Below are 115343 nucleotides of genomic sequence, written 5' to 3' on the forward strand. Positions count from 1 at the left end.
GGGCGCGACATTACAGTGTTTGAGTTGTCGGATTTTGCCAGCAACACTGGACCCATCATCATTAACGCAACGGGCAAAACGGCCGAGCATAGCCTGGTCCGGCGAAATGGAAGTCATACTTTTAATGTACGTGCGTGCTTGGATATTGAGCTGAGTGCTGGACAAGTTGAACGTGCCTGCTCTGCGCCATCAGCAGATGAAACGGTCGTTGTCAATGATAGCCTCCTGGAAGTGCCAGTAAATCCAATCGCTGCGAGTGTAACCAGGGCTGGTTATTCGATACCTACAACAGAACAGTCACAAGCGCACGAAAGTTATGCTGTGACGCCGGGCAGCTTTAGGGTGAATGAACAGGGGGCGTCCACGTATTCGGTGCCCATTAGTCTGCCAGAAGGGGTTGCGGGTGTTACACCTGAGGTCGCACTGAACTATAACAGTCAGCTGCCAGAAACCATGGTTGCAACAGGCTGGTCGTTGTCTGCGGGGTCTGAAATCAGTCGTTGTCGACAGACACAGGCACAGGATGGCCAGTTTAAAGCAATTAACCCCTTCGATCAGGGCAGTGATCGTTATTGTCTGGATGGTCTGCGCCTGATTATGACCTCGGGCGAAACGTCGGACCAATATGATGGTGTTGTCGGCTCAACTTATCGAACTGAGATTGATAGCCAGCTTAGAGTAACCATAGAGGAAGGTGTTGAACCCTATACTAAACAGTTTGTTGTACAGGGGAAAGATGGCAGTAAACGGGTTTATGGTGGTACTAAAAATAGTCAGGCTGGGGGCAAGGTGACGCCGTCCCGCTGGTTACTGCGTAAAAGCATGGACAGTGTCGCTGCCAACCGCACTTTAGATGGTTCGAACGTAGTGCACTACGAATATATGCACAATACTCAAGAGTCAGATATACCCGGTCAGCTGGAGGTGGTGCTGAGCAAAATTAGCTACAGTAACAACGAAGTGCGCTTTAGTTATCAGGCCGGTCCGGCCCGGCGAAATAGCTACAGCATCGAGGCTGTCTCAGTTGCGAGTGTGGAGCGGGCACAGCTAACGGCAATTGATGTGTATAACCACAACAAATCACAACTCAGGCACTACGATCTGGACTTCTCTCAGGCGCAAAACGGCACACGTCAGTTAATGTCAGTCAGAGAGTGTACGGATGATTCTGCACAAACGTGTAAGCGTCCTGTGACCTTTACTTACAACGACAGCCCGGGAGCTCAACGGTTTGTAAGCTACACCGAAGTTGCTTCGGGCGGTCGCATTGTAGCGACAACTCTGATGGATTTAGACGGTAATGGCTTGCCGTCTACGGTTGTGCTTAAACGCTATCACAATTCAAATGGCAGCCATGCACTTTGCGTGATTGATTACAGCACAGGAGAGCTATGTCAGGACATAGCAACCGATAATTCATCTGACCATGTGCAAATTCAGCCCTTTGATCCGGATGGAGATGGCACCCAGTCATTATTGATCAACACCCGCGCGCATGACTCTGCGCAGGGGTCTGCTATTTGGCGTGTGTTTGACTACGATAGCTTAAATAGCCAGTGGAGCTACCGCACCATTAACGGAATGAATGGCGCTCGTAAAGTCAGGGCTGCGGACATCAATGGCGACGGGTTTGATGATTTCATTTATCTGAGCCGTTACGGCAGTACCGGTGGTGGTGGCGGTGGTGGCATACAGCCTAATACTGCTGAACCCAGCGCTATGTCGACGGCACCGCTGCAGCTGTGGGTACGATATAATAACAGTGCTAGTCTGTTAATGGCACAATCGCGTGAAGTTGATGTGGCAATGGGTTTTCAGTATCCCCAGCAATTGGATGCCAACACCCCCTGGTATCTGGCAGATGTGAATTTTGATGGTCTGGCTGATATTGTCACTTCAGCCTGCCCCACCAGCGGCTGTGAGCAACAGGGTAAGTGGGACACCATTTACGTGTTATACAATGAAATAGACGCTTCAACGGGTGAGCAGAGTTTCACTGTGGGTGGTTCGCAACGTGTGACACACAGCGCATTACAGCTCATTGATATTAATCAGGATGGTTTGTCTGATTTTCTTTATAAAAACGAAGACAACAAGTGGACGGTTGCCGTCGTAAGGCCTTCTTTATTCAGTGGACTACGCTTTGATGGACAACCTCAGGTTTTGCCAAAACCACAACATGGTTCTATCTCAGGTGATAGCTTTCATGTGTCTCCCATTATAGGTGATGTCGATCAAAATGGCATATCAGAACTCTATGTCGTGGGGACCGAAATGGACAGGTATCAGAAGTATGCTTTGTATCGCTATGAGTGGCAGCCTGAAAGCCAAACACTGACGCATAGTAATAGCTCAACAGACATCTTCTCGCTGGATTTTGTGCCCCGATTTCAGGCTTACGGATACTTCAGTGATTATGATCTGGATGGTGCGGCAGATCTGATCCTCGCTGAACCGGGCCAGATACGGGCTTTTCACCAAACTACCCGTTCGGCTTTCCCCGGTTTATTGAGTACTGTTACGCAAGGGTTTGGCACGAAAACCAAGGTCCAGTATGGGCGGATGACAGATCCAAGCCTGTACATTAAAGGGGAACCAGAAAGGACCCGCGCGCTAGAGCAACAAAGCGGCCAGCGGATCATTGACCTGATTGGCCCGTCTGTGTTGGTTGAGCGGGTGGAAACCGAGGCAGAAGATACCCGCAGTAATGTGAGTGATCACACAATTACTGTGCGTTACAAGTACGCTGGCGCACGCATGCAGTTCGGTGGTCGGGGTATGCTTGGTTTTGAGTCTTTGACTACCAGCACCTATAAAGGGGGGCATACGTTTAAGACGACGACTGAGTACCAACAGGCGTTTCCGTACATTGGCATGCCAGAACGTACAACCAAAACAATGCACAGTAGTAGTGGTAGCTACTTACTTAGCAAAGCCATGAATCAGTACGCGAAAATATCCACGCCAGCTGCTAACGGTTTGAGGTATTACGCAGTATACAATGGCACTGCACGAGAGTGCAGTGCCCGGGTTGATGCACAATACAATGGGGATATTAGTTATGGTGTGGCGGGCTATACCTGTAGTGAAACAGACATGGAGCAGGATAAGTACGGTAATGTGCTTAAATCGACTACCTCAACCTACAACAGTACGGATGCAGAAGCGTTTGTTAGCAGCGGCCCTGCAAGTAAGTCGGTTCAGAGTAAGCACATAGTCAATCAATATTATACTGGTCTGGCGCTTCAGTTAGGTCGCTTAAAGAGCGCAGAAGTGACCACCAGGCGCAATGAAAGCGAAGAGGGAAAAATTGTTCGCAATAGCGCATTTACCTATTACACCTCTGGTGAACACATAGGCTTGCTGAAAGAAGAGGTTGTGGCATCTGAAGGCGGATGTGACGCATACCTCAAAACCACCTACAGCTACAACAGTTGGGGCAGTATTACAGGAAAATCGACTGGTGGGAAAAAGTGCTCAAATGCGGACGATGAGCCTCAAACGCGTACAACGAAAACGAAATATACCATTGATGGGCGATATGTTACGAGTACGCAAAACAGTCTGTTCACTGTGCAGACGGTACTGAGTCGCAATAAATTTGGCCAGGTTACGCGCAGTCAGAACACCGATGGCGTGATCACCACCTCTTACTACGACGCGTATGGTCAACAGGTTGGCCAGCATCAGGGAAGTGGATCGCAACAGAGCACGCTGATGCAACACTGTCCGTCGGATGCGCCTTTGCAGTGTTTTGTAATGCAGGAAAAACGAGTGAACGCAGAGCTGTTATCCAGAACCTATCTGGATAAGTATGGCCGGACATTGGCCAGTGAGCGCCTCTCACCTGCCGGGATATGGCTGCGTGCAACCTCAGAGTATGACAAGTTCGGCCGAGTGGTAGAAGTAAAACCAGCGGGTCTGGAAGCACAGCTGAGCACTTATGATGCCTTTGACCGTATCGTGTACAGTCAGGATACCCAGAGCAATTTGAACACTTTCGTCAGCTTTGATGGTCTGACCACGACCACTTTGGTGAATGGAGATATTGCTGGTGGCAATCAGAGTAAAACTGTGACGCGTAATGCGCTCGCAGAAGTGGTGTCGGTAACGGATAACAACGGCCAGACACTGACCTATACGCACAATGCAACTGGTCAGCTACTCAACGTGCGCTCTTCGGCAGACGGTGGCAGTGAATTGATCATTAATACCTACGATCCAGTCACGGGCCGTAAAACGAAAACAGAGGATAAAGACCGGGGAACCTGGTCCTATACTTACACCCCATTTGGTGAACTGCAAACTCAGACCGATGCCAATGGCGTTGTATCGACCTTTAGTTACGACGAACTCGGCCGCAAAGTCGGGTTGTCGACGAGCAAGGGGGAGACTGCCAGCTGGCACTATGATGATCAGAAACCACACCGCCTTGACCGTGAGGTAAGCGGCAACTGGTCCCGTCACTATGTTTACGACGCATTGGGTCGGGGGGTTGCCTCAGTCACAGACCTTACTGGCGCCAGTCAATGTGCCAACAAGGTAACTTATTCTTCATCGACCAGTGATATCAGATTCACAGACAACAGTCTGGCCAATCCGGTTGAATCCGGTTGTGTGATGCAGTTGACCCAGTTCGACCAGTACGGCAGGGTGTGGCAACAGTTTGATGATTACCGCCGCAGTAACTCGGGCCAGTGGGTTGAAGCTCGCGGCCAGCGTCTGGTCTATATGGCGGGACAGGTGACCGAGAAGTACGAAGCCCGGGAGGGCCAGAATGGCAAGCGCTATTATGCACTGGGCCAGCAGGACAGTGCTGGACGTACGACCAGCTATTTCAAGGGTCACTTCAGCATGCAGCTGGGTTACGCACAAAATGGCAGCCTGAAAACACTGGGCACGGATGGTGTTCACGGCCATATTCAGCAGCATACCTACACCTTTGATGGCATGGGCAATCTGACCAGCAGACAGCTAACAGGAGAGAATGAAGCCACAAAGTTTGCTTATGATAAGTTGAACCGGGTTACCTCGGTGAATGGCTCCTTACACTATCAATATGATGACAACGGCAATCTCACTCATAAAGATGGCTGGACGCAAGTCTATGGTCAGGATGGAGATCCTTTGCATGCACTCAGTGAGCGCAGTAAAGGCACTCAGACGGAAACCTTTAGCTACGATGCTAATGGCAACGAGACCAGTGCCACTATTTACCTGCATAGTGTAGGCACCACGCGTGATATCACCTATAGCGGGCGCAATAAAGCCACCCGTATTAAGGTGGGTAATGCCACCACAGACTTTGCGTATGATGCAAACAACCTGAGGTTTAAGCGCACCGAAGGCAGTAAAACCATCTTTTATGTTGGCAATCTGGAGTTGGTAAAAGATACCAGCCAACCCGAAGCTGAAAAATATCTTATCCGTCGCAGTATTAATGGGGATGCCATTCAGACTTACTATCCGGGAGGTAAGGCATCATTGCAGTGGTTGTTTACCGACCATCAGGGATCTGTGGTGGCAATCGTAAACGGAGACGGTAAATTCCTGAAAAGGTACCGTTATGATGTTTTTGGCAAGCAGTCGGAGATAGTCAGAGAGCCAGATAATGTAACGGATAAACTTTATTGGGCAGAAGAAACAGGTTTGTTGCTTCATGAGGTGCCGGCCAATATGCGAAGCTACACCGGCCACGAACCGGTAACCTTTGGGGGGGACAACCGCATCATTCATATGAATGGTCGGATCTACGATGCAGATACGGGTAGGTTTATGCAGGCAGATCCGGTTGTTCAGGCACCGAGTAACATCCAGAGTTACAACGCATACAGCTATGTACTGAACAACCCGCTTAGCCGGATAGATCCGAGTGGTTATGTTTCTTGGAATCCGTTTAAAAAGGTTCAGAGGAATTTGATCCGAGGTGCTGCGAAAGTGTTTGGGGCTGAAGCTGTCAATATTGTGGGTAGTATTGCTGCGTCTTTCTGTGCACCTTCCTGTTCAGCTTACTGGAGTTATGAATTCACCCGGGCGATGGGGGGATCTTCTTCTCAGGCGTTTAGAGCGGGGATGATTGCGGCTGCTACTTCTCAGGCATTCAAGGCAATAGGTAACCACTTCAACAATTTGGGTAACTACAATGCTTTCCATGTAAATAGCAATCTATTGACGAAGTTTGGTGGCAACCTATTGACCTCAGGCCAAATCGCTGCACAAATTACAGCGCATGCTGTTGTTGGGGGGGTATCTTCCGTTTTGAGTGGCGGCAAGTTTGGTCATGGATTTGTGAGTGCAGGTGTGACTAAGGGAGCCGGTGGCGCGTTCCTACCAGGCGGCGCTGGCCTAAGTGCTACCCAGATAGCAAAAGGTACAGTAGTCTCGTCGATTATTGGTGGTACAGTTTCGGCAATTACTGGAGGTAAATTTGCCAATGGTGCTCGCACTGGGGCCATGCAATATTTGTTGAATCAGGTTAGGGAAAGCTGGAAGCAACGCTTTAATGGACTAAGCCCTGAAAGCAAAAAGTCTGAAATTGTTGAGCTTACAAGAAAACTGGCTGGGACAGCTTCCAATAACGTTGATATGTCTGGAGCGGTTTCCACTGAATTACCTACGTGGCTGCATAAAATGGTGCGAGGGTATAAAATTCACAGAGAGTTCTCAAACTTAATTGACTCAACGGGTATCGATGATTATAGAGGAGAAGGACCAAGTTATTTACTTGGTTTTGAAACCCCGTGGGGAACTTTGAACTCTAGTCGACCGGATGCAACTTGGGGGCCAGAAGCGGAGCCACATTTAGCATTTGAGCTAAAAACGGGTTTACCAAGGCCTTGTTGATCAAATCCAGATAACTTAGGTAACACCGAGATTTCAACTGCTTCCCTGATATTCAGGCATACCTAGCCTAGTCATTCTATTGAGTACTTTCACTTTGATCATCGCTTCAGTGTGTTGCTGATTGAATCCACGACTGACCAGCTTGTCACCCATTAGCTGTTTGTATCGGTACATTGCCGTTTCCGCCAGTGAACGTTGATGGTAGTTCACACATTTTTTCCACTCACTGCTGCCTATATGCTTTGTTAAAATGACCGCGCTGTTGCGAGCATGTCCATCCTCCCACAACTGTGCGTTACTCCTTGGTGGGATCACTGCTTCGGCCTTTTTAGCTGCTACTTCGGCATAACAGCCTCTGGTATCATAGGCACCATCTGCTTTAACTGAGCTGATCTTCCTGCGCAATGGTCTGAGTAGGTCACCCAAAACTTCTGAATCAGCTACAGACACTGTGGACAACTCAGCGCCTACGATTTGGTGCGTATCTGGATCAACTGCCAGGTGTAGCTTTCGCCATGTTCGGCGCTTGTTTGCACCATGTTTTCTTGCATGCCACTCACCATTTCCGTACACCTTCAAACCAGTGCTATCAACCACAATATCAATGCCTCCGGATGCACTGGAGTGTGGCCTATAGCGAACTGCCAGCTCTGCACTACGCTTGCACAAACAACTATAAGTTGGCGTATCCAAATCAAGCTTCATCATTGATATTAGTGACGAAACAAAACCCTGTGCAGCTCGAAGAGACAAGCGAAATACAGCCCGCAAAGTCAGGCAGGTCTCAATTGCCAGTTCAGAGAAATGATTAGCCCGGCCTTTACCGCCGTGATGTTGCGTGTTGTTCCACTGTTCAATCGCGTCCTCGGAAAACCAAAGTTGGATGTTACCTCTGGCGATAAGGGCTTTGTTGTATTCGCGCCAGTTGGTGATACGCTTTTCTTTCAAAGTTCAGCCTCTGTGTTTGCTTTCGAGATCTGATCACATAAGGCTAAATTAGTTCAATGATTTAGGAAACAACGCCGTTTACCAATACTCTACCCATATCAAAAGCTACAATATCAGAGAAACTTGCCCAGCTCCACTGAGTTGGTGTTGATTATGCCTGCGACAGGTGATTAGGAATGAAAAAGAAAATTATTACACAATTGACGAAGAACACAGATATATTTTCGGCAAGTTTTAAGAAAGATAAAACTTGGATGTTAGTATTCGACCCATCAACTAAGAATGTAAGAAGTGGGGTTGGATTTAGTGAGTACTCGTCAGGTACAAAGTTTTTTTATTGGGTTTTTCCTGATGTTTGCTTTCCGTTTATTTTCCCTTACTCTCTACTGGGGGATGTAGATGTTTCAGACACAGATAGGGCTCACTTTTTGGGTAAAGGATCTAGTCCGTCAGAGAGCGAATTGATTGACTTCATTTTGGATAAGTGCAAGCTGGTTAGGGAAAGCTTAGCTTTGGATTACACAAGTTTGGTCGAGTTTCTATCTGCCAACTATGATAGATTATCCAGTTTCGAAAAAGCTGATTATATTCTCCTTAGGTTTTATATTGAAAGGGATTTCATGTTAGTAAATGAAGCTGAAAAATTAGTTCCAAAGCTTAATCCACACAACCCTAAAACAATTAAATTTAGAGATTTTATTCAGCTGCTAAAGTCTCAGGAAGAATCCAAGATTATTAATGAAATAGAGTTGTTTAAGATGGAGAATGAAAAAGTTTGGCAAGCTCATTTTTTCGAAAACTAATAGTTGTTGCTAGCGAAGTGTTAAACACTAGGCCCTAATGTATTAAGCTACTAGGGGTTCTCTGTTTCATCCAAAGAAAATATAAAAGACACCCAATCTAAAGCCCCAGACATCCGCCGGGGCTTTTCTGTTTCTGGTCGTATGTCACCGATTTTTTGGTCACATCGGTTTGACCAGTGTGGTCGTATCCATCGACCTCGTGGTCCGCAGGGAGTGTGATATACACATGTATATATTGGTTTAAGCGACCAGGTTAGCCGGGTTTGCGTAACCAAGTGGGCGGTGGTCTTCGACCACTTCGGTCAAGTGTGAGGACCATCTTATAGTTCACTCGTGTTATGCAAAACCTGGGAGGGAGCGGCATCTGGCAATGCTTGGGGCGGAGTGTGTTCAGTTGCTCACAAAGCCACCACAGCCCTTTACCGTCATTGGTTACAGTGTATCTTTCATCTGTCGCAATATTTCTAACTTCTGCATTGATTTGATTTCTGTCTGATTCAAAAAATAGCTCGGCAAACTTAAAATAACTCTGGTCTTTTCTGAGCATAAAGGCAGAATCAAATATTGATTCTGTGACACTTAGCTTTCCTAAAAGGTTTTCAAAATGATACCCTTTAAAGTAGTGTGCTGTATCTTGTTCAAATAATTGAGCCAGGTCTTTATTGTTTTTTATAGCATCCAAAAGCGCATCTCTGTGTTTAAAAAAAAGGTTACATGGACACGCACCCTAAAGTGGCGTGCGTAAGATACGCAAAAATTTATGGATGGGAGTCTCCTAAAAACTCTCCTAAAAACTCTCCTGAAAACTCGTGAATATAAAAGATTAGTTGTGAGCGATACCACTGTCTTTCAGCCATGCCTTCACTTTCGGGCTATGGTAATTTTGCTTAAACTTAGTTAACCAACCTTCTTGTAACAGAGTTACGGTAATGGACTTAAGTTCTCTAGCCCGAGAAGCCAGTGGACTCTTTTTTGAGATCTGCAACCAAGGGGTGCGCTCCGAGACCACAAAAGGTTTACCCAGTTGATCGACAATTCCGAGTTTATCAGCAGCATACAAGATTGGACTCAACGGCCCGATAACCGCATCAACTCTGCCCTTACTCAGCAATGCTACTGCCTGTGCAATATCCAAAGTGAAATACTTTTCAATCCTGGGGTCCTGATCAATGGCATTACTAAAATTAGCCCCGCGTAAGTAGGCAACTTTCTTGTTCACAAGATCGTTAGGGTGAGTAATGCTCAACCCGGCATCGCCAATCACAACATTGGTCAAGCTGGGCAGAGGCTGAATAAAATAAACGTCATCAGCCAAATGCTGGTACCGGTACATAATTGTGATGTCAGCCTTGCCGCTCCTTAAGTCTTTAGAAATCCTGGCGTAAGGCGCTACCTCCTGAATGTAGGGTACATGCAGCTGCTGCAAAATAAGATCTAAGAAATCATAATAAACGCCTTTGTATTCAAGACTTTCGTCAGCTTGGGACTCAGCAATCCCATATGGAGCAACAGCGATTGCACGCGCCTTCAGCTGTGTTTCTTGTGCATATGACTGTGGTGACAAAAGCGCCCCTAAGCAGATAAATATTACACTTGAATAGATAACTGAACTCAACGTTATTTCACTCCATTTGAGATATAAAAATAATTAAATTAGTTAGTTAGTTAGTATACCTACCACATGAATACAGCTGATTAAATTATATTCAGAGCCCGCGTTTTTCACAAATCAAAATATAAATTTACTCAGCCTGTTTATCGCAACAGAGAAGAGTAACTTCCCTATTTACCTTTAGTGACGACCGTGTTGTGTTTCAAGGGCACCCCCGAAACTGGTGTGCGGAATGTACTCCCTCTACCTTAAGGTGATACTCACTAGGTTGAGGGTGAGAAATTATGCCAATGGCAAAGAAGAGACAGGTCAGCTTATCAGGCACTAAGTACTACCACTGCATACCCCAGTGTGTTCAGGGGCATTTTGGTGCGCTCAAGAGCGCGTCACAGGCAGGTCTTATGAGCATCGTTGACGGAATTGCTTAGATCTTTACTGCCTCGTATAAAAATACAGGCTGGTATACAGGTGCTTTAGTCTATTAAGATAGCAGACAACAAGAATGTATTGATGCTGTAAAACAATGGAACAGTCAGATTATAAAGAGCGCTTGCCACCCGGCTGGTTATCTCCTTTTGTTGAGCCTTTTTGGGTCCGGCGGGTATCTGGCTCGGTCTCATTCTTTCCACAAGGCGTGTTTGAATTATTGTTTCATAGTAAGCCATTGACCTACTCATCCGCTTTTCATGAGCCAAAAACCGTCCGCGCAGGGGTCAGTCTTGTAGGGCAACAGCTATCAGCTTATGAGATTTCGAGCTTGCAGCCACAGTGGGTGTTAGGCGTGAGACTCAAACCTTTTGCTTACTTTCAGCCACAGCAGTTAGCGGCCTCAGAGGTTAAAAATACCATTGAAAGTATGCAATATGTGTTTGTCGAAAGTCGGGAGCTAGAATCATTACTTTTGAGCTTAAATGCCTGGCCAGAGCAGTTGCAGGAAGGGCAGTTTGAGAGTGCCTTGACCAAGTTAATGCCCTGGCTCAAAAGGCTGTTCTATAACCATGATTTTGTTTTTCCTGAGTTGTTAAGGGCGAAAACAAATACCATTCTTGATGCGCGTGGCAATATACAAGTTGCAGATATTTGCCAACAGTTTGAGATCAGCAAAGTCACTTTACGCAATCACTTTGTGTCAAAAATTGGTGTGTCACCTAAAGAGTTATGTAAAGTGTGGCGGATGAATAGCTTTTTACTCAATGCATCGCACAGTCATGGTGATCTCACAAGTTCAGCGCTGATATCCGGGTATTTTGATCAGGCTCATTTAAATAGAGAGTTTAAGGCGGTAATTGGCCAGACTCCGAAAGCTTATTTAACGGCCCAAAGCCGCTACGACAAACACCAGTCATCTCAGGTGGTTTACAGTCGCTTTATTGGCCACTATGACCCTTTTTAAGGCCTTTACTTTTTTACAATTCTTTTTCGTCAATAAAGTTAAAAATAGGGAAAACAAACAGTACAGTGAGTTTAACCTATGAGTCCAAAACACCTATCAACAGCCGCGCTCGCATTATTATTGGGGTTGGTCGTTGCACCATCACAGGCAAATGCGATAACACAAAACGAAAAACAAGCCGCGATAGAAAAAATCACACAGTTGATGACCGAGCATTATGTTTTTCCAGAGGTCGCAACACAAACCAATGATAAGCTATACAAGGCATTTCAGTCGGGTCACTTCGCGTCAGCACAAGACCATAAATCATTCTCCAAAGCCCTGACCGAGTGGTTGAGAACAACAGCAAAAGACCGTCACTTAAGGGTGCGAGCTAACCCTGTGGGTGAAGAGGTGAGCGGAATTGAGTCTTCGATACGAGACAACTTACTCAAGCCGGCACGACACAAGTTTTTAAATTACGGCGTCCTCTCCGCGAGTGTATTAGAGAACAATATTGGCTATATAGATTTACGTTCTTTTTATCGACTGGCCGACAGTAAACCTTATATTGATGCGGCAATGAAGCTGATGGCAAAAACCGACGCTGTGATCATTGATTTACGAAAAAATGGCGGGGGATCACCGCGAACTGTCCAATACTTATGCAGCTACTTTTTTGATGAAAAGCTGCTGCTGAACAGCCTGTATTTTCGAGAGGGCGACGAGACAACTGATTTCTATGTGCTGGATGAAGTTGATGGTAAGAAAATGCCTGATGTTCCTTTGTATGTGTTGACCAGTAGCAAGACCTACTCTGGCGCAGAAGAATTTAGTTATAACATGCTGACCAGAAAGCGGGCGACGCTCGTAGGTGAAACAACAGGCGGAGCCGCCAACCCAGGGGGGATGTTCACAATAAATGATGAGCTGCGTATGTTCATTGCCACAGGCACAGCCATCAACCCGATCACTCAAACAAATTGGGAAACCGTAGGCGTAAAACCTGATGTGGCTGTTGGTGCTGATGAAGCTCTGGATAAAGCGGTTGAAATGGCAAATAAGGTAGTTGAGGCCAACTGGTTAACTGAAAAGTCCAGAAGAGAAGTTGAGACGGATAGGTTGTTTGCTTTACTGCAAAAAGTAAGGCAGAGCGATAAATCTCCGTCAGACGCCAGGTCTGCTTATGCCGCTAAGGTCTCAAAACTGGTGAAGCAATTACCTGAACCAGATCGGGTCATTGCCGAAATGGCGTACGAATATTGGGATAAAGAGCCTAAGTACGCTGTGTTTCTATTTGATATAGCGGTGCAACTGAACAATCAAAATATGTACTTTTTCGCCTATTGGGCCAGAGCGCTCGCCAAGCTTAACAATATGCATCAGGCAAAAAGTGTTATTGAGCAAGGATTAAAGCTGGCGACTGATAAGGAAGACAAAGACATGCTACAAGACACATTAGCTGAGCTTGAGCAACCCGTTGTCGGGCTTTAGTTGTCACCCTCTTTAGCAGGTAACTTGGTCATTAGCAAAATTATAGCGCGGCTATTGTCGCGCTGATTGCTAGTTCAAACAAGCAGGGTCCAGCCAGCGTGTAATTTCAGGGGCGTATTTGGTTTGCCATAATTGGGCTGCTTGCACTTCTGTATGTCCCTCTACAATGGACATGGCCGACGCGTCAGCAATCATGTTTTGTGAAAAGTTGACTTTCTTTAGCAGGTTATAAATACAAGGATAAGTCTGCTCCAGGCCTGGCCAGCCTGCTTTTCTCAACCAGCCTTGTTGCGGATTACCGCAGTCATTGACCAGATTACGGTTGATACCCCAGCTGGCTTCGGTCTCACAGGCTTTTTCATATGCAGGAAACTCAACAAACTGTCCGGGTCGGTAAAAGTCCGTCCAGTTTGGAGTCCAGTTTATGAGTACAATTGGCTGGTTGCGATCACTGGCTTGCTCCAGTTTCTGCCAAAGTTCTGCTTCATTACTGAGGCGTTCTATCGTAAAGTTCAGTCCTAATGCGCGTATTAAATCTGCGTCCTGATAATCCCAGTCAATTGTATAGAAGGTGCCTTTCGCCTCTCCTGGTCTGGCTGAAAACAAGGGGGCACATGTATTGAGCGCTTTCCAGTGGGGAAGTCCGGGGCAAAGCGCCGCGACATATTCAGGGTACCACCATTCCTCCCGGGCCATCGCGTCATGCATGCCTAAATCGACAATATGTTGGTTATCCAGCATTCTGTAAAATGACCCTGCCGTGGATTGCTGCCAGACCTCAATCTGAAAGTGGATTAGCCCTTTTTGCATTGCTCCCCATTGATCTCGCGCAGGCATATCGCGGTAGCTGACGGCAAAGCCATAGCGTTTGATTATGTCACCGACGGCATGTGACAGTACGCGTTGACTTGCCCAGTTGTTCAGCGGAATAACAATCTCGGATGATTTGTTCATTGCCAATGCGGGGCCCGGTAGTAAACAAATGATGAAACCAAGTACCCAATGGATAAATGCCCTAATTAGACCAACCTGTGCTGGCTGCTCTGCGGGTTTTTCAGTGCGCATTATTGATAAACAACTTTTCTAACATTAAATAAGTATAGAAGTGATTAGTTTAATGACCAAAGTAATGTCCCCTCCGGGGCAAAATGGAGTGCCTGCTCACGTTTGGGTTCCGGGGGGATTTATCACTCGCATTGTACTTAGTAGCGACTCATGACATGAGTGTCATTATTTGTATCTCCCTAAAGCGCGCAATATTCTAGGGGGGACTGGGACTTGCGGACACCCACATAAATCAGCAATCCGCATCTGGTAAAGGCACCTAACGAACTACCGCAATTAACAACCTAAAAACCAAGGTAAGTACCAGAAGTAGGATACTGATCAGGCTAAGGTTGACCAGCCACTTCAGCGGGTAATAGAGCCTGGGGTTGGTTTTTTTTAGCCTTTTTGCCCGGTTTAACGTGGGCATGAGGCGAGCAAATAGTCGGTTAAATGGCCCGGACTGATCGCCCGGTAAATTTGGCACGAGTAACAAGCGTACAAACTTTTTATAGAGCCAGTTAACCGGGCGGCCCAGTATATTCACCGGCCGGTCGATATCGCACATCAGTATCAGGCGGTATTGTCTGGTGTCGTTTTTCACGTAGTGCAGGTAAGTTTCATCAAACATAAATGCGTGACCATTGCGCCAGAACGCCCTTTTTCCGTCGACAGAAATAAAACAATCGGGATCGTTCGGCGTGTCCAGCCCCAGGTGATAGCGTAAAGAGCAGGCAACCGGATCCAGGTGACGGGTCAGCTGGGCATTCGGGGGCAACAGGGTAAACATGGCACCGTTCACACTGGGGATCGACTTTAAGAGTGCAACGGTATTGGGGCACAACGCTTTAGCGGAGTGGAGTGTTTCGCCGTACCAGGTGCAGTAGAACTTACTCCAGCCATATTTGTAAAATGTACGAAAACCGACATCATAATAGCTGGCGTTCTCCTGCGCAGTCGTCTGAATAAACTGGCCGCTGGCCATTAACTGTGACGCCTCGGCGGCAATGACTTGCCAGTTATCCTGTAGCAGCTTCAGCTCCGGGTAATCATCCACACTGGTAAAGGGGGCACGCGCACGTCGGCGAGATGTCATATAGAGAAAAACATTTAACGGCGCAAAAATAGGCCAGCCTTTACGCAGATATTCATGCACAGTTGCAAATCGCGCACAGCCCCGGAAACGGTAGACGTAAATCATGGCACAGACACTCAGGAACAGCAGAAATAAAATAGGCATCATAGGTTTTAGCCTGATCAATTAAAGGAAGTCTCAGCGTACCCATTTAATTGTCGACGAAGTGTCAATGCCTGGTTCGACATTTCATTGACATTCTCTGTGTCACCGTGGCCAGTAACTGTATTAGAGGGATGACTGACCAATGAAACACCACGCTATTTTAATATTATCTGCTTTGTATACTTTACCTGTATTGGCAAACTCAGAACCCGAAGTGATGTCTATGCCACTCGACATCGCCGGACCTGTCGCTGTATTTGAGCCGCCAGCGGGCTGGCGATATGCCCTTGGACTTGGCATTGAATCTGAACCTGAATATCACGGCTCGGGCGAGACAGCGACAGAGGCCGACCCCTATATTGAAGTTGCATATCGCGCCGAACGTTGGGAGTTTCAATCCAACCTGATGAGCAACGCGGTGTTCTATCAAATTAAGCCAGGTCTAACATTGCGTGGTTGGCTCAACATTGAAGAGGGGCGAGAGCAAAACGAAGCCAGCGACAAGAGTTTAGATGGACTCGGAGATATTGATGAAATGATGGAGTGGGGCCTGGGTGTTGCATGGCAAATTCATGGGCCACTGACCCTGGGCGTGTTTGCGCAAACTTATACAGGGGGAGACCCCAAAAAGGGCAGTGTGGGGTTTGTGACAATCCACTACCGAATTGTGAATGAGTCTGATTTAAAGCTCGAGCTGGGCGCTGATATCAGTTTTGCAAACAGTGACCACATGCAAACTGAGTTTGGTATCACGGCTGTGCAGGCCAGGGAGAGTGTTTATTCTTCTTATCAGCTCGGTGGAGGAGTAAAGTCTTATGGGATAAGTACAAATGGGGTATACGCGTTTAATAAAAGCTGGTTATTATCGTTTGCAGTGGATTATGAGGTATATGCCTCAAAAGTGGCAGACAGTCCATTAGTGAAAGCGGGCAGTGACAGTGAAGTTGAGGCCAGCCTTGGCCTGATCTATCGCTTTTAATTGAGAACAGAGGTGTAATGCGGTGTTGCGAATATTAATAGCAGAAGATCATCTGGATATTGCAGAGAATATCGGAGATTATTTAACAGCCAAAGGCCATCAGGTGGACTTTGCCTATGATGGGACAATGGCTGTGAGTTTGGCTCAGACGCAAACGTTTGACGCGATTGTGATGGACATTATGATGCCTAAACTGGACGGGTTAAAAGCCACGGCTCAGATACGCCAGGGGCAGCAGGCACAGGTGCCTATTTTAATGCTGACAGCAAAAGATCGACTGGATGATAAGCTGAGCGGGTTTGATTGCGGGGCGGATGATTATATTCTTAAGCCCTTCGCCATTGCTGAGTTGTATGCCAGGCTGCTTGCCCATACCCGTAAGGCACAAAATGGCTACCATTCAGTGGTGGCCGTTAACGGCCTGGAGTTAGATCAGCAGAACAAAACGGCACGTTTCAATGGCCTGCCACTGAAGTTAAACCCAACCACCTTTAAGATTCTGACTTTATTATGTAAAAACCATCCAAACCTGGTGGATAAAGCAGAGCTGGAGTTTCAACTATGGGGCGATCTGCTGCCAGAGAACGATGTGCTGAGAAGTCATATTTATAATCTGAGAAAGTCGTTAGCAGGTTGTGCGGACCACTTTAAGATCCAGTCAAAACATGGTCAGGGGTATCAGCTTGTTTTTATCTGATTGTCAGTCAAAGCTGGCGCGCTTTGCCCGTACCCTAAGCCTGAGTCAGCGTGTAAAAGCGACGTTTATCGCCAGCTTTAGTGTATTTTGCTTGCTGAGCTTATTGGTGATATTTGCCGCAACCAAAGGCACGGAAGACTATATTTTTGAAAAGCAGCTGAGCCGGGTTGTGACTCAGTTTAGTCAAAACTATGCACAGAGACATACGTTTTTATTTCCTGAAGGGATAGTGGCCTATGCCCGGTTTGCGGATGTTCCACCATTGCTGGCAGAGTATATAGGCAGCACCACTCCTGGGGTGTTTGAGCTGGCGCACCCCGGCGAGCAAGACTTTCATTATGCGGTTGCCCGAATGCCGGACAACACCTTGTATTACTTCATTTATGATGTCAATGAGGTGGAAATATCCGAAAACCTCGAGCGGATGATGATGCAGATTATCTTTTCCAGCTTTACGTTGTTTATCTTGCTGTTTTTTGTGATTTTTCATCTTGTGTTGAAGCGCTCGCTTGCGCCGATGTTTACGTTGATAGAGCAGGTTAAAAAAAGTGACGGGTCGTCGGATGCACGATTTATCAATGAATACAAATATGAAGATGATGAAATTGGTCTGTTGAATAAAACACTGGCTGATTATGCGCAACGTATTGAAGCGTTTGTTCAGCGGGAGCGCGAGTTTACCAGTTTTGCCAGTCATGAATTACGCACCCCAGTGACGGTGATCAAAGGCGCCAATGAGCTGCTAAAACTGTACAGTGAAAGGGAACCTGCGCTGGCAAAACCTCTGGCGCGGCTGGAGCGTGCAGTTAATAGTATGGAAGACATGATCACCGTACTGCTTGAATTGGCAAGAGAAGATAAAACGGGGCAAGCGGCGCAGGCTAAGTTGGCTACAGTAGTTGAAGAAGTCTTATTAGCGTTTCAGTGCCAGGCGGATAAAAATGGCAAAACGTTGTTTCTGATCGCATCGTCGCCAAATAGCCAGAGCATTACACGCGTGAATGGACTGATTGTGATTGGCAATCTGGTCAGGAATGCCATTCAGCACTCAACAGAGGCGGACATAGAGCTGTGTGTAACAGACAGCACTTTTAGCGTGAGTAATACATTACAACCCGAACAATCGGCACATGTCAGCGAGTTTTTCTCTGGCACAGAGCAAGGGTATGGGCTTGGGAAAATCATTGTTGAACGGGTTTGTCGCCAACAAAATTGGCAATACACGCAACGCATAGAGGGGAGTCAGATCTGTGTCACAATCGACTTTTCCGGGTAAACCTAAGGTGAAACAGGGTATAAGCCTGTGCCTGTTTATTTGTCCCATTTCTCCATGATTTTAATAAAAAGGTAAAGGACTACAAACACAAACAGCGCAATTTCCAATGCCAGTATGCCCGTGTTGCCACCTGAGATTGCGCGAAGAAAGTCGCCACACTCGCCCCTACACTGGCCGGTTCGCCAGGCCCTGGCGTTGCCCGAATTTAGCAAAAGTATGAAGAAGAATAGATATTTCATTGAATTAACGCCTGTAAAGACAATCAGTCCCTTATTATGTCAGGTCATCTGGGGCTGACCACACCTGCTATGAACCTGCTAACACTTATCATTGCATCAACCTGTCTGCCAAAAACTTAATATGTTGAACCTGGACGCCGTCCTCTTCAGTGTGTACCAGAATAACCCTGGCATGCGCAGGACCCGTACTGAACTGTAATGAGAGCAGATAAACCGCGGTCGTTGTCGTGTTGCCCGTAAAAGACGTTCTGGCACTCATGTTTTCAAGCTGTATCGCGTCAATATGCTCAAGTTTACCCAGAGCCGAGACTTTCTCTATGTACATTTGCCATTGTTCCGGGGTTGCGGATGATACGGCTTGTTCAATCATAAGGCCCTGAATAAAATCAAGATCCCAGTTCGTGACGCGTGGCATTTGTTGTTCTAAAAAGGGAATAAAGGTCTCTTCCGGATCTGCTTTGTTTAAACCTGTAATAACGGCAATCCCGATAAAGAAGACAAAAATGCTAGTAATCCCAATACCCAAAATCTTTAGTACTTTCATGTGGTGACTGCCTGTAAACCAAAACAAGTGATTGCAAAGTCAGGGAAAATTGCAGGTCCTGCTTACGCAATTTATATTAAGCTCCCAGTTTATCACCAGGTACAGCTTGAGTGTACTGTAAAAATATAAGCTATGTGCCAGGTAACGATGAACGCTGCACGGGTTTCGGAGCCAGTGAGTTTGTGGTTAAGGTGGTCAGGGGAAGCTGAGCGATAGTCGTATCTACTCCAAATGCAATACAGCACCAGGTTTACTGAGTGTTGTGCCGGATTATGTGGACAAGTTGGTTTATTACTGGCATTTTTCTCGCTGAATAATATTCATCACGAGCGTAACATTTTTCATTTTTGCGCGACCTGTATTGTTATACCCCTTCAGTTTCCCTCAAGTGGATATACACAAATTTAAAAAATTTTACATTAAATATCAATCTTTATGTCATTTTTAACAGTCTGCTGGATGAAATATTATAACGGTTTTTTCGAATGTATGTTGCACCTGGACCGTTCCAGTTGCTACCTTTGTTAACAGTTTTACAACACAGTACTGACATGTTTATCGCAGTAAGTGACCTTGTTGTTTTGGTACAAGTAGTTAAACCACTTGTTTGTCCGGTGTCTATGGGCGGTTGTTTAAGTGCATTGTCAGTTAGAAAAAGAGTAACAATACAACAAGGAGAAGACATGAGTATCACGCGTTTTAAACTATCAACCCTATCCACCCTAATGCTTACTGCAATGAGCTTGCCTGCGTTAGCACAAGAGCCTGTTTTTCAGGGGCATACAGAAGAAGCAAAACTACAAAGCAAGTCTAAAAAGAGCGCCAGCAATCGCTACATAGTACGCTTTAAAGAGACATTGTCTGGCGGCAAAAACAGTTTCAATAATTATATTGCACTCAACTATCTGTTTACTGCGGGCGCAGAGCCACTGTTTGCACTCAATGGTCAGCAAGCGATGGTGGCAGAGCTGGATGAGTACAGTCTGGAGACACTGCGGGGCTTTTCGTCCGTTGACTCAATCGAAATAGACCCTAAGCGTTATGTATTACCTTTAGCCAAGTCCGCGAATCAAATCGTACCGTTTGCACAGAGCACACCGTATGGGATCACTATGGTGCAGGGTCACCTATTGCCTCAGTCCAATACTTCTGCAAGAAAAGTCTGCGTCATTGATACAGGCTACAATCTTGGCCACCCTGATTTACCTTATGGTAACGTTAGCGGGGTTGCAAACAACAGTGCGGTGGGTCGTTGGAATAATGACGGCAACGGCCATGGTACACACGTTGCGGGCACCATCGCGGCAGAGGATAACAGTCAGGGCGTGGTAGGTGTGTATCCCGGTGTGGATCTGCACATTGTCAAAATTTTCGATGACAACGGACAGTGGACTTATGCCTCGAACCTAGTGAATGCAATCCAGCAGTGTAAGGATGGTGGTGCACAGGTTGTGAATATGAGCCTGGGTGGTGGTAATTACTCCAACAGTGAAAATACTGCGATGCAGAATTTTGTTGATGGGGGCATGATACTAGTCGCTGCTGCTGGTAACGATGGTAACAGCTCTAAATCTTACCCGGCTTCTTACAACTCGGTTATTTCTGTGGCATCTGTCACGTCGAGTGAAAGTCGTTCGTCGTTTTCTCAGTACAATGATCAGGTTGAGCTTGCGGGTCCCGGTTCCAGTGTAAACTCTACTTACCCGACGAATACTTATCGGAGTTTGAGTGGTACATCCATGGCCTCACCTCATGTAGCTGGTGTAGCGGCGTTGGTATGGAGCCACAACGGTCAGTGTAATAACCAGCAGATCCGGGCTGCCCTGAACGCAACTGCCAAAGACAAGGGCGCTGCGGGTCGTGATAATTATTATGGCCATGGTATCGTCCAGGCCAAAGCTGCATCAGATTATATTGCAGCCAATGGTTGTCAGGGAGGCGGCGATCCGGGGGGGGTAACACCAGTGGATGGTTCATTACCAAATCTACAGGGCAACCAGAATGGCTGGACGCACTACACCTGGGAAATTCCGCAAGGCGTTAAAGAGATGGCTCTGACTATCACCGGTGGTACCGGAGACGCCGATCTGTATGTAAGATACAATGCTCAACCCGATGCAAATAATTACACCTGTCGTCCCTGGAAGAATGGCAATGAAGAACAGTGTTTATTTACTAACCCAAGCTCGGGTGTATGGCACATCAGCCTCTATGGCTACAGTAGCTACAGCGGTGTGACGTTGAATTATTCTTATAAATAATCGGCTATTAGGCCTAGTTTACCTATAAAAATCCAAGGCGCTCATTGAGCGCCTTTTTACAAGCTCAGATTATCGAATCTAAAGGAATCCCGGCAAGTTGACGTTGCCTATGTTAGTGCCACTATAAAGAGGCAAGTTTGATGATTCAGGGTTTTATTCTTCATGTATTTTTTATCACGTGCAAAATGGCTGTTCTACTGCAATCGCATTAGAGGGAGTATGTCTACAGTGCGTGGCTGGTGGCAAATGTAACACCTAAATGTGTACCACTAACGTGCTCACATAGTGAAGTGGGTGTGGAATAAAAAGAAGGACTGATTAGAGGTCGTGTCTTTAATTAGTCTTGAACAATCATCATCCTTATTTTGGCTATAATAACCCTTTTAGGTACAATCGACATTCAGGGCAATAATCAGTACTTTTATAGTGATTGAAGTGTGATTTATATCAAGTGATTGGCTGGTTCATTAAAAAAAGTATCGCGATGAGCAGACAGTTACCGTGAAAGCGTTCAAAATTCTGTGTTAGCAGGAAGTGATAGGTCACCTGGGGTGTTGACGTTGTCCAGGATAACCGTGTGTAGGGTGAGATAACTCAGGTAAAATCCAGGCAGAGTCTCTTTTTCGCGACTGCTGGCAAAAAATTTGGTTTGTTTTCTTGACCTTAACTTAAGTTGAGGTTCTAGCCTTAAGTTAATCTCAAAGAAAAGGAAAATGATCATGATGATTCAAGATTATATTAAATCGCTTCAGTTGACTCAGCAGCATGCCTGTTTGGCACAGCTCAAGGAAATCCAGGAAAAACATCTTGAAATGTATAGCTTTTCAAGCATCAGTGCACTGGGCGCAGAGATAATATCGCTTCAGGAGGAAGCCTTGCTGGATCGTCTGGTACTCCGGAAAAAGGGAGGCTACTGCTTTGAGCAGAATAAACTGGCTTACCTGGCACTGGAGCATTTGGGCTATGAGGTTCAGCCATTGCTGGCCAAGGTACTGTTAAATGGCAAGGAAGACAATGCCAGAACGCACCGGGTTACTTTGGTGAAAATCGGGGATGAAAGTTACTTATTTGATGTGGGTTTTGGCTCAAAATCACCAAAAGAGCCATTGTGTATTTCTCAGTCCGGCACCATCGAGGTCGGAAACTATCATTACAAAATAACCCGCACAGGGTCAGATGTGCGTATTGAGCTGTTACAGCCTGAGCAGATCAGCCTTTATAGTGTGTCGTTGGTTCCCGTAACGGAGAAAGACTTTGATGTGGTGCATTTTTACAGCCACCAGCATCCTGAGTCTAATTTTGTGAATAATCTTGTACTTTCACGGGTGACGGGCGGACAACGCTTTACCTTACGCAACTTGCTTTACAGGGAGCTGCACGAAGTAAGTCAATTCAGTACCGTCATCGAAGTCACGTCAGCACAGCAGTTGTTGTCTCTGATGCGGCAAAAGTTTTTGCTGAATGTTTGCACTTCTGAAGCTGAACGTCTATTTGCTCGCGCACAGAAAAGCATGAGAATGCAAAGCGCATAACTTATTGAATGGCCATCGCAGCGTATAGGGTTTAACTACGCCGCTGTGATGGCAGACTTTTTTGAGAGATTGGGCACGGGTAATGCGTCTACCAAGCCATTACCACAGCCAAAAAAAGAGGTAACGTTTAACGTTACCTCTTTTTTATTTGTTTCCGGATAGCGCCATCATGCGCAACCCGATTAGTGATGTAAATTGACAAGCAGTTTCTTTAACAGGTTTGCCAGCTGCTGTTTTTCGTCCTCTTCAAGTGGTGATAGCAAGTAATGCCCTTTGGCAACGTGCTCTGTGACCACTTCATTGATCAGCTCCAGCCCTTGTTCTGTCAAACTGACCATGACTCCACGGCGATCATTAGGATCCGGGTTACGTTTAACTAAATCCTTTGCTTCAAGCTTATCAATGCGGTTGGTCATGGAACCAGAGGTCAGCATTAATGTCTGTAATAACTGGTTAGGCGTTAGTGTGTAAGGTTCGCCTGAGCGACGCAATGTTGCCAGTACATCGAACTCACCCCCATTTAGGCCAAACCGGCTGAATACACCATGCAGCTCTTTGCTGAATATAGCATCCGTTCTGACCAGGCGGCCCATTATGGCCATAGGTGAGGGATCGATATCGGGCCTTTCTTTCTCCCATTGAGCAATTACGGTGTCTACTAAATCATGTTTCTGCATAAAAACTACTTCTCTGTTTTCTTTGATGCGTTAAAGATACTTCAAAACAAACTTTGTGGCAAGAGTTATCACATCAAATATCTTCACAAAAAGTATGTTGACATTAAGATATATTTATTTATCTTAGTATGGAACTTGTTGCATAGGATTTAGCTACTAGGCTTTAAAGCTAAAGTTGGGAAGTGGCATCAAGTGGATTTGTGAAGACTTAGAAACTTAGATGAACGAAATTTAATTAAGGGATTTAAAAATGAACTTACTAAACTCACCGAACACGCATCAGTCAGCCTGTGGTGTTGCGCTTGCTGAAGCTGAAATAAAAGCAATAAATCTAATTGAATTAATGCGTCATCAGGTTGCAACACAACCTGAAGCGACCGCCGTTGTTGGTCATCATGAGAGCATGACTTTTGCGCAGCTGGATCTGCGAGCACAGCAGATTGCTGCGACATTACAGCAACTTAATGCTAAACCAGACGACTATATAGGCCTATTTGTTGAGCCTTCTGACGACTTGGTAGTCGGCGTGTGGGGCAGCTTATATGCCGGGTGTGGTTATTTACCTCTGTCACCTGAATACCCTGATAAGCGGGTATTACACATGATCACTGACTCAAAAACTCAGTTGATATTGACACAATCACACCTGAAAGAAAAAATCATCTCGCTTGTTGGGCCTTCTGTTACGGTCATTTGCCTGGAAGAGCTGAGTAATGAACAGACATACTGTGCAGAGGTTGCCCCTGAAAATCTGGCTTACATGATTTATACCTCGGGCAGCACCGGAACTCCGAAAGGCGTCATGATTGAGCACGGAAATATCGTTAATCAGATGCGTTGGCTACGTCAGCAGTTTGGATTTGATAACAGCACACGCATTATTCAGAAAACGCCATTTAGCTTCGATGCGGCACAATGGGAAATCCTGGCGTGTGCTATGGGTGCCTGTGTCGTGGCGAGTGAGCCAGGCATGTATCGTGACCCGATGGCATTGATTGACGCCATGATTGAAAACGAAGTCACTGTTTTGCAGTGTGTGCCCACCTTGTTGCAGGCTCTGCTGGACACCCCAGGGATCCAGCTTTGTAGCTCACTACAGCACGTCTTTAGTGGTGGTGAAACCCTGACAAAACAACTGGCAGCGCAGTTTTTTGAAGAGCTTCCGGGCCTTAAGTTAACCAACCTGTATGGCCCCACTGAGTGCACCATCAACTCATCCAGTTATACGGTGACTCAAAGTACACTGGAGCAGGACTTTGAGGCCATTTCAATTGGTCAGGCCGTTGCAAATACGCACTATTATGTGCTGGATGATGAACTACAACCGGTTGCAGCCGGCGAATCCGGTGAGTTGTACATCAGTGGTGCGCAGATCGCTCGTGGTTACTTTGACAGAGCTGATATCACCAAAGAGCGTTTTATCTCTAACCCGCACTCTGATGAGCCGCAGCACAGCGTGCTTTATCGAAGTGGGGATGTTGTTAAGCTCGATGATCAGGGTAATGCACACTTCCTGGGTCGCGTTGACAATCAGGTCAAACTGCGTGGTTATCGGGTTGAGCTGGATGAGATCCGTCTGGCGATAGAAAAGCACGACTGGGTTAAAAACGCTGCTATGGTAATTAAAAATGATGAGCGAACCGGATTTCAGAACCTGATTGCCTGTATTGAGCTGAACAAACGTGAAGCCGCAGTGATGGATCAGGGCAATCACGGTGAGCACCATCAGTCGAAGAAAAACAAACTTCAGGTAAAAGCGCAGCTCTCTAATGCGGGTTTCCGCTCAGAGGCGGTACTCAAAGATGAGCCATCTTTTGAATTACCAAATAAACAACCAACACAAGGTCAGTCAGAAACGGTGTTTGCACGTAAAACCTATCGTTTCTTCGAAGGGGGAGAGCTGACGCAGCAGGACATCGTTGATTTACTCGCAGCACCAGAGCGTGCAGGTAAGAGTGTCGATGTGGCCCAGTTAAGCTATGGGCAGTTTGGCCAGATCATGCGCTACTTTGGTCAATTCAAAAGTGAAGAGCGTTTGTTACCTAAATATGGTTATGCGTCACCAGGCGCGCTATACGCAACTCAGTTATTTGTTGAAATACATCAGCTTTTTGATCTGGATGCCGGTATTTACTACTACCAGCCAGAGCAACACACACTGCATTTAGTACGCCCGGTTGCCGAGCACAGTGAAGCCCAGCTGAAAGTTCACTTCTTGGGTAAACAACAGGCAATCGAGCCGGTGTACAAAAACAACATTCTGGAAGTGTTGGAAATGGAAACTGGACACATGCTGGGGCTGTTTGATCAGGTATTGCCTTTATTTGGGCTGGCTGTTGGCAAAGGGGAATTCACTGAGTCACTGCAAGAATACCTCGCGGTTGAGCACGATGATCAATACCTGGGCAGTTATGAGATTACCCCGGCGGCGCAAGGCGTGCCATTGCAAGAAGTCGAGTCAATCGTGCAGATCCAGGGTGTTGAGGGTCTGGAGAATGGCCAGTATTCGCTGCAAGGCGGTGAATTTGTGCCCCTGTCTGAAAAACTCATAGAGAAGAAAAGCGTCATCGCGATTAATCAGCAGGTCTATGAGCGTTCCAGCTTTGGTGTATCTATGCTCAGCCACACGACTGAAGCATGGCGACACTATGTCGACCTTGGCCGACGCTTGCAACAATTGCAAATGAACAAACTGAACATTGGTTTGATGTCATCCGGTTACAGCTCGAAAAGTGGGAATAACCTGCCATCAGCGGATCGCTTCGGCATTATCCTGGCTGAGCAAGGCAAAGAGATGAAGCCATTCTACTTCTGTATCGGCGGTAAGGTGTCTGACGAACAAATGCGCAGCGAAGGGATGAAAGAAGATGCCATTCACATGCGTGGTCCGGTAGAAATCTTAAAAGATGACCTGCAAAGTCGCTTACCGACTTACATGGTACCGAATCAAATCGTGGCGTTCGATGCATTCCCGCAAACTGCCAACGGCAAAGTGGATTATATCGCCTTACGTGACAACGAGAAGCTGTCGCAACTGGGTAATGACGTGCCTTATATTGAGCCACGTAACCCACTTGAAGAGCACATTGCAGAAATCTGGAAGCAAACACTGAAGTGGGATAAAGCGTCAGTTAAAGACAACTTCTTCGAAAGCGGCGGTAACTCACTGACAGCGGTGACCTTACTTAACCGAATAAATAAGGAGCTCAGTCTTAACCTGCCTATGCAGACGTTGTTCCAGGCCCCCAGTATTGAGGATTTGGCTCAGCATATTCAGGAAAGTGATCATGACACAGACAATCGACTGATTTCATTAAATAATTCATCAAAAGACAGCAAAGTATTCTGCTGGCCGGGTTTGGGGGGCTATCCGATGAGCCTGAAGCCTCTGGCTGAGAAAGTGGCTGATCAGGCTGAATTCATTGGTGTTCAGGCACATGGTATCAATGAGCAGGAAGTACCGTACCAGACTATCAGTGAGATGGCGCGTGCAGACATTAAATTGCTAAAAGAAGCACAACCTGAAGGTCCTTACACATTATGGGGATATTCATTTGGTGCCAGAGTGGCGTTTGAAGTAGCACACCAGCTTGAGCAGGCAGGGGATGAAGTGAAGGATCTTTACCTGATTGCACCTGGATCGCCGGAGCTGCCGCAGTTTGCCAGCCGGGCACGCGTACCGTGTTTCAGTTCAGGGGCATTTGTCACCATCTTGTACTCGGTGTTCTTCCAGAAGATCAGTGGTCCGGTGCTTGAAAAGTGCCTGGAAGTCGTGACCGACAAAGCCAGCTTTATCGACTTTGTGTGCACCAACCACAGAGCACTCAATCAGGACATGGTGAAACGCATTGTTGATATCGTGGTGCAAACCTACGAATTCAAATACACCTTTAATGAATTGCTGGAGCGTAATGTGAAGGCACCTAAGGTGATATTCAAAGCGCAAGGAGATGATTATTCATTCCTGGAGAACATACCGGGATATGCAGAAGACGAAACTCGCACAATCCACCTGGAGGCAGACCACTATGCCTTGCTTAAGCACCCAGGTGTTGAAGAATTGTTTGACTGTATTGTTGATTACCAGAGCGAAGCAGAAGCCTTTAATCGCTTGCTGACCGCCTAACGCATTTAAGGAGAAAAACCATGCCACATGTAGATATTCATTATTTTGCGTGCCCGGTTTCTGACATAGCGAAAGAAGCCATTGCACAAACCATTACGGCAATTTTGAGCAAAGAGCTCAATTGCGGTGAAGAAGTGATTTCAGTTGCCTTATGCCCTCAAGTACCTGAGGACTGGCAGCAAAACGTATATCAGCCGTTAATTACGGCGCAAAAAGATAAACTGATTAAATTTCCGAATTACTAAATTTACGAATTATGACAAGGACAAAATTATGAACAACTTATCAATCCCATTAGTTATTAAACCCGAAGTTCAAGCGGCCCTGAGACAAGGCAAACCTGTTGTCGCACTGGAGTCTAATGTTATTACACATGGACTGGATTATCCGGATAACCGCCTGACTGCATTAAAAGTTGAAGCCGCGGTGCGCGAATCAGGTGCTGTGCCTGCCACCATTGGTATTGCAGACGGTAAATTCCTGATAGGCATGAACGAGGAAGAAATTGAGCTGTTCGCAACAACGGCTAATATTCCTAAAGTAAGTACTCGTGATTTACCTGTGGTACTGGCCAAGAAACAGCTGGGTGCAACCACCGTGGCTTCATCGTTAATCGCGGCAGAGATTGCGGGCATTGACTTCTTCTCTTCGGCAGGGATTGGCGGGGTACACCGTGGTGCACAGGAAACCATGGATATTTCTTCGGATTTAATCCAGTTCACTCAATCGCGTGTTGCAGTGGTGTGTGCCGGTGCCAAGAATATCCTAGATTTGGGCCTGACGCTGGAGTTCCTGGAAACCCATAACGTCCCTGTGATCTCTTATCAGTTTGATGATTTTCCTGCTTTTTACTGTCGTTCAAGTGGCTTTAAAGCACCACAACGTATCGATGATGCTGATTTGCTGGCCGAAATTATTGAAACGCAATGGCGCTTAGATGAAGGACGCAGCGTGGTGATCACAACGCCTACCCGTGAGGAAGATGCGATTGACAGTGAAGAAGTCAATGAAGCGATTAATGATGCTGTTCGTGCCGCTGAGGCCGAAGGTGTGAGCGGTAATGCGGTCACTAAATACATCATGAAAGCCATTGATAAAGTCACTAATGGCCGTTCAGCACAAGCCAATTCCGCGGTTTTGATTAACACGGCACGTGTGGCTGGCTATCTGGCTGTAGCACATGCAAATCAAAAGCAGCGCGAGCACGATAGCGCAGCATAAGGAAATACGCACAAAAGACATTGACAAATTTTTTTGGTCATATATCTTTATATAAAGATTCTTTGCTTAGTGTATCTTTTTGCAAAGTTTGATTCAGGAGCAGCCTTCGGGCTGTTCCCCAAGGTAAAGGAAAAGGAGAAAGTCATGAATATTAAACCCTGGATTTCAACAGCAAGTGTTGTTGCCACTTTGGTAGTAGGCAGTATTGCCCTTAAAGGGCGCATGATCGAAGCACGTAATACCGAGTTTTCAGAGCAATCCGCGACGGTAGAAGCGATGCGTGTAGAGACAGTACCGTATCAGTCATACATAGATATCAGTGGCGTGATTAAAGCACCACAAACCATCAATCTGGTGAATGAGGTATCGGGTAAAATCACTCAGTTGCACTTTAAGTCGGGCGATTTAGTCAAAGCAGGTGAACCCCTGTTAGAGATTGATCATGCAGAGGAGCTGGCACAACTGGCCGCGGCCAGGGCGCGCGTCACGCAGCAGGAAAGCACGCTGGTCCGTTATCGTAACCTGCACGAGCGCAAAAAGTTCAGCGACCAGCAACTGGAAGAAGCCATTACGCAGCTGGCTGAGTTCCGCGCACAGGTCGACTTACTTACAGCGCGTATTGATAAGAAAGTCATCAAGGCACCGTTTACCGCATATGTCGGAATACACGACCTGCAAGTCGGCCAATATTTGGCACCTAACACTGTACTGACCAACATGGTTGGATTGCAGGAGCACATGTGGGTGGATTTCTCGGTACCACAAACGTATCAGGCACTGGCAATCAATACCCCGATTCGCGTTTCTCTGGTTGGTGACAGCGCTACGCCTCAACTGGCTTACGTTGAATCGGTAGAGCCAGGTATGACAGCAGCGTCCAGACAACTTAAATACCGTGCGCGCATCGAGCGTACTGAGCAGCTGAACACGAACCAGCTGGTTAAGATCAGCTTGCCGATAGGCACGAATCAGGAAGTCATTGCTGTTCCTTATCTGGCCATCGTTAAGGACCAACTGGGCGATTATGTTTATCTGTTGGAGAAAGACGAGCAGGGCACACTCAGAGCAACGCGTCAGCAGGTCGAGCTGGGTGAGCGCCTGGGCGACATGGTCATGATCACGGCTGGCCTTGAAGAAGACCGCCTGATCGCCAGCTCGGGTGCATTCAAACTACGCAGCGGTCTGAAAACGTTTGTCTCAGAGCCTCAGCAATCAGAGCAGGCAGTGGCGATGGAAGACACCCAGAAAGAAGGAGTTTCGCTATGAAAAATAAAGCCCACTTTATGGATAGATTTGTAACTATGCCGGTGCTGGCCGTGGTGTTATCTGCCATGATTTGCATCGGTGGGCTATGGTCTGTGTTGAAGATCACCGTCCTGCAATTTCCTAAAATTGAAAGCTCGTCCCTGCTGGTCTCGACCACTTATATTGGCGCATCGGCAGATACAGTAAAAGGGTTTGTGACCGAACCCATAGAGCGTGTAACAGCCACGGTCCCAGGCATTGACTATGTGGAATCGACCACGACGGCTGGGGTCAGCACAGTAACTGCGTATCTGAATCTGAATGAAGACAGCTCTAAGGCGCTGGCGGAGCTGACTGCTCGGCTGGGTCAGGTCAGCTATATGTTGCCGTCAGAATCCGAAGATCCGGTGGTGACTGTACAACGCGCTGACAGACCGCATGCCTTGTTCTATCTGAATATTGAAAATGAAGGCGTGTCGCTTATTCAGCTAACGGATTACTTATCACGTCAGGTTACACCAGTGCTTAATGGCATTGAGGGTGTACAACGTGTCGCGATAGAAGGTAGCCGTACCCCGGCGCTGCGAGTTGACCTGGACTCAGCGAAACTGGATGCATTTGGCCTGAGCGCTGACGAAGTGTACAGCGCACTGGCTGCAAACAACACGATTGCTACCCTGGGCTTTACCGAAACCAGTAAGCAACGCATTGACCTGGTTGCCAACACCCAGCTGAAAGATTTAAATGAATTCAAGCGCATGGTTATCAGACAGTCTAACAACGAAACCATTTATCTGCGTGATGTCGCCACTGTCAGACTGGGCTCTGAGCAGCCCACCATCAGTGCACGTTTAAGCCAGCAAGATACCGTGTATATCTCGGTCTGGCCACTGCCAGGTGCGAACGAAATTGCCATTGGTGACGCCTTATATGCGATGACCGATGAAATCAACGAAACACTGCCTGACGGCATCCGCATTAACTATGCCTACGACGGCACCTTATATATGCGTGACGCACTGAACGAAATCTTTAAGACGCTGGTTGAAACGGTTGTGTTGGTGGGGGCTGTGGTCTTGTTCATGATGGGCTCATTCAGAAGTGCCGCAGTACCGCTGGTGACCATTCCTATTTCAATTCTGGGCGCAGTTGCAGCCATGTATGTGGTTGGTTTCTCAATGAACCTGCTGACGGTACTGGCCATCGTGCTCTCAGTCGGCTTGGTGGTGGATGATGCCATCGTCGTAGTCGAAAACGTTTCGCGTTACATTCGTGAAGGTAAGCCTAAGTTGCAGGCTGCACTGGAAAGTTCCAGACAACTGTTTGTGCCCATTGTTTCGATGACGCTGACACTGGCGATGGTATATCTGCCAATCGGCTTCCTTTCAGGGCTGACCGGGATCTTATTTAAAGAATTTGCTTTTACTCTGGCCATTGCCGTAGTCATTTCCGGATTTGTTGCTGTGACCTTGTCGCCTATCATGAGTGCTTATGTAACGCCTCCGGGTGGCAAAGAAACTAAGCTGACACGCAAAGTAAACGGTGGGTTCGACTGGTTACGTAAAAAGTATAAAACCGTACTGAGTGCTTCATTGAACTGGCGTAATCAAATTCTGCTGGGCGCCATGGTATTAAGCCTGATGGTCGTGCCGTTTTTCACCGGCTCGAAAAAAGAGTTGGCCCCGGTTGAAGATCAAAGCCAGATTTATGTCCTGGTACAGTCTCCGCCTGAGTCATCACTGACTTACAACGAAGACAATATGCATGGTGTGGTTGATACTTTACTGGAAATGCCGGGCACAACGCAGATGTGGCAAAACATCTTCACTAACAGTGCATTTGGTGGGGTAGAGTTTATCAGTGCATCGGAGCGTGACTTCACAACGATGTCACTCATCCCTCAGGTATATGGTCGTCTGGCACAATTACCGGGTATTAATCCGCTGCCAATTTTGCCATCCCCTTTACCGACTGCGGGTCAGTTTGATGTGGAAATGGTGGTTAAATCGTCAGCCAGTTATGAAGAAATGAAACAGTATGCCGATCAGCTGATAGGCAGAGCGTTTGGCAGTGGTCACTTCCTGTATGCAGACACAGACCTGAAAATTGACTTGCCACAAATTGAAGTAACCCTGAAGCGTGAACAAATTGCAGATTTGGGTATGGACCTGGCCCATGTTAGTCGTCAGCTGGGTATCCTGCTTTCGAACAACTATGTGAACCGCTTTGACGCCAGAGGTAAGGCTTACCAGGTCATCCCTGTGGTAGACAGCCAGATTAAAACAGATCCGTCGAAATTGCTGAGCCTGCAAATTAAGGCACACAACGGCACTATGGTTCCTTTATCTGCTATAGCAGAAATCAACTGGACCACGGTACCGCGTCAGCTGAGCAGCTTTGGTCAACAAAATGCGTTTCGTATCTTCGGTGGTGTGCTGCCAAGCTCAACCAAAGAAGCGGCACTAACAGCGCTGGAAGAAGCGGCTAAAGAAGTACTGCCTCCTTCTTACATGATTGACTATGCAGGTGAATCAAGACAGATCAGACAGCAAGGCAACAGCCTGTTGGGTGTCATGGCGGTGTCTTTAGTAATTGTTTATCTGCTACTGAGCATTCAGTTCAACAGCTTCAGAGATCCGCTGGTGGTCCTGCTGGGCAGCGTACCGCTGGCAATGATGGGCGCACTGGCACTGTCTTACTTTGAGCTAACAACGATGAATATTTACTCTCAGATTGGTTTAATTACTTTGATAGGCTTGATTGCGAAAAACGGTATCTTGATTGTGGAATTCGCGAATCATTTACAAGAGGAAGGGCGCAGTAAACTGGATGCTGTGGTTGAATCAGCAGCAACCCGGTTACGTCCTATCCTGATGACTACTGCAGCAACGGTGTTGGGTCACTTCCCATTGATGCTGGTAACCGGAGCAGGTGCTGAGGCACGTAACAGCATAGGTATTATTCTGGTTGCAGGCATGATGGTAGGCACTTTATTTACCTTGTTTGTATTACCTGCCTTCTACGTAAAACTTGCGACGCGTCGCAAGGCACGTAAGGCCAAAGCTAGGGCAACTGCGAAAGCAACACCCGCACTTGCCATGAGCTAATCAGTACACCCAGTAACATGCCGCAGAATTCGGGCTTCTAAGGCCCTAAGTCGCAGCAAAGCGCCAGCATCGCCTGGCGCTTTTTTGCGTAAGGAGTAACGCAAAATCTTGTTCGGGGTGTCATCAGATCACTTTGACTTGGTGAAGTTTGGTTCTGTATAAACACAAACCAGGGGGGATAGATATTGGCAGACAAGTTTTGGAATGGGTGTCTGCTTTTGCTTTTGTGCTATTTGCTATTTTTTCTAAAAATTAAATGGCTTGCAGAGGACGACAGTGTCAAATAGGATGCCCCGGTCTGAGGAATCCCCAGATAATTATATTTCAAATCAATGTGATGGACACGCACGGCATTGTTTGATCTAATTTATTTCGCCAAAAACTAACCAGATAACAACACCATGCGTGATATCACCATCCTACACGATATGCTCCGAAAAAACTGCCCCCAAATTCATGCTCGGCGCCTTGATTCATTAATGCTGGCAACTGAGACTTTGCTCGATAGCAATCAACTCTCACTTACCGAGCTTGGCCGGAATATGAAGGGCCCTGTCGCTGCTAAGCACAATATCAAGCGCATGGACCGGCTGCTTGGCAACACAGCCATGCATAACGACCGACTTGCTATTTACCGCTTCCATGCGCGCCTGATATGTGGCGCTAATCCCATGCCTATTTTGCTGGTCGACTGGGCAGATGTGCGTGAGCAACTGCGGCTGATGACGTTACGTGCTTCCGTCAGCATTCAGGGACGCTCAATGATAGTGTATGAACGTACCTTCACGTTTGCTCAATACAACTCACCTAAGTCCCATCAGCTGTTCCTTGACGAACTTGCCAGCATCCTGCCTGATAAATGTATTCCACTCATCGTGACCGATGCTGGCTATCGAAATACCTGGTTTAGACAGGTCGATAAAAAAGGTTGGTTCTGGCTCGGACGGGTGCGTGGCAAAGTCACTTATCAGCATCAAAACAGTGAAGATTGGCATGTAAATCAGGCTCTTTATCCATCAGCTACTCCCCGTGGTCGTTATATTGGAGAAGTAAAGCTTGGCCGAAAAAGCCCAATTAGCTGCCATCTTCATTTATATAAAGCCAAACAAAAAGGCCGTACTGACAGGCGCTCATCAAAAGCAGGCAGGCATCATACCGCCCAAAAAAGTTATCGAACTGGCAGTAAGGAGCCTTGGCTATTAGCCACTAACCTGCCCGCAGAATTGTTCAAACCCAAACGTGTCGTCTCACTTTACGCCAAACGTATGCAAATCGAAGAAAGCTTTCGAGACCTGAAAAGCCCCCAATACGGGATGGGTCTGCGGCATAGTAAAAGTCGATGCCCCAACCGGCTCGATATATTGTTATTACTCTCTTTGCTGGCGACCATTATTCTCTGGTGGATAGGCCTGTATGCCCAACACTCAAATTGGCAACGAAAGTTCCAGGCAAATACCATCAGAGATCGTGCTGTGCTGTCGACTGTCAGGCTCGGCAAAGAGGTTAGGCGACGAAGCGATTATGTTATGACGGGGAAGCAGCTGCGCTGGGCTATACGTGAATACGTGCGCTTGATACATCTGCTCGGGAGGCCTCAATTATGAGGGGATCCCCCAGTGCCCCGGTATATTGAATAAAATTGGACGCCGAAAAAGAGGCTCCTTCCCACACTCAAATAAATTTAATTGGCAATTATTTAGGAAATGAGACACTTGCTAGAATCATTATCAACATCTGAGTTAACAGGGATCGCAGCTTTGGCTGTAGCCTGTGGCGCTCTAATTATTGCATACCGTCAATATTCGATTTCAAAGACTCAGGCACGGGACATTCACGCGAAGAATCAGTATATGGGTTACTTGAAACTAGCATTTGAACATCCGAAATATGCATTGGCAAGTTATCCAGAAAACTCACCTCGTTACTTCGAATTTTATCGTAATCGAGATGAGTACACTCGATACGAATTTTATGTGTCGAACCTTATATTTGCAGTGGAACAAATTTTGGAGTTGGCAGACTGGAATCAATCTTGGGAAGACACGGTTGTAGATCAGCTAAAATATCATGCAATTTACTTAGATTCTTGTGACTTTCCAGAGGAACACACGGATAAGCGCCTTCTAAGAATGCGAGAAAAAGCTATTGAGCTATATCTCGGGGATGGGGGGAAACTTGATAGAGATTGGGAAAATTAAAGCTAACAAACGCTTAAGCCACAAAGGACGCAAAGCCGATTTGCGTCCTTTTGTCGTTATTTAGCTTGCTCAGCAGCGCCGGTTGAGCGAGGCGTAATAGGGTTGGTATAAAAGATATCTTGAGGTTTATTAGCCTGAACAACGGCACAAATGACGACTGCTCTTGACTTCACTAACACCAGTCCACTATGAATACCCCAGCGCCAGTACTGCGCAGCACCCAGGTTGCGTCTGGCGATTGTGCAAAGACAAACGTCCCTGATGGGCCTCAATGATCTGCTGGCAAAGTACCAGACCAATACCTGAGCCTTGTTGCTTGGTGCTGTAAAAGGGCACGAATAAGTTGTCGGTGTTTTTTATGCCAGTGCCATTGTCGCAAATGGTAATGCGCACTTGCTGATTGATAAGCTGCCAGTCAATCTCTATCTGGCAGTTGACATTGGCTTGCTCTGCGGCATCGCAGGCATTCTTAAACAGGTTGATAAACAGCTGCTCAAATTGTACCGGGTCGACGCAGAGCGACAGGTCATGTGCATTGAGCAGATTGAATTCACACTGTGGAAAGAGCTTCTGGCAATTAGCGATAAGCGCGTGTAGTGAGCAGGTTTTGCGCTCTGGCTCTGGCAGTCGGGCCAGTTGATTATAGCTTTCGATGAACTTACTGAGCTCGCTGGCGCGATGCTGAATAAAGTTTAAGTTCTCGGTGAGTGGTGCCTGAATGGCCGGCTCACAGCGTTTGTTGACAATTTTTACTAAGGTTTGCGAAATAGAGGTGATCGGAGAGAGTGAGTTGTTTATCTCATGGCTCATTACTCTGATCAGCCTTTGCCAGGCGTGGCGCTCTTCGCTACGCAATAAAGAGTGCACATCGGTAATAAACAGCAGTTTATAAGCTTTGCCTTCACTTAGGTATTTTTCTGCATGCACATTGTAGCGCTTGGTTTGCAGTGCCACGGGCAGCTCAATTACCTGGCTATGCCCGGACGCCAGTTGGCTGACTGCGGCCAGTGCCTTAGGGAGGGCCTGTTTTGTATGAGTGTCATCCAGTGCGAACAGAGCTTGTGCAGCAGGGTTAGACAGCGCAATGGTCTGCTGGTCGTCAATGGCTAAAATCGCCACATCGATATGCTCAAGTACGGTTTGCACCAGCTGTTGAGATTCCGCTGATTGCCAGCGCTGTGTACTTAAACGTTCGGCAAGCCGATTGATGGCATTAAACAGAGGCGTTAGTTCATTTTCATGGGCGCCTGTGTGTGCTCTGAGTGTGTAGTCACCTTGCGCGAGGGCCTCTACCAAATTGGTTTGGGTGCGCAGCTGGTACACCACTTTTTGTTTGATATACAAGGTACTCCAGGTCAGCACTATCACGCCCAGCAATGCGCACAGCGCCACCAGCCACACCGATATGTCGGTGAGCAACATAGTGATAATGAGTAAAAAGAGCAAAGGTACCGCACTGGCAAGATACAAATAGCAGAGCTGAGATTCGTATGACGCTGACTTAGGCATAAGTGTTATTTACCTGTTTTATTTAAACGCCGGTAAAAGGTACTGCGGCTCAGCCCTAAGGAGTGCGCAGCGGCAACGGCATCCCCCTGAAAGTGCGACATACGGCGTTCCAGGGCTTTTTGCTCTAGCTCTGCAAGGGTCATTAGTGGTTCCTGCTCTGTGCCCTCAGTGAATACGGCGCTCTGGCGTGGCTGCTGCGAAGGTAAATTGAGGTGCGTCACATCAATTTGCTCAGTGGGCGCCAGAATGTGTGCTCGCTCCATCAGGTGAGCCAGCTCTCTGACATTGCCGGGCCAGTGGTATGCTTGCAGGGCACTTTGTGCTTGCGGCGTTAAAACACGCCCCTGTGCCGCGTACTTATCAATTGAGCGTCTCAAAAAGTGCTGCGCCAGCGGCAGGATATCGGCCTGACGTTCTCGCAAAGGTGGAATATGTACCTGCACGGTATTAATGCGATATAGCAGATCTTTTCGAAAACTACCTTCGTGCACGGCGTCGTCCAGGTTGGCATTGGTGGCGGTAATTAAACGAATATTGACTGACTGTGTTTTACTGGCACCGACTTTTTCAAATTGCCTTTCTTCGAGTACGCGCAGAAGCTTGGCTTGCTGAGAGTAGGGGGTATTGGCAATTTCATCTAAAAACAGCGAACCCTCATCGGCCAGCTCAAAGCGGCCAATGCGGTGCGACTTGGCATCGGTAAAAGCGCCTTTTATATGGCCAAACATCTCGCTTTCGAATAAGTTTTCGCTGACTGCGCCCATATTTACACTGATCAGCTGCTCGTCTTTTCGGGGCGATAAATCATGTAAATACCGCGCAAACAGGCTTTTTCCTGTGCCATTTTCTCCCGTCAGCAGCACACTGACATCGCTTTTGGCCACCTGAGACAAAGTCGACAGAACCTGTTTGATGGGCTCGGAATGGGCAATCAGGCCTGATAAAACACCCAGCTCATTTTGTAGCAGCTGATTGTGAACGGCTAATTTTTGGGTGCGTTTATGGGCTTTTGCAAGCTGTAGCTGGGTGCGAATGATCGTCAGTAACCGCTCGTTTTCCCATGGCTTTTGAACAAAGTCATTGGCACCCAGTTGCATCGCTTTAACTGCAATCTCAATACTCCCCCAACCGGTAATGGCAATGATTGGCAAATGTTCATCGTCCGCTCTAATTTGCTCTATCAATGCCAGCCCTTCCTGGGCGGAGGTGGTATCCTGAGTAAAGTTTAAATCCGAGATCAGTAAGCTAACGGTATGCCGCTTGAGTAGTTGTGTTGCCTGATCTGGCGAACTGGCTTGTAAACTGGCGTAGCCTTCTTCCAGCAACAGCAGGCTCAATGCATGCCTGATACCTTCATCGTCATCAAGAATTAAAATTGGGTCGTTCATAAATGTGTGTTATCAACCGCTTAAGTGAACTCAGTGTACAACAAAAGCGCAGCGAATATGTAAAAAGCTGCGCTTAGTTGCGGGTGTATTAGTGGTTATGGAGCGTGTTCGCTGGTTCATTGCTGAGTGCACGTTGCGTTGGCAGATAGGTTGCCAGCAATACCACCAGGCTAAGTACGCCAGTGAGTACGACCGCGGTTACTGCAACATCGAAGAACTCAACGCCAATGGGCACCGACATGGCGTATCCCAGCGCTAAGCCGATTGCCAGTCCGGGCACGGCACCGAGCAGCAACTGCATGGTACCTGAGAGTAAAAACTCAACGGTGATGCGATTTTCGCTGGCGCCGAGTGCGCGTTTTACTCCTATCTCCTGAGTGCGCTGCGAAATGGTGTTGGCCATTACCCCGTAAATGCCGCTGGCAGCCAGTAACAGCGAAGCTAAACCAAACAGCATAAATACGCCCCCTACAAACCTGAGTGGTGCAACACGTTGCGTGAGGCGAGCATCCAAAGTGGCGATATTGAACACCGGCAGCTGCGGGTCAATCCGGTTAATCACTCGGGTTAGTGCGGCTTTAGCACTTTGTGTGTCGCTTTGCAGTTGCACACTGATGAAAACAGAGGCGCGCGGCGATTGCGCAAAAGGCAGATAGACAGACGGAGTCCGCATTGCTTTATCTCTGTTAGGCATGGTTTGTACGACATGTTTAACAACACCAACAATCGTAAACCAAGGCCCTTTGCTGCCATCTTCATTAATAAACTGCACGCGTTGCCCAACCGGTTGCTCCGAATTCATGTACTGCTGTACAAAACTGTCTGTGACAATCACAGTGCGTTTATCTTCGGCGTTGTCTGAGTTGCTAAAAAGGCGGCCATCCAGTAATTTTGCCTCTACGTGCTGCAATGCGCCTGGAACTACAGCTATCTGGTTGGCTCTTGGGTAGCTGGATAAACCTTGCTGACCATATTCCTGACCGGCTACGGCAACAGCGGGGCGTTTGTCCCCAAAACCCGGTAACGCTGATGTAAGCATGTTGTTGCTAAACCCACTTTGGGCGTCTAACTGCGCTTTAAGCGTTTGTACAAACTGACGTCTTTGCTCATCCGTCTGATATTGCTCAGCTGGCAGGGTAATTTGCCCGACCAGTTTATCCTGGGTATTAACACCGTAATCTGCATAAGTAGCCTTATAGCTTGCTGAGATCATCACAGCAGCAACAATCAAAATGGTGATCGATAAAAATACCTCGCCGATCACCAGGGCTTTATTGAGTTTACCTGCACCTTTGCCCAGCGCGCCGCGTGTTCCATCGCGCAGTACGGCATTAAAGTCGCCGTTAATATTGCGCCATGCGGGCAGAAAGCCGGTGACAAAAATGGTACCCACCAGGAAACCAAAAAAGACTTTCAGGGTGTATGCGTCTATGCCAAAGTTCCACCAAAACGGCGGTCTGTCGGTAAAGAACTGATTGGTGACAGTTTGCGTTATTTCTAATCCCCAGCCAACGAGCAATAGCCCAATTAAACCACCCAAACCGCAGATCAGCAGACTTTCCCATAACAGCTGACTCAGTAACCGTCCAGTTGGTGCGCCCAGAGCAACGCGAATAGCCGTTTCCTGAGAGCGCTCAACGGCGCGTGACAACAACAAGTTACCCACATTGACGGACGCCAGCACTAAGATAAGGATCGCCGCAGTATGCATAACATAAACAACCGACATACCGCCATCAGCGGTTGACTGGTGCATGGTGAGAGCATACGCGCTCAGACCTGAATTGGTTTTTGGGTAACGTTGCTCCAGGCGCTGCATGATCAGCGTAAGTTCCTGATCGAGCTGGTCAATCGTGACACCTGGTTTTCTCAGCGCTAACCCTGTTACCTGCGCGTTTTGCTCCCGCGAGACTTGCTGTGGATTATCGCGCAGAGGCCGCCAAATCTGAGCTCTGCGTGGGTAGTAATAGCCTTCTGGCATCACGCCAATGATACGGTAGGGCTGGCCGTTAATATCGACGCTGCGTGACAGGATCTCCTGATCAGCACCAAAATGGTTTTGCCAGATATCGTAACCCAGTACCACCACATTCTGCGCGCCTATCTTGTCTTCTTCGGCTGTAAATGTTCTGCCTAATAACGGGGCGGTACGGGTGAGTTCAAACAAATTGGCACGGGCATCTGCGCTTTGGTATCTGCGTGCACCGTCACGCCCGGCTATATTGACAACGTCGTTGCGGTAGGCGCTAAACTCACTGGCCCCGGACAACTGCGCTTCGACCTCGGCAAAATCATGAATATTAAAACCACCAAAATTACGCAGGCCATTGGTTGAGGTGGTGATCTCAATTAAGTGCTCACCGTCTTCAAAGGGTAAAGGCTTAAATAGCATCGAATTCATAAATGAAAACAGGTAAACACTTAAGCCAAGACCTGTCGCCATGACAAACACGGTGAGTGCGCTAAAGCTGGGCTTTTTGGCCAGCAGGCGCAGGGCATATTTGATATCGCTGCGAATACTCATCATCTTCCCCCTTAACTGTGCACCACGTCTGCAAGCTCAGGCTGTGCAGCTTGGGTCTTGTGATCGGCAATGATCCGGCCATCAAGCACTTCAATTTTGCGTTGTGCCCGTTCGGCAGAGCGCGGATCATGCGTTACCATACAAATGGTGGCCCCTTCCTGATGAAGGGTATCAAGCAGCGCCAGTACATCGTGGGCATTTTTAGAGTCCAGGTTGCCGGTAGGTTCATCCGCCAGAATTAAACTGGGCGATCCTGCGATGGCGCGGGCGATGGCAACACGTTGCTGCTGACCACCTGATAACTGCGACGGGTAATGATTAGTACGGTGGCTCATATTGACCTTGGCTAACGCGTCAGCCGCCATTTGCTTAACCTGCGTCTTACTCAAATCTTTACGGTAGGTCAGCGGGAGCTCGACGTTTTCCATCACATCTAAATCACTGATCAAATTAAAAGATTGAAAGATAAATCCAATTTGATTGTTGCGTATCCGGGCGCGCTCTGTTTTGCTGATATTCCCCACTTCATGTCCTGCAAGCTGGTAACTCCCTGAGGTTGGCGTATCCAACAGACCTAACAGGGATAACAGGGTCGACTTGCCAGAACCGGATGGCCCTGAAATGGCAATATATTCTTGCTGGTGCACTTGCAGTGATACATCGTTCAGTGCATGGGTTTCCAGGTCGTCAGAGAAAAAGACTTTACTGAGATTTTTTAATGCTAATACAGGCTGAGTCATGGCGGTTTCCTAGTTGATTCTGAATTGGTTATAACTTTCGAAGCGGCTTGGATCAGATGTGACTATCTGATCACCCTCTTCAAGTCCTTGAATAATTTGTACATAATTGACAGAGCCCAGCCCGAGTTGCACGGCTGTACGCGTGGCCATTAAACCATCTGCGCTGAGTTTGTAAATACTGGATTGGGTCTGACTTTGGGTAAATAAGGGCCGTGATACATACAGCGTGTTATCAAGCTCTGCGATGGTGATTTCACCATCGACGCTAAGCGCAGGCCGCGCATCGCTCGGTAGTGGCTCGCTAAAGGCAACATCGACCTGTACACTGCCTTGCACAACTTCAGGGTCGATACGCGTGATCTGGCCCAAGACCTGATTATTTTGGGTATCAATGGTGACCTTCTGGCCCACCTTAATTTGCTGAATTTGTAGCTCAGGGACTTGCAGCTCAGCGATGAGCGCCCCCTGGTCAGCCAGTTTGGCAATGTTGCTGCCCATGCTGACATGCTGACCAACTTCAACGGGTAGCGCTAAAATAATGCTATCAATGGAGGCGCGGACACTCAGTTCATCCACTTGCGTTTGAATGCGTGACACCCGGTTTTTGAGCTGGTTGAGTCTGGCAAAGCGAGCATGTTGCTGCGCTTTTAAGCTTTTAGCCGATTCAGCCATTTGTTCTTTTCTGGATGCCAGAGTCTGACGCGCCTGTTCAAGGGCAATTTTGGCGCGCTGAAAGTCCAGTTTTGAGACCGCGCCGGTTTCAATTAACTCAAGGTGCGCCTGGTATTCGTGTTCAGCACCATCAACTGCCATCCGGGCATTGAGCATATCGGCGCGTTGTTGTGCAATCGCGGCTTGCTCAGCCAAATCACTGGCCTGGTGCTCGGCTTCCAGCGCAGAGAACTCCCACTTGGCCTCAGCCAACTGTTGTTCTAAACGCGGATTCGTTAAGCGCACAATCTCGTCGCCCTGGCGTACCTCTTGTCCTGGCTTGTACAGCAGCGCCTCTACTTTGGCATCGCCACTGGCCGACAGCCATTGCACATTTTCAGGAATCAGCACGCCATTACCACGCACGGTGACAGTGAAACTGCCTCTTTTAACCTGATTAATGATTAAAGAGTTGGCTTTGAGCGTAAGTTCCGCACGAGAGTACTGCCACACTTGGTAGGTACCAAAAGCCACCGCCACTAGCGCGATAAGTGCTATGACTAAGGTCCGCGGAGATCTTGTCTTTTTTGTCGTTACTGCAATGTCCATTTTCACTCCTGGTCGAATAAGAACAATTTGAGAGTAACAGAGCAGGCATTGTGCCAATTTTTAAGGGATTGATTTTAAATGGATTTATGTTTTTTTGAATTTCTCAGTCCCATATTTGGGATTTAATTTGAGACTAGGCTCAAAGATGAGACTGGCGGTGTGGCTAGTCATACTAAGGTGGTTAATTAACTTGGGGGGCGGTTTGGTGTTTAGGTCGTTGAAGCATTTTTTGAAGGTATGTGTCTTTGCAAATTTCGGTGCACTTCAATCTAGAACATAGGGATGCGCCGTTAATTTTGAGCTCAAGCATAATGGACTTGAGTTGAGCCATTACTGCTGACGGCGGGCAAGAGGTAGGTTAGCTTGTCGGATATTTTTAGGTGGATGTCCTCGCTATCCTCTCAATGGCTCTGGGCTGCGTGTCGGAACACGGCGCTTTCCTTTTCGCCTCAAGTTGAGCTTTAGCATATTGTAAACTCGTTCAACACGCTTCTTGTTCCATGTTTTGCCCTGATGCCTGAGCCGTTTAAATAGCTTGGGCAAACCCCAGCGAGGGTGGCGCTCTACAAGCAACAGCAGCGCATCGATTACCTCATCATCTGGTGGCCGCTTGTGGGTGTAGTAATAGACACTTCGATTTAGTCCTGCAACCTCACAAGCAAGTGCCACACTTACCCCAAACTGCTCAAGGAAATGCTCAACCCACGCTCTACGCCTGCTTGTGCTCACAGCTTTTTTGCAACAATTTCCTCAAGCATCGTGTGTTTCAGACTCAGTGTTGCAAACATATCCTTGAGCTTGCGATTCTCTTCTTCAAGTTCTTTCAGTCGCTTTACATCCGACGCTTCCATGCCGCCATATTTGGAGCGCCATTTATAAAATGTGCTCTGTCCTATTCCATGTTTTCGGCAAAGATCTGGAACCGATACACCCGATTCAGCTTCTTTGATCATGGCAACAATTTGTGACTCGGTGAACTTGCTTTTTCTCATCGTAAAACTTCCTTCTTTTGTTAATGGAAATTCTACTCAAGAACTGTTGCAGTTTATGGGGGAGTTACAAGCTTATCGGATATTTTAAGATGGATGTCCTTGGAACACTGGCATCCTTGGAACACTGGCACACTCAGTACATTCACTTAGTGCATGTTCTCACAAAATCCTCCCCGCAAAAACCTCATGATGGATGTTTCATCGATATTTCCAGTAAGGCTCGTTTTCTATAGTGAGCAGTAGGCTTGAAGACGAGTGCTCCTAGTGGTATTTTGTCGCTCCCATTTTGGGTAAGTACCCTTAGTGGGCGGTGCTAAGGCTTAGAAACAGAGCCAAACCAGCATTCCTACTAATTCATCGTTATATACCGAACATTAAGCAGAGGAGTATTTATGAAAAAATTAATCATCGGGTGTTTTCTTTTCTTATTTTGTAGCGTATCCAATGCGCAGGTTTATCAATCTGGGCCAATTAAAGTTCAGAGTTTGCGGGTAACTAACAACGTCACTTATGTTCGCTTTTCTCCGGCGTTAAATGCATGTGAGGGTGGTTATCATTATCGTATGCATGCCAAAGTCAATAATGATAATACAGCGTTAATTTCATCTTTGCTTACAGCATATACAGCTCAAAAAACACTTGGTTATGTTTTTGTAAGTGGTGAGGGTAAGGCGTGTTCACCAAGTCATATCTTAACTCTTGACATGATAGAATTTAGTCAACAGTAATGTGATATCATATGTCAATAGTTGATGGCGTTAATAGCACACAAGGATTGGGTTTTGGATATTATAGAAAAACATTGGATAAAGATACCAGCGATTTTATATGTTGTTGGATTCATTGTTCATAATTCATATTTATCAAGCTTTGGAAGTTATGAATTTCAGTTAGTTCAAGCTAAATACATACTCTCTGGATTTGGAGCAGTAGTTTTTTCCGTTATCTGTATTGTATACACTGGAATTAAGGTTAACTTATCCAATGTAAGTAAAAGCCTCACCATTGATAAGGTTTTACCCTGGTCTCTGAGAGTTATTTCTCTCCCTTATGTTATTTACGCAATCTTGTATGGAAAAGAGCTGTTTGAGATTGGTCGAGATGCAAAGGACTCACTTATTCTAATCGGGGTTCTAGCATCTCTAATAGCTCATGCTGTCGTCGCTTGTACGATATTAGATATTGCTTTAATGCCAGGCGACAATGAAAGCCGTCTTAAAAAGACACTTTCTTTTCTCTCAAGAGCGTTATCAATACCCATGCTTATCGTTACGCTAGTGATTGCTTGGAATATTCCTGAGTTTTCGGGGGTCTTGAAAGCAACCACATACTTCTTTTTTGGCTATGTGGCGATTGCCATGAGTCAGAATGATAAGGGGTTGGGAATTGAATTACGCTGTACTGATCCTGACATAAAAGAAAGATATGATAAATTATATCAAGCGGCATTCAGTATAGTTGGCGTGTTCTTTGTTTTATGGACAATTGCAAGCTATTACACTAAGTATATTTACCCTAAAATCCCCGTTGCTTTAGGGGGCGCAAAGCTTGAATTTGTATCTATCAAAACCAAAGAAAAAGTGTACGATTCCTACTTAATACAAGAAACTAAAGATTGGGTAATGTACATAGATAAGTCAAGCGGCCAAGTCGAAAAAATCAAAACAAGCCTTATAGAAAAAATTGTTTTTAAAGATGAAATGCCAAACCAGCCATTGAAGCAAAAGGAATGACAGTTGGCCTTTGTTTATATTGGCTAACTAGTGTGTGCTTTTTATCGTGTTAAAAGCACAACCTAAAGGTGCTGTGAAAAGCTGACAAGCCCGTCATGTGCAGAACCAAATTACCTGGCTTGATTCGCTACTTTACACATTTAATTCAAGCATTTTGCTCCACGTATATGGGCGTTACACACAGAAGGAACCGCCACAATGAATCACGTCATGTTTGATATTGATGGCACGCTTATCGAATCCTATGATTTTGATTCTGAGTGTTTTGCTGAAGCCGTCGAGGCAGTGACAGGATATGAGATTGATACAAACTGGTCTCGCTACACACACGTAACGGACACAGGGATCCTCAATCAGTTTTTTCAAGAAAAGAACATTGAAAATACTCAAAGTGCGCATGAGCACATTAAGCGTGTTTTCTTATCGAAAATACAAACCCGAATTGCAAAAACACCAGTTAGTGAAATAGCGGGGGCTGCTGCATTTATTGCCCGTTTAAAGGAGTTGGCCAATGTTTCAATTTCGCTTGCAACGGGTGGATGGTACGAAAGCGCTCTCTTAAAGTTGGCGTCTGCTGGCATGGATATTTCAGGCATTCCCATTGCTTCTGCAAATGATCATTATTCAAGAATCGAGATAATGAAAATTGCTGAAAAAAGAGCCGTTAAAGAGGCGCGTTTATCATTTACCTATTTCGGTGATGGAATCTGGGATTTGAACGCGTGTAAAGTACTTGGTGTTAACTTTGTTTTAGTCGGTGATAGAATCAAGCATAGTCAGTCGATTATGAATTTTGAAAAACAAGACGAAGTATTGGCCTATATTGGCTTGTAATTAAGGCCCTGAAGGTCAAAAATACAACTTAATTCTTAGTTTTTTCAAACTTTGCTACTTCAGATAAGTACTTCGCAGAGGTTTCGTATTATAAAGTGACAAAGCAAAAAAGGGTGATAAATCACCCTTGCGGTCAGTAAAGGAGAGTCAGACCATAAAATAGACTCAGGCGGTCAATTCTGCCTCCTCAAGTGTCGGGTAGTCGGTATAGCCTTCGGCTCCGCCACCATAAAACTTACTGTCATCTACTTCGTTATATTCAGCACCCACTTTGGCTCTTTCTACCAGGTCCGGGTTAGCCACAAACAGGGCACCAATGCCTACGCCATCACACAGATCTTGTTCCAGTACCTGGGTGGCAATGGCAGGCGTTGCCGGGCCGTCATCCCATGACTGATGTGGGTTAAGGATCAAGGGACCTTGCCACAATGCACGGATCTTTTGACTGGTCTCACGACACGCCGCTTCCATGATATGCAGGTATGCCAGATTCGTCGGTAATGCTTCAATTAGTGCCTGATACAAAGGCAGGGTATCGGTTTCATTAATGTCATTGAACTGGTTATGTGGTGAGATACGAAGGCCCACTTTATCCGCGCCGATGGCATTGGCAACGGCGGCAATCACTTCAAGGGTAAAACGGATGCGATTCTCAATGCTGCCGCCGTATTCATCGTCACGCAGATTGGTGTTGTTGGCTAAAAACTGATGCGGTAAAAAGCCATTGCCTGCGTGGATCTCAACGCCGTCAAATCCGCCGAGTATGGCGTACTTAGCAGCCTGTGCATAGTCAGCAATAGTCGCCTGGATCTCTTCATAGCTCAGCGCTCTTGGTGGTGCAAAATCTTGCATGCCATCTGGCGTAAATGTCTGGCCATTTGCCGTGACCACGGAGGGCGCAACAGACTGGTGTGCACTGGGATACAGGCTGGGGTGGCCAATGCGACCGCAGTGCATAAACTGGGCAACGATTTTACCTCCTTTTTCGTGCACAGCGTCGGTGACTTGTAACCAGCTTTGTGCCTGTTCATTGGTGTGCAGACCCGGTGAATTCATGTAGCCCTGACCGACCTGGTTGGGTTGTATCCCTTCAGTGACAATGAGTCCAGCGGTTGCCCGCTGGCTGTAGTAGGTTGCCATCAAAGGGGTTGCCAGGCCATTCTCTGTGGCACGGTTACGGCTCATCGGTGCCATAACGAAACGGTTGTTTGCTTTGATGCTGCCGTATTGAGTTGCGTCAAATAAAGTGTTCATTGCAATATCCTTAATTATTTAAAAGTCTTTGTTACGCCTTAGAAAGCGACTTATCCGTTGATGGACTCGCAAGTGTTCGGTTAAACAGCTGTTGCTGCGACACGGCTATCGCCACTACGATGACACCGGCCCCCAGTATCTGACTGAATGTCAGCACTTCGCCGAGTATGAAGTAACCCAGTAATGTTGCTGATAATGGGCTGGCGAATGAGATGAAAGACACAGTGACCACAGGTAACTTTTCAATCGCCTTGAACCACAGTACATAAGCAACCAATGCGCCGATCAGGCTCAGATAGGTGTAGCCGATAACATTATTAACCGTTAACTCGGTCGGGAAGCCTTCCTGAACTAGCCCTATTGGTAGCAAAAACAGGCCGCCGACAACCAGTTGCCAGCCGGTGAATGTGTATAAAGAGACACCTTCGGGTTTACCCCATCTTTTGGTCAGTACAATGCCTGTTGCCATGGACATGGCCCCTGCAAGTCCCGCTAATACGCCAGCGGTTGGCAATTCCATATTGGGCTCAAGTACCAGTAAAGACACACCCAGTGCGCCTATCAGGCAGGCGACGAATTGACGCGCTTTTAATTTGTTCTTTAGCAGCAGTGCGCCAAGCAACATTACAATGATTGGCTGGCATGACATGACTAACGCTGCGACACCACCTGGGAGTAAGTAAGCGGCGACAAATAAGCAGTAAAAGAAGCCGCCAATGTTGAGCAAACCGAGAATGATGGAGCGCATCCACCACACACCTTGTGGTAGCTTACGGCCCAGTAACACCAGCAGGATGCCTGCTGGTAGCGCCCGTAAAACGGATGCAATCAGTGGCTTGTCTGCTGGTAAAAGCTCAGTGGTAACAATGTAGGTGCTACCCCAGATGGTGGGTGCGATCATCGCAACCACCATCCAAAAAATTAGCTGTTTGTTGCTCATACAGCCCCCAGGTCTGTAGTGCCAAAGTAGCGGTCGCCGAAGTCTCCGATACCGGGGATCATGAAGGCGTGTTCGTTCAGTCGTTGCTCGATAGACGAAGTCACTATGGTGACGTCCGGGAATTGAGCAGTGACTTTTTGCAATCCTTCTGGTGAGCACAGTAGGTTTACGAAGGTGATGTTTTCTGGTTTAACACCGGCCTTGGTCATCACGTCCAGGGCACAAATGGCCGAGCCACCCGTTGCCAGCATAGGTTCGAAAAGAAGCACATGGAACTTTTCAACGTTGTCCGGCAGTTTGGAATAATAGAGTTTTGGTAATTTGGTTGTTGGGTCACGTTGGATGAGAATTTTCCCAATTGGAATATTGAGATCCAAGCGACGTAATTCGTTTTCCATACTTTCGCCTGCACGTACCACAGATACACCGCACAGAGGCTTCGCAAATTGTTTGCCCTCATAAGTTTCGCCAACCGGCGTAGTGACATTCAGTCCTTCAAAGTTCAGTCTTTCCAGGCTTTTTTCCAATAGCAGACGAATGATCTGATCAGCGTAAAAGGTAAACTGACGTTTGTTGGCTGTTTTATCGCGCACCTTAGTATGCAAATAGTGCAGTCGATCCGTTTGCTCCAGTTCAATAACATTCGCAGTGTTATAGTCGGGTCTGGATAGTGACTTTAGGTTAGTTGCAAGCATGGTATCTCTCCTTAGTGATGAGAGTCAGGTGCGCTTGTGGGGCACCTGACTCAGGTATGATGATTAAGCATTGATTTCTGCGAAGGCTTTTTGTGCTTCACTGATAAACTTCTGGACTTTAGCGCGGTCTTTACGACCGTTTGCGCCTTCCAGGCCTGTGTGTGCGTCAATGGCAGCTGGTTTAACTTTGCGGATTGCGTCTGCCACGTTGTCTGGGTTCAGGCCACCAGCCATCATCAGAGGTTTAGGCGAACGACGAACCAGCTCAGCACTTACGTCCCAGTTATGCGTCAGGCCCGTAGCACCTTTAGCACCAGTTTTAGGGTCAAAGGTATCTGTGATGAACATGTCTACGTATTCGGCCACTTCATCAACCAGCGTCAGTAGCTCATCAGCATTATCTTCCTTAACAACCAGGCTCTTCAGGATGTAAAGGTCAGGGCGAAGTGCGCGTAGTTTTTTCATTTCAGCAACGCTGATGTCGCCATGTAGCTGTACGGCTTTTACACCCAGCTCTGAACAGAAACCGCTTACTTCGTCTGCGTCTATCATGTAGCTGATTAGAACGCCTGCCTGAGGCTCGCTGAGATCTTTGATGATGCTGATTGCGTCACCTTCAGTGATGTCGTCTTTACCAGAAGGCAGACGTAGTGGGAAACCCAACCATTCAATACCTTCTGCCAGACACAGTTCTGCTTCTTCACGGTCAATGATGCCAGCTACTTGGATGATGTTAGTGATGTTATTCATGGTATATCTCCTAATTGTTTAAAGTTAAGTTTGCTTAAAGAATCTTGAGTTAAAGATATAGGTTATTTCTGATACCGTCAAGTATCTTTGCATAAAGATATTTGTTTTTTTCTCGTTTTTTTGCGTAAAAATCACTTTTTCAATTAAATTCAAATGTTTATGTTGCTGTTTTTTTTTTAGTTTGATGAGACACCTCATTGTAAGTGCTGGTTCAAGCCCACCAGGGCAAAGAAAAAGCCTGTTTTTTGGGGAGCGTATGTAGTCGGGGAGAGGGATTTCAGGATTGTAATCACGCTAGTGTGGCACTTTTGAGAAGTCTTTAATGTGTAGCAACCTGAGCTAAGGGCTTTGGGCGGAGAATGTGATTTTCAATTCAGTTGTTGGCATGACTGGTAGTTGAGAACGATGATGCTTGTAAAGCGACTACGGTGACAAAGCCCGTTTTAGGCATTGTTTGCTCGATAACGAAGGAACTTTGTGAGTAAAAACACACAAAGCAGGGTACTGTTGAGCAACAACGCAGTCGTAAGACTGGCAAAATAACGGTTGCAAGTATCGATGCATAAAGCACCGGGAGAAAAAGTAATGCCGAGTAGGCTCAACCCTATTGCAGCGCCCAAGAGCACTTTAGGTGATAACCAGGTTGAAGCTCTGAATAGGTATATTAGTAGGGCTATCAGAACAAAAGGGGTGATAGCCCAAATTATGTTAGTCACGAGTGCCATAATTAAAGCTCAGGTATGTATCCGCCATACATCTGTTCACGTTAAAGTCATTTTTCCTCAGACAATCTCGCGCCTTCAGGGAGCTTTGATTGCGTCGTTTTTAGGCCAAACAGGTAACGCGTGAGGTTAAAAGGCCTGATGAAAAAACAACAAATGGCACCGCAAATGATGAGCGACGAAAACAACAGGCTCAATGATTTGACGGCAATACCCGCGTCCCACTGCACAATGTAAAATGCGAACGCCACAATTACGGTTTGATGCACAATATAAAAGGGGTAAATCAACTCATTGGTCAGGCGTAGCCAGTTGGGCGTTTTTTTGCACCAAGCACTGGCATAACCGATGAGGGTTAATAAGCCTGACCAGGAAACGAGTGCACTGATCAGCCACCAGAGTTGCCAGCGCATTTCTACCGACGCATATTCGCTAATGTCAGGTCTGTAGTACCAGGCATAGAATGTGACCGAGCTAAAGAGCAACCACTTAAAATTAGTGGCGCGGTTATGTTCCAGAGCGAACCAAATTTTAGGGCTTTTTATAAAGCACATACCAGCTAGAAAAAATAGCAAGAAGAACAGTGAGACTGACAGGTTGAATAAGCTTGGGTCTTGTGAAAGCATAACGGTTTTAAGGCACAGCCGCACCCCAATGACACCTAATCCCAGCAAGAACAGGCCATGTTTATGTTCCGCGATGCGTTCCAGTGCGCTGAGTAGCGCGCGGCCAGATGATGCTCCGAGCGCCAAATTAACCGGCACAGCCAGCAGCATAAAGATAAACAGAAACTCGATAAACCACAGGTGGTTGGCATTAAAAGCAAACATTAGGCTACGATATGCGTCTGCTAAATTGTGATATTCAGTGATGTTTTCGAAGTAAGCCTGGGGTGGTACGACAACCATCATTGCGAAGATCAGCGGGATAAGTAAGCGATGCAGTTTGGTGGTCAGGAAGGCGCCTGTTGATACTTTATTAAGCAGCAATACCGAACCTGCCCCCGCGATGAAGAATAAGGTGTGCAGTCTGACTTGCTCAAAATACACCATGATATCATCGAGAACCTTACTTGATTCATGGTTCATAACGTGCCAGCCATCTCCGTTAAATGGCATAAACACATGATGCAAAAAAACCGCAAAAATTAATAAGACTCTCAGCCAGTCTAATTCTGAGTAACGAGATTTGTCCATGTTGATTAATCCTTTATGACGTGAATTTCCCAGCTATCGACTGCCCATTTTAGTACTTATTATCATGCTCTGAAGCTGCGTTGGGCTGGTGCAGGGTTTAGCATATTATGAATACCTAAAAGGCTCAATGCAGTAAGTGTGTCTTGGCGGGCTTTGCTCGCGGGTAGTGAGGGTGAAGTCATGTAGCTCTAATAACTTGGTGCTTTATCGTGTGGCGTTGTTTCGTATCTATAGTGAAATGCAACCGTGCTAGTTTGATGCCGTTAGTTTTAGCGCTGGCCATTTGTTTAGCCATTGTTTTGAATGTACGCGTCTGTCAAAAATTGCCCTCGACCTTTTTGGGTTGTGGGTAATAAAGAGGCTGAACAGAGAGTCAAATCCAAAAGCTGAGATACATTCGTATGTGCTCGGTGCGACCTGTCTGACTGCCACAGCTGTTTCTTTTTCTGGCCAGTGATGCATCGCATCCAGGGTGCTGTGATAAGCGGGATCCCCATTATACTCATGCATTTTCGCCTGATTACGTACCTGCCAGTTAAGCCAGGGCATGCACTTGGTGAGTTGTGCTTCGTACTTTTGATAAGCATAGGGATCAGACTCAACAGGGTCGAAGTATATTACGTCTACATCATGTAATGGTGTGGAATGCTTGAATTCGTGCAGTGCGTCCCAGACTAAGTTACGAACAAAGCCGGCTGCGATATAGCATTGCGGTAAATCTAACTGCGCCACCAAATTGAGCGCTTCGACTCTGAGTTTATCTTGTTGAATAAGCGAGGTGATCTTAATCTCTGGTGTCTCATATAAGCGTTGGTTGCAGCAGTCCATTGGCTCTCCATTTGTTCTATAAAAATATAAATTACATGCACATAGCTCAGTGGAGTCAGGCATCTGTCTTATGGGTTCAGACAGTCTAGCTGGTTGGTTTGAGTGATGTATACCTTTAAGCGAAAAGACGCGGTGAAGCGTGAGGTGCTATCAGCCTTAAGATCCAAAGTGCTGTGCCTCTCGTATTATAGAGTGAACTAATATCAAACTGTGAGGTAGATATGAAACAGTTCGCACTCAAAATATATGACGCCTACACCTATATCTTTGACTCCACCAGAAACCCGCTTCGGCATATTCCGGACCCTGTGAGCCGCTTTCACATTATGACTGTTTTAGCCTGTATGTGGAGCTTCACCTTTGCAACCTACATCGGCAGTATGATTGTCTTTGGCATCAGCCTGGCTGCCCACATTATTCTGTTTTTGATGTTCTTTTTTACTATCTCTGTGTTCTATGATGCAGAGAAGAATAAATCCTCCTGGCTGCTAAAATTACGCCGGGACAAACTGAAACAAAGTTAAAGCACGCGGCTGGCAGGTAACGCGCGCCGGAACGCCCGGACAATTTTGTGCAATTGTGTGCCGTCCCTTGTGATGTGCGGCACGCTTCTTTGTAGATAACTTTTTCAGGCAGCTTAGTAGCGCGGCGACAACACTAAAGTCACACAAAAGCGCCTGGCGTCATGGTTAATGTTAAGTTGCCATTGCAGCTCGTCGCACAGTTTGCGTGCTAAATCCAGACCCAGCCCATAGCCCGATCCATTGTTGAGTTCCTCCTCCTGATCCGGGCCTTGCCCGGTTTTAGTGTGCTCATCGTTATGTTCACGATTTTCAATCTCTATAATATGCTGTGTTTGTGTGATTGAAATCGTGCCATGATGAGTGTGATGTAAGGCATTTCTGAGCAGATTACCAATGACGATGGTTGCGCCGGATTGTGACAATTCACACTGGTAGTCATCACTGTGTATAGCCACATCAATGTGTTTTCTCTGCTTAAGGTAAGCCAGATCTTCCAGTTGAGCGTCTATCAGGTCAGCCAGCCTGATTGCTTTTAAATCTCTCAGAGGTTGTCCTTTTCGACTTAGCCACAGCAGAGTCTCTGTGAGTGCCACCATCGCCTGGCTGGCGTGATCGATGCGCATCAGTGCTTTTTTATTTTTGTCATCAGGCGTGTCGCCAAGGCGATGCAACAGCTCCACGCTGCTGCGGATCACTGCAATGGGGGTACGCAGCTCGTGGCTGGCATAGCTGACAAACTCCTGCTCCCGATCAAGACTGTGCTTGACCTGTTGCAGGCTTTGCTGGATCAGTTCGGCCAGCGTGGTCAGCTCATGGTAGCGAAATACCGGAGGGGGGTCGCCGAGCGTATGATGATCCAACCCGGCAGCCCAGTCATGTAGCTTTGCCACAGGTCGGGTGACGGTACGCATTAATATCACCAGCACGGCGGCAAACAACGCGAGGGTGCCCAGCGCAAATAGCACCCCTAATATTTCCGGTCCCTGAAACCAGGTTTTAGGTGGCATTTTGGGCGCGGTAAAATGGTGAGCAACAAAGCCAGACTGACCATCCGGCTTTTCGAAATACAGTACAAAGCGGGCTTCACTGGGGCGGGAGAGCATATTATCCCGGGTTACCTGTTTATATAACGCATTCGTTTCAAGTTCCTGACGCGAAAAGGTGGCACGAATGGTCTGGGGTAAATCTTGCCAATGTCTGGCCACCACAAAGTTGTGTGCCCATACTGGTTGACCGGGTTGCGGGTGGTGCGCCTGGGCGACATTCAGCATAGTGCCTTTCATCATGTCATCGAGTCCGGTAAAAAAGCTGTTGGTCCACAGTATGGACAACAAACTGATCACCAAGGTGGCTAGTACCAGCAGGGCAGCAACAATATAGCGGCGCAGGCTCATATGTATGGGGGCCATTAAACGCGTTCCTTATGGCAATGGAGTTTAAACCCTTGTCTCGGGATGGCATTGAGGGTGAGCATCGGGTCGCACACTGAGAGCGCTTTACGCAGGTGATGAATATGTACCTTAAGTGCATTACTGTCGGGTTGTTCATCACCCCAAACGGCCTGTAATAGCACCTGTCTCGTCACCATGTTTGGATAAGCACGCAGCAGGGTTTCGAGGATGATCATGCCTGTCGGGCTGAGTTTGAGCGGGGCGCCCTGGTAAGTGGCTTCCCGGTTATCCAGGTCCAGGTGTAATTCAGCCAGTTCCAGTCGTTTAACTTCACCACTTTTACGTTTGGCTAAGGTTCTGACTCGCACCACCAGCTCGGCCATGGCAAAGGGTTTGACCAGGTAGTCATCACAGCCGGTGGCAAAACCTGCCAGTTTGTCTTCGAGCTGATCCCGCGCTGTAAGCATAATCACCGAGGTATCATTGCCCTCGTCGCGCAGTGTCTGACAGATCTGTAAGCCATCCATGCGCGGCAGGTTCAAATCCAGAATGATCACCTGATACGGATTGTCGCGGATCAGATTGAGCGCGGCAATGCCGTTGGCTGCGTGGTCGCAGATAATGTTTTCCAGCTCAAAGTAATCAATGATGTTCCCGGCCAGCGCCAGGTCATCCTCAACTAAAATGACGTTGATCATGAGGTACATACTCCGTACGAGTGGGGCGGAACCGGCTCAGCTGGGCTGAGATATCGTCGCTGATCAGCAGCAATACCGGGATTAAAAACAACGTAATGGCCGTGGCAAACAAAATTCCGTAACCGAGGGAGGCCGCTGCGGGTATCAAAAATTGCGCCTGCTGAGAGGTTTCACCCAAAATCGGGTATAGCCCGGCAAAGGTGGTCAGTGACGTCAGCAAGATTGCACGCAGACGGCCGGTGCAGGCTTCAAGTAACGCATTGTGCATGGTTTTCCCCTCACGGCGATGGCGATTAAACTGGCTGACTAGCAGAAGGCTGTCGTTGATCACCACGCCGCTGAGCGCCAGTATGCCATTTAAGGATAGAATACTGAGCGTTAAACCTAAGCCCCAGTGACCTAAAATCGCGCCTACAAAGCCAAACGGAATAACCGACATGATGATCAGTGGCTGCCAATATGATTTCAGTGGGATAGCCAGCAGTGCATAGATAGCCAGTAGCGCCAACAAATAGGCGGAGCTCATCGAGTCGGTGGCTTCTTTTTGGTGCTCGGCTTCCCCGGCAAAATGTAGGTTCAGATCCGGGTACTGAGCACGCAATCCAGGTACCACGTTGTGTTTGAGCCTGGCCACCAGCTCGGTGGGCGTCAGCAGGGCTTTATTCACCGCAGCGGAGACCGTTACTGCTCTGACGCCGTTGATCCGGGTAATGGACTGTACTTCGCTGGTATAGGTAACGTTTGCGACGTTGCCAAGCGGCACGGTCCGTCCGTCCGGGGCACGCACTCTGGCTGCAAGCACATCAGCCTGCTCGCTGCGCTCAGCCAGTGGATAACGCACTCGCACTTTCACTTCGTCTTTGTCCCGCATATAACGTTGTACGACCTCACCACCAAAAGCTTGTAGTAGCTGGCGTGCCAGCAATTGAGTGGTAAACCCGCGCATTTCGCCTTCTTCGGTGACTTCAAAGTGCATAGTGGCTTCGCCGGGTGCCAGAGAGCTGTCGATGCTGTGTACGCCATTTATCTCACGCAATGCCTGTTGCAGGTTTGCTTCGGCACCCTCTAACGTGTCGTTGCTGCTACTTTTTAACTCCACCTTAAAATTGGAAACGCGCGCCAGTTGTGCCTGAATATGCAAGGTTTTGCTGGCTTCCGGGGTGCCCGCCAGAGTCCTCCAGCGTTTCGCCAGTTCGCTCAGGGTATAGGGCTGGGTGCCAGCCAGCTCCACATTGAGTGTGCCGCTTTGATCGCCAGTTGCGCTGACCGACACGCTGGTGATGTGGCTGAGGTTTTGCTCATCCAGCAATTGCTGCTCGGCCTGATATAGCTGTGCCTCAAGCTGATCCAGATTGCGGGCGGTCTGGCCAAAGCTGGCGTCGTTGTAAAGAGTCATGGTGGCAGTGATGGTATCGGCGGGCAGTTCGGGGAAAAAGCCGACCCTGACAACTCCCTGAGTGATCAGACTGGCAGTCAGAAAAAACAGCGCAAGAAACCCCATCAGTACGGCGTAACGAAAGTGCATAATGCGTTCCAAAGAAGGCCGATAAAAGCGTTGATTAAAGCCAGTAAGCAGCGCATCTGCGCTTTGCTGCACACTATGCCAGAGTACGGTGAGGCGGTTTGGTCGATGTATTTGCTGGGTGTTAATGTGGGCCAGGTGTGCCGGTAAGATCAATTTAGACTCTACTACCGACAGCAACAGGCATAAGGTAACCACAGTACCAAACTGAGCATACAGCACACCTAGCCCGCCGGAGATATTGGCCAGCGCGGCAAAGGCTGCCACGGTGGTTAATACGCCAAACAAGGTGGGGACGGCGACCAGCTGCGTGCCTTTGATGGTGTTGCTGAGCGTGTCGCCAAAGCGTTGTCGGGTTGAATAAATGCTTTCACCCACTACCACGGCATCATCCACGACGATACCCAGCGCCATAATAAAGCCAAAGGTAGTCATTTCATTGAGTGTCATGCCGGTGTAGGGTTCGGTCATAAAATAGAGGCTGCCGAAGAACACAAAGGGCAGGCCCGCGGCGACCCAGAAGGCGACTTTCAGATTTAGAAACAGTGCCAATACCATAAACACCAAGGCAATGCCGCTCAGCGCGTTCAGGCTCAGCAGACTCAGGCGCTCCGTGATCAGTGTCGAATTGTCATACCAGGTGATCAGTGAGGCCCCTTCGGGTAATTTGCTTTGCCATCTGGCTACGACGGCTTTGGCTTGCGCCACACTATTGCTCATGTCGCCGTATTCGTCCATAACGATAGTGATGCCGTAAGTGGGATGGCCATTAAACCGAGCCAGGTGAAAACTGTCGTCTGCAAAAGTATCTTGCAGTGTGGCCACATCGCTGAGTCGAATGCTTTTGCCTGTTTGTGAGGTTGCCACGACAATCGACGCAAAGTCGGCGGCATAAAGCGCCTGCTCGGCGGCTTTCAGGCGCAGCACTTTATCGGGGTTACGCAGGCTGGTGGTCAGTGCCGTGCCGGAATATTGATTGATGGCTTCGGCGACCTCGCTGAAACTAAGCTGATAGGCTTGCAGGCGGGCTTCGTCTATTTCAATGGCCACCAATGGGTCGCGGTGATCCGGCTGACTGAGTGTCGCGATATTAGGCTGAGCCAGTAAGTCATCCGCAAGCTGGCTCCCAAGGGTTTGTAGTGTCTGAGCAGACAGGGCGCCAAATAATTGCACCCGGATCACCTCTTGCTCCCGCTGTGCGGTGGTGATCACGGGCTGCTCAGCATCCTGCGGCAGATTGTAGATGGCATCCACCTGGTTTTTTACCTCTCTTTGCAAGGTATCCAGATCGTGTTGCGCGGTCTTTTCTACCAGTACCTGCACGCTGCTGGCACTGGCCGTGGTGGTGATGCGTTTTATCCCTTTCACAGACTCCAGCGCATTTTCAATTGCAACGGCAATGCCTTGCTCGGCCTGGGCGGCACTGCCACTGGGGTAAGCGACACTGATCTGTATGGTATCCGGCTCCTGTTGTGGGAAGCCCTCCTTGCGCAAACTACCGGCACTGCTCAGTCCGAGTAAGATCACCGCTAGCATGAGCAGGTTGGCTGCCACCGGGTTTTTAGCAAACCAGGCTATCAGGGAAAAACGCTCAGTCATGGCTGTGCTCCTGTTGAATAGGGGTAACTTGCATGCCATCGAGATAGGCACTTAAAGGACGTACGACGATATTGGCCTGGTGTAAGTCTGTGGGGGCATTAATATACAGGTCACCGTGCTGGCGAAACTGGATCTGCGGGGTAAAGTGCGCCAAGCGGTTTTCTTTGTCGACATACCAGATGAGGTTTTGTTGTGACAGGGCTGAGGCGGGAACACGCCACAAGTCATCTTGCTTAATCCCCTGTATCTGAGCCTGCACTTAACTGCCAAAGTACAGTGGCTGGGTTTGATCCAGTGGCTTATCGACGGTGACTATTGCCAGACGCTGGCGCGATTGCGGATCAATATACTGGCTCAGGCGTGATACCCGCCCATGCCATTGAGTTTGCCCACCGACATGGGTTGTATCACTGAGTGCGACATGCCAGCCACCTTCTGGCATCGACTCTGCGGGCAAATGCTGCCATTGCTCGGTACTGAGTTCAATCGTGATTTCGGCCTGTGCGGTACTGTAAAGTGTGGCAATGGCGCTACCCGGTTGCACATAACTGCCAGGCTGAACTGAACGCTTTACTATGGTGGCATCAAAGGGCAGGGTGAACTGACTGGCTGCCAGGTTATATCGTGCGCTATTCAACTGTGCTTCGGCCAGGCTCAGCTGAGCGGCGACAACTTGTTGCTGTGGCGCACGTAGCGGCTGCAATACATTGTGGCTGTCAGTGCTGGCCAGTTGTCGCCACTGCATCTTATTTGGGTCGCTCTGGAGCTTTTCTGCTTCCGCATCGAGCGTAGCCTGTGCCAGTGAGACTTCGGCGTTCGCCAGCGTTTGCTGAAGCTGTGTGTCATCCAGCCGTGCCAGTACGGTGCCCGCCGACAGCCGTTCTCCCTGTTTAAAGTCTGGGTGGAGCTGGGTCACCCGGCCGCCAATTTCGCTAGTGAGCGTCAGTGTATGCGAGGCGCTTACGGTACCGTGACCAGTAATGATGTGGGTGTAGCTGGCCGTTTTTACGGGCGTGATTGTGACCTGAGGTGGTGTAACAAGTGCGCTTGTACCCTGAGAGGGCTCTGTGGCCGGCGAGACTTTCGTGTCGGCGCCCCCCAGAGAAGGGATCGCAAAGACAATGCCAGCACACAGGCCACAAAAGGCCAGCTGTGTGATGAGTAAACGATTATTGAGTAACGTCATGGTGAACTCTCTGAATGATATACCCGTTGATGTTCTGTGCGGGCGAAACGTATTCGCCAGTGTAGTGAGTGAATGGTTAAAGGCGGGTTAAGTACACCGGGTGATGTGGGTAATGACCGGGCTTCACAAAAAAGCCGCAGCTAGGACTGCGGCTTGGGAGGCGATATCACAGCGAATACCAGCTCGCTTATGTGAGCCGATTGGTATTGGATATCAGTTGGGCAAAGTTGCGTTGTCTGCCCGGTTTGGCTTGCGGCTTCTTTTTTCGCGCGACGTGCCATCAGCCTCGATGACATCGACCTGAATGCTGACGCCCTCATTCTGGCCATCCCCTGAGACCAGAAAGTAGTACCAGCCAGGCACTGGGCTATCTATTCTGAGAAATTCGCTGTTGTCTGCGCGACGTGAGGCAAAGGTATACATGTCCCGGCCGGGCCAGAATGTACCAGCAAACAGATCACTGTTACCGTCACCGTGTCGGGTGCGGATTTCGAGTGTACTGCCCGGGTCCGTCACTTTAATAAAAAAGTAACTGTCACCGGGGGCGGCGCACTGGGCTTTGCCTGATAAGAGTTCAGTATAACCACTTGGCAAGCCCTCAATACAGGCATTGACGATGTCCCGTGGCAGCTCACCGGGTTCTCGTAAGGCACTGTCGACGCCTGCTGCAACAGACAGCTCCTGGTAGCCATTTGGGTCTAACACTGAGACGAAATGACGACCCCGGTTCACCGTGACTTTGAGTACCTGCTCAGTGCCGGTGCCGCGGGACGTAGCTTGTGCATTTTGCGGATCTGCCCATTGGTAGGCATTATAAAACAAGCGCGGTTGCCCTGTGCCACTGCGGCTGCTGAAATACAAAGTGGTATTGTCTTGTGCCACATCGACATAAAAGTAATGGGCTTTCCCTGAGATACATTCTCCCTGGTCCAGCATTAAGCGGCTGCCTGTGACCGCAGTATCACCCTGAGCGCAATCCGCGGGTAAGTACAATGGCACGCCCTGATAATTTTTGGCGTACAGTTGCAAGCCGTCGGGGTCACCTTCATGAGGTTGTGGCAACCAGGCGGCAAGGCAATCTGCCTGTTTAACACAGGGGTCGGTCAGTGCTTTCATAAAGTTGACTAAATCGGCTTTTTCCTGGGTACTGAGTTCTAATTTACGCAGTACCGGTGCACCATCGGTGATTTCATCATCGATGATTTTAGCGGCGGCATCGGTATGCTGACGGGTATCAGGGAATAAGTCGACACAGTTTTTGATGTCTTTAAACTGAGGTTGTTTGCACCAGCCCTGGTTGTCTATGTAGTCTTCTAATATGGCATGGTAGTCATCGTAATGCTCAATCACTTCTTCCAGCGTATCGTAATTGCCTGCATGACCGTAAGGGCCGGTGACTTCGACGTTCAGCAAAGTGGTGGAGCGAAAGCTATAGATGTCAGCCAGGTTCTGATTGCGCAGGGTTCGGCCACGATCATTGCTTTCATCACCGGCTTCACCAATGCCGGGACCTATTTGTGGGAAGGCCAGCCTGTGATAATTAGTGCCTTTGGTCTGGCTAAAGCTGTCGGTGTTGTGGCAGCCAATGCACTGGGTTGGCAAAAAATCGGGTTCACTACCGCCATCAGACGGGGGCGGCGGCATGTAAAGATATAAAAAGGCACCGCGTTTTTGTGACGTTGTCAGTGCGGTTTTATCTCCCTGCACGTATCTGTTCCAGGGATTATCCGTCATATTCATTGATTGCTGGTAGGCTGCCAGCGCACGGGTGATATTATCAAAAGTGACAATCTCTTCAGCGCTTTTATCACCATATACCGCTGCGAAATAATCCCGCCACTGATTGCGAAATAACTCGCCCTGGGCATTGCCATAGTTGCCTATTCGCGCAGCCAGATGGGCTCTGACGGCATCATTAGGCGCGCCTTTCATAAACTCAAAGCCTTGCATTTCTGAGGGGGTGACCACCGGAAAGCGTGCTTGCGCTGCTAACAGCGAGTCGCCCGCATTTGGATCGGCTTCACCATAAGGGACATCCGGTGTACTGATCCCCTGCTCAGGGTTTAGCCAGTCCAGAAACTCCACCCGGGCATCACGAAACAGGCTGCGTTTATGCACCCAGGCATTGAAGATACTGGGGGAGTTGCGTGGCACGTAGAATTGTCCTGTGGTGGTTTTACGGCCCGGCCCGAGTACATCCGGATCTTGTGCCAGGGTACCGACGGGCAGGGAGAGGCCATCGCCGCCACCCAGGTAGGGGTGATGGCAGCTGGCGCAAGCCACTTGCTTGTCACCACTCAGTGCCTTGGTGAAAAACAGCAGTTTGCCCAGTTTAACCTCAGGGTCATCGACACCGGGTAAGTCAAATCCGCTAGCCGGCTTGCCAGTCAGGCCATGCTGAATAATTAACTCTGTGAGTGCCTGGTCTAAATTATCGGGTATGGGCAGTGCGCAAGTGCTAAACGCACTGCCCATCAGCAGTGCAAATGCACTCGTTTTAACCTTTATCATGTTGATCTTCCTTTCGCTACAGTTGCTTTTGGGGGCGGACGAAGCCGATTCAAAGGTCAAATTAACGTGTATAGGGTTAAGTAAAGGTTAAAGTGGAAATGGGAGTAAAAATTCCCAAATTAGTAATAATGCGTATGAAAAAATGGTCTGATCAAAACATGAGCTATTTTAATAAATGTTTTTTAACGAAAGATTATTTATTAATCTCCAGTTGATTTAAATAAATATTTCTTTAATTTAGGCTTTTTAGGGATATTAAAACCTGATATTGTTACCGCGATTTTTGTAACTAACCAAAGGAAATTAAGATGTTACTTAAACTAAGCAAAAAGACCGTTAAGAACCTTAACACCTCATCTGCTAAACTCAATCCACAGCAAACCCCACAGGTTGCAGGTGGTACTAACCTGGACACGCTGATGTGTCTGAAAACCATGCAGTGCCCACAAACCTGGCAGTGCGCTTAATCGCTAATTTATGATCGACTCGGGGTGACCTGGGCGGTTATATCTTTAGTTTCTTGCTAGACAATGTTGTTGATCGTAGGCCAGTTTACTGGCCTGCTTTGTGTCTGAACGCAGCGTAGCAATTCCTTTTATTGCGAAGAGATCCATCTTCATTCCATCTTTAAGAGCACAATTGGTAACATCAGCTTAAGGCGTGACCCGGGTTATACCTTCCATATAAAGGCAAGTATCTGTTTATGTATCAACGTGCCGCTCAGCTGGCCAACGCGCATAACCTGTAATTCTGGTAATGACCCGAGCTATCTTCAGATTACCATTGCTGTTACAGCTGTACAGAAGTGTCATTAATGGGTAGGAGCCTACGCATTATCTTGAGCTTTCTATATTTATGTGTGTCCATTTACTCGTTAATTTCAGATATACCATATTATGAGTAAACTTCTGTACATTAGTTGATCAGTGGAACCTTAATATGGAAGAAGTGACCCTGCAGACGTTTGTTATTTGGTAAGCTGGCTCAGGGGCAGGCACTGAAGGAGTTGCTTATTAATGTAGTGGGCTTGAAGCAGGAGGTTTACGCAAACTTAGTAAGCATCTCTCGCAAAACACTCTTAGATATAGAAAATGACCGAGGGAATTATAAAACGGAAGTGTTAAACAAAGCTTTTAAGCCATTTGGTTTGAAGATTGGGCTGGTTCCTACATCCCCAACCATGCTAATGGGCCTGTTAGCGGACAATACGCATTCTGAAGAGTGAACCCGCAAGGGCCGAGCTCTGCCTTTGCTGACATGCGAGGTATTTGGTTCTTAGTAGTCCGAATGTATCGTGTTTGCACTGCAATTGTGTGAGCCATTTGTTTGTCTAAAGTTGCTGTGCACATTTAGGTAGGTGTTCGTACATCGCTGTGATCTGAGGGGAAAGTGCACCTATGGATATATTCATAAGTGCACTCAAAAAATTGAACTTAGCCTGTAGTTCAAGATCGTCTGACCTATCACTTAGGTGGTAAATCAGGGCTTTCAGCGCCGTAAATCCTTGGTGGTAAGTCTGGGCTGCCAGCGCCACCACCCGAGCGCCTTTTGGGCAAGTCTGGGCTACCAGCACCCAACAATTGCGGTGGTAAGTCGCGACTTATGATTGTGCCCCCAATGCCTGCGGAGATAATGCTCAGCAGGCCGCTTGGAATGGTACGTGTGTTCATTTGATCATTCCTTTTTAATCAACTTGATTGGCTGATTACATCTATGGATATATTCATAAATGTGCTTGTGTGCAGCTTATCCATTGTAATTTTCTCAGTCTTTAGTGACTGCTTTACGAGGTGGCAGGCTAGGGCTGTTAGCAGGGCCACCAGCTCCACCTTTAATGGCTTTTGTTAAGTGATGTGGAACCTCACAATTGCTCACTATCTCATCTTTTTTTGTTTTATTCGGATCAATTAGCCGAGGTGGCAGGCCAGGACTGCCTGCAGGGCCACCAATACAACCCATTACTCTTATTAAAAGGTGTTTTGGAATGATTTTACTTTTCATAACTTAAATTCCTTTCTCTTATCGGGGTTTTGGCTGCATAAGTCAGCAGCGCTAGAGACATCAAAATGTGCAGTGCGGTACTCACAAAATCCCTTACATATAGCTTGATGTAGGCATTGTTAATAATGAACTCTGAGTAAAGCAGTACTTCAATGTAGGTAATGCTATTTATGATTATTGAAATGGTCAGCAAAAAGAAGAACGCCCCTTCTTGCAGAGAGAAATAATGGTTCTCAGAAACTCGATAAAAATACTCGAACCCTGATTTTTGATATAACCAATCTGCAAGTGGTTTACGATAAATAATCGTCAGTAAAAAAGCTAGGTTCATAGCCACACACCAAATATAAAAATGGGTATGCCAGGTTAATACTATTGGGGCCATTAACTCATCGAGCAGCTCCACAGAGGCAAAGGTAATCAAGAACCATCTGGCACACTCGTATCGCCAGGTTTTAATCAGTGCAAACAGCATAATTGGCAGCTGCATGTATGTAACAAAGGTATAAATATCCATGGTTAATCCTGCTTTTTAATACTGTCCTTTTGTTCTTCTTGTGATGATGTGCTATCCCTTTCGGGCAGAAAGCCAAGATAGGCAGCAAAGATATCTTTACCGCATATCAGCATAATTTCAAACATTTGTACATGGGTTAAATCGGTGCGGCCGGATTCCCAGTTGCTGATGGTGCTCTGATCGACCCCCAGCTTTTTTGCCAGCCCCTGCTGAGACAGATCCATCTCAAGGCGCACTCTGCGCAGAGACACCCTGACCTGGTCTCTGAACTTATTAACCTTGTCTTTCCTTAGGTTTGAGTTGTTCTTCATTATTGTGACCGCGCCTCCCTGACAGGCATGCAAATCGGAATCGAAAGTAACAGACGGATAGATTCGGGGAATGTAACAGTCGGTTAATTTTGTGTCAATTGTATCTTTTTGGTTAACGGGATGGAGGGGGAAGGAAGAACAGGGCACGGTCGTGCCCTGCGAGAAGCATAGATTAGTGCGCTACTACAATCAGGCGAATGGCGTCCAGTTTGACCTGAGCTTTGCTGATGTGCTCGCTAAGTGCACTGCGTTGTTTATCGAATACCTGAATTTCTTCGTCGCGGATATTCGGGTTAACCGCTTTCAGTGCCTGCAAGCGGGCCTGCTCGTCACTCAGGCGGGTTTCCATCTGTGCTTGTGCAGCCTGTTGCAGGTCAGCCATCTGTGCTTTGGCCTGCTCTTCGGCTTTGCTGATCAGCGGGTGAATACCCGATTGCAGTGCATTGGCCAGTTTACTGGCGGTCTGACGACCAACGGCAGAGAGCTGGTTGTTAAAGGCATCAAATGCCACGTTTTGTGCCAGATCGTTACCGCTTTTATCCATTAGCACCCGGATCGGTGTGGGTGGCATGAAACGGCCAATTTGCAGTGATTTCGGCGCCGACGTTTCGGCCACAAAGATCAGCTCAACAAAGAAAGTACCTACCGGCAGTTTGTTGTTCTTCAGCAGGGCAACTGAGGCACAACCAAAGTCGTCGTCACAGATCATGTCCATCACGCCTTCCACCATAGGGTGATCCCAGCTGATAAACTGAGCATCTTCCTGTGAAAGTGAAGTAGCACGGTCAAACGTTACTGTGATGCCGTCGTCTTTCAGGCTTGGGAAAGACGGGTTGAGCATGTGCTCGGTTGGCTTCAGGATAATGGTGTTTTCACCTTTGTCTTCCTGGTTTACTCCAAAGATGTCGAACACATTGATCATGTAAGTGGGTAAGACAACGTCGTCGTCCAGCGCCTCAATTTCTTCAACAATGCCATCGGCTTTGCCCATACCGCTTGAATGCAGTTCCAGCAGACGGTCGCGACCTTGCTCCATTTTGGCGCGTAGCACAGTGTTCTGTTTGGCAACCTGCTCAAGTAACGGGTCTAGTTCTTCTTCGTCACAGTTGTGTGCGGCAACCAGTTCGAGTAAATCTTCAGAGAATTCTTTGTAAAGCAACTGGCCAGTGGTGCTGGTGGTTTCGAACGCATCCAGTGCTTCGTCATACCAGCGTAGCAGTACTTCCTGGGCAGTATTAGCAAAGTAAGGCACATGAATATTCACATCCTGCTGCTGACCAATACGATCCAGACGACCAATACGTTGTTCCAGCAGATCCGGGTTCAGCGGCAAATCGAACAGTACCAGGTGGTGGGCAAACTGGAAGTTACGCCCTTCTGAGCCAATTTCTGAACACAGCAGTACCTGGGCAGAATCATATTCATCGGCAAAGTACGCCGCAGCGCGGTCACGCTCTAAGATAGACATCCCTTCATGGAATACGGCTGACTTAATGCCTTCGCGTTCACGCAGGGTTTGCTCCAGGCTGATGGCGGTTTGTGCTTCAGCACAGATCAGTAGCACCTTTTGCTGTTTAAGCTCCTTGAGCTTATCGATCAGCCAGGCAACACGCGGGTCGAACTGGGTCCAGCTGGCGCTTTCGCCTTCAAACTCCTGGAAGATTTTTTCCGGGAACAGAGCTCGCAGAGCACTTTTATCTGCACTTTGAATACCGCCCAGGTTACCCATGACAGAAATAGCGGTTTTGTACTGCTTTGGCATCTCAACAGGACAGGCATGCAATATACGGCTAGGGTAGCCGTCAATACCACTGCGGCTGTTGCGGAATAAAATACGGCCTGTGCCATGGCGGTCAAGCAGGTTGTTTAGCAGCGTTTGTTTGGCCGACTCCTCTCCCTGTTCAACCTGGCTAAGCAGATCGGTGATGTCGGTTTCTTTTAACAGCTCGGTCAGGGTTGCTTTGGCTTTGTCGTCCAGCGCGGCGTCTTGTAGCAGTTTATTGGCGGCATCGGCGACTTCTTTATAATGGCTTTCTTCTTCCACAAAAGCGTCGTAATCGTAAAATCTATCAGGGTCAAGCAATTGCAGACGAGCAAAGTGGCTGCGATGGCCAAGTTGATCTGGTGTGGCGGTCAGCAGGATCAAACCAGCAATGTCCTGGCTTAGCTCAGCAATGCGTTGGTACTCGGTGCTTGGTTTGTCTTTTTCTATCGTCAGGTGGTGCGCTTCATCAACAACCAACAGATCCCAGTCTGCTAACGTTGCCTGCTCAAACCAGCGGCGTTTCTTGGTGATAAATTCCAGGCTCACCAACACCAATTGCTCGGTTTCAAATACGTTTGGTGAATCCGCAAAGGCTTCGTCACAGCGGTCTTCATCAAAAATAGAGAAGTGCAAGTTGAAGCGGCGCAGCATTTCAACCAGCCACTGATGTTGCAGGCTTTCAGGCACGACGATCAGTACACGGCTGGCACGGCCCATCAGAATTTGCTGATGTAGGATCATGCCGGCTTCAATGGTTTTACCTAAACCAACTTCGTCCGACAGTAAAACTCTGGGCGCGAAACGTTTGCCTACTTCATCGGCTATATAAAGCTGGTGAGGGATCAGGCTGGCACGCTGACCAATGAGGCCTTTTAAATGAGACTGCTGGCGATTGAACTGATGTTGCCAGGTTTGATAGCGCAGCGTGTAACGGTCAAATCGATCAACCTGACCTGCAAATAAGCGGTCCTGAGGCTTATTAAACTTAATGAAGTGATCCAAAAAGGTTTCTTTTAATGTGACTGGTTCTTCGTTATCGATACGTTCGCCGTGGTAACACAGCAAGTCGCCTTGTTCTTCAACTTTTTCAACACGCATTTCCCATTCGTCAACACAGCGGATCACATCGCCGGGATTAAAAATCACGCGGGTAACCGGGGCTTCCTGTACAGAATACACGCGGTTTTCACCACTGGCAGGAAACAATATGGTCACCTGGCGACCTTCCAATGCCACTATGGTGCCCAATCCTAAATCTGACTCAGTATCACTGATCCAGCGCTGACCTAAGGAAAAATTCATGCTTGTCTCGTCTCGCGGAAAAAAGGCGGCCATGGTACCGAGAAGCACCGCCTTGTTCAAGGTTGTGAGACAACGATAAACGTACATAAACTGTGATTTTTTTCACATTATGCTATTGACCTGAGCGAACACAGGAGCCTGGGCTACTTGTTGTCCTGTTTGGCGTTATTTCTGGCCACAGTGTTTACGTCCTCACGACGAAAAATAAGCATAGCTTACGTGGTGAAAATTGACGGATTTATGGTGCGTTGTCATCGCTGGTGGTTCATGCCGCTGTCATAAAAACGACTTTTGTGACAAATAGACTAAACTTAGGGTAAGAGCATTGGCTTGCTTGGCGACCAAGTCTTTGTTCAGTAGTAGTTTTCACTAAATAGGAACGCACTATGGGAAATGATGACCTCGACCGTAAAATGTATGTGTTAGATACCAACGTACTTCTTCACGAACCCCTCGCTTTCTTTTCATTTCAGGAACACGACGTAGTAATCCCCATGACAGTTCTGGAAGAGCTGGACCACATAAAAGACAGAAAACGCGACGTCAGCAGCGATGCCAGGGTGGCCATTCGCAGCCTTGATGACGTGTTGCGTAACGCCTCGCCAGAGCAAATGCTGGAGGGGGTTTCCTTGCCCAAAGTGCAGCGCGATACGCATAAACCCGCGAGCAGCGGTAAGCTCATCGTGATTAACGATCACTTGTATCCGGACAGCATCTCTGGTTTACCGGGTAACGAAAATGACCACCGAATTATTAACTGCGCCATTCAATTACAGAAACAATACTCAGATAAAAAAGTGGTGCTAGTCACCAAAGACATTAATATGCGCCTTAAGGCCAAAGGGGCCGGACTCAAATTTGTAGAGGATTACCGCACTGACCAGCTCATTGATGACATTAACCTGCTGACCTCGGGGTATAATAAGTTTACCGGGGACTTCTGGGCCAATGTGGGTGAGTGCCAGACAGAGCAGCAGGGCCGTTACACCTTGCATCAGGTGCCCGCGAAACTAATGCCGGAAGTCTTTGTCAATGAATACCTGATAGATGATGGGGAGCACTTTGCTGCCCGGGTGGTGGGCTATGATACAGAGCACGTAACACTAAAAGACATTAGCGTTGAGCGCCTGATGCATCAACAGGCCTGGGGCGTAGCGCCTAAAAATGTCTATCAGGGTATGGCGCTGGATGCGTTGCTGGATCCAAATATCGAGTTGGTGATCCTGACAGGCCCGGCTGGTTGCGGTAAAACCTTACTGGCGCTGGCCAGTGCGCTGGAAATGATCATAGAGAAAGGTGTATACGATAAGGTGATTGTAACTCGTAACACCCCGGAAATTGCAGAAAGCATTGGCTTTTTACCGGGCACGGAAGAAGAAAAAATGGCCCCTTGGCTGGCGGCAATCACGGATACGCTGGAGGTATTACACAAACACGACGAGAGCCCCATTTCGAGCCGTAACTATATTATGGAAAAGGCCAACATCCAGTTTAAGTCGGTCAACTTTATGCGTGGACGCAGTATCCAAAATGCGGTGGTGATTTTGGACGAGAGCCAGAACCTCACAGCCTCTCAGTTAAAAACCATTATCACGCGCTGTGGTGAGGGCACTAAACTTATTTGTACCGGTAACCTGGCGCAGATAGACAGTAATTATCTGACCCCTGTGACTTCAGGGCTGACTTATATTGTTGAGCGCTTCAAAGATTTTGAAGGCTCTGCCACCATTAATCTTAATGGCGTGGTGAGAAGTCGCCTCGCGTCATTTGCCGAGCAAAACTTGTAACACCAGGCGGATCCTTGCGGTCCGCTTATTTCTTATCCTGGCTTTCTAACTCACTTGAAAGATTGGCATGTGCTCGTTACTCTTGCTAAAACAAGGAACTAACGTCGAGCCATTGCGTGCCGGAATTTCTCCCTCTTAAGAACTATCGTAAGGCGATCAGTATTGCCTTGCTGGTGCCCATGTTGCTGGCTGTGGTGCTGTGCTTTCATCTGTATCAGATTAAGCTAGAGCGCCAGTATCAAGTGTATCAGGCCCAATTTTTCGTGCTTGCCGGACAAGTTGAGCAAGAAACACTGGCTGCGCAAACGGTTATCACCAGTGTTCGCAATAGTCTGGCCGAACCTATCCGCTATCAGCTCGATGCACTGTGGCAGCAGAATATTCGTCAGCAGGCAGGTTATTTTTATCGTCAGTTACCAGATAATGGGGGAGAGGTTGTGGGGCTGGGTCGTTTTGTGCCAACGCCACAGCTGATAGCTCAATGGCAGCAGATTATGGCTTTGGGCCCCAGTTTCAATACCGCGCTTGCCCTAATTGATGAGCTCGAAGCGGTGGTATTTATTCAGGAAAACGGCTTTGCCTTTGTCAAACGGCGTGATACCAGCCAGAGCAACCTGTTAACGGCCATTGTTGAATCACGCTTCACACCACAATTCAGTCAGGGGATCACGGCCACCAGCATGCCTACCCGGGTATTTGGTAAGTACTACTTTGCACTGGGGCAGCGTTTGACCAGTGGCTCACAATCACAGATCCTGCTGATTTATGATGTTGAAAAACTTGCCAGCCGACTGCAGCAAATGACCTTTGGTGGAGGAACACTAGCACTGAAAGGCACGCAGCCGGGTGTCATATTGGCTTCCAGCAAAGGCTATCAGGATCTGGACGACAGCCTGGTGCGCAATGCTAAGCTGCCCTGGGAGGGTGGCGTTCGCTTTAACTATCGTCCGACCGGACAGCCTTTTACCTTACGGTTTGTTCAGGATGAAGCCCGTTTTTCTGCACCGGCGCGATATGAGGTGATACTGGAACTGGGGTTTTTGATCATATTTATTGTCTTTACCTTTGTCGCTTACGTTTGGCTTAACGCGCAAGTATTTATCCGACCCCTCAAGCATTTTGTCAGATATCTGACTTATCAGGAGCACACCCCGGAAGCGACGATGAATTATGCTGTTCCGAGAGACTGGCAACCATGGTTCAGAGAAATAAAACAGGTTGTGACACAGAAGCGGCATGCATTACAACAGTTGCAGGAAAGTAATATCAAACTGGATGAGCAAGTACAGCGACAGAAGAAAGCCCTGTCGCGTAGTTTAGAGGCCAAGGAACGCCAGGCGGCATTACTTAAAACGGTCCTGAACTCGGTGCCTGATTTGGTTTACTACAAAAATATAGATGGTTCATTTATTGGCTGCAATGAGGCGTTTGAGCGATTTATGGGAGTCGCTCAGGCCGGCCTGGTTGCGCGTGAACACCTGGAAGTGACAGAGCGTCACCAGGCTTTACTGGATCTTGAGCAAACCATGAATGTTCAGGGACAAAGCCTTACCGATACCCTGATGCTGGAGGGAAGTAGTTATCTGATTACCGTTTCGCCTTTGTACAACGATCTGCGTAAACGTATCGGGACTTTGGGGGTAGCACGGGATATCAGTGAGCAGCAACAGGCTTTGACAGCGTTACGGGCGTCCGAGCAGAACTTTAAAGCTGCCATCGAGTATGCGCCCAATGGAGTGATTTTACTGTCTATTGACCGACTCGTGCTGGAACTTAACCGGACGGCACGTAAGTTATTTGTGCGCGTTGATGTTGGCAGTAGTTTGTACAGCGTGTTTGAAGACGCTGATGTTGAGGCGTTGAATGATGTGCTGGATCATTGCTTACAGGAACGACAGGGGGCCAGTGAACTGAGTCTGGCTCAGCAAGACCCCAAACGCTGGCTACACCTGAGTGTCTCTCTGGTCTGGGACAAACAAAAGAACCCCAAGTACTTTGTTATCCATGTACAAAATGTGACTGCACTGGTGCGTGCCCGGTTGGATGCAGAGCGTGCTAATCATGCCAAAAGCCGCTTTATTGCTAATATCAGCCATGAGATCCGCACGCCTATTAATGCCATTTTGGGGATGGTGAGTATTCTCAAGCCTGAGCTGAATAGCCAGAAAGAACAACAAAAGCTTGAGCAAATCGAAAGCGCCGCGCAGCAGTTGCTGACCATGCTGAATGACATTCTTAATTTTGCCCGGCTGGAAAGCGGGCAGGGTAAACCCAACAACCAGCCATTTTGTCTGGTTGATCTGATCTCCAGCCTGAGTGGCCTGATCGCACCACTGAGCAGTGCCAGGCAACTTGAGTTCGAGATAGAGGTAGACCCTTTTATCTGGCCGAGGTTGATTGGTGATGAAGCACGTATCAAGCTGGTATTAATGAACCTGCTGGGCAACGCGGTCAAGTTCACAGAGTATGGCAAGGTAGGCCTGAGCCTGTCTTTGCAACCAGGCGTACAGGCACCTGAGCAGACTATCCAGTTTTGTGTCTGGGATACTGGCCCAGGGATCAGTGAACAGGATCAGGCACGTTTATTCGATGCGTTTACTCAGGGAAATGAAAGCAGCTCTCGCCCTCATGAAGGCATTGGGCTTGGTCTGGCTATTGTGAAACAGGTGATCCAGTTACTGGGCGGCGAAGTGTCGTTAACGAGTAAGCCCGACGTCGGCAGTCGATTTGAGTTTACCCTGCGATTAGAGCGTGCGGCGTTATCTGATGAGCAAAGCCGCAAATCGCTATTTTTGATTTTGGATGGACAGGCCCCTTTGCCTTATCTGGCCCACCAGGGGGTTCACCAGGGCAGCCTGGCTGATTTGAGTGCGCTCAGTCAGTCGAGCCCGGTTCATTACCTGGCGTCTAATGACCCTGCCCACGTCCGTGCACTGAGTCAGTCGGAGCCTGGGTTGAACGCAAAGTGGTTGGTGCCTGACACAGGAGCATTTTCACAGTTGTTGCCCGCTGACTCTGAGGCGATCAGACTAGCTCAGCCGGTGTTCTACCAGAGCCTGAGTACCTGCACATTGGAAGTACCAAAAGCCGCGTCACCGAATACCTGCATCTTATCGCCTTTGTTGTGTATTGTGGTGGATGACAATCCAGTTAATTTGGATATCAGCAGGACGGTATTGGAACAACGCGGTGCCACTGTGGTCGCACTGAGTAGTGCTGAAAATATCGTTGCGATTTGTCAGAAGCTGCGCCCGGATGTGGTGTTGATGGATTTGTACATGCCTAACATTGATGGCTATGAAGCCAGCCGACAATTGCGCAGTCAGTTTGATCAACAAAGTTTGCCTATTGTTGCCTTAACCGCCAATGCCCATGAGCAGGAAAAGCAGCAGGCTATGGCAACTGGATTAAATGGCTTTTTAGTTAAGCCTGTGGCCCCGGTCGATCTGTGTGCGGCGCTTCAGGACTACGTGCCAGATAACGATACGGTATTTGATTATCCGTTTGCTTTGTCACAAATGATGGGCAATGAAGCGCTGGTACGTACCATGCTGGAAAAGTTTGCTAAGCTTGGTGAGGAATACATCGCATCTTTACACAAAGCGCTGAGCGCAGCTGAGCTATTTAGTCTGGCTCACACCATCAAAGGGTCAGCAGCAGGGTTAGGATTACACCGATTAGCGGCTCAGGCGCGCATATGTGAAGCCGCTGCGAAGCAAGCAAATGAAGATGCACCTGATCAATTACCATGTGATCAAACGCAGTTGCTGGCAGCAGCAGAACAAACTTTGTGTTTTATTTCGTTTTGGCTAAAAGGATAAGAAAATGCACAAATCGGCCCATATTCTGGTTCTAGATCCGGATCCACTCAACCGGGTGGTGCTACAAAATACCCTCGAAGAAACCTACCTGGTGACACTGAGTTCGTCACCTGAGCAGGCGCAGGAAGAGCTGAACAGCACTTGCGTGGACCTGATCATTATGGACAATCAGCAGCTCGGTGATAGGGCAGAGGTGTTTTTGCAAACGTTAAAGGCGAACCCCGAAACAGCGCAATTGCCTGTGATAGTGATCTCCGCAAGCGCCAGTTTTTTGGATGAAGCACAAAGCCTGCAACAGGGCGCGGTCGACTATATTACCAAGCCGTTTAACCCCAATATTGTTAAAGCGAGGATAAAAATTCATCTGGCCATTAAGCAGCGTAATGATCAGCTTAGTGAGCAGGCCCTAGTTGATGGCATGACATCATTACCAAACAGGCGGGCACTGGATAAAACTTTGGCAATGTTCTGGCGGCAATGTGCTTCGGGGGTTCGGCCGCTGGCAGTGTTTGTATTGGGTGTTGATCATTTTGAGCGTTACAACAAGTTATTCGGTCATGCCCGAGGCGATGAATGCCTATATAAAATTGCCCAGGTAGTGGCGGGTATCATCAATAATATGGATGGATTTACGGCTCGCTATGATGGCGGACGTTTTGTGGCGTTGCTGCAAGATATCAGTGAAGTTGAAGCTCAGGAAGTGGCCGAGGCCATTCATATGGCGGTTGCAGCCTTAGCGATTCGGCACCCTGAATCGCCGACTTGTGCCCATGTAACAGTGAGTGCGGGCATTTGTTATACCAAAGCTGATTTTGCCCGAGCACACCGGGATCCGCTGGACTTGGCTGCCACGGCCCTGAATGATGCACGCGAACGGCAACAAAAAGCGGTGTTGAGTGTGGTGTAAAGGTTCAGTGCTAAGTTGCACTGAACCGTGTCAGTAGCGCTGATTACAGTAGTTGCGCCAGGGCCGTATCGCCAAATCCAACCAGCTTGCTGTCTTTAAACAGTAATGGAGTGCATTCATCTTTTGTGACAACGCCATCTGAATGTTTACTGTTGGTTGCGAAATACAGTACCTGATAGACAGTGTCTCCCTTAGACAGCATATCTGTGAAGTCCGGTGTACCAAGCTTGTTCAGTACACTTTGATATTCAGTGCCCATTTTAAGTTGGCTGATTTTCTCGCGATTCTGTTTTTGCTCTTTTTTCCAGCCATAGTGGCTGCCGTTAATTTCACCATCCGTGACCGCGACCACACAGCCTGTCAGTACAGTTGAACTTAATAGCGCAGTTGCAAGTAGTAGTTTTTTCATCTTTTATATCCCAGGCTTAGCCGTCTTTGCTTTCTTTGAAGTGTATTCTGCAAAGAGTTTGCCAGTTTTTAAATCATTAAAAATCAAAGGACTATGGTGTTTGGTGAAATCACTGATTTTCTACAATGCTAAGTTTTGAATAAATTCGCTAATAGTTAGTCAAAATAACAAGTTGAGATATCACGTTAGGCGCCATTTCTATTCGATGCCGGATATAGCTCAGTGACCAGTTGCAGGACAGGTACTCATGCCTTGTATGAGAATAGTGCCCGGCTCGAAAGCCGGGATCACGTTACTGAATGGGGGCGTCAAGCGGTCAATGGTGTTCAGACAGCCTTTTGTTGAGTGTAAACACCCGTGGTACAACTTCACTTCGTGTCATTCCGCACAGCTGGAGGCAGCCAATTCACAAAGCATGTTATTGAGCACCAGGAACGACGCGCTTACACTAGGCGATTACGCTCACTTCCTTGTAAAAAGCTGGTGATATTCTCGGCAATACCGTCAATCAGACGGGTGATAGATTCCTGGCTGGCCCAGGCGTTGTGTGGCGTCAGTAACAAGTTGTCGCCCTTGTATTGCACCAGCGGGTTTGTCCCTGTCGCTGGCTCAACACTCAGTACATCAACGCCTGCACCGCCAAGCTGTCTCTGAGCTAATGCATCTGCCAATGCCTGTTCATTAACAATACCGCCTCGCGCGGTATTCAATAAAATGGCGTGAGTCGGGAGCAAGGCTAGTGTACTGGCGTCAAATAGATCTCGGGTGGTGTCTGTTAAAGGGCAATGGACCGAGACAATATCCGCGTCTCGCAGTGCTTCTTTAAAGGCAACGCGTGACTCACGTATCACCTCTTGCCCCGGGCGCTCTGCGATAATAACCTCGGCACCAAAGGCGGCGGCAACCTTTGCAACAGCCTGACCAAGATTACCATATCCGACTATCACAAAGCGTTTGCCTGACAAATCGTGTATAGGGTAGTCCAGACGACAAAATATGTTGCTCTGTTGCCAGGCTTCATTCGCACAGTCTTGTGTATAGCGGTGAATATTGCTCATTAAGTTGCCGAGCAGCGTAAAGGTGTGAAGGACCACGGAGGGGGTGGAATAACCCGCGACATTGGTCACGGCGATATTGTGGCTGCGCGCGGCTTCCAGGTCGATGTTATTGGTGCCGGTTGCGGCCACACAGATCAATTTGAGACCAGACAGCTTACTCAGCGTGTCGGCATTGAGCACGACCTTGTTCGTCACAACCACATCTGCACCGTGAAGGCGCGATAGCAGCTGGTCGGGTGAGGTGGTTTGATACTCGGTAACGGCACCATGCTTGCGCAGAGGGTCGAGGCTGACACCCGCCAATGTGGCGGCATCTAAAACAACAATATTCATGTGGGCAAATCTTCCTTACTAACAGATGGCGGGAGTGTATCATTTTTATGGTTAGTTTATCTTTGCACTTGACCTTGAACTCAACTCCAAGGTTTATACTCTAAGTAGATTCATAAAGGACGGCAAAACTGACGATGTATAAGATTGGCCACATTGCAAAACAATTGAATGTGTCTACCGACACACTGCGTTATTATGAACGCCAGGGTTTGTTGCAAGCGCGAGCACGCAGCTCGGCGGGTTATCGGTTGTATGATGACAGCGCGCTTGAACAGATGCGCTTTATATTAAGAGCCAAAACCGTGGGTTTCAGTCTCAAAGATATTCAGGAGTTGCTGGCCATTAAAATTGATAAACACAATCATAGCTGTGAAGAGGTTAAGTCACTTACAGTGCAAAAACTGGCACAAACCCGGCAAAGGATTGAAGAGCTGCTGAAGTTTGAGCGCTCTTTGAGTGTGCTGGCCGAGCGGTGTTGTGGTGGTGAAGAAAGCGCTGATGATTGTTCTATTTTGACTGCGTTGGAGGATATAGATGGCTCTGCTTAGTAATTTTTGGCAACTCTTTTTGGTTTCAGCACCCTGGCTGATGTTGGGCCTGTTACTTGCTGGGTTGCTTAATGTATTTATTCCCAAAGACTTTTTACAAAAACACCTAGGCAAAGAAGGGCTCTGGACCACCATAAAAGCCGCTTTGATTGGGGCACCCATGCCGCTGTGTTCTTGCGGTGTTATTCCCGCTGCGATTGGGCTTAGGCGTGCAGGCGGGTCAAAGAGTGCCACCACGGCCTTTTTAGTGTCGACACCCGAAACCGGGGTGGATTCTATCTCAGTGTCCTATGCATTACTTGGCCCATTTATGGCTGTGATACGGCCCATTGCAGCCGTCGCCAGTGCCATTACGGCTGGTGTACTGGTTGGTAAAGACGCGGGTAAAACACCGCAAAACACGGCAAGTGACCCACAAGGGGGCTGTTGTGGCAGCTCGGTAAAAAAGGTCCAGCCTGAAAAAAGCAGTTGCTGTGCCAGCGAGCACACACCGGCTGCAACGCAGTCTGCAAGTTGTTGCGCTAGCCAAACAAAGACAGAACCAGAAAAAGGCTGTTGCGACAGTAAACCTTCACACAAAACGGCTGAACCAGCAGCTTCCTGCTGTGCGTCAGCTGAGTCTAAGCCAGGGCTGTGGCAAAAATTGGCTTCTGCTGTGCAATTTAGTTGTAACAAATTACTTGCAGATACTATGCAATGGCTACTGATTGGTCTATTCTTTGCGGCTTTAGTGCAAACCTATGTTCCCGAAGCCTTTTTGGCTCAGTGGGGCAATGGGATCCTGGCCATGATAGTGGTTATTCTGGTCAGTATTCCGATGTACATTTGTGCCACAGCATCTACGCCGATTGCTGCCGGGTTGCTACTGGCGGGTGTATCTCCGGGTGCGGTGCTGGTATTTATGCTGGCCGGGCCGGCCACCAATGTTGCCACCATAGGGGTGGTCGCTAAAGAGCTGGGGCGTCGTGCCGTATTTGCTTATCTGGGGGCCGTCATTGGGGTCGCGATTGTATTCGGATTCTTAACTGACTGGCTGGTTGCCCAGTTTGGCTTTACCGTTGCACCTATGATGGGACATGACCATGAAGTTTTACCTGATTGGCTGACGTTAGCCAGTGGTGTGGTATTGGCTTTGTTAATGGTCAGGTTGATGTTGATGGGGATTAAGCAACGCTTTGCGCCAACACAGGTTTCGGCATAGCAAGCTTGCACTTGAGTCAGGCTATGCATCGTGTGGGTGCTTCTGGTCAGACTTGATATTCTTAGCTTCCGATCCGGGCACACGATAGAATAAGACGTTTTGATGACAACCACCAATAATAAAAGAGTAGTTTAGTGGATAAATACGCAGATATCAGACCTTACAATGACGATGAAGTCCCCGCAGCTTTGCAGCGCTTGCTGGACGATGATCAGTTTATTGATGTGATTGCGGAGCATAACTTGCCCAATTGGCTGGCAGGTTGGGCGCTGATATCCCGGCCACTGGTACGCAGCCGGCTGAAGAAAAAGTGGCAGTCTGTCAACAATGTCGAGGCCGTTCAGGATGAGGTAGCCGGGTACCTGGCGATGCTGATTGAGCGCACCACCAGCAAAGTGACCTATTCAGGGCTAGAGCAGCTTGATGGTCAGGGGGCTTATCTGTTCATCTCTAATCACAGAGACATTGTCCTGGATCCGGCACTGGTTAACTGGGGCTTGCATCAGCAAAAAATGAAAACGATGCGTATCGCCATAGGCGATAACCTACTCCAGGTCCCTTACATCACTGAGTTAATGCGCTTAAACAAGAGCTTTATCGTTAAGCGCTCTGCCAAAGCCCCAAAAGAAATGCTGCGCGCGTTGTCTCAGCTATCGGCTTATATTTATGACTCACTGAGTGAGGGCAATTCAATCTGGATTGCACAAAAAGAAGGTCGCGCCAAAGATGGGGTCGACTTTACCGATCCGGCGTTGCTGAAGATGTTACAGCTACAAGGGCGTAAGCTAAAACTGCCGTTTGCGGATTATGTGCGTCAGCTCAAGATTGTACCAGTATCGATTTCTTATCAGTATGAACCGTGTGCGGTTTCAAAAGCGCGTGAGCTTTATCATAAACAGCAGTTCGGGGAATATGTGAAAGCGGAAGGTGAAGACATCAACAGCATCATTGAAGGGTTTAGCAGTGACAAAGGCCATGTGCATGTGGCATTTGGCACGCCCATAGATGATGAGTTTGAAACGCCGGAGCAGCTGGCTGAAATCATCGATCAGCAGATTGTCAGCAATTACTATCTGCATTCCAGTAACTATCTGGCTGCGGGTGATGAAAGCCAAAGTAGTGAGCAGGACAAAAACCGTTTTATGGATGCGCTGGAGCAGGTACCGGAAGAGTTACGCCAACTGGTGTTATCTATTTACGCGCAGCCTGCCAAACGCAAATTGTCACAGTAACACGACGATTTAACGATTCAGTTAAAAGCGCCTCTTGGGGCGTTTTTTTGTGTCTATCAAAAAGCACTTACCAAAATTAATACCAATTTGCTTAATTAAGTGATCTATTTTGAGGCGAGAAAATAGGGTCGATAACAAGGCAAAAATTTTGCTATTTAGTTGTTCTAAATGAGAAATTTTTAACGCTGTTAGCGTCCTATTTGCTCCTTCAAACAGACCAAGTATTAAGTGAAATTGGTATAATACTTCAGCTGATTATGGAAACCAGGTCGTCATCATACTGGGTGGTTAGTACTGCGTAAGCGAGAGAAGAATTATTCGGCGTTTTTGTGTCTGATTAGACGATAAAGATGGGAAAGGTGTCCCCGGCAACGCGGATGCAGATGTCAGTCCTTGAACCCTAAGGTTCAAGGCGGAAAGCAACAGCCTACCGTAGGCTTCTCGGTACCTGCCGAGCTTGCGCAATAGTAAGCAAACTGCGTTCCTAAGAAAAAGTTATCGGCTCAGGGACATCATCCACTGTCCTACGTGCTAGGGAACGATTTCAGTATATAAGACCCAGCCGCATCTAGAAACCTTTATCCGTAAATATCTGCAAAAAGTCGTTCGACTGGCTGTGATTTATGCACTTTTTGTTTGCCATCTGAGCAGGGCAAAAAAGTGCGCAGATTATTTGTACACAAACAGACAAGTCGTTGCTGTTGCTATACTTCGGGTGGTAGCATTAACTAAGCAGACGAAAGCAAACGAGAACAATATCCATGAGTGAATTTAGAGATTATCAGCAAGCGCAGCTACTGCTGGAACAACACGATATCTACATTGCCCCGGCTGAAGTGCACGGAACCATCAGCGGATTACTTGCATGTGGTCTGAATATCGAAGAGCAGGAATACCTTGGGCTGCTGAGCGATGTCTTTAACGATGGTCAGAAGTTTGCCGCGCCATTGAAAGAACTTTTTGCCGAGCTGTATAAGCTGGTGGTTGCGCATTTTAATGATCCTGAGCACCACTTTGAGCTGTATTTACCACTGGAAGAAAGCTTGAGCGATCAGGCCAATGCACTCGTGGCCTGGGTGTCCGGGTTCTTGCTCGGCTTTGGCCTTAAGCAAAAAGACTACGGTAAGTTTTCGGCTGACGTAAAGGAAGTGATTGGTGATTTTAGCGAGATCACTAAATTAGATACTCATTTCGATGAAAGTGAAGAAGACAAACAAGCGCTGCATGAAGTGATTGAATACATTCGTGTATCGGCACTGCTGTGTTTTGCTGAGCTTGGAAAAGACGCCGCTTCATCGACCTCTAAAACAGTGCATTAATTATGATGATAGCCAACCTGGAATTTGTAACGCGCCGCACTCAGTTGCTGGCGCAGATGGATAACAACGCCGTGGCGGTGATCCCCGCCGCCGTTGAGCTGACCCGCAGCCGCGATACTGAATATCCGTTTCGTCAGGACAGCGACTTTTTCTACCTGACCGGGTTTAAAGAACCAGACGCGGTCCTGGTACTAAGCAAAGACAAAGACGGCACAACACAACAGACCCTGTTTTGCCGTAACAAAGACAAGCTGGCGGAGATTTGGCATGGTCGCCGTATGGGCCACGAAAAAGCCAAAACAGCGCTTGAGCTGGACCAGACTTTTCCATTGAGCGAGCTGGACGATGAACTGCTGAGGTTGGTTAATGGTCGTAAGGCACTTTACTACGGTCAGGGCACATACACAGCGTTTGACGATAAGATCTGGACGCTGCTTGGCACATTGCGCAGTGCACCAAAAAAAGGCTATCGGGCACCTGAAATCATCAAAGATGTGCGCCCATTGCTGCATGAAATGCGACTGTTTAAGTCAGACGCTGAAATTGCCGTGATGCGCAAAGCGGGTGAGATCAGTGCACAAGCACACAAGCGTGCTATGCAATTTGCCAAACCCGGTGCCACCGAATTCCAGCTGGAAGCTGAAATCCACCATCATTATGCCATGAATGGGGCACGGCATCCGGCCTATGGCACCATTGTGGGCTCGGGTAATAATGCCAATATTTTGCACTATACCGACAACTGCGATGAATTAACCGACGGAGATTTGATCCTGATCGACTCCGGATGTGAGCTTGAAGGATATGCTGCTGACATTACCCGTACTTTCCCGGTGAATGGCTGCTTTAGTGCACCACAAAAAGCGGTATACGAATTAGTACTGGCCTCACAACAGGCCGCGTTTGAGCAGGTTAAACCGGGTGGCACTTTGGTAAAAGCCAATGAAGCGGCGATGCGAGTGATGACTCAAGGGCTGATAGAATTAGGCATTCTGGCCGGTGAAGTAGACGAGTTACTTGAAAAGCAGGCTTGTAAGGCATTCTACATGCATGGTCTTGGCCACTGGCTGGGACTGGACGTGCACGATGTTGGTGAATACAAACTGGATGAAGCCGACCGACCATTTGAACCAGGCATGGTGCTGACCATAGAACCGGGCCTGTACTTTGACGAAGATGCCGAAGTGCCGGAGCAGTTCAAAGGGATTGGGGTGCGAATTGAAGATGATTTGCTGGTCACCCCGGATGGTTTTGAAAATCTCACCGCAGCGGTGCCTAAAACCATAGCTGAGATAGAAGCTTTAATGCGTTCAGGCGAATAACGATAAGCAGGAGCAAGACTTGCAACACTTTGATGTGTTAATCGTGGGGGGCGGCATGGCAGGTGCCACGGCCGCCGTCACGATAAAAAAACAGCAACCCGATAGCCGGATAGCGGTTATTGAAGCCTTTGAACCTAAAACTGCACATCACCCCAGCTTTGACGACCGCAGCCTGGCATTGGCCGAGCAATCGGTGTCGTATTTGCGTGCTTTAGGCTTGTTTGATCCAAACTGGGATTTTGCTGAGCCTATCACTCAGGTACATGTGTCAGATCGGGGTCATTTTGGCAAAGCCACAATTACCCATGATGAGTTTGCCGTTGATGCGTTGGGCTATGTGGTCGAGGTCAACCCTTATGGCGCTTATCTGCATCAACAGCTCAGCAAGCTGGATATTGCACTGTATTGTCCTGCTAAGATAGCCAAACTGACGCAGCAACAGGCGCAGGTTGAGGTGTTGTTAGACAGTGGCGAAAGCTTGTCGGGTAAGTTACTGGTCGTGGCCGATGGTGCGCAATCGCCGACGCGCAGCAAACTGAATATTGGCTTTGACAGTGTCGCATACACACAAGGTGCCCTGATTGCTAACGTGCAGATCAGCGATAAGCATCAGGGTCAGGCGTTTGAGCGTTTCACAGAGCATGGCCCGATGGCACTGTTGCCCATGAGCAACAATCGTTACTCTCTGGTGTGGTGTATGCCCGAGCAGGCACTGGCGTCTTTACGCGAGTGTGAAGAATCTGAGTTTCTGTCTCGTTTGCAAGCGGCGTTTGGCTATCGTGCCGGGATGTTTGAACGGGTTGGCAGACGAACCAGTTATCCACTGGTACTGGGGCGGGTAGAGCAGCTGGTGCATCATCGCTGCGTACTAATTGGGAACGCCGCACATGCCATTCACCCGATTGCCGGACAAGGCTTTAATCTGGGGCTGCGTGACATTCAGGCGCTGGCTGAGCAACTGCAACAGACTGAGCGACAGGAGTGGGGCAGTCATGGCTTTACGCAAGGCTATAAAATCGCGCGCGAGTCAGATATTCAACGTGTTATGACGCTGACCGATGCACTGGTCAGGCTGTTCTCTAATGATTCTCGGATGTTGGCATTGGGACGCAGTTGCGGCCTGTTGTCGATGAGCCTGTTCTCACAACTGAAAGCGCCACTGGCGCGACAACTCATGGGACGAACCCTGTAAGGAATTATCATGCAACAAGTACAAGTGTGCATAGTCGGTGGTGGGTGTGTTGGTCTGGCGCTGGCGCTGGGCCTGGCAAAGCACAATGTCTCGGTGATGGTGCTGGATGCCGGTCCAGAGCCGCAGCCACTCAATGAGTCTTATGCCGTGCGGGTCAGTGCCATCAGTTTAGCCAGTCAGAGCTTGTTTGAATCGTTGGGTGTGTGGGACGCCATTAAAGCGCAGCGTGCTACGGCTTATCGTAAAATGTCGGTGTGTGATGCCGACAGCTTTGGCCGCATTCAGTTTAATGCACAGCAGCTGGCTTTACCGGAACTGGGTCATATCATTGAGAATGATGCGATTCGCTATGCTTTATATCAGGCTTTGCAGCAGCATAGTCAGGCAAGTCTGATGTTTGGCAGCCGTTACCAGTCTATCCACCAGACCGACAGCGACGTGCTGATCACGCTGGAGCAGGGGATGCCGGTAATGGCCAAATTGCTGGTTGCAGCAGATGGCGCAAACTCAGGTGTACGTAGTCAGTTTAAGTTGCCGATCAGCTTTTGGGATTACGACCATCATGCCATTGTCGCGACCATCAAAACCGAGCAGCCTCACGATGCCACAGCGCGGCAAGTGTTCCTGCCGGACGGTCCGCTGGCACTGTTGCCTTTATCTGATCCGCATACCCAGTCAATCGTCTGGTCAACTGCACCTGACCATGCCCGTGAGTTAATGGCGATGGACGAGCTGAGCTTTAATAAAGCATTGAGTGCTGCCAGCGACTTGCAGTGTGGTTTGTGTATGGTGCAGGGCGAACGTGCAGTATTTCCGTTAACGATGCGCTACGCACAACAGTGGTTGACAGGCAAAGTGGTGTTAATGGGCGATGCGGCACATACCATCCACCCGCTTGCCGGATTGGGGATGAATCTGGGCCTTAAAGATGCCGCACATCTGATCAAAGCACTCAGCGAAGACAGTGAGGAGTTTGCCTCTCACCGTACACTGCGTGAGTATGAGCGTAGCCGAAAACTTGATGCACAAAAGCACATCGCGATGATGCAGGGGTTGAAGGAGCTGTTCAGCGGCAGTCACCCACTGAAAAAGTTAGTCCGTGGTGTGGGCCTGAATGTGGTAGATAACCTCGGCCCCATTAAAGACTTATTTGTACAACAGGCCATTGGCGAATAGCAGGTGCCTAAGGGCTACTTTGTGTAAAACAGTGGCCCTTTCAAATCGGCAGATTCATTACCCGATTATCAAGCTTAACACGCGTTACCTCGTGTTCATTCTCAGTTATCCAGACCCACCTTCAGTCATCCCGCACTTGATGCGGAAACTACCAACAGGCGACTGGGGCTAGCATTAAGCACAACTCATCAGACCCAACACCCGTCATCCCGCACTTGATGCGGAAACTACCAGCAGGCGGCTGGGGCTAGCATTAAGCACAACTCATCAGACCCAACACCCGTCATTCCGCACTTGATGTGGGAACCACAGACAGGCAACTCGCAGGCACCATAACCCGCCAGTCTCTGAACTGAGCATCCGTCATTTTTTACAGTGATATGCACTAAGAAGCATGTAAGCAAGTGAAATTTCTTTTTGGTGAGGGTTAGTTAATAATATCAACAAGTTAATCCGGTACCTATCTTGATGTCTATAGCAATACGTCAGAATAGCCAGTATCGCAGTAAACAGTATCGCCGAATTAAGTAGTGCAGGAGCAGATATGTCAGAGACAAAAACCAAAGCACAAGAAAGCCAGCAAAAGTTGGTAACTGGTCTGGTTAGAGCCGCAGTGGGCACCTATACCGGGGTGCGTTCAAAGAACACCATGCTCCCCATATTGGATGGCAAGAAAGAGTACCTTAGAGTCTTGCCTAAAAATCGCCTGAGATATGGCTTTGGTATGGGGGGAGCCGTGTTATTTAGCTTTTTGTTTTCGAGCATTTTTGACAACGAAGTAACGAATAGCGAAAAGCTGAGTGAGGCACTGAATAAGCTGGATGACCTCCACTTTACCATGCTCAAAAATCAGCAAAAACTGGTGCAGTTAATTGCTAACTATCATACCTATCAGGAAATTCTGAGGTTCAATGACCTGATGCGGGGGATCCACAGTATTGGCAGAGATCTGCTCAAGTTTAATAATTTGGAAGAAAAAAGCCAGACAGCCTATCAGGATCTATTAAACAAAATAGAAATCGCAAGAAATCTGGGGGTGGTCTCTAATTTACTTTACCCACTCGTTGAGCAAAAAAATTATACCAAAGATCTCATGCATGAAGTCATTGAGCCCCTGATTGAGTGTCATGGCACCATTACCAGGCATGAAGAGTTTGCAATGAATCTGTTTTTCCTGCAGTTCTTTACCAATCTCGGCGCTTTTATCAGAATCGGCCGGGTACTGTATGAAAACATGCAGAGTGTGATCCACTCAGACATGAAGTGTCGTGAGCGGAACCTGCTAATAATACAGTATCTTGACGACACACTGGACTACATGGGCAGCACAAACACCACATACGACCTGATTTATCGCGATTCACTGAAGCTACCATCAGTGGTTTATGATGAATTGCGTTACGCAGACAAAGGCATACAGGCTCTGAGTGAAAAGACCAGCTTGCGGATCCAGCAAGTCTGTGAAGCGAATATTAAGCAAAATATCCAGGATTACGTTGCGACCCAAATTAATTTTGGCAAGATGAAATTGAACGGGAAGCATCTCTATGAGTTTCAGGCACAGCTTGAGAAAAACTATCCGTCTTACGCTTTCTTTTCTGTGATCACGCCATCAACTAAAGGCACACGGAGCTTTGATATCGGGAGTGATAAATTTGACAGTATTTTGTTTTTCAAGAAAAAGCTATCCGGCGACGAGCGCAATATCCAGGTCTTTTTTATTCACAGGCGTCATCTGAACAGCGCCACACAGGAATTCGTTAAACAGAGGCTGGAATGCAAGGAGCCAGAAAAGTATAAGCATGTTGTACCCAAAGATAAGTATACGCGTAAGGGAGATAAAAAGCTTGATGCAGCGGTAAAAAAGAGCCGAAATTACAGCGAAGCGTTGTCCTTATACTGGCACTACAACACCTCTAATCTGATGCTGAAGACCTATGATCCCAAAACATGCTCCAGTGTAGTGACTTGCGCTCGAGGTGAAGGGCAGCCAGGAGCTATTTGGGGTAAGAGCATTTACTTTTATATGGGTGACGATTTTATGTTTGAGCCTATCTCTACGGCAGAGACAGGTATGTATGGTAACCAAGGTCTGGCATTGCACTTCTTCCCGAAATATAAATAAGTGACTGCCAGGGGAGAGGACCCTTCAGTCAGCTTCGAGTAGTTCCCGGCTCTCTGTCCGGGATACCGAGTTGCATTAATACAAAGCCAGATCTGCTTAAAGCCACACAATGGGGTTGTTAAACGCCACCCCTGCATTCACTGCCGATCACCTCGCACCACTTTCTGTCATCCCGCACTTGATGCGGGAACTACGAACAGGCAGCGCCTCGATACACTATAAGCAGGTCTCAAATGTCGTGCTTACCCCAAGCGCAGTGCAATAAACTCGGCTAGCTTATTCACCGCGTGGGCGGACTCCTGGGTGTTTTTAATCAGGCTGATACCAATCTGACCCAGCTCGGGCAAAAAGGGCGTTTGCGCCTGGTAACTGAGCGCAGCCGGCACGGTGCTTTTGGCCAGCACGGTGATGCCCAGGCCTTCTTTGAGGGCTGCCGTCAGGCCGGTTAAATCCGCATTACTATATACAATGCGGTATTGCAGCCCGGCCTGTTGTAATGCCTCGATGGCGCGGCGACGATAAATACAGCCTTCTGGTGCTGTCACCAAAGTAACAATGTGTTGTTGCGCTAAAGACAGGTCGCCCACCCACACCAGCTGGTCCTGCATAAACACTGGATAGTTAGATGAAGCAAGGTCCTCGTTCAGCGCCAGGACTAAATCGAATTGATCCTGTCGTGATACAGAGAGTAAGTGCTTACTTAGTCTGGATTTTACTTCCAGCGCTACATCTGGGTATAAAGACACGAAATCACCGATAATGGCAGGCAGTATACGCGCGGCAAATTCACTGGGGATCCCCAGACGCACCCGGCCGGTGACGCTCTCTGAGGTAAATTGCTGAATGATCCCATCGTTGAATTGCAGCATTTGCTTGGCCTGAGGCAGCAGTAGTTCGCCGTACTGATTGAGTACCTGTCGTTGGCCCTGTTTTTTAAATAGTTTACAGCCCAGTTGTTCTTCAAGACGTTTGATCTGCAAACTTACAGCGGGCTGAGAGAGGCCCAGCAGCTCACCTGCTTTGGCAAAACCGCCTACTTCAACCACGGTCACCAAGGTGCGCAGGCCATCAATCGATAAGTTTTTCATATTAATAAAATCAATTTATAAAACCCAAATACATTAATATTATTTATCAAACGATAAATAAATACAATTTGTTGTTGCGCAGGCGGATCCCTATACTTTTCTCCATCTTAATTTCATCAGGATAGTCGCATGATGAGCACGCCAATCATCTTCGCTAAACACCGTCAGGGCACGGTGGCGGCGGAAAATCGTCTTTTCTCGCCACAGGATCTGGTTGTACTGGATTTCAGCGGATTTGAAACCACGCCTTTTCTGAATCAGGAACTGGGGCTGAACCTCAATAAACTGATGGCGCCCGGGCTGGGCTTACAAGGTCTGTTGGTTGGCGGTCATTCTTTTGCTGTGTATTACTTCAGCGAAACAGCCTACCGTTTTGTGCTGAGTGAAAGCGCCGCTCAGGCCCTTTCTGCGCTGGTAAGCAAACATGACAGTGACTACGATATTGAACTGGTACGTCGCAGCGACCTGGCGATTGCTCAACTGAGCGGTCAGGCAGCGCTTGAGACGGTGCTGAACAGTTTTTCTCTGACGCCGGGTTTGCAAATTTCAGATGAACTGGCCTGCTATGGTAAACAAAGTGGCGATGTGTTTGTGACCACTTTAGTACAGCAGGGTCAGCAGCACTATCAACTGATTGCAAATCAGGAATCTTTGAGCCTGTGGCAGGCTCGACTGGCTGAGCAGGGTTTTGCTCATTCAGACGAACACGCCCCAAATTAACCCCAATCGCCAGTGTTGCGCTGGTGAACACAATCCGGACGTTGCCGGATGTGTGATGACAATAAGTGAAGAAAGAGTATGACTTCTAAAACAGTACTGCATGCCAAGCACCTAGAAGCTGGCGCGAAAATGGTCGATTTCCACGGCTGGGAAATGCCAATCAACTATGGCTCGCAAATCGAAGAGCACAATGCTGTGCGTGAAGACGCAGGCATGTTTGACGTATCTCACATGACTATCGTTGATGTAAAAGGTGCAGATGCACAGGCGTTCCTGCGTAAGCTGGTTGCTAACGATGTGGCAAAACTCAAAGTAGCGGGTAAAGCACTTTACACTGGCATGCTGAATGAGCAGGGCGGCGTGATCGATGACCTGATCATCTACTTCTTCACTGAAACTGAATACCGCCTGGTTGTAAACTCTGCAACACGCGAAAAAGACTTAGCGCACATGAACGGTGTTGCAGCTGACTTTGACGTTGCGATCACTGAGCGTCCAGAGTACGCGATGATTGCGGTACAGGGTCCAAATGCCAAAGCAAAAACAGCGACCATTTTGAGCGATGCGCAAAATGCAGCAGTAGAAGGCATGAAGCCTTTCTTTGGCGTGCAAGCCGAAGAGCTGTTCATTGCCACCACAGGCTACACAGGTGAAGACGGCTACGAAATCGTTGTACACAACGATGATGCAGCGCAACTGTGGCAAAAATTATTAGACGCGGGCGTCCGTCCGGCTGGCCTAGGTGCACGTGATACGCTACGTTTAGAAGCAGGCATGAACCTTTACGGCTCAGATATGGATGAAAGCGTTTCTCCACTGGCTGCTAACATGGCGTGGACCATTGCCTGGGAGCCGGCAGAGCGTGACTTTATCGGTCGTAAGGTGATCGAGCAGCAACGTGCAGACAAGAGCACAGATAAGCTGGTTGGCCTGGTACTTGAGAGCAAAGGCGTTCTGCGCGGCGGCTCTAAAGTTATCGTAGAAGGTGGCGAAGGTGTTATCACTTCTGGTACATTCTCGCCGACGTTAGGCTTTAGCGTAGCTTTGGCCCGTGTACCTCGCTCTACGGGTGACACAGCTCAGGTTGAAATGCGCAAAAAGCTGGTAGACGTTAAAGTGGTTAAACCTTGCTTTGTACGCAATGGTAAGTCGGTTCTGTAACGAACAGAGCATTAAAGAATAACGGGCGATGGCCCACATAAATCGACCAAAGGAACAAAAAAATGAGCAACATTCCTAGCGAGTTAAAGTACGCAACGTCACACGAGTGGGTTCGCGCTGAAGGCGACGGCACTTACACAGTAGGTATCACTGAGCATGCACAGGAACTTTTGGGTGACATGGTATTCGTAGACCTGCCTGACGTAGGTGACGAAGTTGATGCTGGTGAAGACTGCGCGGTTGCTGAGTCTGTTAAAGCTGCATCTGACATCTACGCGCCAATCGGCGGTGAGATTGTTGCTGTTAACGAAGAGCTGGAAGACGCTCCTGAATCAGTAAACAACGACCCATACGGTGACGGCTGGTTGTTCCGTGTTAAAGCGTCTGACGAAAGCGAGCTTGAAAACCTGCTTGACGCAGAAGGCTACGAAGCCAACATCGACGAAGACTAATTCGTTGTAGATACTATAAAAGCCCCCTGTGTGGGGCTTTTATAGTTGCGCCACGCACTTTTGGTGTGGCAACACCGTTAAACTCTGTGACTGTTACCAAGGTATTTTCGTCGTTCCGGGAGGCTAAGCCAATCTCCGGCCGGTCGAACAACAGTGACACCCCCATTTTTACTTGGATCATAGGAATCTGGACACATGTCAAACGCCAAATCTCTTGAACAACTAGAGCAAAAGCAAGACTTTATTCGTCGCCACATTGGCCCGAGCCCGGCTCAGGTGAGTGACATGCTTGCTGCGCTTGGAGTATCGAGTGTTGAAGAGCTGATCGGTCAGACAGTACCTAGCTCAATTTTGTTAGAGCAAGGCCTGCAAATTGGTGAAAGCCGTACCGAAGTAGAAACGCTGAGCTACCTGAAATCAGTAGCAAGCAAAAACAAGGTCTTCAAATCTTACATCGGTCAGGGTTACCACCCGACACACGTGCCAAACGTTATCTTGCGTAACGTACTGGAAAACCCAGGTTGGTATACTGCGTATACGCCGTATCAGCCAGAGATTGCACAAGGCCGTCTTGAGTCTTTGCTTAACTTCCAGACTATGACCATGGACATCACCGGCCTTGACCTGGCCAGTGCGTCATTGCTTGACGAATCAACCGCAGCAGCCGAAGCTATGGCGCTGGCTAAGCGTGTTTCTAAAGCGAAAAAAGCGAACCTGTTCTTTATTGCAGAAGACGTACACACACAAACTATCGACGTAGTCACAACCCGTGCCGAGCAGTTTGGTTTTGAAGTGATCGTTGGTCCTGCAAGCGATGCGGCAAACCACGAGATCTTCGGTGCCCTGTTCCAGTATCCAACTACGTCAGGTGAAGTGGTTGACATCACGGACATCATCGCACAAGTACAAAGCAAAAAAGCGATTGCCTGTGTGGCCGCTGACATCATGAGCTTAATGCTGCTGAAAGCACCAGGTAAACTGGGTGCAGACGTGGTACTGGGTTCTGCACAGCGTTTTGGTGTACCTATGGGTTACGGTGGTCCACACGCTGCGTTCTTCGCAACACGTGATGCATACAAGCGTTCACTGCCAGGGCGTATCATTGGTGTATCAAAAGACCGTTTAGGTAACGATGCACTGCGTATGGCAATGCAAACACGCGAGCAGCACATCCGCCGCGAAAAAGCCAACTCAAACATTTGTACAGCGCAGGTACTGCTGGCCAACATGGCTGCATTCTATGCGGTGTACCACGGTCCACAGGGCCTGAAAACCATTGCCGAGCGCATTAACCGTTTCGCCAGCATTCTGGCAACTGGCCTGAAAGCCAAAGGCGTAGCACTGAAGCACGACACCTGGTTTGACACCATCACAGTGGTTGCTAACGACGCAGACAAAGACGCAGTAGTCACGCGCGCCGTTGCAAACGAAGTGAACTTTGCCATCAACCACGCTGGCGAGTACTCAATTGCACTGAACGAAACCACCACCCGCGGTGACATAGCTGAACTGTTCGACATCATCCTGGGCGAAGGCCATGGCTTAGATGTGGCAGCACTGGATAGCGAAGTTGCTGCAAATGGCATCACGGGTATTCCGGCGAGCCTGGTACGTGATGACGAAGTACTGACACACGATAACTTCAACAGCTACCACAGCGAAACTGAGATGCTGCGTTACATCAAGCGTCTTGAGAACAAAGATTTGGCACTGAACCACTCTATGATCTCTCTGGGTTCTTGTACCATGAAGCTGAACGCGACCGCTGAGATGATCCCGGTCACCTGGCCTGAGTTCGCTGAACTGCACCCATTCTGCCCGCTAGAGCAGGCACAGGGTTATCAGGTTATGATGACTGAGCTGCACGACTGGCTGGTTAACATCACAGGCTACGACGCAGTGTCACTGCAACCTAACTCAGGTGCTCAGGGTGAATACGCGGGTCTTATCGCGATTCGTAAATACCACGAGTCACGCGGCGAAGGTCACCGTAACGTGTGTCTGATCCCAAGCTCTGCGCACGGTACTAACCCGGCGTCGGCGCAAATGGCCAGCATGAAAGTGGTTGTGGTTGGCTGTGACAGCGACGGTAACATTGATCTGGATGACTTGCGTGCGAAAGCCCAAGACGTATCAGAGAACCTGTCTTGTATCATGGTTACTTACCCGTCTACCCACGGTGTATACGAAGAAGCCATTCGCGAAGTATGTGAGATCGTTCACCAGCACGGTGGCCAGGTTTATATGGACGGCGCGAACATGAACGCACAGGTTGGCGTAACCAGCCCGGGCTCAATCGGCTCTGACGTATCGCACCTGAACCTACACAAAACATTCTGTATCCCGCACGGTGGTGGTGGTCCGGGTGTTGGTCCTATCGGTGTTAAATCACACCTGGCACCATTCATGCCTAACCACAGCGTGATTAAAGTAGCGGGCACCAACGAAGGTAACGGCGCAGTATCTGCGGCACCTTACGGCTCAGCAGCCATCCTGCCAATCTCATGGGCGTATATTGCCATGATGGGCAGCGAAGGCCTGAAGCAGGCCACTGAAATGGCCATCGTGAACGCCAACTACCTGACAGAGAAGCTAAGCAAGCACTATCCGGTACTTTACCGTGGCCGCAACGACCGCGTTGCCCACGAGTGTATTATCGACCTGCGCCCGCTTAAAGAAAGCTCAGGCATCACAGAAATGGACGTAGCTAAGCGTCTGATGGACTACGGTTTCCACGCACCGACTATGTCATTCCCGGTTGCTGGTACCTTAATGATCGAGCCAACAGAATCTGAGTCTAAGGTAGAAATCGACCGCTTCATCGAAGCCATGATCTCTATCCGCGCTGAAATCGCCAAAGTAGAAAACGGCGAATGGTCTGTAGAAAACAACCCACTGGTGTTCGCACCACACACTCAGGCAGATGTACTGGGTAATGAGTGGGATCGCGCCTACGACCGCTTCTACGCTGCCTTCCCGGTTGCAAGCGTTGCAAAAGACAAGTTCTGGCCAACAGTAACCCGTATCGATGACGTATACGGCGACCGTAACCTGATCTGTTCTTGCCCGGCTGTCGAGACTTATGCTGAGTAACATTGGTTTGTAAGCCTTGTCATTGCAGGGCTGGCAAATGATGAAAACCGCTCGTTTTAGGACGAGCGGTTTTTTTGTGTCTGTTATCAGGCAATAAGTTAAAGAGCAGGCAGAACTTCGTGTTGTGGCATATCCAATACCCTTGTGGCGGTAAATATAATATTGTTGTGATTTAATAAACAAACAAATCTGCACTTTGAGCAGGGTAATGGGAGAACACTTACATCCATGCACCGTGTATGCAGCAAGTCTTTTGCTTGAGCTTGTCTAATCTTTTCAATCAGTTAGTTTGCTCTTCAAGCATTGTAGCTGAACCATTCTTGACCTCTTTACATTATACGGTTGCAATGTAACTTTGCATTGTTAGTATGTTGGTTATTAATAAATTCATGAATGTGAGGTTTGTTGAAATAAAGGCTTTTATTATTAGTTAGTTAGATTTATTTGCTTGACGGGTTACGCTTGCTGATAGGTTACTTCAGTGATAATCTTTTGGTTAACATTTGTTAATTTAGCTGTGTGTCGGTCAACATTTGAAAGGATAGCTATGAAAGTCAGAATACGGCGAGCGGGCCTCTTTGCTGCCTTGTTAAAAGAAGCTGCGAAGTCGATTAAATCAATGCGGATAGATGCTGGACTGAGTCAAAGCGCATTAGGGAAAAAATTAATGCCACCAGTTGACCAAGCCACGATCTCCAATTGGGAAACCGGCAAAACACATATTCCTTTTTTAGCATTTATGTATATTTGCTTTGTCTGTGGCGTTTGCCCTGAGCAAAAAACGAAGGAAATTCTGGACTCCCAATCGGCTGAGGATAACACCAACAAGAAGGATGCATCTGATGTTTAGTTATGAAAACTTCAAGTTATTTTATGATCTCATTGAAAACATGCTATTGCCGTTATTTTTGATTGCACTGTGTATCGGATGGAAGAATATTAATGTTCGTTACCTGATGATTGTGCTTGTTGTGTTGGAAGTGCTCGACAATATGACATACGAAATTGCACTTGGATGGGGAAATCCCTATTACATTTGGTCAATGTTTATGTGTGTTTTGTTTATCATTCCTGTTCTTGGCAGACGCTTGTTGGCCGAAAGATTACAGAGTCGTTCAGCCTTCTTTAGGCAAGTCAATAAGCACTATTATGTGAGCAAGCAGGAAGGTGCATTTCTGTTCGTTCATTTTATATCTTTACTCATCAACTTGGTTACGTATATTGAAGTTACACTGTATACGCACTATGTAATTGATAGCTATCCTATAAGAAACAACTTATATAGCCCGGTGCAATCTTTCGTGCATATTGCTGAGGGTATATTAGTTCTGACAATCGCAAATCGATTTAGAAAGGAAAGATATGAAACAACTGACGGAGCAGCAGCAAAGAGCTGTTAGTGGACATGGTGGTGGCACAGGTTCTCCTATTCCTGATCGCCGCACTTATCAGAAACCGTTAAAGCCTGAGGAAAACGGTGGTTAAGTATTAACGATCGGCTATGTGCTAGAGTGCCGGTCAAGATCATTGGCTGGTACTCATATTTCACTTCAAAGGGAGTTGGCGATTTTTAGCCTTAGGTTTTTTCTGATGGGTCGCAGATTGAAAAAGCGAATATATGTAGCAATCTATTTTAATCACGCTTTAATAGTGCGTTTGGCCTCATGTTGTAGGTCGGGTTAATCCCCGACTTAGATTTTTGAAAACCGTCTTGAGAGATTAAGGCGGTTTTTTATTGTCTGTTATTTGATTCGCTGTGGGAGGTGAGAAATTGGACTTACCACTCCTTGGCCTCCTTGCTGGATAATATGCGTGTAAATCTGAGTTGTCCGGACGTCACTATGGCCAAGTTGAGTTTGTATTGTTCTTATATCAGCGCCATTTTGCAGCAGATGTGTCGCAAAAGAGTGACGTAATGTATGCGGTGTGACCTGCTTAGTGATCCCAGCTAAATACGCTGCTTTTTTTACTGCTCTTTGAACCTGTTTCTCATCAATGTGGTGCCGTCTGAGTTGTTTTGTTTCTGGGTCAACACTTAGCTTGTGAGAAGGAAATATATACTGCCACATCAACTGCTTCTCGTGACCATTGTATTTGTGTCTTAGTCTGTGGGGTAACCATACGCCACAGTACTGAGGATTTTTTAGGTCAAGTTGCAGATAATTTTCTACTTGGAGGATTTGGCTTCTTAGTAGGGGAATTAACTCTTTAGCCAGTGTTACAACTCTGTTTTTACCGCCTTTACCGTCCCATATTCGAAGACAGAGATAATCAAAATCGATATCTTTAACCCGAAGCCTCATTGCCTCCATCAACCTTAGGCCACTGCCATAAAGTAAGGCGCAAGACAGGTAATGGCGAGTGCTACACATTGTGAGTAATGAACTAACCTCTTCTTTTGTCAATACAACAGGTAACTTACGAGGGCGTTGGCTTTTGGTAAAGTTTAGTCTTAAGGGGTTTTGAGAGACACCCACCGAATTTGTTCCATTTGTGTAGGGGCAGGTTCAACCTGGAAGTGCACCAACTCTTTCATTATAGACACCAACTCTTTCATTATAGACACCCACCGAATTTGTTCCATTTGTGTAGGAGGGTCCACTTGGAAGAATTTTGGGAGACATATATGGACGCTCCAGCTATGTCAAGCCGAGTAGGCCTGCGGGGTAGCGAGTTTTCGTTATCCCGTTCGTTAAGTTAGAAGTTGCATGGACATCCACCCTAAACTGGCGTGCGGAATGCACGCCGTCTACCTTTAAGTAATACTCAATGGATTGAGGATAATGGAATATGCCAACAGCAAGGAAGAGACAGGTCAGCCTGTCAGACACTAAATACTACCACTGCATATCCCGGTGTGTTCGCCGGGCATTTCTGTGCGGCCAAGACCGCGTCACGGGCAAGTCTTATGAACATCGGCGAGACTGGGTTGAGGAAAAATTACTGACCCTTGCGAAGGTGTTTTGCATTGATGTGTGTGGCTATGCGGTTATGAGCAATCATACGCATATTGTGTTGTATGTGGATGATAAGAAAGCACAAAGGTTATCAGATAAAGCAATCGTTCTTCGCTGGCATAAACTGTTTAAAGGCAACTGGTTGACGCACAAGTTCATTAGTGGTGATGAGCTGAGCGTATCCGAATACAGCATGCTGGCAGGTGATATTGCTAAATTCAGGCTCCGGCTTGCGAGCATCAGCTGGTTTATGCGGGTGCTCAATGAAGATATTGCCCGCCGGGCAAACAAAGAAGATGGTTGCACAGGCCGGTTTTGGGAAGGGCGATTCAAGTCACAGGCTTTGTTGGATGAAGCGGCACTGGCAGCGTGTCTGGCGTATGTTGACCTGAACCCGGTCAGAGCCAACATGGCAGAGACACCGGAAACGTCAGACTACACCAGCATTAAAAAGCGTATTGAGCATGCACAGCAAGGTAAACAACCCAAAAGCTTACTGCGTTTTTCAGGCAATCCAAGAAAGCATATGCCTAAAGGGCTTCCGTTTGAACTGACATATTATATTCAACTGGTTGAGTTAACAGGCCGATGCATGCGTGCAGACAAGCGGGGTTATATCAGTGATAGTCAGCCACTGCTGACACGATTGCAAATAGAGCCAGAAAACTGGCTTAAACTGACTATGCAGTTTACGAAGGTCTTTCATGGTGCAGTGGGGCGAAAGCACGCGATGACTGATTACTGTGAACATCTTCATAAAAAGCGACGAGCTAACTTGACTCTGTGCAGACGGTTACTGGGTTAACACCTTTTCTTTAGTACTATTTCAATTTATCCAAGTTCAGGCTTGGGTATGTTCTCGTATTGTCCGAATCTGATTCTTTAGCAGCATTTCATACTTAAACTTGCAAGTTTCACTATGAGTATTGGGGCGACATCCACCCTAAACTGGCGTATGTAAGGTACGCCGTCTACCTTTAGGTAATGCTCAATGGATTGAGGATAATGGAATATGCCAACAGCAAGGAAGAGACAGGTCAGCCTGTCAGACACTAAATACTACCACTGCATATCCCGGTGTGTTCGCCGGGCATTTCTGTGCGGCCAAGACCGCGTAACGGGCAAGTCTTATGAACATCGGCGAGACTGGGTTGAGGAGAAATTGCTAACCCTAGCTAAGGTGTTTTGCATTGATGTGTGTGGCTACGCAGTTATGAGCAATCATACGCATATTGTGTTGTATGTGGATGATAAAAAAGCACAAAGGCTATCAGATAAAGCGATTGTTCTTCGCTGGCATAAGCTGTTTAAAGGCAACTGGCTGACGCACAAATTCATCAATGGTGATGAGCTGAGCGAGTCAGAGCGCAATATGCTTGATGGAGACATCAGTGAATTCAGAATACGCCTTGCGAGCATCAGTTGGTTCATGCGGGTTTTGAATGAAGATATTGCCCGCAAGGCCAATAAGGAAGATGCTTGTACGGGCCGGTTTTGGGAGGGGCGATTTAAGTCACAAGCCTTGCTGGATGAAGCAGCACTGGCAGCGTGCCTGGCTTATGTAGACCTGAACCCAATCAGAGCCAAAATGGCAGAGACACCGGAAATGTCAGACTATACCAGCATTAAAAAGCGTATTGAGCATGCACGGCAAGGAAAGCAACCCAAAAGCTTACTGCGCTTTGCGGGTAGTCCAAGAAAGCACATACCCAAAGGACTGCCGTTTGAGCTGAGCTATTACATACAGCTAGTTGAATTAACAGGTCGATGTATGCGTGCAGACAAGCGGGGTTATATCAGTGATAGCCAGCCACTGCTGACACGATTGCAAATAGAGCCAGACAACTGGCTCAAGCTCACTACGCAATTTACGAAGGTCTTTCATGGTGCAGTGGGGCGAAAGCAAGCGATGACGGATTACTGTGAGCACCTTAACAAAAGGCGACGAGCCAACTTGATTCAGTGCGAGCGGTTACTGGGTTAACACTTTTTCTTCAATGTCATTTCAATTTACCCAAATTCAGGCTTGGGTGCGAACTCGTGTTGCCTGAACCAAACTACAGTGCAGCGAGGGTCACTTGGAGGATTCCCTACACGTCCGGTAGGCACTCTATTTTGATGGCACTTTTGCCATGCCAGTATGTGACACTTAGCTAAGCGTCAAATTTACAAACCCACATAATTGCTTGATAATAAAAACTAAGTATGTCACGTTGCATTGTTAGCTGGGATGACTAATCAGCCTTAGAATAGACACTTTTGCTGTAGGTTGCATTACATTAAATGAACCCAGGTGGACAGGATATTACAGGTAAATAGAACATAATGAACATTGAATCCTTATCTAGATTAATCGAAGCTGCAGACGTGTCTGTATTTCGCTCCATCGCAACAATAATAATGCCCCTATTTAAGTTACCCAATGCCGATTACTGTGATGGCCCCTACGATGGTGGGCATGACTTTAAAATTGTAAATATGCCAAACGGAACTGAAGTTGGCATACAGATTTCGGTTGAGAAAAAATGGGAGCCGAAGCTGCGCAGTGATGCAAAAAAACTTAAGCATACCTCTGACGTTGATATTATGTACTTTTTTTCGTCTCGTCGGATCCCGGAAGGGTCATACAAAGAGGTGGAGGAGGATATCTTCACTGAACACGCTGTAACGGTCAGAAAATACGATTGTCAGGCAATTGCCAGTAGGCTAGTCAAGCATGATAAAGTATCGGAAGTGCTTGTTTTGTTTGGTATCAAGATTACAAAACCTGAACAGAAGTACCTGACACCAAAAAATGAAGCCGTATCTTCGTTGCTGTTGTTTGATCAAAAAACGAAGGATCTTCGTCAACGTTTCTTCCAATCCATTATTATGTCGACATTATCGCGCAAACCAAATGGATGTTCACGGGAACAGTTGATTGAAAGCGTGACTGAAAGCTTTAACCTGGAAGAAACGCAACAAATTCAGTTAAACGCAAACATTGACCGCTTACTTCAAAACTCGGAAATTGAGAGCCATCAAAAGGTGCTCATACTATCGAAAAGTGAGCAGGATAGATTTGCGGGATTGCAAAAGACCACTGAGCTTGAACTGGAGATGTTAAAGAGTGATTTTAAAGATAAGCTCTCAAACTTGAAAGTAACGTTAGATGCTAAAACTCAGGCATTATTGCTCGATAACTTCATTGAGCTGACTATCTACTTATCCGGGCAGAGCTATAATATTTATGATGCAGTGATAGAGGCAGACTCGTCTTACAAGTCCATCCGAGATATTATTTCGTCAAAATTCGGCCAACAAAACACTCATGAGATATTTAAAGAGCTGTCAAGCTTCTTTGCCGGAACAGACTTTGCTAAACACATCGCTTGCGCCAAACTTTACGATGCATTTTTGAATACAAACTCATCACACCTTATCAATGCATTAGGAGGAGTTGAAGCGCTTAATGTTTACATTGATGCTTCAGTATTTATTCCAATTATTTGTGGGCTACTGTTTGATAATGTTGGAGATCGTAATTCGTTATCTGGCGCTTCGTTACATAAGTTAATTACTAAGCATGAATTCAATGCCATTATTCCCCATGATTATATGGAAGAAGTAGCCAGTCACCTGATTGAAGCATGCAGAGATTATAAGCATATCGTTGAAAAGGGTATCGAATTGTCTCATTCAGGTAATGCTTTCATTAGTCATTATTCCAGGTATAGACGAAGCAGACCAGACATCACCTTTAGTGAGTATGTGAAACTATTTGGTGTTCGTCTGAACACGATTAGCTCCGATATGTCTGATTCTGCTTTTTATTTAATTAGGGACCGGGCCGTTCGGGAGCTGGAAAAGCTCGCATCAAAGTATTCTTTTAAAACAGAAAGATTCAAAGTTGAGTACCTTGAAAGTAAAATTGATGAGCTTAAACTTTTTGTCGAAGAGCAGGGCATCTCTCGGCCAGATGTACTTATCCGTCATGATGCCAAAGTCATTGAGTACCTAGCGGGTGGATACATTGAGTCAGGTATAGTTAAACTCTTATGCACGTGGGATAAAGTACATTCTTTGAAAAACCCGGAAGGTGCTGATGGTTACTATGTTATGCACCCCGTGGCAGTCATAGACTACCTGTCACTGGCGAAAGGAAATGGTGATGTTTCGGTTTCTCATCTACTCGACTTTGCCGCGATGCAAGAAGAGGCAGATTTAAAGCTGAGTTCACAGATATGGGATGTTATTGCAAAAGTTGATAATGATAATCTGGCAGACGCCGAACTGTTTGGCCAGGCCCGTGAATTCCAGGAGGCTTATATGAATAAACATGCCAATGATGAAAGTGTGGCCAATGAGCAGGTGGAAAAAGAGTGGATGGCTTGGAAGAAATAGTTTTGCTGTATATTGTATAGAGATGCAAAGTTAAATGTAGAGGTATCTAGTCTAGCAAGTGCAAATACACTCAGCCAAGTTTACCTATATTTTGAGGGGAATGTTGCTCTGATATAAATCCGGACGATTTGATTCTTCAAAGCTTCGCGTTTGAGGTAAAAATGAAATCAGTGCTCTTTGTAATTATTACGTTACTCGCTCCATCCATAGCTTACGCACAAGACTATTTCGGGGAGTGGATCGTAGGGACGATAGTTCACTCACACATTAGTAATTTATCATTAGATGAAGCCAAGACGTTTTTGGGTCAGGCTCTGTTGTATAATAAGTCAGAAGTGTCATTTGGCAGCGTAACCTGTAAAAACGTTATCTTCAATGAAGCGTTATTCAACGAACGTGAACTCTATAATTATCACAAGGCGTTTTTCTCAGATTTAGATATCAAAAACGGCTCAACAGTGTTGAATGTCGAGATCACTTGCAACGATACCACATGGTCCAGGTTTGGCGCTTTTGTAATCCATACTGATTCAAAAACCTTTGTCTCATATTCGGGCCACATCTATGCTCTGCAAAGAAAAAGTGCTAATTGGTAAGGCAGCCAAAGAAAGCAGGAAAACTCTGCTTAGTTTTTTACAAGTGTGGTATACAAAGTTTAGCAATGGTGATGAGGTACGCTCTTAAACCCCCCTTGTTTTTTAGGTGCTTTATTTATGAAAAAATTGTTTTTATATTTAACTCTGCTCTCAGTAATTTTCATATTATTATTGAAATCAATGTATTATTGGCCAGAAAGCAAGATTAAGCATTCTGCTTTTGTTTTTACTTATTCTGATCAATTTATTGAAGCTATGCGGGCCACAGAGGACGCAGGGTATGTCTCTATCCAGTGGCATGAAAAATCCCCACAGGGTGATGAAAGCTCAGTGGCTTGGGAAGCTGGAGAACCCAAATATAAAAAAGTGATTAAGCCAGACTTAAGCAAAATTATTGGGCCATATAGAGAAACCGGTTTACAATCACTTTGGCTTCAACACTATCAGGGGACCTGGTTAATTAGGAAAGCGTTTTCATACAAAGATGAAAACGGAACAGGTGAAGGCATTTATGCTTTTGGCACAGTAAACCCCAAAGATGTGTGCTTGCCAAACACCCAATGTGTGGACCACCTTTTTGGACAGTGGCATGTGATAAAGAATTAGCAAATTACATTCACCCAATCAAACACACCTTGTTTCAACATCAATTCAACAGACAAACTCTGGCCGGGCCTAGTTTTGATTATACTCGGATGGCACATTTAGCCTGATAGCAAAGCAGCGCGTATTCTGGGCGACACCCATCCTAAACTGGCGCACGGAACCTGCTGTCCAGCATTCAATACATAAAAGACATCGCATTCGTGGAAGTAAATTCGAACTGTTTCGCATTGGCAGTTCAGATGTACAGCCTGCCAAGACAAAGCTATTTTTGACAGGGAAATAAAGAGTTTGAAAATTGTTCTATCCTTAGTAACTGAAGATCAGTGTGGGGTAGTCTATGAAAAGCTCCTTAAAGGTGAAGCTGTTAGGTCCAATGTCCGCAATGTTAGCCATGTTTGCTATTGTTGTACTTGCAATGTTATTTACTTTGCATACGCTTGAATCTCAATTTGTTGAACTTAAAGACAAAAATATACATGCGGCCAATCAAGGGCGGTTGGCGTTGTCGCTGTTTAAAACTCAGGTTCAGGAGTGGAAAAATGTGCTGATACGTTCTAAATCAGTCGCAGAGCGAAATAAATATTGGCAGCGTTTTTTAAACTCAGAAAATGAAGTAAAAGGTGTGCTCGAAAGCATTGCACAATCGGAACGGCATTCGACAGCGCTTAAAACACTTATCGCCAAGATACGAAAAGACTATGGTGATGCCTCACAAAAATACAAAGCAGGCTATGATATTTTTCTGTCTTCCGGTTTAAACATAGAAACGGCTGATCAACACGTTAAAGGTATAGACAGAGCCCTAAGTGAATCACTGCAGGATCTTGTTCAAAAGATAGATGAAGGCGTGGATGCAGACTTTGCAAATTTACAGACGTTTTCATCTCGCACTAGCTATACAGTAAGTTTGATCAGTATGTTGACTGCGGTTGTTGGGGTTGCTTTTGTTTTATTATACATTCAAAAAGTAATTGTCAGGCCAATTGGCGATCTCAACGAAGTATTAAAAGCGATTGCGGAAGGGGATTACACAAAAAATATTTCGCACAATTCAAATGATGAGATAGGGGAGCTGGTCAAGAGTGCGCGATACATGCAGGAAAAGCTATCTGACAGTGTCGGGCTAATTAATTTAGTTAACCACGAAGTGAGTACCGCATTTGCTCAATTATCGGAAATCTCCGATGAAATTGGTAACAGCTCAGTTTCGCAAAGCAAAATCGTCGATAGCTTAAATCAAGCCACGGCACGTTTATCTACTATCGCCGAACAAAATAAAATGGACTCACAGCAAGCGTTCGATTCGTTTAAATCAACCAGCGAAGCGACAGCGCAATGCGCAGCTTCTCTGGACTTAGCAGACAGAGGGATGGGTGAGCTGGTTGGCGAGATGCAAGCAATTGCAGGTAATATTGAGCAGCTAGAAAGCCGCTCTTCTGAAATTGTTAATGTGTTACAAGTCATTCAAAATATAGCAGAGCAGACCAACTTACTGGCACTGAATGCGGCAATAGAAGCTGCCAGGGCAGGTGAGCAAGGAAGAGGGTTCGCGGTGGTAGCCGACGAGGTCAGGAGCCTTGCTACACGCACTCAAAATTCAACACTCGAAATAAAAGACATTATCGACGGCACTTTGCAAAGCTCTCAACGGGCAGTGAGCGCGATACAATCCGGTCTATCCAAAACAACGCAAACGGCTCAATCGGTGGCACAAGTGAGCAGTGTACTAAGCCAAACCTCAACGTCATTTGATAGTCTGATCACGGTGACTCACTCAGTGGATGACAATGCGGTGCAACAGCAAGATATTTCGCAAAGTATTGTTGAGGACGTCGCGCAAATGCTAGTGATTTCTGAAACGCTGGAAAAAATGGCACAAAGCGATGAGGTCTCTGTTGCAGTGAATAAAGCATCGGTTGATTTGCAATCTTTGGTTGAGCGACTGTCAACCAACAAAAGCGAGGTGAGTTTGTTTTAATAACTGGTGAATTCAGCGTCAAGCTGAAGAGGTCGTTTGCGTGCCTGAATTGGTGCGAAGGCATCCGTGCCTTGTTTACGTTCTGACTTCCTGGAACTTAGTGAGAATTGCAATCAGAGTAGAAAAGGGAGATCAAAACTCTTTGAACCAGGATAAAGTGTAGTAGCGTCCTCTCGGGTTTGGCCCGCGGTCATAGCCTCGTGCGACATCCAAAAATGGTGGCTCTTCACCAAATGGGTTTTGTACAGTGAGATTAAATCGTCCATATTGCTGTGCGTCATAGCCAACCGTTAGCGTTTTCAAGTCGTAAGACGGCGACCAGTCCAGAGCAAAGTCTCTGGCTGTTCTGTATTGGTCTTTTTCTGGCACGTTTGTTAAATCAAGCACATCGTCTTCATCCGAATTAAATGCTTTACTACCGTACGCCATTGTGAAAGAAGAATTCCAGTTTCCTTTATTCCAAAATATGCCAAATGATTGCTTTGTCTCTAAATTATTATATCGACCAATATAGGGAGTCCATTTGTCATCACCTAAGTACTGGTTATCACCTTGAGTGATTTCTGCTAATGAGTAGGTTATTTGAAAGCGGCCTATTTGTGTGTCTGGAAAAGTGTAGTTTAAATCTAGATCATGGCCTTGGGATCTCGTTTTACCGATGTTAATGACGATACTTTTATAATGTTCAAGTACATGAGTTGTTGGGTTTCGTTGAATTAGATCGGCAAATAACTCTCCATTGGTGCGCGCATTTTCACGCAGCATTACCCTGGTTAAACGCTCTGGCGCATTTTCAATGTCTACTTCCCAGAAATCTAATGTGGCAGTAAAGCCTTTAAGGTATTCAGGGGTCCATACAAAGCCTAAGTTAGTGGATGTAGACGTTTCCGGGCTAAGGTTCTCATTGCCGCCCATTTCAAATGACCACTGGTAGGGCTCTGCTTCAGCCACTTTTGCACCAAAGCTTTTACACAATGCCAGTTGCTCCCAGCCTGTATTACTACATGGATCGGAAGAGTTGGAGTACCAACGATCTGTGAATACTTCTTTGCCACGATATAAATCAAATAAAGTTGGTGCTCGAAAACCTTCAGAGTAATTAGCTCGAACCATGAGTTGTTCTATTGGTTTCCAGTAGATATTAACAGAGGGCGTACTTGATGACCCCGAATCACTATAATTAGAGTAGCGAACCGCTAGCTCAACACTTAAATGCTTCGCCAAATAAGCGTCTTCAGCGATTGGAATGCTGGTTTCTATATATGCTTCCTTGATTTTACGTTTTGGCGGAACATTGCTGTCTTCCTGACTAAGATTACCGACTAATTTATATTTTCCTCTCACATCATCGAATTGATTGCTGGCTTCTTCTGTGCGGTACTCGACCCCGACTGCCATTTGAATAGTACCTGCAGGTAAGCTGAAAACGTCTCCTACCGCACTTAGATTAAAAGTGTTAGTCGTGGCCTTGTGCTTACTCCAAATACCTTCAACCATAATTGCATCTAGCAAATCGCTATTAAGTTGCTCAAGGTCGACAAAAGGGTTGAGTGGTGAGCAATTATTTTCAGCAAGGCAAACCTCGGGACCGCTTAGACTATCTTGTAACAAAGTCCTATTCAGTGCTTCAGGATAAGTTGTTTTCGCTTCATAGCGGCTATGTACAAGATCTGTTGACCAGGTCCAATTTTCAGATAGTTCGCCATTGAGCCCAAGGCGTACATGAAACGGCGTTGTATCCGTTGTTGTGTTCCGTTTATTGAGGTTAGTCAACCGACGGTTCAAACGTACATCGCGGCCGAATGGATTGTATTCATTATCTTTACTTACAAACAGGCCAGACACTACCGCTGCAGCCTCTTGCGCGTAGTTTTCTTTGTCGGCGTAAAGTAATTGAGCGGTACCTTCAAGTGTATCTGTAAAATTGTAATAGGTGTTTAGCAGTATGCTGTATTCGGTTCTTTCGGATGCGTCTAGCGTTTCACTTTGAAAGTTATAGCCATGTGCTTCTTTATATTTTTTCTCGGCTTCTTCTTGCGCTATTTCTTCTAATTCCCAGCAGGCTTGCCCGACTTGTCCACGATAAGTTGCAGAGAACGGAGAAAAGTCATCTACGCTACTGCCATTTGTGCCATTATTTCTGTGCATCATGTGGTAGGTTGCTGTGGCGGTGTCTGCATCGCAATCTGCATAAGTCGCATTGCCATCAGGCCCATAAATACTTAGCCAGTTGGTACCTTCAAAAATGCCATTAACTTTGTGTGAACTTCTATCGGGGTAGTAGAAACTTCGCGAGCCTCTGTTGTATGTTCCTATTTTCTTAGCTTCCACTCCTAATGTAACTCCACCTTTGTTAAAGCTGGTGCCGCCGACAAAGCTAAAAGTGTGAGTTGGGGCATCATTGTATTCGCTGATCCCGGTCGAGACATTCAGCTTGATACCCTCAAAGTCTTTTAGTAACTGGTAGTTAACTACCCCCGCAATGGCATCCGAGCCATAAATTGCAGATGCTGACCCTTTTTTAATATCAACCCGTTTTAGCATAGTCGTGGGGATGATTGAAATGTCCACTGAACCATCAGTATCAGCCGCCATTCTGACGCCATCAAGCAAGTTTAAGGTTCGAGCATACCCTAAACCGCGTAATTGAATTTTTTGTCGACCATCATTATTTCTTGCATCGGCTCCAAAGTTTTCATCAATAGAAACCTGGTGGCCATTCATTGCTGGTAAACGTGTGAAAATATCGGTAATGGAAGTTAACCCGCTTAGCGCAATGTCTTCACTCGTCACGGTAGTAATTGGTAAAGAAGAAGTTAGTTCGGGACGGATCAATCGAGAACCTGTTACCGCAACAATCTCAATCTCATTGTCTTCATTTTTGTTATCTGATTCATTTATCTTTTCGGCAGAGAAACCAGAGTTTGGCATCAAAACTAGGGCTGTCGTGATGGCAATATGCACAGGCGATAAAGTGTAAGTCATAAGAGTACCTTGATGGTTTATTGTTATTATTAACAGGGCAAGTGAATAACCGAAATACATCAATAAGTTATATAAGCCACTCTACGGAGCAGTGTAGCGAGAGCAACAAACTGGGCAATTGAAAAAAAGTCAACTTGTCAAAGATTGTTTTGGAATATAGTATTCTAGTTCGTGTTTCGATGGTTCTATTGATCTATAAACAGAAATTTTTAGCTACTTTTTATTAACTATTTCATTGCATTGGTTGTGGTCTAATTTATTTCAGTAGTTTGTGCGGAAATGTTTTAAAGTTGCATTAATTGCATTGGAAATTTGTTTGAAGTAAATATACCGGTTAATTTTGTGTTTCTGGCGTTTGTTTTTTGTGTTAAGGGTGTACTCGGCTTTGATGTGGTAGTTCGACTCCATGTAGGTCAAAAAGCTTAAATTCAGGAAGTAGTGTATGGTCATATTCAACAAGCAAAATTATTTGAATGATGCCATATTGAACCTAATAGTGTAGATGCCCACCCGTAGCTTACATGTTTTGATGAAGGGTGAGTTTAGCGCCAGCTGACGGATCACGTCTTTATGCGTATCGCAGAGTGCTTGTTGCTGGTACGATGAGTTGTTACCCTCAAGGGCAATAATCATAACGACAGGCAACATCATGCAGGAATTTTTCGAGAAGTTTGAAATTAAGACCAAAATTAACGTGGTATGGGGTGAAATGGATGCGCTGGGGCATGTGAACAATGTGTCTTACTTTCGTTACTTCGAAACCGCAAGAATCGACTTTTTACAACAAACAGGGCTGCTTTCGGTCTTATCAGAGCCCACCCATAGCCCTGTATTGCGCGATACGTATGCGCAATACAAACGACCGGTTACTTTTCCGGATACCCTCTATATTGGCTCGTATATTACCGACATCAAAGAAGATCGTTTCACCATGCGTTATGAAGCGTTTAGTGAGTCACAGCAGGCCATATGTACAACAGGATATGCGAATGTGGTGATGTTTAATATGAAAACAGGGCAAAAGTCACCAATACCAGAGAATATGTTGTCGATACTTAAGCAATACGAGATGGATTGTGACCAATAGGGGCAAGTAACTTTTTCTGTAAATGCACAAACACGCTGCGCCAGTTGTCTCAGACATGAGTGAAAGTGAGTCAAACTTTGGGCATAGGCGTGCCCAAAGTCTGCCATTTACGGTATGATTTTGGTATCAATAAGTTAGCAACGCTATCAATGCCAAAATTGACCGCGAAACAAAACATAACAGCGATAGTGACGGCGATTAAAGCAGAAGAGAAATCGCTCAGAGCGCGTTATCCTATACTTGAAAAGCAAAATGGCATAGCGCTGGTTATTCTGTTGTTGTCATTATGTGCCTTCACCGGGGTTGCTGCGCTTTATTATTTTGCTGCTATTCCCGCGTGGTTGTGCATTCTCTTGGTAGCCTTTATTACTTCCATTACACATGAACTTGAGCATGACCTGATCCACAAGCTGTACTTTAGTAAACGTCCGCTTATACATAACTTCATGATGTTAGTCGTGTGGCTGATGCGACCAAACACTGTGAACCCCTGGTATCGCAAAAAAATTCATTTACACCATCACAAAGTGTCTGGCACCTCACAAGACCTAGAAGAGCGCTTAGTGGGTAATGGCATTAAATCTCCTTTTTTAAGAGCGGTCATAATCATAGACGGTCTGCTAGGCTTATTGATTAGTTCAAAGCGCTTTAGTAGGGAAATTCGCGATTTCAGGTTTTTTCAGGTCTTCAATGCCGGTTTTCCCATTGCGACGGCATACTTTGCGATTTTATACGGTGTAATCGCTTTTCATGTGCTGCAATTTTTTCATCCATTTGAACTATCTAAGTGGGGAGTTGAGCTACTGGCGGTTGCAGAGTTCCTGATGGTGGTTTTGATTGTGCCAAATATTATCCGCTCGACGTCTCTCAACTTGATCACATCTTCAATGCATTATTATGGTGGCGTCAGCAATGTACTCGAGCAAACACATGTGATCACCAGTCGCTGGTTTTTACCGTTTCAGCTCTTTTGTTTTGATTTTGGCCGTACACACACCATTCATCACTTTGTGCCGAATCAGCCCTTTTATATTCGCCAGCTGATTAGTAAAAAAATACGCCCTGTTATGGCTCAGCATGGCGTCCGTTTTGACGACTTACACAGCCTGAAGCATGCGAATCATTACCCGCCAGAAGAGAAAATATAAAACACAAGGGCCAGGCCTTGTTTTTGAAGCTGGCCTCTGCGCTGTCGCCAGTATCAAACTGAAAGGCTTACAAACATGGTGATTAGATGTCCGGCTAAAATGTTGGGGAAACAAGGAAACTTCAATGCAAAAAATTAAAGTTATGGTATTAGTAATTATTACTCTCATCTCAGGTCTTGCTAAAAGCTCAAGTAGAGAGCTATCACCGGAAGAAAAAGCTTATCTAGATATTAAACAGTTGGCTGAAGCCGTTGAGTTTTACCATCGTGAATTCGGTAGTTATCCAACTAATGAACAAGGTTTAGGTGTGTTGGCTCAGGAAGTGTTTATTAGTAAAAGCTGCCCTTGTAAAAAAGGAAAACTTATCAATGACCTACCTGAAGACCCTTGGGGCAGGGACTATTTATACCTATCACCCGGTAAAAATAACCCGGAAGGATTTGATATATGGGCATATGGTAAAGATGGACTGCCTGGCGGTACTGGTACTAACAGGGGGTGCGGAAACTGGGGGGAATTTGAATGTGGGCTAAAAGAACAACATGGTTTCCAGGAGTTTTTTCTTTTGTTGTTATTAACAGGCTTCGGAGTAGGTCTTCCACCTTATATTGCCGGTGTATTTCTGGCTTACAGAAAAGGAAATTCAATCGAAAAATCAATGTTCGGCTTCCACTTGGGAGTGCTTTGTTATTTTGTTTTAGTGGTATTTTTGCTTGCTGCTGCTTCTGTTATCCTTTAAATACAGTGGTGTAAGTGGAATAAAGACACCCAATTGAACCGTGTTTTTCGAAGGGCGCTAGTTTCAAGTTGAAAGACCTTCAAGTTTGGAGATTGGATATCCGAGCAAAGTTGCACCCAGCGTAATCAGTTCTTTTCCCATTTAGATTACAGCCAACCTTAAGTGACTGATATTGGAAGACCAAGCTTTGAAGTGGATGTCCAAACAAAGCTTTGTACCTGATTGCATGTCATAACAGGTGTAGTTAGAGTAGTTCTAACAGGTGGTTATCATCCCTTTTAGGGGTCGGGGTTGTCGTGGCGATTAATGCTCCTTTGAGCACTGTCAAAAATAGAAAAATGAAAACGGTTTTTGAACATACACAAATAAGCGTGTTGGTGATCCCACAAATTTTGTATGCCATGAAAGATGCGGAAGTGCTTGGTCATTACCGAAATTCAGCCATTGTTTACAAGAACCTGGCGCAGGATTTGGTAGATATTGAGTTTTATACCAACACCCAGGAGGCACCCAGGAGGGACACCCAGTGTTATTTGTCCTGTTTTGTTTGTGGTTTACAAGCTTTGGCGTGGGTGTCTCAAATGTACATCAAATGTACACTAATTCGTAACCTTAATGCACTGTAATCGGGAGATCATTCACCACTAACGATTGACCGTTTTTCTGCGCACGGTGAAAACTGGATATCAAAACGTCGTTCGATAAGCTTTTAATGTCTTCAACTTCTTCCACCATACAAAACATAATGGATTCCCACCCTAGGTCCTTAATAAAGGTCTTAAGCTGATGCATATTGTCCTGATAGTTTTCATCGGTTGTTAAGAGGCCAATGGAGTGTTTATTGCCGAGTTTGTACTTCCCTGTATTAGAGGTTGAACATTTCGCATATCCGCTTAACACATAAACTGTATTGGTACTTTTATTCATGTTGGTGACATTCTCTGGTTTGACTTTGATCCATTTATGCATTTTTCGAACCAGGCTTTGCAGTATGCTGATGTCGCTTTTCTATGCCTTGAAAGTAGAGGGTAAAAAATCACTGCCTGATGACATCTGTGGTTGATGACACGATAGGTGTCAATTTTCTGTTAGTATTGCTGGGAACAAATATTAGACACTTGGCGTTACTAGCACCTGTTTTAGCAGCGGTGAAATGGAGCCTGAAAATACATGCTTCAAATAATGGCTTAAAGTTGCAGCGAGCGGCTCCCGCCAACGCGTGAGCGTTGACTAACCGGAACTGCCAACGCAAAGGGGCATAAACGTGCAGGGGTTACTTAATCAGGTTTTTAGCTTGCGTGATACTCATACCAAATGTAGAGCGAAAAGTGCGACTAAGATGCGCGCTGTCAGAAAACCCTGCCATGTAGGCTGCGTCTGTTGCGGACTTACCTGTTACGAGTGCTTGTAGCGCACAAATCAATCTTCGCCACAACAGAAAAGGGCGCCACGCAATACCAACCTGATCTTTGAAGATGTGCAGAAATCGACTTTCAGACAGATTAAGGGTTTGTGCGACGTCGGCTGCACGCCAGTGCTCTGGCTTTATACAGTCTTCCACAAAACAGGCATCCAGGTTTTTAAGTAACCTCTGAATACGTTCATCAGTGACTGAGCTGTGATTACAGTTCAGTAAAGTCTGCTTAATTGACATTACTCGGAAGATTGGCGCAACAAGCTGAAAAGCGCTTTCTTTGTCAAAAGGGGGATGCGCCTTTTCGTCAGCGTTAAGTTCAAAGGAAACCATAGGCTGACCTTGTAATTTTGCTTCTAACTGCTCTCCTAACAGGCTGTGTGGTTCCACTAATAAGATCCATCCTTTAGACATCTTAAGGCAATGACTCTGTTTAGACGCGATAACGACCAAGCCCTGGAGCGCCTCTCCATTTAATTCAGACGATGAGTCACAACATGGCCATACTAGCTGTATAGCAACATGCTGGTGATAGTTGGCATCTAACTGTGAGCCGTAAATGAGCACAAGGCCTGTGTCTATCCATACATTGGAGGTTATCACACCAATCGTCTCCGGGTTTGTTTTTGCATTTCTTGGGCGCTGGAGGGGCTGGTAATGCCCCAGCAATACACATTAATTGTATCGTAATTTTTAGGTAAATGGCTGTCTACATGCCTGACACAGCATCATATTCGCTTGGCTGGCCCTGCGCCTTCCCAAGCTGAATCGTATGGTGTTTTTACTGACGCAGCATTGTGTACTAAGCGCGTTAGATGCCAGGTGGAGCTATTTCAAGTATTCTGCCAGATCGGCTGGAATTGGCATTGGCTTAATAGGGCTCACATTGGTGCCACCCGTATTGCCTTTTGGCACCCAAATTTTGGAGAAGATAACAGAAGCAATGATCCGGGCTGTTTGCCCCAGCACCTCCTTCACGCTACCGGTTTTGTATCCTAGTTTGAGCATCCACCAGTGCGACTGGGTGTGAGGAATAATAAAGGATTGCCCCAGAATGTGTGCTCTTTCTAAGTGATAGAAGCTCTTACTGTATTGAGCTTTTTCATACTGCGCTTTAGCGGCGGTCATTTCCTTTTGAAATGCCAGTGTTAGTTTCTGATTCATAGTACTGTACCTCATCGTTTGGGTTGAGTATCGACCTTTTACATGGCCATTCTAATCGCTGAGGAGCTGGATGAATTGAATAAACTGGCTACTGTTGTGCTTATGTTAGTTGACAAAAGTGCCTGGCTTGAACGCATGCCGTTTATGGAGAGCTGGCACAGACGGGCAAGCGTAGCGTGTCTGACGATGGCAACTGGCTGCTACTAGCTCGCTTTTTAATCTATAGTTAGGAATAGGAAAGCTATTGCCGTTTATTATTGCAGCTAAATGCTGACTAATCTTTGATATATCAAATGAATAAAATGACTGCGTTGAGATTCAGAAGTGTACGTCTAAGTATCAGTTTCCTGTGTGTGGCCTGTTGTATTCTACCGGCCACCGGTTACACATCTGAAAACAACAATCAGCATTCAATTGAGCAGAGCATCGATGACGTTGCACGCACATACCATGCGTCTCTGTTGTACATTTTTAGCCAACAAAAATTGATTAATTCAACACAAGGAAATAAATCTAGACTATTTGGCTCTGCACTTACAGACAATGTAAAAGAGACCTACAGAGCCCTGTTTGCACAGGATTTTCCCAGCCGCGAGGATAAGTACATCAACTTATTGCTAAAGCACATGGTATTAGTTATGGAAGATAACCGCACACTTCTCTTAGATGAGCATATAAGCTACAAAGGGTTTATTCCCGCTATTTTTGCTTTTCAGCTATCCACTAAATTTCGCGAACGGGGCTATGGTATTAATATAAAGTTTACCAATGTGCGGAGTCGGATCAGAAACACCCTGAGCGCTCCTGATCAGTGGGAACAGCAAGCCCTGAACACACTAGTGAAAGACCAAAACAGCATAATCCTGGACAGTAAAGCCAGCTACCAGGGGCAGCCGGCGGTTCGCTATATGCGGCCAGTGAGGATGACGCCCTTATGCCTTAATTGCCATGGTCGACCAAAAGATAACCCTGTCAACAACGGGTTAGAAGAAAGCCAATGGCAGACAAAAGACAGAACGGGTTTTTATATGGAAGGATGGAAACTGGGCGAGTTAGGCGGAGGGATCAGTGTTGTGATCTACGGCGAAAATGTGGCCGGATATGACGAAAGTAACTAGTTTAGTTATCGTGCTGGGACTATTACTTGCTAGTCAAAGTACCGTTGCGGATAAGCTAAGGATAGGCTTGCTTGAATACCCGCCTCATGTTTCTTTTTTGCAAAAACAAGCCACTGGTTCAATGCCGCGTTACTTAAAGAGCATGTATCGAGATGACTTTAGTAAAGTAGAATTTATATTGTTACCAAATAAAAGAGGGCTGAGAGAGCTATCTCGCGGTCATATAGACATATTGTTTCCATATCTTGAGCAGGGAGATCAACTCCCCGTTGCCGGGAAAGCAATTTTTAATGTTGTACCGGGCCTGTGTTTTAAAAAAGATAAATACATTCCATTTTTAAGTGCCCCCGGAGTTTTAGATGGATTAGTTATTGGCGTGCCGACCAATTTACCACTTGTTCCCACATTTGATCGTTCCTCTGTTACTTTAGAAGTGATCCAAGGCAATGATGCGTTAAACAGGGGAATACAATTACTGTTAAAAGGCCGGTTAGACGGTTTCTATCACCCCAGCCCCGTCAATGTCTATCATCATAGTAACCCACTGTCCAAGTCCATTGCTTGCTCACTATTTTACGGTTTTTCTAGCCCTGTCTCTTTGGGGATGAGCCCATTGCTCTCAAGCGAAGTAAAACAAAAAATTACGGAGGCTTATACAAAACAGTTGAACAAGCAGCTCTATGAATTTTTCATGCTGGATGAAGTAACCAAAGCGAACTAAATCAGATGTGTAAGTTTGTCACCCTTGCATAAGTTCGATGTGAGCGCTTACTTTTGTTGGTGGTTCATACTGCACTCTGGCATCACCTTAAAACGTCTCGTTGCTCATATCTCACATCGGAAAAGCGTTGGCGAACTTAAGCCAGTTGTCTGTAATCATCATGTAATAGCCCCTCCATCCGGGCACGAATAAGCTAAAGAAGGTGGTGTGAAGGTAGTCAAAGGCTGAGTGACGAGCATGCACAGGGAACCTTGCAATGCAGGTCCGCAGCTAGGGTTTTAAATACGGCATAACTCTTTGACTCGAATCGTCACAAGGGTTCTATAAAAGCGGGTCTATGTTGAATGACATATTTGCAATTTTAAGTCACTGAATGAGCTTTGTTAGTAGTTGAGAGGTTGGCAAATTATCTAAACATTTTTAAGGAATTAAAATGAATCAGCGTTACCAACTGCGATTAAGAGTCTTACTGTTGTGTGGTTTATGTGTGTTTTTGAGTGCATATTTTAAAGAAAGTGTAGCTCTTGATTACACAATTGGTCCGGCAAAAATAAAGTCGTTTAATAAAATACTGGCAGACTACTGTGATACGTCGTTTTTTGGCACTGTATATGTCACCTCAGATAAGGATGTTGTATTTGAGGCGAATTGTGGGCCAAGAAATATCTCTAGCTACACGGAATTTCAAAAAGTTGCGAAGGATCAAAATATTGATGCAAAGTATCAGTTTGGTTTAAATACATCAGACTCCAAATACCGGATTGGCTCAAATACCAAAGAGTTTACGGCGGCTTTATTGCAAAAAACGCTTTCTCAGGAAAAGCTTGAAACAACGAGCATTGGTGATTATTTATCTTGGTTCCCTAACAATGCATGTAAGGATGTGACGCTTCACAACTTGTTGACCATGTCGTCAGGCATAGACAACTATAGCGATAACCCAGAAGTATTTTTGAACTGGGGACTTCGGCCTTACCCGGGAGAACCTGGTTTAAATTTGAATGGGCCTGAGGCGTTCAGTTATCGTTTTTGCACCTGCCAAAAACAAGGGGGCATCCCCAGGTTTACACCCGGTACGGAGTTTGAGTATAGCAACTGCAATTATTATCTTATTGGTAATATTGTTGAGCAGCTCGAAGCTAAAAAGCAAGGTTACATTCATTCCGAGTATTACTTTGGCAATATCTTGAAGCAGAAGATACTAGACAAACTGTACGTGGATGACAAATGGAACATGGAAGATAGCGGAACATTTAATGCAGTTGGTGTCTATGAAAACATGACGACTGGCTATGTTTATAAAGGCAATCAATTCTTGCCTATCGCTGCAGGCCGTTTACCTGTCACTGACGG

General features: G+C 47.0%; 91 protein-coding genes, 1 other RNA gene and 2 pseudogenes (2 of these 94 only partly in view). 54 read left to right on the plus strand and 40 right to left on the minus strand.

Going from position 1 to position 115343, the window contains the following annotated elements; genetic code table 11:
- Positions 1 to 6843 carry the 3' portion of an RHS repeat-associated core domain-containing protein gene (locus AT705_RS17110; RefSeq protein ID WP_157576830.1) on the plus strand. 4701 nt of this gene lie to the left of the window's left edge, so the window shows 6843 of its 11544 coding nt (coding positions 4702–11544); the start codon falls outside the window, past its left edge; it ends in the stop codon at positions 6841 to 6843.
- Positions 6844 to 6876: 33 nt separating this feature from the next.
- Here AT705_RS17110 and AT705_RS17115 read toward each other — a convergent pair whose 3' ends face one another.
- Positions 6877 to 7791, minus strand: a complete 915-nt coding sequence (locus AT705_RS17115; protein ID WP_058795072.1) for an IS5 family transposase — start codon at positions 7789 to 7791, stop codon at positions 6877 to 6879.
- 176 nt (positions 7792 to 7967) lie between these two features.
- Here AT705_RS17115 and AT705_RS17120 point away from each other — a divergent pair, with 176 nt between their 5' ends.
- Positions 7968 to 8594 (plus strand): hypothetical protein, encoded by a 627-nt coding sequence (locus AT705_RS17120; RefSeq protein WP_058797485.1) that lies wholly within the window; start codon positions 7968 to 7970, stop codon positions 8592 to 8594.
- 253 nt (positions 8595 to 8847) lie between these two features.
- On the opposite strand, the gene AT705_RS17125 is transcribed toward AT705_RS17120, so the two are convergent.
- Both AT705_RS17125 and AT705_RS17130 read right to left on the minus strand, forming a co-directional pair.
- On the minus strand, positions 8848 to 9276 hold the full coding sequence (locus tag AT705_RS17125; RefSeq protein WP_058797486.1) for a hypothetical protein: 429 nt from the start codon (positions 9274 to 9276) through the stop codon (positions 8848 to 8850).
- Positions 9277 to 9417: 141 nt separating this feature from the next.
- Positions 9418 to 10158 carry a substrate-binding periplasmic protein gene (locus AT705_RS17130; protein WP_058797487.1) on the minus strand — a complete coding sequence of 247 codons (741 nt, stop codon included), beginning with the start codon at positions 10156 to 10158 and terminating at the stop codon, positions 9418 to 9420.
- Between the two features lie 332 nt (positions 10159 to 10490).
- On the opposite strand from AT705_RS17130, the pseudogene AT705_RS25730 reads away from it, so the two are divergent.
- The 3 genes and pseudogenes from AT705_RS25730 to AT705_RS17140 form a co-directional block, all read left to right on the plus strand.
- A pseudogene (locus tag AT705_RS25730) lies at positions 10491 to 10618 on the plus strand (transposase); the annotation flags it as partial.
- Between the two features lie 111 nt (positions 10619 to 10729).
- A complete protein-coding gene (locus AT705_RS17135; RefSeq protein ID WP_058797488.1) occupies positions 10730 to 11599 on the plus strand; it encodes a helix-turn-helix transcriptional regulator in 870 nt (289 codons plus the stop codon).
- Between the two features lie 78 nt (positions 11600 to 11677).
- Complete coding sequence (locus AT705_RS17140) at positions 11678 to 13072, plus strand: S41 family peptidase (RefSeq protein ID WP_058797489.1); 1395 nt, start codon at positions 11678 to 11680, stop codon at positions 13070 to 13072.
- A 69-nt stretch (positions 13073 to 13141) separates the two neighbouring features.
- Here AT705_RS17140 and AT705_RS17145 read toward each other — a convergent pair whose 3' ends face one another.
- Together AT705_RS17145 and AT705_RS17150 are read right to left on the minus strand one after the other, a co-directional pair.
- Positions 13142 to 14026 (minus strand): ABC transporter substrate-binding protein, encoded by an 885-nt coding sequence (locus AT705_RS17145; protein ID WP_237113743.1) that lies wholly within the window; start codon positions 14024 to 14026, stop codon positions 13142 to 13144.
- A 370-nt stretch (positions 14027 to 14396) separates the two neighbouring features.
- Complete coding sequence (locus AT705_RS17150; RefSeq protein WP_058797491.1) at positions 14397 to 15359, minus strand: aspartyl/asparaginyl beta-hydroxylase domain-containing protein; 963 nt, start codon at positions 15357 to 15359, stop codon at positions 14397 to 14399.
- Between the two features lie 139 nt (positions 15360 to 15498).
- Here AT705_RS17150 and AT705_RS17155 point away from each other — a divergent pair, with 139 nt between their 5' ends.
- Genes AT705_RS17155 through AT705_RS17165 form a run of 3 tightly spaced genes read left to right on the plus strand, consistent with a single transcriptional unit; the run spans position 15499 to position 18308 of the window.
- The gene (locus AT705_RS17155; protein ID WP_058797492.1) at positions 15499 to 16335 is read left to right on the plus strand and encodes a MipA/OmpV family protein; all 837 of its coding nucleotides are present in this window, start codon (positions 15499 to 15501) and stop codon (positions 16333 to 16335) included.
- Between the two features lie 22 nt (positions 16336 to 16357).
- Positions 16358 to 17032, plus strand: coding sequence for a response regulator transcription factor (locus AT705_RS17160; protein ID WP_058797493.1), 675 nt, complete (start codon positions 16358 to 16360; stop codon positions 17030 to 17032).
- Positions 17019 to 18308 carry a sensor histidine kinase gene (locus AT705_RS17165; protein ID WP_167551994.1) on the plus strand — a complete coding sequence of 430 codons (1290 nt, stop codon included), beginning with the start codon at positions 17019 to 17021 and terminating at the stop codon, positions 18306 to 18308. Before AT705_RS17160 ends, AT705_RS17165 begins: the two co-directional genes overlap by 14 nt.
- Positions 18309 to 18635: 327 nt before the next feature.
- On the opposite strand, the gene AT705_RS17175 is transcribed toward AT705_RS17165, so the two are convergent.
- Positions 18636 to 19091: a hypothetical protein gene (locus AT705_RS17175; protein WP_058797496.1), complete on the minus strand. Its 456-nt coding sequence runs from the start codon at positions 19089 to 19091 to the stop codon at positions 18636 to 18638.
- 683 nt (positions 19092 to 19774) lie between these two features.
- Between AT705_RS17175 and AT705_RS17180 the strand changes: the two genes are divergently transcribed.
- Both AT705_RS17180 and AT705_RS17190 read left to right on the plus strand, forming a co-directional pair.
- Positions 19775 to 21352, plus strand: coding sequence for a S8 family serine peptidase (locus tag AT705_RS17180; protein WP_058797497.1), 1578 nt, complete (start codon positions 19775 to 19777; stop codon positions 21350 to 21352).
- Positions 21353 to 22071: 719 nt separating this feature from the next.
- On the plus strand, positions 22072 to 22884 hold the full coding sequence (locus tag AT705_RS17190; RefSeq protein WP_058797499.1) for an arylamine N-acetyltransferase family protein: 813 nt from the start codon (positions 22072 to 22074) through the stop codon (positions 22882 to 22884).
- Positions 22885 to 23066: 182 nt separating this feature from the next.
- Here AT705_RS17190 and AT705_RS17195 read toward each other — a convergent pair whose 3' ends face one another.
- Positions 23067 to 23561, minus strand: a complete 495-nt coding sequence (locus AT705_RS17195; protein WP_058797500.1) for a MarR family winged helix-turn-helix transcriptional regulator — start codon at positions 23559 to 23561, stop codon at positions 23067 to 23069.
- Between the two features lie 250 nt (positions 23562 to 23811).
- Between AT705_RS17195 and AT705_RS17200 the strand changes: the two genes are divergently transcribed.
- From AT705_RS17200 to AT705_RS17230, 7 genes are all read left to right on the plus strand, one after another.
- Complete coding sequence (locus tag AT705_RS17200) at positions 23812 to 27687, plus strand: amino acid adenylation domain-containing protein (RefSeq protein WP_058797501.1); 3876 nt, start codon at positions 23812 to 23814, stop codon at positions 27685 to 27687.
- Between the two features lie 20 nt (positions 27688 to 27707).
- Positions 27708 to 27932 carry an indigoidine synthase IndC gene (locus AT705_RS17205; RefSeq protein ID WP_010386797.1) on the plus strand — a complete coding sequence of 75 codons (225 nt, stop codon included), beginning with the start codon at positions 27708 to 27710 and terminating at the stop codon, positions 27930 to 27932.
- Between the two features lie 28 nt (positions 27933 to 27960).
- On the plus strand, positions 27961 to 28908 hold the full coding sequence (locus tag AT705_RS17210; RefSeq protein WP_010386798.1) for a pseudouridine-5'-phosphate glycosidase: 948 nt from the start codon (positions 27961 to 27963) through the stop codon (positions 28906 to 28908).
- Between the two features lie 144 nt (positions 28909 to 29052).
- Complete coding sequence (locus tag AT705_RS17215) at positions 29053 to 30174, plus strand: efflux RND transporter periplasmic adaptor subunit (protein WP_058797502.1); 1122 nt, start codon at positions 29053 to 29055, stop codon at positions 30172 to 30174.
- The gene (locus tag AT705_RS17220; protein WP_058797503.1) at positions 30171 to 33260 is read left to right on the plus strand and encodes an efflux RND transporter permease subunit; all 3090 of its coding nucleotides are present in this window, start codon (positions 30171 to 30173) and stop codon (positions 33258 to 33260) included. Before AT705_RS17215 ends, AT705_RS17220 begins: the two co-directional genes overlap by 4 nt.
- Positions 33261 to 33661: 401 nt before the next feature.
- A complete protein-coding gene (locus tag AT705_RS17225) occupies positions 33662 to 34864 on the plus strand; it encodes an IS4 family transposase (RefSeq protein ID WP_058795531.1) in 1203 nt (400 codons plus the stop codon).
- A gap of 108 nt (positions 34865 to 34972) precedes the next feature.
- The gene (locus AT705_RS17230; protein ID WP_058797504.1) at positions 34973 to 35458 is read left to right on the plus strand and encodes a hypothetical protein; all 486 of its coding nucleotides are present in this window, start codon (positions 34973 to 34975) and stop codon (positions 35456 to 35458) included.
- A gap of 186 nt (positions 35459 to 35644) precedes the next feature.
- Here AT705_RS17230 and AT705_RS17235 read toward each other — a convergent pair whose 3' ends face one another.
- The 7 genes from AT705_RS17235 to tnpA form a co-directional block, all read right to left on the minus strand.
- A complete protein-coding gene (locus AT705_RS17235; RefSeq protein WP_058797505.1) occupies positions 35645 to 36967 on the minus strand; it encodes a sensor histidine kinase in 1323 nt (440 codons plus the stop codon).
- Positions 36968 to 36972: 5 nt separating this feature from the next.
- Positions 36973 to 38355: a sigma-54-dependent transcriptional regulator gene (locus AT705_RS17240; RefSeq protein ID WP_058797506.1), complete on the minus strand. Its 1383-nt coding sequence runs from the start codon at positions 38353 to 38355 to the stop codon at positions 36973 to 36975.
- Between the two features lie 88 nt (positions 38356 to 38443).
- Positions 38444 to 40882: an ADOP family duplicated permease gene (locus tag AT705_RS17245; protein WP_237113744.1), complete on the minus strand. Its 2439-nt coding sequence runs from the start codon at positions 40880 to 40882 to the stop codon at positions 38444 to 38446.
- Between the two features lie 8 nt (positions 40883 to 40890).
- Positions 40891 to 41619, minus strand: coding sequence for an ABC transporter ATP-binding protein (locus AT705_RS17250; protein ID WP_058797508.1), 729 nt, complete (start codon positions 41617 to 41619; stop codon positions 40891 to 40893).
- Positions 41620 to 41628: 9 nt separating this feature from the next.
- Positions 41629 to 42879: an efflux RND transporter periplasmic adaptor subunit gene (locus AT705_RS17255; RefSeq protein WP_058797509.1), complete on the minus strand. Its 1251-nt coding sequence runs from the start codon at positions 42877 to 42879 to the stop codon at positions 41629 to 41631.
- Positions 42880 to 43272: 393 nt separating this feature from the next.
- Positions 43273 to 43608 (minus strand): IS3 family transposase, encoded by a 336-nt coding sequence (locus AT705_RS17260; protein WP_058797510.1) that lies wholly within the window; start codon positions 43606 to 43608, stop codon positions 43273 to 43275.
- Positions 43605 to 43871: an IS66 family insertion sequence element accessory protein TnpA gene (gene tnpA / locus AT705_RS17265; RefSeq protein WP_058796451.1), complete on the minus strand. Its 267-nt coding sequence runs from the start codon at positions 43869 to 43871 to the stop codon at positions 43605 to 43607. The genes AT705_RS17260 and tnpA overlap by 4 nt, the downstream gene beginning before the upstream one ends.
- A 392-nt stretch (positions 43872 to 44263) precedes the next feature.
- Here tnpA and AT705_RS17270 point away from each other — a divergent pair, with 392 nt between their 5' ends.
- The 3 genes from AT705_RS17270 to AT705_RS17280 all read left to right on the plus strand — a co-directional run bounded on the left by AT705_RS17270 (position 44264) and on the right by AT705_RS17280 (position 46438).
- A complete protein-coding gene (locus tag AT705_RS17270; RefSeq protein ID WP_058797511.1) occupies positions 44264 to 44599 on the plus strand; it encodes a hypothetical protein in 336 nt (111 codons plus the stop codon).
- A gap of 54 nt (positions 44600 to 44653) precedes the next feature.
- Entirely contained in the window at positions 44654 to 45604 is a 951-nt protein-coding gene (locus AT705_RS17275; protein ID WP_157576832.1) for a hypothetical protein, read from the plus strand.
- Between the two features lie 198 nt (positions 45605 to 45802).
- Positions 45803 to 46438 (plus strand): HAD family hydrolase, encoded by a 636-nt coding sequence (locus tag AT705_RS17280; RefSeq protein WP_058797513.1) that lies wholly within the window; start codon positions 45803 to 45805, stop codon positions 46436 to 46438.
- Positions 46439 to 46603: 165 nt separating this feature from the next.
- Here AT705_RS17280 and AT705_RS17285 read toward each other — a convergent pair whose 3' ends face one another.
- The 6 genes from AT705_RS17285 to AT705_RS17310 form a co-directional block, all read right to left on the minus strand.
- Complete coding sequence (locus AT705_RS17285; RefSeq protein WP_058797514.1) at positions 46604 to 47692, minus strand: alkene reductase; 1089 nt, start codon at positions 47690 to 47692, stop codon at positions 46604 to 46606.
- A gap of 31 nt (positions 47693 to 47723) precedes the next feature.
- The gene (locus AT705_RS17290; RefSeq protein WP_058797515.1) at positions 47724 to 48632 is read right to left on the minus strand and encodes an EamA family transporter; all 909 of its coding nucleotides are present in this window, start codon (positions 48630 to 48632) and stop codon (positions 47724 to 47726) included.
- Entirely contained in the window at positions 48629 to 49327 is a 699-nt protein-coding gene (gene upp, locus AT705_RS17295) for a uracil phosphoribosyltransferase (RefSeq protein ID WP_058797516.1), read from the minus strand. The genes AT705_RS17290 and upp overlap by 4 nt, the downstream gene beginning before the upstream one ends.
- A gap of 63 nt (positions 49328 to 49390) precedes the next feature.
- Positions 49391 to 50077 (minus strand): phosphoribosylanthranilate isomerase, encoded by a 687-nt coding sequence (locus AT705_RS17300; RefSeq protein ID WP_010385288.1) that lies wholly within the window; start codon positions 50075 to 50077, stop codon positions 49391 to 49393.
- 772 nt (positions 50078 to 50849) lie between these two features.
- Entirely contained in the window at positions 50850 to 51995 is a 1146-nt protein-coding gene (locus AT705_RS17305; RefSeq protein ID WP_058797517.1) for an acyltransferase family protein, read from the minus strand.
- A 249-nt stretch (positions 51996 to 52244) separates the two neighbouring features.
- The gene (locus tag AT705_RS17310; protein WP_058797518.1) at positions 52245 to 52823 is read right to left on the minus strand and encodes a nucleotidyltransferase family protein; all 579 of its coding nucleotides are present in this window, start codon (positions 52821 to 52823) and stop codon (positions 52245 to 52247) included.
- Between the two features lie 221 nt (positions 52824 to 53044).
- Between AT705_RS17310 and AT705_RS17315 the strand changes: the two genes are divergently transcribed.
- Positions 53045 to 53347: a hypothetical protein gene (locus tag AT705_RS17315; RefSeq protein WP_058797519.1), complete on the plus strand. Its 303-nt coding sequence runs from the start codon at positions 53045 to 53047 to the stop codon at positions 53345 to 53347.
- Positions 53348 to 53460: 113 nt separating this feature from the next.
- Here the strand turns inward: AT705_RS17315 and AT705_RS17320 are convergent, their stop codons facing one another.
- The 6 genes from AT705_RS17320 to AT705_RS17345 form a co-directional block, all read right to left on the minus strand.
- Positions 53461 to 54756 carry a sensor histidine kinase gene (locus tag AT705_RS17320; RefSeq protein ID WP_058797520.1) on the minus strand — a complete coding sequence of 432 codons (1296 nt, stop codon included), beginning with the start codon at positions 54754 to 54756 and terminating at the stop codon, positions 53461 to 53463.
- On the minus strand, positions 54756 to 55436 hold the full coding sequence (locus AT705_RS17325; RefSeq protein ID WP_058797521.1) for a response regulator transcription factor: 681 nt from the start codon (positions 55434 to 55436) through the stop codon (positions 54756 to 54758). Before AT705_RS17325 ends, AT705_RS17320 begins: the two co-directional genes overlap by 1 nt.
- Positions 55414 to 58557: an efflux RND transporter permease subunit gene (locus tag AT705_RS17330; RefSeq protein WP_058797522.1), complete on the minus strand. Its 3144-nt coding sequence runs from the start codon at positions 58555 to 58557 to the stop codon at positions 55414 to 55416. The genes AT705_RS17325 and AT705_RS17330 overlap by 23 nt, the downstream gene beginning before the upstream one ends.
- The gene (locus AT705_RS17335; RefSeq protein ID WP_058797523.1) at positions 58550 to 58816 is read right to left on the minus strand and encodes a hypothetical protein; all 267 of its coding nucleotides are present in this window, start codon (positions 58814 to 58816) and stop codon (positions 58550 to 58552) included. The genes AT705_RS17330 and AT705_RS17335 overlap by 8 nt, the downstream gene beginning before the upstream one ends.
- Entirely contained in the window at positions 58817 to 59743 is a 927-nt protein-coding gene (locus tag AT705_RS17340) for an efflux RND transporter periplasmic adaptor subunit (protein ID WP_058797524.1), read from the minus strand. It lies immediately after the preceding gene.
- Between the two features lie 213 nt (positions 59744 to 59956).
- Positions 59957 to 62254 (minus strand): cytochrome c peroxidase, encoded by a 2298-nt coding sequence (locus tag AT705_RS17345; RefSeq protein WP_058797525.1) that lies wholly within the window; start codon positions 62252 to 62254, stop codon positions 59957 to 59959.
- A gap of 308 nt (positions 62255 to 62562) precedes the next feature.
- Between AT705_RS17345 and AT705_RS25330 the strand changes: the two genes are divergently transcribed.
- Positions 62563 to 62721: a hypothetical protein gene (locus tag AT705_RS25330; protein WP_155946265.1), complete on the plus strand. Its 159-nt coding sequence runs from the start codon at positions 62563 to 62565 to the stop codon at positions 62719 to 62721.
- A 996-nt stretch (positions 62722 to 63717) separates the two neighbouring features.
- Here the strand turns inward: AT705_RS25330 and AT705_RS17355 are convergent.
- The 5 genes from AT705_RS17355 to rapA form a co-directional block, all read right to left on the minus strand.
- Positions 63718 to 63924, minus strand: coding sequence for a hypothetical protein (locus AT705_RS17355; protein ID WP_058797526.1), 207 nt, complete (start codon positions 63922 to 63924; stop codon positions 63718 to 63720).
- Positions 63925 to 64018: 94 nt separating this feature from the next.
- Complete coding sequence (locus AT705_RS17360) at positions 64019 to 64255, minus strand: hypothetical protein (RefSeq protein ID WP_058797527.1); 237 nt, start codon at positions 64253 to 64255, stop codon at positions 64019 to 64021.
- Positions 64245 to 64772: a hypothetical protein gene (locus AT705_RS17365; RefSeq protein ID WP_058797528.1), complete on the minus strand. Its 528-nt coding sequence runs from the start codon at positions 64770 to 64772 to the stop codon at positions 64245 to 64247. Before AT705_RS17365 ends, AT705_RS17360 begins: the two co-directional genes overlap by 11 nt.
- A 2-nt stretch (positions 64773 to 64774) precedes the next feature.
- Positions 64775 to 65083, minus strand: coding sequence for a helix-turn-helix transcriptional regulator (locus AT705_RS17370; protein WP_237113745.1), 309 nt, complete (start codon positions 65081 to 65083; stop codon positions 64775 to 64777).
- 172 nt (positions 65084 to 65255) lie between these two features.
- Positions 65256 to 68150 carry an RNA polymerase-associated protein RapA gene (gene rapA, locus AT705_RS17375; RefSeq protein WP_058798042.1) on the minus strand — a complete coding sequence of 965 codons (2895 nt, stop codon included), beginning with the start codon at positions 68148 to 68150 and terminating at the stop codon, positions 65256 to 65258.
- A 386-nt stretch (positions 68151 to 68536) separates the two neighbouring features.
- Here rapA and AT705_RS17380 point away from each other — a divergent pair, with 386 nt between their 5' ends.
- From AT705_RS17380 to AT705_RS17390, 3 genes are all read left to right on the plus strand, one after another.
- The gene (locus AT705_RS17380; protein WP_058797530.1) at positions 68537 to 69937 is read left to right on the plus strand and encodes a PhoH family protein; all 1401 of its coding nucleotides are present in this window, start codon (positions 68537 to 68539) and stop codon (positions 69935 to 69937) included.
- Between the two features lie 116 nt (positions 69938 to 70053).
- Positions 70054 to 73758, plus strand: coding sequence for a PAS domain-containing hybrid sensor histidine kinase/response regulator (locus AT705_RS17385; protein ID WP_058797531.1), 3705 nt, complete (start codon positions 70054 to 70056; stop codon positions 73756 to 73758).
- 4 nt (positions 73759 to 73762) lie between these two features.
- Positions 73763 to 74665, plus strand: a complete 903-nt coding sequence (locus tag AT705_RS17390; RefSeq protein WP_058797532.1) for a GGDEF domain-containing response regulator — start codon at positions 73763 to 73765, stop codon at positions 74663 to 74665.
- A gap of 43 nt (positions 74666 to 74708) precedes the next feature.
- Here the strand turns inward: AT705_RS17390 and AT705_RS17395 are convergent, their stop codons facing one another.
- Together AT705_RS17395 and AT705_RS17400 are read right to left on the minus strand one after the other, a co-directional pair.
- The gene (locus AT705_RS17395) at positions 74709 to 75074 is read right to left on the minus strand and encodes a DUF3192 domain-containing protein (RefSeq protein WP_058797533.1); all 366 of its coding nucleotides are present in this window, start codon (positions 75072 to 75074) and stop codon (positions 74709 to 74711) included.
- Between the two features lie 443 nt (positions 75075 to 75517).
- Entirely contained in the window at positions 75518 to 76465 is a 948-nt protein-coding gene (locus AT705_RS17400; protein ID WP_058797534.1) for a D-2-hydroxyacid dehydrogenase, read from the minus strand.
- A gap of 134 nt (positions 76466 to 76599) precedes the next feature.
- On the opposite strand from AT705_RS17400, the gene zntR reads away from it, so the two are divergent.
- The 3 genes from zntR (at position 76600) to AT705_RS17415 (ending at position 79446) form a co-directional block, all read left to right on the plus strand.
- Positions 76600 to 77013, plus strand: a complete 414-nt coding sequence (gene zntR, locus AT705_RS17405; RefSeq protein ID WP_058797535.1) for a Zn(2+)-responsive transcriptional regulator — start codon at positions 76600 to 76602, stop codon at positions 77011 to 77013.
- Positions 77000 to 78214 (plus strand): SO_0444 family Cu/Zn efflux transporter, encoded by a 1215-nt coding sequence (locus AT705_RS17410; RefSeq protein ID WP_058797536.1) that lies wholly within the window; start codon positions 77000 to 77002, stop codon positions 78212 to 78214. The genes zntR and AT705_RS17410 overlap by 14 nt, the downstream gene beginning before the upstream one ends.
- 134 nt (positions 78215 to 78348) lie before the next feature.
- A complete protein-coding gene (locus AT705_RS17415; RefSeq protein ID WP_049866341.1) occupies positions 78349 to 79446 on the plus strand; it encodes a lysophospholipid acyltransferase family protein in 1098 nt (365 codons plus the stop codon).
- Positions 79447 to 79804: 358 nt separating this feature from the next.
- Here AT705_RS17415 and ssrS read toward each other — a convergent pair.
- Positions 79805 to 79987: non-coding RNA, 6S RNA (ssrS, locus tag AT705_RS24990), on the minus strand.
- A 220-nt stretch (positions 79988 to 80207) separates the two neighbouring features.
- Between ssrS and AT705_RS17420 the strand changes: the two genes are divergently transcribed.
- From AT705_RS17420 to AT705_RS17440, 5 genes are all read left to right on the plus strand, one after another.
- Complete coding sequence (locus AT705_RS17420) at positions 80208 to 80765, plus strand: UPF0149 family protein (protein WP_058797537.1); 558 nt, start codon at positions 80208 to 80210, stop codon at positions 80763 to 80765.
- A gap of 5 nt (positions 80766 to 80770) precedes the next feature.
- Entirely contained in the window at positions 80771 to 82087 is a 1317-nt protein-coding gene (pepP, locus tag AT705_RS17425) for a Xaa-Pro aminopeptidase (RefSeq protein ID WP_058798043.1), read from the plus strand.
- A gap of 19 nt (positions 82088 to 82106) precedes the next feature.
- A complete protein-coding gene (gene ubiH / locus AT705_RS17430; protein ID WP_058797538.1) occupies positions 82107 to 83279 on the plus strand; it encodes a 2-octaprenyl-6-methoxyphenyl hydroxylase in 1173 nt (390 codons plus the stop codon).
- Between the two features lie 9 nt (positions 83280 to 83288).
- The gene (locus AT705_RS17435) at positions 83289 to 84455 is read left to right on the plus strand and encodes an FAD-dependent oxidoreductase (protein WP_058797539.1); all 1167 of its coding nucleotides are present in this window, start codon (positions 83289 to 83291) and stop codon (positions 84453 to 84455) included.
- A gap of 544 nt (positions 84456 to 84999) precedes the next feature.
- Positions 85000 to 86580, plus strand: coding sequence for a hypothetical protein (locus AT705_RS17440; RefSeq protein ID WP_058797540.1), 1581 nt, complete (start codon positions 85000 to 85002; stop codon positions 86578 to 86580).
- Positions 86581 to 86822: 242 nt separating this feature from the next.
- Here the strand turns inward: AT705_RS17440 and AT705_RS17445 are convergent, their stop codons facing one another.
- On the minus strand, positions 86823 to 87668 hold the full coding sequence (locus AT705_RS17445; RefSeq protein ID WP_058797541.1) for a LysR family transcriptional regulator: 846 nt from the start codon (positions 87666 to 87668) through the stop codon (positions 86823 to 86825).
- A gap of 129 nt (positions 87669 to 87797) precedes the next feature.
- Here AT705_RS17445 and AT705_RS17450 point away from each other — a divergent pair, with 129 nt between their 5' ends.
- The 7 genes from AT705_RS17450 (at position 87798) to AT705_RS25975 (ending at position 94579) form a co-directional block, all read left to right on the plus strand.
- The gene (locus tag AT705_RS17450; RefSeq protein ID WP_058797542.1) at positions 87798 to 88388 is read left to right on the plus strand and encodes a hypothetical protein; all 591 of its coding nucleotides are present in this window, start codon (positions 87798 to 87800) and stop codon (positions 88386 to 88388) included.
- A 78-nt stretch (positions 88389 to 88466) separates the two neighbouring features.
- Positions 88467 to 89549 carry a glycine cleavage system aminomethyltransferase GcvT gene (gene gcvT, locus AT705_RS17455; protein ID WP_058797543.1) on the plus strand — a complete coding sequence of 361 codons (1083 nt, stop codon included), beginning with the start codon at positions 88467 to 88469 and terminating at the stop codon, positions 89547 to 89549.
- 62 nt (positions 89550 to 89611) lie between these two features.
- Positions 89612 to 90001: a glycine cleavage system protein GcvH gene (gcvH, locus tag AT705_RS17460; RefSeq protein ID WP_058797544.1), complete on the plus strand. Its 390-nt coding sequence runs from the start codon at positions 89612 to 89614 to the stop codon at positions 89999 to 90001.
- 195 nt (positions 90002 to 90196) lie between these two features.
- Positions 90197 to 93094 carry an aminomethyl-transferring glycine dehydrogenase gene (gcvP, locus tag AT705_RS17465; protein ID WP_058797545.1) on the plus strand — a complete coding sequence of 966 codons (2898 nt, stop codon included), beginning with the start codon at positions 90197 to 90199 and terminating at the stop codon, positions 93092 to 93094.
- Positions 93095 to 93641: 547 nt separating this feature from the next.
- Complete coding sequence (locus tag AT705_RS17470) at positions 93642 to 93944, plus strand: helix-turn-helix domain-containing protein (protein ID WP_058797546.1); 303 nt, start codon at positions 93642 to 93644, stop codon at positions 93942 to 93944.
- Positions 93937 to 94494, plus strand: a complete 558-nt coding sequence (locus AT705_RS17475) for a hypothetical protein (RefSeq protein WP_058797547.1) — start codon at positions 93937 to 93939, stop codon at positions 94492 to 94494. Before AT705_RS17470 ends, AT705_RS17475 begins: the two co-directional genes overlap by 8 nt.
- Positions 94457 to 94579 (plus strand): hypothetical protein, encoded by a 123-nt coding sequence (locus tag AT705_RS25975; RefSeq protein ID WP_257721226.1) that lies wholly within the window; start codon positions 94457 to 94459, stop codon positions 94577 to 94579. Before AT705_RS17475 ends, AT705_RS25975 begins: the two co-directional genes overlap by 38 nt.
- A 257-nt stretch (positions 94580 to 94836) precedes the next feature.
- Here AT705_RS25975 and AT705_RS17480 read toward each other — a convergent pair.
- Positions 94837 to 95550, minus strand: a pseudogene (locus AT705_RS17480) (integron integrase); the annotation flags it as partial.
- 334 nt (positions 95551 to 95884) lie between these two features.
- On the opposite strand from AT705_RS17480, the gene AT705_RS17485 reads away from it, so the two are divergent.
- The 6 genes from AT705_RS17485 (at position 95885) to AT705_RS17510 (ending at position 103614) form a co-directional block, all read left to right on the plus strand.
- Positions 95885 to 96856, plus strand: coding sequence for a hypothetical protein (locus tag AT705_RS17485; RefSeq protein ID WP_058797548.1), 972 nt, complete (start codon positions 95885 to 95887; stop codon positions 96854 to 96856).
- A gap of 207 nt (positions 96857 to 97063) precedes the next feature.
- Positions 97064 to 98035 carry a hypothetical protein gene (locus tag AT705_RS17490; protein ID WP_058797549.1) on the plus strand — a complete coding sequence of 324 codons (972 nt, stop codon included), beginning with the start codon at positions 97064 to 97066 and terminating at the stop codon, positions 98033 to 98035.
- A gap of 341 nt (positions 98036 to 98376) precedes the next feature.
- Positions 98377 to 100434, plus strand: a complete 2058-nt coding sequence (locus AT705_RS17495; RefSeq protein WP_058797550.1) for a hypothetical protein — start codon at positions 98377 to 98379, stop codon at positions 100432 to 100434.
- A gap of 161 nt (positions 100435 to 100595) precedes the next feature.
- Positions 100596 to 101030 (plus strand): hypothetical protein, encoded by a 435-nt coding sequence (locus tag AT705_RS17500; protein ID WP_058797551.1) that lies wholly within the window; start codon positions 100596 to 100598, stop codon positions 101028 to 101030.
- Between the two features lie 117 nt (positions 101031 to 101147).
- The gene (locus AT705_RS17505; RefSeq protein WP_058797552.1) at positions 101148 to 101636 is read left to right on the plus strand and encodes a hypothetical protein; all 489 of its coding nucleotides are present in this window, start codon (positions 101148 to 101150) and stop codon (positions 101634 to 101636) included.
- Between the two features lie 337 nt (positions 101637 to 101973).
- On the plus strand, positions 101974 to 103614 hold the full coding sequence (locus AT705_RS17510; protein WP_058797553.1) for a methyl-accepting chemotaxis protein: 1641 nt from the start codon (positions 101974 to 101976) through the stop codon (positions 103612 to 103614).
- Positions 103615 to 103746: 132 nt separating this feature from the next.
- Here the strand turns inward: AT705_RS17510 and AT705_RS17515 are convergent, their stop codons facing one another.
- A complete protein-coding gene (locus AT705_RS17515) occupies positions 103747 to 106599 on the minus strand; it encodes a TonB-dependent receptor plug domain-containing protein (RefSeq protein ID WP_058797554.1) in 2853 nt (950 codons plus the stop codon).
- A 649-nt stretch (positions 106600 to 107248) separates the two neighbouring features.
- Between AT705_RS17515 and AT705_RS17525 the strand changes: the two genes are divergently transcribed.
- The 4 genes from AT705_RS17525 to AT705_RS17540 all read left to right on the plus strand — a co-directional run bounded on the left by AT705_RS17525 (position 107249) and on the right by AT705_RS17540 (position 110199).
- Positions 107249 to 107686, plus strand: coding sequence for an acyl-CoA thioesterase (locus tag AT705_RS17525; protein WP_058797556.1), 438 nt, complete (start codon positions 107249 to 107251; stop codon positions 107684 to 107686).
- A 149-nt stretch (positions 107687 to 107835) separates the two neighbouring features.
- Complete coding sequence (locus AT705_RS17530) at positions 107836 to 108834, plus strand: fatty acid desaturase (protein WP_058797557.1); 999 nt, start codon at positions 107836 to 107838, stop codon at positions 108832 to 108834.
- Positions 108835 to 108958: 124 nt separating this feature from the next.
- Positions 108959 to 109573, plus strand: a complete 615-nt coding sequence (locus tag AT705_RS17535; RefSeq protein WP_058797558.1) for a type II secretion system protein GspG — start codon at positions 108959 to 108961, stop codon at positions 109571 to 109573.
- Positions 109574 to 109911: 338 nt separating this feature from the next.
- Positions 109912 to 110199, plus strand: coding sequence for a hypothetical protein (locus tag AT705_RS17540; RefSeq protein WP_157576834.1), 288 nt, complete (start codon positions 109912 to 109914; stop codon positions 110197 to 110199).
- On the opposite strand, the gene AT705_RS17545 is transcribed toward AT705_RS17540, so the two are convergent.
- The 3 genes from AT705_RS17545 to AT705_RS17555 form a co-directional block, all read right to left on the minus strand.
- Positions 110186 to 110500 (minus strand): hypothetical protein, encoded by a 315-nt coding sequence (locus tag AT705_RS17545; protein ID WP_058798044.1) that lies wholly within the window; start codon positions 110498 to 110500, stop codon positions 110186 to 110188. The genes AT705_RS17540 and AT705_RS17545 overlap by 14 nt on opposite strands.
- A 346-nt stretch (positions 110501 to 110846) precedes the next feature.
- Positions 110847 to 111590: a helix-turn-helix domain-containing protein gene (locus tag AT705_RS17550; protein ID WP_058797560.1), complete on the minus strand. Its 744-nt coding sequence runs from the start codon at positions 111588 to 111590 to the stop codon at positions 110847 to 110849.
- 225 nt (positions 111591 to 111815) lie between these two features.
- Positions 111816 to 112151: a DUF3703 domain-containing protein gene (locus AT705_RS17555; protein WP_058797561.1), complete on the minus strand. Its 336-nt coding sequence runs from the start codon at positions 112149 to 112151 to the stop codon at positions 111816 to 111818.
- A gap of 42 nt (positions 112152 to 112193) precedes the next feature.
- Here AT705_RS17555 and AT705_RS25335 point away from each other — a divergent pair, with 42 nt between their 5' ends.
- The 4 genes from AT705_RS25335 to AT705_RS17570 all read left to right on the plus strand — a co-directional run.
- Positions 112194 to 112358 (plus strand): hypothetical protein, encoded by a 165-nt coding sequence (locus AT705_RS25335; protein WP_157576836.1) that lies wholly within the window; start codon positions 112194 to 112196, stop codon positions 112356 to 112358.
- A 95-nt stretch (positions 112359 to 112453) separates the two neighbouring features.
- Complete coding sequence (locus AT705_RS17560) at positions 112454 to 113269, plus strand: Tll0287-like domain-containing protein (protein WP_167551995.1); 816 nt, start codon at positions 112454 to 112456, stop codon at positions 113267 to 113269.
- A complete protein-coding gene (locus AT705_RS17565) occupies positions 113253 to 113990 on the plus strand; it encodes a hypothetical protein (RefSeq protein WP_157576838.1) in 738 nt (245 codons plus the stop codon). Before AT705_RS17560 ends, AT705_RS17565 begins: the two co-directional genes overlap by 17 nt.
- 433 nt (positions 113991 to 114423) lie before the next feature.
- Positions 114424 to 115343 carry the 5' portion of a serine hydrolase domain-containing protein gene (locus AT705_RS17570; protein WP_058797564.1) on the plus strand. It continues 595 nt past the right edge of the window, so 920 of the gene's 1515 nt are visible here — the first part of the coding sequence; it begins with the start codon at positions 114424 to 114426; the stop codon falls past the right edge of the window.

The organism is Pseudoalteromonas rubra (assembly GCF_001482385.1).
In the GTDB taxonomy this organism is placed as follows: domain Bacteria; phylum Pseudomonadota; class Gammaproteobacteria; order Enterobacterales; family Alteromonadaceae; genus Pseudoalteromonas; species Pseudoalteromonas ardens.

Excerpts from the sequence above, each read along its gene's own strand:
- AT705_RS17120 (WP_058797485.1), top strand. The coding sequence starts at position 7,968 with ATGAAAAAGAAAATTATTACACAATTGACGAAGAACACAGATATATTT.
- AT705_RS17135 (WP_058797488.1), top strand. The coding sequence starts at position 10,730 with ATGGAACAGTCAGATTATAAAGAGCGCTTGCCACCCGGCTGGTTATCT.
- AT705_RS17140 (WP_058797489.1), top strand. The coding sequence starts at position 11,678 with ATGAGTCCAAAACACCTATCAACAGCCGCGCTCGCATTATTATTGGGG.
- AT705_RS17145 (WP_237113743.1), bottom strand. The coding sequence starts at position 14,026 with ATGAACAAATCATCCGAGATTGTTATTCCGCTGAACAACTGGGCAAGT.
- AT705_RS17150 (WP_058797491.1), bottom strand. The coding sequence starts at position 15,359 with ATGATGCCTATTTTATTTCTGCTGTTCCTGAGTGTCTGTGCCATGATT.
- AT705_RS17155 (WP_058797492.1), top strand. The coding sequence starts at position 15,499 with ATGAAACACCACGCTATTTTAATATTATCTGCTTTGTATACTTTACCT.
- AT705_RS17175 (WP_058797496.1), bottom strand. The coding sequence starts at position 19,091 with ATGAAAGTACTAAAGATTTTGGGTATTGGGATTACTAGCATTTTTGTC.
- AT705_RS17180 (WP_058797497.1), top strand. The coding sequence starts at position 19,775 with ATGAGTATCACGCGTTTTAAACTATCAACCCTATCCACCCTAATGCTT.
- AT705_RS17190 (WP_058797499.1), top strand. The coding sequence starts at position 22,072 with ATGATGATTCAAGATTATATTAAATCGCTTCAGTTGACTCAGCAGCAT.
- AT705_RS17195 (WP_058797500.1), bottom strand. The coding sequence starts at position 23,561 with ATGCAGAAACATGATTTAGTAGACACCGTAATTGCTCAATGGGAGAAA.
- AT705_RS17200 (WP_058797501.1), top strand. The coding sequence starts at position 23,812 with ATGAACTTACTAAACTCACCGAACACGCATCAGTCAGCCTGTGGTGTT.
- AT705_RS17205 (WP_010386797.1), top strand. The coding sequence starts at position 27,708 with ATGCCACATGTAGATATTCATTATTTTGCGTGCCCGGTTTCTGACATA.
- AT705_RS17210 (WP_010386798.1), top strand. The coding sequence starts at position 27,961 with ATGAACAACTTATCAATCCCATTAGTTATTAAACCCGAAGTTCAAGCG.
- AT705_RS17215 (WP_058797502.1), top strand. The coding sequence starts at position 29,053 with ATGAATATTAAACCCTGGATTTCAACAGCAAGTGTTGTTGCCACTTTG.
- AT705_RS17220 (WP_058797503.1), top strand. The coding sequence starts at position 30,171 with ATGAAAAATAAAGCCCACTTTATGGATAGATTTGTAACTATGCCGGTG.
- AT705_RS17225 (WP_058795531.1), top strand. The coding sequence starts at position 33,662 with ATGCGTGATATCACCATCCTACACGATATGCTCCGAAAAAACTGCCCC.
- AT705_RS17235 (WP_058797505.1), bottom strand. The coding sequence starts at position 36,967 with ATGCCTAAGTCAGCGTCATACGAATCTCAGCTCTGCTATTTGTATCTT.
- AT705_RS17240 (WP_058797506.1), bottom strand. The coding sequence starts at position 38,355 with ATGAACGACCCAATTTTAATTCTTGATGACGATGAAGGTATCAGGCAT.
- AT705_RS17245 (WP_237113744.1), bottom strand. The coding sequence starts at position 40,882 with ATGATGAGTATTCGCAGCGATATCAAATATGCCCTGCGCCTGCTGGCC.
- AT705_RS17250 (WP_058797508.1), bottom strand. The coding sequence starts at position 41,619 with ATGACTCAGCCTGTATTAGCATTAAAAAATCTCAGTAAAGTCTTTTTC.
- AT705_RS17255 (WP_058797509.1), bottom strand. The coding sequence starts at position 42,879 with ATGGACATTGCAGTAACGACAAAAAAGACAAGATCTCCGCGGACCTTA.
- tnpA (WP_058796451.1), bottom strand. The coding sequence starts at position 43,871 with ATGAGAAAAAGCAAGTTCACCGAGTCACAAATTGTTGCCATGATCAAA.
- AT705_RS17270 (WP_058797511.1), top strand. The coding sequence starts at position 44,264 with ATGAAAAAATTAATCATCGGGTGTTTTCTTTTCTTATTTTGTAGCGTA.
- AT705_RS17280 (WP_058797513.1), top strand. The coding sequence starts at position 45,803 with ATGAATCACGTCATGTTTGATATTGATGGCACGCTTATCGAATCCTAT.
- AT705_RS17285 (WP_058797514.1), bottom strand. The coding sequence starts at position 47,692 with ATGAACACTTTATTTGACGCAACTCAATACGGCAGCATCAAAGCAAAC.
- AT705_RS17290 (WP_058797515.1), bottom strand. The coding sequence starts at position 48,632 with ATGAGCAACAAACAGCTAATTTTTTGGATGGTGGTTGCGATGATCGCA.
- upp (WP_058797516.1), bottom strand. The coding sequence starts at position 49,327 with ATGCTTGCAACTAACCTAAAGTCACTATCCAGACCCGACTATAACACT.
- AT705_RS17300 (WP_010385288.1), bottom strand. The coding sequence starts at position 50,077 with ATGAATAACATCACTAACATCATCCAAGTAGCTGGCATCATTGACCGT.
- AT705_RS17305 (WP_058797517.1), bottom strand. The coding sequence starts at position 51,995 with ATGGACAAATCTCGTTACTCAGAATTAGACTGGCTGAGAGTCTTATTA.
- AT705_RS17310 (WP_058797518.1), bottom strand. The coding sequence starts at position 52,823 with ATGGACTGCTGCAACCAACGCTTATATGAGACACCAGAGATTAAGATC.
- AT705_RS17315 (WP_058797519.1), top strand. The coding sequence starts at position 53,045 with ATGAAACAGTTCGCACTCAAAATATATGACGCCTACACCTATATCTTT.
- AT705_RS17320 (WP_058797520.1), bottom strand. The coding sequence starts at position 54,756 with ATGGCCCCCATACATATGAGCCTGCGCCGCTATATTGTTGCTGCCCTG.
- AT705_RS17325 (WP_058797521.1), bottom strand. The coding sequence starts at position 55,436 with ATGATCAACGTCATTTTAGTTGAGGATGACCTGGCGCTGGCCGGGAAC.
- AT705_RS17330 (WP_058797522.1), bottom strand. The coding sequence starts at position 58,557 with ATGACTGAGCGTTTTTCCCTGATAGCCTGGTTTGCTAAAAACCCGGTG.
- AT705_RS17340 (WP_058797524.1), bottom strand. The coding sequence starts at position 59,743 with ATGACGTTACTCAATAATCGTTTACTCATCACACAGCTGGCCTTTTGT.
- AT705_RS17345 (WP_058797525.1), bottom strand. The coding sequence starts at position 62,254 with ATGATAAAGGTTAAAACGAGTGCATTTGCACTGCTGATGGGCAGTGCG.
- AT705_RS25330 (WP_155946265.1), top strand. The coding sequence starts at position 62,563 with ATGTTACTTAAACTAAGCAAAAAGACCGTTAAGAACCTTAACACCTCA.
- AT705_RS17355 (WP_058797526.1), bottom strand. The coding sequence starts at position 63,924 with ATGAACACACGTACCATTCCAAGCGGCCTGCTGAGCATTATCTCCGCA.
- AT705_RS17360 (WP_058797527.1), bottom strand. The coding sequence starts at position 64,255 with ATGAAAAGTAAAATCATTCCAAAACACCTTTTAATAAGAGTAATGGGT.
- AT705_RS17365 (WP_058797528.1), bottom strand. The coding sequence starts at position 64,772 with ATGGATATTTATACCTTTGTTACATACATGCAGCTGCCAATTATGCTG.
- AT705_RS17370 (WP_237113745.1), bottom strand. The coding sequence starts at position 65,083 with ATGAAGAACAACTCAAACCTAAGGAAAGACAAGGTTAATAAGTTCAGA.
- rapA (WP_058798042.1), bottom strand. The coding sequence starts at position 68,150 with ATGAATTTTTCCTTAGGTCAGCGCTGGATCAGTGATACTGAGTCAGAT.
- AT705_RS17380 (WP_058797530.1), top strand. The coding sequence starts at position 68,537 with ATGGGAAATGATGACCTCGACCGTAAAATGTATGTGTTAGATACCAAC.
- AT705_RS17390 (WP_058797532.1), top strand. The coding sequence starts at position 73,763 with ATGCACAAATCGGCCCATATTCTGGTTCTAGATCCGGATCCACTCAAC.
- AT705_RS17395 (WP_058797533.1), bottom strand. The coding sequence starts at position 75,074 with ATGAAAAAACTACTACTTGCAACTGCGCTATTAAGTTCAACTGTACTG.
- AT705_RS17400 (WP_058797534.1), bottom strand. The coding sequence starts at position 76,465 with ATGAATATTGTTGTTTTAGATGCCGCCACATTGGCGGGTGTCAGCCTC.
- zntR (WP_058797535.1), top strand. The coding sequence starts at position 76,600 with ATGTATAAGATTGGCCACATTGCAAAACAATTGAATGTGTCTACCGAC.
- AT705_RS17410 (WP_058797536.1), top strand. The coding sequence starts at position 77,000 with ATGGCTCTGCTTAGTAATTTTTGGCAACTCTTTTTGGTTTCAGCACCC.
- AT705_RS17420 (WP_058797537.1), top strand. The coding sequence starts at position 80,208 with ATGAGTGAATTTAGAGATTATCAGCAAGCGCAGCTACTGCTGGAACAA.
- pepP (WP_058798043.1), top strand. The coding sequence starts at position 80,771 with ATGATAGCCAACCTGGAATTTGTAACGCGCCGCACTCAGTTGCTGGCG.
- AT705_RS17435 (WP_058797539.1), top strand. The coding sequence starts at position 83,289 with ATGCAACAAGTACAAGTGTGCATAGTCGGTGGTGGGTGTGTTGGTCTG.
- AT705_RS17440 (WP_058797540.1), top strand. The coding sequence starts at position 85,000 with ATGTCAGAGACAAAAACCAAAGCACAAGAAAGCCAGCAAAAGTTGGTA.
- AT705_RS17445 (WP_058797541.1), bottom strand. The coding sequence starts at position 87,668 with ATGAAAAACTTATCGATTGATGGCCTGCGCACCTTGGTGACCGTGGTT.
- AT705_RS17450 (WP_058797542.1), top strand. The coding sequence starts at position 87,798 with ATGATGAGCACGCCAATCATCTTCGCTAAACACCGTCAGGGCACGGTG.
- gcvT (WP_058797543.1), top strand. The coding sequence starts at position 88,467 with ATGACTTCTAAAACAGTACTGCATGCCAAGCACCTAGAAGCTGGCGCG.
- gcvH (WP_058797544.1), top strand. The coding sequence starts at position 89,612 with ATGAGCAACATTCCTAGCGAGTTAAAGTACGCAACGTCACACGAGTGG.
- gcvP (WP_058797545.1), top strand. The coding sequence starts at position 90,197 with ATGTCAAACGCCAAATCTCTTGAACAACTAGAGCAAAAGCAAGACTTT.
- AT705_RS17470 (WP_058797546.1), top strand. The coding sequence starts at position 93,642 with ATGAAAGTCAGAATACGGCGAGCGGGCCTCTTTGCTGCCTTGTTAAAA.
- AT705_RS17475 (WP_058797547.1), top strand. The coding sequence starts at position 93,937 with ATGTTTAGTTATGAAAACTTCAAGTTATTTTATGATCTCATTGAAAAC.
- AT705_RS25975 (WP_257721226.1), top strand. The coding sequence starts at position 94,457 with ATGAAACAACTGACGGAGCAGCAGCAAAGAGCTGTTAGTGGACATGGT.
- AT705_RS17485 (WP_058797548.1), top strand. The coding sequence starts at position 95,885 with ATGCCAACAGCAAGGAAGAGACAGGTCAGCCTGTCAGACACTAAATAC.
- AT705_RS17490 (WP_058797549.1), top strand. The coding sequence starts at position 97,064 with ATGCCAACAGCAAGGAAGAGACAGGTCAGCCTGTCAGACACTAAATAC.
- AT705_RS17495 (WP_058797550.1), top strand. The coding sequence starts at position 98,377 with ATGAACATTGAATCCTTATCTAGATTAATCGAAGCTGCAGACGTGTCT.
- AT705_RS17500 (WP_058797551.1), top strand. The coding sequence starts at position 100,596 with ATGAAATCAGTGCTCTTTGTAATTATTACGTTACTCGCTCCATCCATA.
- AT705_RS17505 (WP_058797552.1), top strand. The coding sequence starts at position 101,148 with ATGAAAAAATTGTTTTTATATTTAACTCTGCTCTCAGTAATTTTCATA.
- AT705_RS17510 (WP_058797553.1), top strand. The coding sequence starts at position 101,974 with ATGAAAAGCTCCTTAAAGGTGAAGCTGTTAGGTCCAATGTCCGCAATG.
- AT705_RS17515 (WP_058797554.1), bottom strand. The coding sequence starts at position 106,599 with ATGACTTACACTTTATCGCCTGTGCATATTGCCATCACGACAGCCCTA.
- AT705_RS17525 (WP_058797556.1), top strand. The coding sequence starts at position 107,249 with ATGCAGGAATTTTTCGAGAAGTTTGAAATTAAGACCAAAATTAACGTG.
- AT705_RS17530 (WP_058797557.1), top strand. The coding sequence starts at position 107,836 with ATGCCAAAATTGACCGCGAAACAAAACATAACAGCGATAGTGACGGCG.
- AT705_RS17535 (WP_058797558.1), top strand. The coding sequence starts at position 108,959 with ATGCAAAAAATTAAAGTTATGGTATTAGTAATTATTACTCTCATCTCA.
- AT705_RS17540 (WP_157576834.1), top strand. The coding sequence starts at position 109,912 with ATGAAAACGGTTTTTGAACATACACAAATAAGCGTGTTGGTGATCCCA.
- AT705_RS17545 (WP_058798044.1), bottom strand. The coding sequence starts at position 110,500 with ATGAATAAAAGTACCAATACAGTTTATGTGTTAAGCGGATATGCGAAA.
- AT705_RS17555 (WP_058797561.1), bottom strand. The coding sequence starts at position 112,151 with ATGAATCAGAAACTAACACTGGCATTTCAAAAGGAAATGACCGCCGCT.
- AT705_RS25335 (WP_157576836.1), top strand. The coding sequence starts at position 112,194 with ATGGCCATTCTAATCGCTGAGGAGCTGGATGAATTGAATAAACTGGCT.
- AT705_RS17560 (WP_167551995.1), top strand. The coding sequence starts at position 112,454 with ATGACTGCGTTGAGATTCAGAAGTGTACGTCTAAGTATCAGTTTCCTG.
- AT705_RS17565 (WP_157576838.1), top strand. The coding sequence starts at position 113,253 with ATGACGAAAGTAACTAGTTTAGTTATCGTGCTGGGACTATTACTTGCT.